Raw genomic sequence first — 115,343 nt, 5'->3', positions numbered from 1 at the left:
GAACCAAGACGGCATGGATTTCGGCCAGATCGAGCACACGCGCTGCACGGCGATCGATGCGTCCGACTGCACGAGCTGGACGCCCCCTCTGTCGGTGGGCAACGGCACCAACTTCACCTCCGTCGCCATCGCCAGCATGCCCTGAAGGTCCGGTTTCTCCGGAGCCAACTCGAAGCGAGCTGTAACCCTACCCGCCGACGCATTCATCGGGCCAAAGCAACCACCACGGACGGCCGCTATCCACCCTCGCATCACGTTTCTCTGCGCGCGGCGCCGCGTCCGGGCGCCACCGGCGTGGCGAGCACCCGACCGGCGCCGAGCTCCCGCCGCGGCCCCTGCCGTGACGCTCCACTGGAACTGGCGGAAACTTGTTGTCCACCAGCCCATGATCCTTTATAGGGTGAAGTCGCACCGACCGGCGACGGGTGTGATGCCCGTCGCGCCGACTCTTCCCTCGGTACGGCTCGTCCGTCGCGCCCGGGAGTATCACCACCCATGCTCACGCTCGCTGATGGCTCCGTCTTCGCTGGCCGGTATCGCATCCTCCGATGCATCGCGGCCGGTGGCATGGGGGCAGTGTACGAGGTGATCCACCTCGAGACCCAGCGCCGCCGCGCGCTCAAGGTGATGCTCCCGCAGTTCGTGCAGAGCGACGAGCTGAGAGATCGGTTCCGGCAGGAAGCGCGCGTCGCGGCGGACATCGAGAGCGAGTTCATCGTCGACGTGTTCGACGCTGGCATCGACGCGCAGACGCAGATGCCCTTTCTGGTGATGGAGCTGCTCCGAGGGCAGGAGCTCGGCAAGCTGCTCCAGTCGCGGGGGCGCCTCACGCCCGCGGAGGTGGTGACCTACCTGCATCAGGCAGCGCTGGCGCTGGACAAGACGCATCGAGCGCACATCGTTCACCGGGACCTGAAGCCAGAGAACCTGTTTCTGACGCATCGCGAGGACGGCGCGCCGCGGATCAAGGTGCTCGATTTTGGCATCGCGAAGGTCGTGGCCGAGGGCAACACGAACGCGAACGCGACGCGCAGCCTGGGGACGCCCCTGTACATGGCGCCCGAGCAGTTCCGGCCGGGCCACACCGTGTCGCCGGCGACCGATCTGTATGCGCTCGCGATGGTGGCCTATACGCTGCTCGTCGGCAAAGCGTACTGGGCGGAGGAGGCCAAGGGGTGCGGCGGGAACGTCTTCGCGTTCGCGGTCGCCGCGAGCCAGGGGCCGCGGGAGGACGCGACGGTGCGGGCGCAAAGGGCGGGGGTCTCGCTGCCGGCAACGTTGGACGCGTGGTTCGCGCGGGCGGTGGCGTGCTCCCCCGAGGCGCGCTTTCCGAGCGCGACGGCGCTGGTTGGCGCGCTGGCCGAGGCGCTCGGCGTGCAGCGGCCAGGGGTGGAGAGCTCCGCGCCGCATGGCGTGGCGGCGCTGCCGCCGCGCGCGCAGGCGTTCAGCGTGCCGGATGCGACCGCGCCTGGTGTGGGGGCGACCAGGTCGCCGGAACGGCGGCGCAGGCGGGGGTTGATGATCGCGGTGGGGGTAGCGGTCGGCGGCGCGGCGATCGGGGGCGTTGCGCTGCTGGGGCGCCATCGTGTCGCGACGGATGGGCACGCGATTCCGCAGTCCCCGCCTACGGTAGCGGCGAGCGAAGGTGGCGCCACTGTGCCGCCAGCACGGGTCGCCTCGCCACCCGCGCCGGTGGCGAGTGAAACGTCGTTGCCTTCCGCAGCCATCCCTCCGGAGGCCGCGCCCCCGACCTCGGTGGCGGCGCCTCGAGGGTCAGCGCCAGAACCTCCCGCATCGGCGCAGGAACCCGTCCCCGCCGCCCGGACAACAGCGAAGGCCACGTCCTCCGCTGCCACGCGGCCCGCGCGACCCGCGCCGCCCGCACAGCGTCCGGCGCCTGCAGCGAGCGCCCGCACGGGCAGCAGGGGCTCGATCCACGCGCGGGACTGAGCCTGTGAGCGCCACGAGCACCGTCATGGTGGCGGTGTCCACGCCGGGGTGGCAGGAGCGCCACCTCCGGCGACCTGTCCTATCGAACCCGCAGGGATGTGCATGAGTCGTCGTCGAGCTGGCATGGTTTCTGTCGTGATCCCTCTCCTCACGGTGCTGGCGGCGAGCTCGGCGGCCGCCCAGGACCCGGCAGCGGCCGACGTGCTCTTCAATCGAGGCGTGGCGGATCTGGAGGCGGGCCGGTACGACACCGCTTGCCCGGCCCTGGCCGAGAGCCAGCGGCTCGACCCGCGCCCTGGGACGCTGTTCGCGCTCGCCGATTGCCACGATCGGGCGGGTCGGATCGCGACGGCATCGGCGCTGTATGGCGACTACCTCCGCGCGGTCGCGCAGATGAGGCCGGCCTACAGGCTGCGGCATCGAGACCGGGCGAGGATGGCCACGGCGCGCAGGGAAGCGCTCGCCGTCGAGATCCCGGAGCTCACGCTGGTGCTCCCCGCTTCCGCGCCGCAGGGCGTGCGAATCCTGCGCGATGGCACCGAGATCACGGCGGCCTCGCTCGGCATGGCGCTGCCGCTGGACCCCGGCGAGCACGTGGTGATCACGCAGGTCGGCGGCGGTCCGGTGGTCGAGCAACGGATCGTCCTGGCGCCTGGTCAGAAGCAGACCGTGGAAGTGCAGGTGAAGGCTGCAACGCCAGAGCCGCGCATCGCGCCTCGGCCGCCCGCGGCCGCGCCTACCGTCACGATCGCCCGTCCCGGCGGGGCGGCACCGGCGCCGGCGTCGGTGCCGCTGCCGCACGACGAGGCAGACTCCGGGGCGAGCGCCCAGCGTGTCGGCGCACTGGTCGTCGGCGGCGTCGGCCTCGCCGGTCTGGCGCTCGGCGGCGTCGCGGGGGCGATGGCGCTGTCGAAGAAATCGGTGATCGAGGCGCAGTGTGACGGGACGGTGTGTACGCGTGAGGGCAAGGAGGCAGCGGACGCCGCGAAGCTCCCCGGGACGCTGAGCACCGTCGGCTTCGGCGTCGGGGCGGCGGGGCTTGCAGCGGGCGTGGTGCTCTGGTTGACCGCGCCGTCCCCTGCGGCGGGGGGTGGCGCGCGGGGTGTGTCGGCGATGGTGGACGCGGGGCCCGAGGGGGCTGAGCTCGTCGTGAAGGGGGTGTGGTGATGCGCGCGCGGCACGGATTCCTGGCGGCGGCGTTCGTTGCGGCGACGGCCGTGATCGGCGGCTGCCTCACGGTGCTCGGCATCGACGAGGACTACACGGTCGCCGGGTGCAGCGACCCCGAGGTCGAGTGTCCGGCGCCGGCGAGCGCCTGCGAGGTGGCAGCTTGCGTCGAGGACGCGTGCGGCACGCTGCCTGTGCCTGCCGGGACGCCGGCACGGGAGCAGGTGACAGGGGACTGCAACGTGCTCCTGTGCGATGGGCACGGGGGCGTGGTCGTCGAAGCGGACGACGAGGATGTGCCGGACGACGGCCTCGAATGCACGGAGGACGCCTGCGTGGCGGGCGAGGCGAGGCACACCGAGCTTCCGGAGGGGGCGTCGTGCCCGCAGTCCGCGGGGAGGTACTGCGATCGAGCTGGCCGCTGCGTGGCCTGCACGAGTGCGGAGCATTGCTCGAGCGGCCTGTGCGGGCCCGAAGGAAGCTGTCTTCCGGCGAGCTGCGATGATGGCGTCCTGGATGGCAGCGAGACCGACGTCGATTGCGGCGGCTCGTGCGCGCCGTGTCCGCACGGGAAGGCGTGCGCCGAGGGGGCCGACTGCGCGAGCCGGATCTGTGACGAGACCACGAAGACGTGCGAGCGCAAGCCGAACGGGCGGGAGTGCGACGGGGCTGAAGAGTGCGCGAGCGGCCATTGCGTGGACGGCGTGTGCTGCGAGAGCGCGTGCGGCGGTAGTGATCCCGGCGACTGTCAGGCATGCAATGTGCCAAACCGGCTGGGGATCTGTTCTCCGAGCCCGCGTGACACACAGTGTCGTGCTGCCACGGGGTTGTGCGATGTTGCGGAGCTGTGTGATGGGGAGAGCCTGAGCTGCCCCGCGGACCTCGTGAAGCAGGCCGGGGTCACGTGTAACAGTAGTACAGGTCCATGTGATGCAGCGGAGGTCTGCAATGGATTCGAGAAGAATTGTCCGGCCGACGCGCTCCTGCCGCGCGGGACGATCTGTCGGGAGTCAGCTGGCGAATGTGACGTGCCCGAGCTCTGCGACGGGATAAGTGCAGCATGTCCGGTTGATGTGTTCGTCCCGAGCGGGACGGAATGTCGTCCGGCGCTCGGAGTGTGCGATGTGGCGGAGACGTGCAGCGGTAGCGACGCGTTCTGCCCCGTCGATATCAAGCGACCTGCGGGGGTTATGTGTCGCGAGGCGAACGGTGACTGTGACGTGGAGGAGAGGTGCGACGGCCGAGATTCAGAGTGCCCGCCCGATGCGGTGAGGCCAAGCGGGGCAGTGTGCCGTGAGGCGGCCGGTGCCTGTGACGTGGAGGAGAGGTGCGACGGCCGAGCTCCAGAGTGCCCGCCCGATGCGGTGAGGCCAAGCGGGGCAGTGTGCCGTGAGGCAGTGAGCCATTGCGACGTCGCGGAGCTTTGTGACGGCCGAGATTCAGAGTGCCCGCCCGATGCGGTGAGGCCAAGCGGGGCAGTGTGCCGTGGGGCGGCCGGTGCCTGTGACGTGGAGGAGAGGTGCGACGGCCGAGCTCCAGAGTGCCCGCCCGATGCGGTGAGGCCAAGCGGGGCAGTGTGCCGTGAGGCAGTGAGCCATTGCGACGTCGCGGAGCTTTGTGACGGTGATGTTGCAGACTGCCCGTCTGATGCTGTGCGGCCAGGTTGTTACTGAGCGCCGTTGTTGATGTACGATAGTGCGCCTGTCGATTAAGCTTCTTCTTGACGGATGTGCGAAATTGCGGAGATGTGCGGTGGAAACAGCAGCGTGTGCCTGGACGACGCAGGCCGGTTCCTGGACGCGTTCCCCGGGTTCCTGGACGAGGCGGCTTGGTTCCTGGGCGCGTTTCCCGAGTTCCTGGATGGCACCGCACCATGACGGGACTCCGTTCGCTCCCGCGGCCACATCGAGGCGCTCTCGCCGCCGTCATGGGCTCCCCACATCGTCCTGGCGATGGGCGGAGCCATGGCGGTGCTGGCCGCCGGCGCTTTTTCAGATCACCCGCCCCACCTACCCGGAACTCCCTCTGCAGAGCCACCCCGCCGCGCGGCCCCTTGCGCGCCGGGGAGAGGAGTTGCCATGACCGCACCCAGGATCCCGTCGCCCTCGTCCGCCGCGCAGCGCGCCCCGCGCCCCATGCTACGCTCTGGGCCGATGCCGCCGTCTCTCCGCGTGATCCGCCGCTCCGAGGTCGTCCCGGACCTCGAGCGCTGGGTGCTGACGGAGGAGACGGTGCCCGAGTCGAGCCCCCACGATCTGTTGAGCGAGCGCATCCGCGCCCTGTTGCTCGGCTGGGTCGCCCGCGCCGAGCGCGCCGTGAAGATAGGCCGCAACCTGGCCGTCCGCTGGGACCGCGAGCACCCGCAATTCGGCGTCGACCCGGACGTCTACCTGGTCGAGCCGCCGCCCCCGGAGGGGGACGCGGTGCGCAGCCTGAGGCTGTGGAAGAAGGGCCATGTTGCGCCGCGGCTCGCGGTGGAGATCGTGAGCGCGCAGCACCCGACGAAGGACTACGTGATCGCGCCGCAGAAGTACGCGGTTTGCGGGGTCGAGGAGCTGTGGATCTTCGACCCGTTCCTGGAGGGCCCGCGTGCGCACGGCGGCCCGTTCCGCCAGCTCTGGCGCCGCCTGGACGACGCATCGTTCGCACAGGTGCATGCCGGCGAGGGCCCCGTAGGGTCGGAGGTCCTGCAGGGCTGGCTCCACGCTGTGCGGACGCCGGCGGGCGCGTCGCTCGACCTCTGCACGGACGAGGCGGGCACGGAATGCTGCCTGACACCCGAGCAGGCCGAGCGCGCCGCCAAGGAGGCTGCCCGCCGCGAAGCCGCCCGCGCCCGGCGCAAGGCCGAGGCCGCCCAGCGCAAGGCCGAAGCTGCGCAGCGAGAGGCCGAGGCCGAGCGCGTTGCCCGCGAGGCCGCCGAGCGTAGCATCCGGGAGCTCGAGGTGCTGCTCACCCGCGCTCGATAGCGAACCGCTCAGCACGCTCCCGCCCGCAAGGGCCTCTGTTGCCGCACCTGCTCCGTGTAGATGTTGCATGGACGCCGAGTGGTTCTCGTGGGATCTCATGAGCTCGACGGCGTCGGTGAAGGAAATTCGTTCTGGACGCCGCTGCGCGGTACGGCAAGAAGATCTCATGAGGAGGAGGGAGAGACGGGCGGGGGTGACGCTCCGTGTCCTGAAGAAACTTTTGTCCAGGTGGCATCAGTCAAGGGGTTGGTGCTGCCACTCTGGAGCACCTCGAGCTGGCTTCGTGGCAATCCACTGACATATGGCATGCATAGAGCGATCCTGAGCGCGCGTTGTCCTTCGATGGCGCCGGCGCTGCGGGGGAGGCATTCTCGGTTTCCATGCCCGAATCATGACGAGCGTGGGCTTGACAAAACGGCCGCCTCGGTGCTCTCATCATGAAGCTCACGATGCCAATCTATGTCGTAGCTCATGTAGATAGTCGAGGAGAAGTGTGGACGCCCGCGCTCCCGAACTGTCACGATCCGCATGCGTCTGCCATGCGATGCGCTGTTGAGTCCGTGATCAATGCAATCAATTATGTGGGCGACCGTAGGAAACTTGGGAGCGTCGGGGGGTGGCGTGTGGATCTACAAAACCCGACGCCGTCACATGTCAATGTGCAGATCCAGAAGAATGGTGCGGGCAATCCTTCTAGCGTGGCGTGTGTGCTAGTTCCGTCGGCGCTGGCGGTGCATAGGCGGGTCGACCCCACACAGAAGACTGGGGCCGAGTGGTCGCGCTATGCTGAGTTGACCAGGGCCATCATCGAAGGGCTCAATCGGAGCGCACGCACTTACCGCAGAAAGCCCGGAAGGCAAGGAGAGTTCGAGATTCGAGTTTTCCGCGTTGAGGGTTCCTATTCATCGTAAGAGCGCGCCGCCGGTATCGAGAGGCAATGGCTCCTCGATCCGTTCCTGGAGGGCCCGCGCGCACACGGTGGCCCGCTCAGCATCCCCGATGCCCGCGTGAGGATAGTCTGCAACCTCGCCGTCCGCTGGAACCGCCAACACCCGCAGCGGCGTCGACTCGGACGCCTAGCCCGTCGAGCCGCTCCCGGAGGGGAACGTGGTGCGCAACCTGAAGCTCTGGAAGAAGAACCATGTCGCGCCGCGGCTCGTGATGGAGCGCGTCAGCGCGATGGAGCGCGTCAGCGCGCAGCGCCCGACGGAGGACGATGCTGCCGGCGCGGCGCCTCCGGGCGATCGAGGCGCTGTGCTCGCATGCGAGCGGTAGCCGGAATGCTGCCGGAGCGGAGCTGTCGCCGCAACGCTTCGCCGGAACCACGCCTGCTCTGGTCGAGACTCCCCTTCGTGGTATCATGGCCGCAGCGCATCGCTGCCTTCCACTCCATGACCCCGGGATGACCATGAGCGGAGACGCGACCATCGAGATTTTCTTTGCTGCCTTCATCCACAAGAAGCTCCTCGCGGCGAGTGATGGCTGGACCTATGAACCTGTGACCGGTAAGCGCGGAGCCATGGAGGCGATGTTCAAGGGCGACGAGCGTGGCTTTGGTCAGCATGACGACGCCCTGTACAACTCTCGCCTCTGGAGCCGGGTCTCCGTCAAGGTCGGCCAGATCGGCAGCCTCCCGCAGCCGGTCCCGGCCTTCCGCGGCATGCTGCGCTCCGACAAGGACAGCAGCGGCGCGTCGATCGTCGATCTCGCGGCCGGCATCGTCTGCGATCAGCCGGGTTGCAAGATCGAAAGCTGGGTCGGCCCCTCGCGCCGGCGGACGCGCCTCGCCAGGAGCGTCGTGGGCGTGCCTGTGGGTCCGCCGGCTTCCGTGGCGGAGGTAAACTGGATGCCATGGGTTGTCGTGTCCAAGACCGCGCCGAACAAGAGCAAGCCACCCGTGGTCCGGAACCTGGACGCCCTCACCTCCACGATCGACATCGAGTGCGCCGCGGCGTACCCCTTTATTGACATCGCGCCAGACATCGACTTCGGCTACAAGATCACGCTCTCTCGACGCGGACCGTCGGGGGCACACGTGAAGGTGGACGGCTGGCACAACCGCTTCCCATTCTACGAGCTCCTGATCTGCAAGACGTCCTTCCTCCAGTACGAGCCTTCGTCCAGCGGTCCGAATTTCATCAACCTCGGCATCATGTGGCGGGATTTCGTGGCCGAGACCGTCATCAGGATAGACAAGGGTTCGGCGACCGCGAGCGAGTCGAGGGCCGTCCGGTCCTGACGCTCGCCCGCGCAGCCACACGTCCCGGGCCAGGGCTGGCGGGCGATGCCTCTCCGGCGAGGCGCAGCGCACCGCCGGATCAAGCCGCGCTAGAGAACGCGATGGCCGAATGATCGCCTCGGCGCGACAGTCGGGTCAAAAGCACGTGGACTCGTCCGGCGGGCACTCGGGGGCGATTCCATCACATGATTCTCGGGGATCGCACGCACCCACTGCCTCGCGGCAGACGATTCCGGATGGCATCACGTGATCGACCGGGCATCTCACGCTTTCCCCGTCACATACCTCTGCGATGTCGCAAGGTCCGACAGCCGCACGGCAAAATACCCCTTCAGTTGCCACGCTGTCGGGTGGACATTCCGTGCTTACGCCATCACACGTCTCCTCGATATCGCAGATCCCTGTAGCGCTGCGGCACACAGTCCCTCTGAGTTCTGGAGCGCAGGTGCCCAGTTTTCCCGGCGTGTTGCACGCGATGCAGTCTCCTGGATCGCCGTTGCCACACCCGGTTTCGCAACAGACGCCGTCCACGCAGTGGTGGCTCGCGCACTCGGCGTTCAGCGTACACGCCTTCCCGTTGCTGAGCTGCGTGGTGCACGCGCTGCCCTCACACGTGTATGGGGCGCAGCTCTGGCTGCCTCCCTCAACGCATTCACCACGACCATCGCAGGTATGCGCGCGCTCGAGGGTCACTCCGTCAGTGGCGCAGACGGCCGGGGAGCACGGCGTCCCCTGCGGATAGAGCTGACAGGCGCCTTCACCGTCGCAGGCCCCTGTGTTGCGACACGAGCTCGGGTCGGCACGGATGCACTCGTCCTGCGGATCCTCGTTCGCATTGATCGGCCCGCACTGGCCGTCCTGCCCCGTGCCCCGCAGCGCTCGCGTGCACGCCTGGCAGAGGCCCCCGCATGGCGTGTCACAGCAGACGCCATCAACGCAGAAGCCGCTCTCGCACTGCATGGCGGCATCGCATGCCGCGCCGGGCCCCCTCCTGCTCCTGCGCCGGCAGATACCCGCCTCGCAGCTCGCGGTCTCGCAGTCGCTGTCGCTGATGCATTTCTGGTTTACACGGCACCTGTTCGCGCAGGAGCCGCCACAATCAACGTCGGTCTCGTTGCCGTTCTGAAGGTTGTCTATGCAGCAGAAATTGCCATTGTCGGTGGTGCCGTCGCAGTCGTCGTCTATGCCGTTGCATTGCTCGATCTCGTGCGTTGCGTCCGGGACGCATACGATTCTGTATCCCTCGCTGTCGCAGCGGGTGGTGCCTTGATGGCACCTGCCAGATAGCCCTGTGTCGCACGACGCGTCGACGCCGGGAACGTTGTCCACCGTGCCATCACAGTCGTTGTCTATTCCGTCGCACCGCTCCAGGGACGGGAGGATGTCGTGGTCGCACTCTCCCCACCGACCGTCGACGCATACCTGCCTCCCGACGATGCACGCGCCCACGTTGATGGACTCGGCTGGTCCACGATAGCAAAGCTGTTCATCGCCTTCGTTGCACTGGCACCTCTCGTCCACCTCGCCGTCGCAGTCATTGTCCAGGCCGTCGCAGATCTCCGGTGCAGGGACGATGGCATCCTCGCATGCTCCCCAGACGCCGTTCTGACAAACCTGGATCCCTGTGCGACAGATGCCTCTGCCCAGCGTCGTCGGCGAGGCGGGGTAGCACGGCTTCTGCGCATCGTTAACGCAGGCGCACTCCTCCTCATCGATGTCGCCGTCGCAGTCGTTGTCGATCCCGTCGCCGCACTGGTCCCAGTCCGCGCCGGAGAGATCCGGGCATGATGCGAGCAGCCCGAGATCGTCGCAAGCATCGATCAGCACCCAGCAGGCTCCCTTGCCCTTGTGGCACTCCAGGGGCTCCGAAGCGTGAACGCCAGCGTCGTCGATACATACACGATCGGACCAGTCTGGAATCTCCAGGCAGCTTGATGCTGCTACCATGGCCGGAATAACCAGCGCCGCGAGTGGTAGCCCGTGGAGCGCGAGCGACCGCCGGTTCCTGTCGGTTCGCGCGCGACTTTCGGTTCGCGCGCGACTGTTGGACGGCTTCGGTGCCGTCGTCTGCGTAGCTGTCGATCGGTGCATGTTTGACCTCGGGTCGATTGGCGTCGTGCTGGTTGAAGAAGCGATCCGCGCTGGCCGGTTACAGGCCGCTTGGTCAACGGGTGTCGGTCCGCCCTGCATCGAGGCAGCCACAGTCGCGTCACCACGCGCTTCGCGCGGTGCCGGCCGTGAATTTCGCCAGCCGGATCCCATCCACGCCGCCCCGCGGGCGAGCTTTGCGGACCATTGCGGCGCTCGGCGTCGAGCCGAGCGCCGCAGCGGCACCTGCGAGCATATTCTTGCTCGAACCCCGCCGGCAATCAGGAAAATACATCGAAATATGCCACCAAAGTGGTACGCCTCATCTCGCCTCGGGCGTCGCCTCCAAGGGAGCGCCGTCCCCCTTCGCGGCGCTCCCTGGTACGACCCCCCGCCGCGCACACGGATCGTGCGGGGCGGTCCCCCTCTGGCCGTGCGTCCCCGCTGGTGGCCTATGCGCTCCTGCGATCACCACGCAACATGGGCGTCGAGCCGCGCTGCGCCCACGGCCACGCGCACGTTCGCGCCGCGCCCCGCGTCGGGCGCTGTCGCAAACAGCGTGACCCCACCGGCCAGCGAGAGCGCTCCCGCGATCAGGGCTCCTGCTGCCAGGTCCGCCGCGGTGCGGCTGCCGGCGCGCAGCGCGATTCCCTTCGCATCGCACAGGTCACCGTCACGGCAGTACGCATGGCTCTCGTCGCGCTTGGTGACCGCCACCACGCTCGCGCCGATCCCGATGCCGATGCTCATCGCGCCCATGCCGCCCGCGACCGCCGCGAGCTTCTTCTGGAATCCCCACGCTCCGCCGAACCACCCATCTCCATCCGCTCGCGTCGGATGAGCCGCCGCACCCCGCGGTGTCGGCGCCTTCGCAGCCTCCGCGTCCATCGAGGCTTTCACCGACAACGGCTTCGCCGTGCCCGACCCTTTCTTCATCACGGGGGGCGGCGGGGGCTTCGTCGCGCCCGACGCCTTCTCCTTGACAGCGGGCTCGGCTGCGGGCGGCATGGTGCCCACCGTGGCGCGAACCGTCACGCCGTCGCTCGGCACCACGACCTTTTCCTCCCATGACACGCGGCCATCGGCGCGCGCCACGATCACATGTTCTCCCCGGTCGACCGGGAAAGGCTCACCCCAGCGACCTGGCAACACCGGCGTCCCATCGCAGGTGATCGTGATCCCCGGCAGTCCTGTGACCGCACGGGGCACGTCCAGCACCATCTGGGCCAGACGCGGTCGGAGCGCGTCGGCGCTCTTGCGGGCGAGGCGCCGCCGCCTGGATTGCTGCTCCCTCGCCGCGCTGGATTCGGCGAGGAGGTACGCCGACCATGCGCTCGCCAGGCGGCCGCTGATCTCGTAGCATTCGGCGAGCGTGAGCTGCGCGCCCACGCCATCGGGGACCAGCCGCACGACCTCCTCCAGCTTGGAGCAGGCGCTCGTGTACTGGCCTGCCTCGATGAGCTGCATCGCCTCCTCGTAGAGCGCGTGCGCCGCGATCAGCGCCGGCGAGGCCGCCGTCTGTGCGAGGCTTGCCGGGGTGGCCAGGCCCATGGCTGCTATCAACCCCAGCGCGAGCAGCCGGCGGATGGCAGGGCTAGCGCGCATTCCGGTGGTGTTCTTCCGTCGCGTTCACTGAATGCCCCAGCGATTGACACGGGGCGTTGCAGCCGAGCGTCCTGTGTTCGCCCCAGGCCGGGTCGCCGATTGCTGCCGTGGTGACGACGGCGGCGGTCCTGCCGCCACGTCGGGGGCGGACGATGCGACCTCTCTCGCCGGGAACACAGGTGCCGTATCGGGCGGTTCCGACAACGAGTGCACGATCCGCGTGATCAGGGCGACTCGCGCTGCAGTGCTCAATACCGGCTTGAGGGCCGGTTCCGCGCGCGGCGCGCGCGCCTCGACCGGGGCCGCGGACGCCTGTCCCGGAAAGCCCCACCGCACGGACGTCACCGCGACGATGGACGCCAGCCCGGCCGCCGCAGCCCAGAGCCACGCGCGCCGCGCACGAGCTGCATGGCGCCGACCGGCAGGCGGCCGGATCTCGATGTCCCGCAACGTGGTGCTCAGGGCCTCTCCGGTCACGGTGACCAGGTCCGCGCCGGGGTGCTCCGGTACGGTCGCCAACTCATCCAGGACCCCTGACGAAGGCTCGAGCGGCCGCGTCGCGGGCGCATTGCCCTCGCCAGGTGCGACAGGCGTCGTACGCGCCGGCTCCTCCTCCGCGAGCGCCGCCGTGAGCGCGTCCCAGAACGCGCGCATGCTATGGAAGCGTAGCTGTGTGTTGACATCGAGCGCGCGCCGCAGCACGGCCTCTGCCTTCGTCCCCAGATCAGGTATCTGCGCCAGCATCGACGCCCGGTTCTGCTCGTCAATGGCCGTGATGAAGAGCTGCATGGCGTTGTCTCCGTGCAGCGCCCGCCGTCCCGAGGCGAGCTCGATGAGCAGCAGCGCCATCGCGAACACATCCGTCCACGGACCGGCCGCGCCGTATTGCGGGCTGAACTGCTCCGGCGCGGCGTACTGCGGGGTGAACGCTCGAGTCGGCTCGGTCTCGGTCGTCGACGCCGTGAAGACGGGGCTCTCGGCGAAGGCCCGCGCGACCCCGAAGTCGAGCACCTTGAGCCGCGAGATGGCGCCAAGCCGCGCCATCGCGAGGTTGGATGGCTTGAGATCCAGGTGGGCCACGTTGGCCCGGTGAACCGTGCTGATCGCCGCGGCGGCAGGCGCGAGGAGCGCCGCGGCCGCGGCGAGGCCCATCGGCGCGGCGCCGGCCCGGCGGCGACGGGCCAGGTGCTGCTCCAGCGTCTCACCCGAGAGCCACTCCATGATGAGGTACGGCGTCCACGCCCCGCTCGGGGCGATGGCCGCCCCGACGTGCAGCGCCTGGACGATCCCGGCGGTCTGCCGCGACAGGAGGTGGAGCAGCCGCGCCTCGGTCCGCAGCCGCTTCAGGAATCGCTCCCGCTCGGCGGCGCCGAGATGCGCCGGTAGCTTCAGGCACTTGATCGCGACCGGCACCCGCAGCCCGCGGTGCAGCCCGCGGTACACGATGCCAAACCCCCCCTCACCCGCCACCGCCGCGACCGCGAAGTGCTCGTCCAGGGTGGTGCCCACCCAGCCGAAGGGATCCTGGCGCTGTGAAGCGATCTCCGATCTCTGGGTTCCCATGGCTCCCCCTCAGGCTTCTGCGCCGCGGGTTCTCGCGGATGGCGCTCGGGGCACGTGCGAGAGAGAAAACCGCTTCATCGCCTTCTGGATGAAGGCGCGCCCGACCCCGGCTATCCGGGCTGCCCGCGAGACGTTCCCCTCTGCTTGCCGCAAGGCCGCCTCCACGTACGCCCGTTTGTACTCCTCGACGATGTGCTCCAGCCCCACGGCGAGCGGCACCGCCAGGTTCACCTCGAGCTTGGCCGGACAGGCCGCGTCGGCCGCGCTGTCCGGCAAGAGCTCGGGCACGCCGAGCGCCAGCATCCGATCGATCTTGTTGCGCAGCTCTCGCACGTTGCCCGGCCATGACTGCCGCTTCAAGCGAGCCACGACCTCGTCCGGGATGGGCGCGGCGCCGTGCGCCCGCCACTCCGCCTCGAACTGCCGGACGAGAAGGGGAATATCCTCGATTCGCTCCCGCAGGGGCGGCAGTCGTACCGGGACGACCGCCAGGCGGTAGTAGAGATCCTCCCGGAAGGTGCCCCGCTCGACCTCGCGTGTCAGGCATCGGTTCGTGGCCGCGATGATCCGGACGTCGACCCGGCGCGGCGTGTTGGAGCCGATGCGGACGATCTCCCTGTTCTCGATGGCTCGGAGCAGCTTGGGCTGGAGCTCGAGCGGCAGCTCGCCGATCTCGTCGAGAAACAGCGTCCCGCCGTCTGCGGCCTCGAAGCGGCCGACGCGGTCGTTCGTGGCGCCCGTGAAGGCAGCGCGCAGGTGGCCGAACAGCTCGCTCTCGATGAGGTTCGCGGAGACAGCGGAGCAGTCGAACACCACGAAGGGGCGATGCGCGCGCGCGCTCGCCGCGTGTACCGAGCGGGCGACGATCTCCTTGCCGGTGCCGGTCTCTCCCTCGATGAGGAGCGTCGAGTCCCTGGGCGCGACCCGCTCGAGCAGCGCGAAGAGCCGACGCATCGCGACGCTCTGGCCGAGCATCTGGCCAAAGCGGTCGTGGGGCGATAATGGCAGCTCCACCATATCCGGCAGCATGCGAAGCCGGAGGACCGTCCCACCGAGGCCGATCGCCGAGTCCGGGCGCGCGTAAGCGTCACGCACCCGGATCCCGTCCACCGTCGTCCCGTTGCGACTTCCAGCATCGAGGACCCGGATGTTGTCACCCTCGATGCGAAGGACGAGATGGAATCGGCTCACCGTGGGATCTTTGAGCAGAAGATCTGCGTCGCGTCCTGTGCCCAGGCGTGCCTCCGGGCCGGGGAGCTCCACGCTTGCTCCGGCGTCAGGCCCTTGGAGCACCTCGATATGTATCTTGCGAGTTCGCAGCCCGAGCTTGCCTTCGCCGGGGATTGTGGACGTGCTGCGGTCGTTGTTCATTTCTTCAGAGCATAAAGTCCATGATCTTCACGGCCAAGAAAAGCGCGCGAGCTGGCCCGGAGGGCGCAAGGCCACCCCCCGAGCGCTGCGCGAGCGATGGCATGCCATACCGCGTTCACGGCCGGGAAGGGCGGCGTGACCGCGCGCCTTGCGGGCAGCAGGGACAGAGTGGCGGGAGGCCCTTTGCTGCGGCCATCGCAGGGAGCGCCGGCGGGCGCGGTGTGTCGCGGGACGTGTTCCATGCGAGCCCTCTCCGCGATATACTCGGCTCGCGATGGACGCATCGATCCTGAACACGCCGCGCGAGCGGCAGATCTGTTTCGAGCTCCTCGAAGGGCTCCACAGCTCGCTGGACCTGCACGACGTCGCTCGTCGTGCGTACACGACACTCAGCAAGCTGGTGCCGGCCGATCAGGGCGCGTTCTGCGTCAGCCTTCCGGACCGTGTCGACGCGTACGAGTGGGCCGTCGCGGAGCTCCCCATCGAGCTGGTGTCGAGCTATGCGGAGCTCTTGCCGCACGATTTCGTGCGTCGGTCGGTCCTGTCCCGGCCCGGCGAGGTGCTGCGGGACAGCGAGATGCTCGGACAGCGCGAGCTCGGTCGGACGGTGCTCTATCACCGCTGCCGCGAGCTCGGGCTGCAGATCGGGCAGGTGATGGCGGTGCAGCTCGCCGTAGGACCCGACAGCCACGGCGGAATGACGCTTTACCGGAACCGGCGGAGGCCGTTCTCCGAGCGCGATCGCGCGCTGGTTCAGCAGCTCGCGCCGTTCGTCGCGACGGCGTTGCGCAACTGCCGGCAGTTCAGCGAAGCAGCGCTGCGCAGCTCGGCGCTGGAGGCCGCGCTGCGCCGGAAAGGGGTGGAGGTGGTCGTGGTCAAGCCGCCCCGCACGGAGCTGACCCGCAGCGAGGGCGCGACGGCGCTTATCGAGCGCTGGTTCTCGGTGTCGGAGCGCGCGGGCGGTGGGCTCCCGGCGCCGCTCGTCGAAGCGCTCGCGGGCGCCACGCTCGCGGGATCGAGCTGGGTGCGTTGGGGGGCGAAGAGCAAGCTGCGGGTGAGCATCTCGCCCCTCGCCGTCCGGGGCGCTGTCGTGTGGGTGCTGGATCTGCGCGAGGTGGGCCCGCCGACGCTGCCGGACGCGTGGAGGGCGCGCCTCACGCGCCAGCAGAGCGCGGTGGCCACGCGTGTGCTGCGCGGGTGGACCGACGAGGTGATCGCGGACGACCTCCGCAGAGCGAAGGATACGGTCAAGAAGCACTTGCAGGAGGTCTACAACCGGCTCGGGATTCCGAATCGCGCGGCGCTTCTGGCCGCCGCGAGGGACGAGAGCTGACCACGTCCGGCGCCGCGCGGGTCATGGTGCCGGCCACGATCAACGGGTACAGCTCGCGCGTCACCCTCGCCGACAGGGCGATCGTGTCCCGCTGAGCGACGGACGATACGGCGGCGAGCTCCGAGAGGAGCTCGTGCATGTGGGCCGCATCGGCGCCCCCGTGGCCGCGGAGGAACCGGACGGCGCCCTCGATGCCCGGGATCCCGCTCCTGGCGACGAGGTGGGTCGCTGTCCGGTCCGCCCGGCGTGCCGAGAGCGCTTCCAGCACGTACGCCGTACCCAGGAACGCTTCGGGCGTGCCGGTCTCGGCGCAGCACCGGTTCCAGGCGATGTAGGCCCGAGTCGCCGGCAGCAGCGCCGAGCGCCGCGCGGCTCGCGGTTCGTGCCCGAGGGCCGAGAGATCGTCGAGCGCCCATTGCTCGTGGCCGGACTCTTCGGCCGCCTTGCGGAGGAACAGCGAGGCGAGCGGCCCGCCGCCGGCCTCTATCAGCCGGACGCCGCAGCGCTCGCAGAGCGGTCGTGTCCAGCGCACATACTGATACGTTTGCTCGAGGAAGCTCGAGTACTCCGCCGCCGAGATCGTGCCCTCGAACAGCCGGCGCGCAGCCGGGTTCGCGTCGAGGGTGGCTATGAGCATCTCGGCCTCGTGCTCCAGGAGAGATAGTAGGTTCGCGCTCATGGGGTGCCTCATGAAGTGTTTGTAAGTATGGTTGATGAATCACGCTGGACTGCTGTGCTGAACGGCGAGTCGTGAGGGACGCTGCCGTGCGTGCGCGCCCCGGTTCACTTGAGCAATGAGGGGCATGGCGAAGCGGCGGAAACGCGCGTCGTAGCGAGGTTTGCCGATGAACCGGGCGTCCAGCCGGCGAGCGAGGACGCTGAGGACCCGGGGCAGCCGCAGGGCTCGCAGGTCACCCATCGAGGCGTGCGCGTGCTCTTCCGGCGTATAGAGGGGAAAGCGAGGTAGAGCAGGCGGTGCGGTCCCCTCGAGAGGGAGCGCGTGGAAGCTCTCGCTCACGAGCCCGAGGCGCGCGCTGATGCGGTACGCGAGGCATGCGTCCTCCTCCGAGTCTGTTTCGACATTGGCGGCGGCGATCCAGTGGGTGACGCCGCGGCGCTGACTCTCACGGCGCATGGCGAGGATCAGCTCGTCGAACGCGGATGAGCACCGAAAGGGAGCGAGCACGCAGAGGCGAGTGGCCTCGGCGAATGAGCAAGCCGGCTGGTAGGCCTGGCTCAGATCGAACTTCCCCTCGATGTCCAGGCCGAAGCGCGTGCCGTGGAGACGAGCAAGATCGGGGTTCGTGAGCAGGAGGCGGGCCGTGCCGACCGGCTCCCCTCCGGCATAAGCAACGAAGTGAAGGGTGGTCTCCAGCATATCGAGCGCGTCCACCTCCCGCGGAGCGGGGGGCGGTGCGGCGAGGAGATCGAGCTCCTCCGCAAAGACCTTCCAGCGCACGTGGAGCGCGTCATCGATCTGGCGACGAGTTTCGGCAAGCTGGCATTGAACGTGTGGCATCGCGTACCTCCGAGCAAGACTGCAACCGCCGATGCGGATGCGTTGGCTTGTTCTGCAAGCGTCATGCCGGACTCTGGCTCGTCTGTTCGGCCGAATCTCGTCTGTGATGATGGGGGAGATGGATCCCGGCGAAGGCACTTCTCGTGGTGCGCTGGATCCGAACAGATGCGCGGTGGAGGTCATGGTCGGTGCGAGGGCACTCTGCCGTGATGCATACGACGGAGGGAGAGCTGGGCGCGTATGCCATTCTCGAGGATGGGATGGGCGGCGACGGTGACGCTCTCCTGTCCGAGAGACCTGGCCCACGACCATGGCGTTTACCGCCGTCGGCCCCGGCGGGGGACGCCGTGCGCAGCAATGACTGGCGTGTGAGCCAGCACGACCCGCGGGGAGCGCCGCCTTCGCTCGTCGGCTCCTGCACGGGCCTCAAATCCAGAATTCAGCTCCTGACTTCCTGACGGCATCCCCGGAGTTCCTGGACGACGCAGGCCGGTTCCTGGACGCGTTCCCCGAGTTCCTGGATGGCGCAGGCCGGTTCCTGGACGCGTTCCCCGAGTTCCTGGACGACGCAGGCCGGTTCCTGGACGCGTTCCCCGAGTTCCTGGACGGCGCAGGCCGGTTCCTGGACGCGTTCCCCGAGTTCCTGGACGACGCAGGCCGGTTCCTGGACGCGTTCCCCGAGCTCCTGGACGGCGCCGCGCGCCATGACGGGACGCAGTTCGTCGATCGCCTCGCTCCCGCGGCCACATCGAGGCGTTCTCGCCGCCGTCATGGGCTCCCCGCATCGTCCTGGCGATGGGCGGACTCATGGCGGTGCCGGCAGGTGGCGCTTTTTCAGATCACGCGCCCCACCTGCCCGGAACTCCCTCAGCAGAGACACCCCGCTGCGCGGCTCCTTCCGCGCCGGGGGGAGGAGTTGCCATGACCGCACCCAGGAATCCGCCGACCTCGTCCGCCGCGCAGCGCGCCCCGCGCCCCATGCTACGCTCTGGGCCGATGCCGCCGTCTCTCCGCGTGATCCGCCGCTCCGAGGTCGTCCCGGACCTCGAGCGCTGGGTGCTGACGGAGGAGACGGTGCCCGAGTCGAGCCCCCACGATCTGTTGAGCGAGCGCATCCGCGCCCTGTTGCTCGGCTGGGCCGCCCGCGCCGAGCGCGCCGTGAAGATAGGCCGCAACCTGGCCGTCCGCTGGGACCGCGAGCACCCGCAATTCGGCGTCGACCCGGACGTCTACCTGGTCGAGCCCCCGCCTCCCGAGGGGGACGCGGTGCGCAGCCTGCGGCTCTGGAAGAAGGGCCATGTCGCGCCGCGGCTCGCGGTGGAGATCGTGAGCGCGCAGCACCCGACGAAGGACTACGTGATCGCGCCGCAGAAGTACGCGGTCTGCGGGGTCGAGGAGCTGTGGATCCTCGACCCGTTCCTGGACGGCCCGCGCGCGCACGGCGGTCCGTTCCGCATCCAGCTCTGGCGCCGCCTGGACGACGCCTCGTTCGCGCAGGTGCATGCCGGCGAGGGCCCCGTATGGTCGGAGGTCCTGCAGGGCTGGCTGCACGCGGTGCGGACGCCGGCCGGCGCGTCGTTCGATCTCAGGACGGACGAGGCGGGCGCGGAGCGCTGGTTGACGCCCGAAGAGGCCGAGCGCGCCGCGAGAGAGGCGGAGCGCACCGCCAAGGAAGCCGCCCGCCGCGAGGCCGCCCGCGCCCGGCGCAAGGCCGAGGCCGCTCAGCGCGAGGCCGAGGCCGCTCAGCGCGAGGCCGAGGCCGCCCAGCGCGAGGCCGAGGCCGCCCAGCGCGAGGCCGAGGCCGAGCGCGCCGCCCGCGAGGCCGCCGAGCGGCGCATCCGGGAGCTCGAGGCGCAGCTCGCCCGCGCCCGGTAGCCCTGCTTCGCGGCGCTCCGTGCGCTCGCACGACACGCTTCACGACCGCCTCGGTCCCGGCCCCCAACCTCGCTCTTCCAGTCCCGCGTCGCCCAGGGAGTCGACGCGCGCCCCCGGCCGGAGCCTGGGGCGCGTGCTCGTCGTGAGCGTGCTCGTCGTGCGCCTTCGCGCCGTGAGCGTGCTCGTCGTGCGCCTTCGCGCCGTGAGCGTGCTCGTCGTGCGCCTTCGCGCCGTGAGCGTGCTCGTCGTGCGCCTTCGCTCCGTGACCTGCCTCATGAGCCTCAAGGCATGATCCGCCGATCATGCGCGCTGGCACGGTCCTGGCGCAGAGCGCTGCCGGGCAGCCTCGCGAGCGCCGGGACATCACGCGGTTCGGGCTCGGTACGCTCGATACACAGGGGCCCGCATGGCCGCGTCCTGCACCGGCGCGTGAGGACCCAGGCGGCCAGGGAGAACTCCATGAGCATGCGTTTTCGGTTCGTAGTCACGCTGGGAAGCCTCCTCGTGCTGGGGGCGTGCTCGAGCTCCGGTGACGACTCCGGCTACGCCGCCGTCGGCGCGTACTCGGATGACCGCGCCGGCGGCGAAGGCCCCGTTGCCGGCGCGGACGGGGCCGCGGGCACCAGCACCGGCACCGGCGACAGCGGGGGCAGCGGCGGCGTCCAGGCCGGCACGCTCACCGCGGGCGTCTGGGACGACAACCGCAACTTCGACTTCTTCCTCGCCTACCGGAGCGCGATCCACGAGCAGCAGCTCCCGGGTCTCTTGCCCTTCACGGAGGCCGATCACCGGGCCGCCAACAGCGCGTTCGCGGCGCCGCGAGGGGCGCGGAAGACGCTCGACGTCTCGCTCGTCATCGACACGACCGGGAGCATGGGGGACGAGCTCACCTACCTGCAGACGGAGTTCATCGCGCTCTCCGAATCCATCTTCACCATGTACCCGAACGCCGAACAGCGCTGGTCGCTCGTCCTTTACAGAGACATCGGCGACGACTACGTCGTGAAATCGTTCGATTTCAGCAACGATCTCGACCAGTTCCAAGACCAGCTCGCCGCGCAGGCGTCGGGCGGAGGCGGCGACTTCCCCGAGGCGCCCGACAAGGCGCTCCTCGAGGCGGCGGGCCTCGCCTGGCGCGCGGACGACGACACGGCGCGCCTCGCCTTCTGGGTCGCGGACGCGCCTCACCATGACAGCAGCGCGGCGGACATGGCAGCCGGGATACGGGCCCTCGAGGACCTCGGGGTCCACATCTATCCCGTCGCGTCGAGCGGCGTGGATGAGCTCACCGAGCTCACCATGCGCTCGGCCGCGCAGATCACGGGCGGCCGATACCTCTTCTTGACGGACGACTCCGGCGTCGGCGGACAGCACAAGGAGCCGACGATCCCGTGCTATTACGTGACCAGGCTCGATCGCGCGATCCTGCGCATGGTCGACATCGAGCTCTCCGGCGACTACCGCGAGCCGGAGCCGTCCGAGATCCTCCGCGCGGGGGGAGATCCCGAGGACGGCGCGTGCGCGCTCTCGTCGGGCGGCGAGGTGCTCGTGTACTGACGCGCGTGCTGATCTGACCTGCGCGCGGGGTCCCCTCGCAGGCAGCCGCCTTGTCGTGTATCCGTCGTATCTCGCCGCTGGCTCCTTCCCCCTCATCACCGCGAGCAGGTTCTCCACCAGCACGGGCGCCTCCTTCCGGATCGCCGCCCCGGTCCGCGACGTCGGCAGCGACGAGGCGTCGCCGAGCGCGAACACGTCCGGATAATGTGATGCCGGCCGTCCCGCCGCCGATGATCGCGATCGTGTGACGCCCCAGATCCGGGGCACGAGCAGCCGGCCGCGCAGGGCAGCGGCGCACGTTCGACAGCGCCCACTTCCAGTCGACCCGGTGGACCTCGATCGGCAGGCGCAGCGTGTCACTCCTCGGGGCTGGACTGCGAGGCGCTTCCCATGTCCGCGGGACTGGAGGCGGGCGCGCCGTGGAAACGTCCGCGCCAGAGGATGATGCCATGACGACGGCGGCCGGGGCTGCCCGGTCGGGTCGCTTTTTCAGATCACGCGCCCCGCCTGCCCGGAACTCCCTCAGCAGAGACACCCCGCTGCGCGGCTCCTTCCGCGCCGGGGGGAGGAGTTGCCATGACCGCACCCAGGATCCCGTCGCCCTCGTCCGCCGCGCAGCGCGCCCCGCGCCCCATGCTACGCTCTGCGCCGATGCCGCCGTCTCTCCGCGTGATCCGCCGCTGCGAGGTCGTCCCGGACCTCGAGCGCTGGGTGCTGACGGAGGAGACGGTGCCCGAGTCGAGCCCCCACGATCTGTTGAGCGAGCGCATCCGCGCCCTGTTGCTCGGCTGGGCCGCCCGCGTCGAGCGCGCCGTGAAGATAGGCCGCAACCTGGCCGTCCGCTGGGACCGCGAGCACCCGCAATTCGGCGTCGACCCGGACGTCTACCTGGTCGAGCCGCCGCCTCCCGAGGGGGATGCGGTGCGCAGCCTGAGGCTGTGGAAGAAGGGCCATGTCGCGCCGCGGCTCGCGGTGGAGATCGTGAGCGCGCAGCACCCGACGAAGGACTACGTGATCGCGCCGCAGAAGTACGCGGCCTGCGGGGTCGAGGAGCTGTGGATCCTCGACCCGTTCCTGGACGGCCCGCGCGCGCACGGGGGCCCGTTCCGCATCCAGCTCTGGCGCCGCCTCGATGACACCTCCTTCGCGCAGGTGCATGCCGGCGAGGGCCCCGCATGGTCGGAGGTCCTGCAGGGCTGGCTCCACGCCGTGCGGACGCCGGCGGGCGCGTCGTTCGACCTCAGCACGGACGAGGCGGGCGCGGAGCGCTGGTTGACGCCCGAAGAGGCCGAGCGCGCCGCGAGGGAGACGGAGCGCGCCGCCAAGGAAGCCGCCCGCCGCGAGGCCGCCCGCGCCCGGCGCAAGGCCGAGGCTGCCCAGCGCGAGGCCGAGGCCGAGCGCGCCGCCCGCGAGGCTGCCGAGCGGCGCATCCGGGAGCTCGAGGCGCAGCTCGCCCGCGCCCGGTAGCCCTGCTTTGCCCTGGACCGAGGCTACATATCCTGAACGACCGCGGCCGTCCGCTTCAGCGCGCGGGCATCGCGCAGCGGCGAGTTGCCGAACATGCGCGAATACTCGCGGCTGAACTGCGAGGCGCTCGTGTAGCCGACGCGGAACGCCGAGGCCTCGGCGCCCATGCCCTCTTCGACCATCAGGCGGCGCGCCTCGAGCAGTCGCAGGCGCTTCTGGTACTGCAGCGGGCTCATCGCGGTGGCCTCCTTGAACCGCTTGAAGAACGCCGCCCGGCTCATCCCTGCGGCGCGCGCGAGCCCGGCGATATCGACATCCTCGTCGAGCGACGCCTGCAGGTGATAGACCGCCTCGGCGATGCGGTGCGCCTGGCTGCCCGCGCGCACGAGCTGGCGGATCGCCGGACCGTCGGGGCCCTTCAGCAGGTGAAAGATCAGCTCCCTCGTCACGAGCGGCGCGAGCACGGTCGCATCGTCGGGCGTCATGAACAGCGCGCCCAGCCGGATCGCGGCGTCGAGCATGCGGTCGCTCGCCTTGCCAATGAAGATCGCGCGCCCCGGGTGCTCGACGTCGTCCGGCCGCGCGCGGTCGAGCTGCGCCGCGACCTCGCGCAACGCGGCCGCGTCGAAGTCCATCTTCAGGCACAAGAACGGCTGCGCCGGCGACACGCCCGCGACCCGGCTCGTCACCGGCAGGTCGATCGGGCTGACGATGTAGTGCGGCTCGCGCTCGCGATAGACCTGCCCCTCGAGCAGGATCTCCTTCGTGCCCTGCGCGACGACGCAGAACGACGCCCGCCAGTGCTGCTTCGCGCGCTTGTGCGGGCGAGAGACTTTGATGCAAGAAATGCCGGGCACCGGCGAGGCGTGCACGCCGTCGCTGGGGCACCACCGCGCGATGAGGCCACTGAACTGGTCGCGCAACGGGTCGCGCCCGGGGATCACGGTGACAGCCTATCCCCGCGTAGACGATCGGGCAAGAACTGGAGACGGCCGTGTATTTCGCGTGCGCCGCGGCGGTGCCATGGTGGATCGCGAACCAAGGAGAGGTTTCCCATGCGTATCTTCCTCACGGGAGCCAGCGGCTTCGTCGGCTCCGCCATCGTCCCCGAGCTCGTCCGCGCCGGTCACCGCGTGCTCGGCCTCGCGCGCTCGGACGCGTCCGCCGAGAAGCTCGCCGCCGCCGGCGTCGACGTGCACCGCGGCTCGCTCACGGATCTCGATAGCCTGCGCCGCGGCGCCGCCGCCTGCGACGGGGTGATCCACTGCGCGTTTTCCCACGACGACTTCAATGACTACGCCGGTAATTGCGAGAAGGACCGCGGCGCGATCGAGGCGCTCGGCAGCGCGCTCGCAGGCACCGATCGCCCGCTCGTCATCACCTCCGGCACCGTGCGCTTCACGCCGGGCCGCGTCGTCACCGAGGACGAGCCGCTCGACGCGTCGACCGGTGGTGGCCCGCGGGCCGCCTCCGAGCAGCTCGCCTTCTCGTTCGCGCGCCGCGGCGTGCGCGTGTCCTCGCTGCGGCTGCCCGTGGTCCACGGGGATGGCGACCCCGGGTTCGTCCCGATGCTGATCGAGATCGCGCGCAAGGCCGGGCGCTCCGGGTACATCGGTGACGGCGAGAACCGGTGGCCCGCGGTGCACCGGCTCGACGCCGCGCGGCTGTTCGTCCTCGCGCTCGAGAAGGCGCCGGCCGGCGCGCGGCTCCACGCGGTCGGCGAGGAGGGGGTCCCGACCCGCGACATCGCCGGCGTGATCGGTCGCAAGCTCGGCCTGCCGGTCGAGTCGGTCCCGAAGGAGCACTTCGGCTGGCTCGGCGCGATCTTCGCGCTCGACACCCCCGCGTCGAGCGCGCTCACGCAGGCGCGGTTCGGCTGGAAGCCCGAGCGGGCAGGCCTGCTCGCCGACCTCGAGCACGGCACGTACTTCGCGCGCGCATAGCTGAGCTTCTCCCAGCGGACAGCGGATTCCCATGTCCGCGGGACTGGAGGTGGGCGCGCCGTCGCCGAGCGACGACGCGTCCCTCGTCTGCGCGGTGCACGACCGCTCGGCGGGGGCGCCGGGGAAACGCCCGCGCCAGAGGACGATGACATGACGACGGCGACAGGATCTGCCCGGTCGGCTCGCTTTTTTAGATCACCCGCCCCACCAGCCCGGAACTCCCTCTGCAGAGACACCCCGCAGCGCGGCCTTTCCGCGCCGGGGGGGAGGAGTTGCCATGACCGCACCCAGGAATCCGCCGACCTCGTCCGCCGCGCAGCGCGCCCCGCGCCCCATGCTACGCTCTGGGCCGATGCCGTCGTCTCTCCGCGTGATCCGCCGCTCCGAGGTCGTCCCGGACCTCGAGCGCTGGGTGCTGACGGAGGAGACGGTGCCCGAGTCGAGCCCCCACGATCTGTTGAGCGAGCGCATCCGGGCCCTGTTGCTCGGCTGGGCCGCCCGCGCCGGGCGCGCCGTGAAGATGGGCCGCAACCTGGCCGTCCGCTGGGACCGCGAGCACCCGCAGTTCGGCGTCGACCCGGACGTCTATCTGGTCGAGCCGCCGCCTCCCGAGGGGGATGCGGTGCGCAGCCTGAGGCTGTGGAAGAAGGGCCATGTCGCGCCGCGGCTCGCGGTGGAGATCGTGAGCGCGCAGCACCCGACGAAGGACTACGTGATCGCGCCGCAGAAGTACGCGGTCTGCGGGGTCGAGGAGCTGTGGATCCTCGATCCGTTCCTGGACGGCCCGCGCGCGCACGGCGGTCCGTTCCGCATCCAGCTCTGGCGCCGCCTCGATGACACCTCCTTCGCGCTGGTGCATGCCGGCGACGGGCCCGTGGGGTCGGAGGTCCTGCAGGGCTGGCTCCACGCCGTGCGGACGCCGGCGGGCGCGTCGTTCGACCTCAGCACGGACGAGGCGGGCGCGGAGCGCTGGTTGACGCCCGAAGAGGCGGAGCGTGCCGCCAAGGAAGCCGCCCGCCGCGAGACCGCACGCGCCCGGCGAAAGGCCGAGGCCGCCCAGCGCGAGGCCGAGGCCGAGCGCGCCGCCCGCGAGGCCGCCGAGCGGCGCATCCGGGAGCTCGAGGCGCAGCTCGCCCGCGCCCGGTAGCCCAGTTTCCGCGCACGCCTGTCCTCTGCCCCCCTCCCACCGCCCACCGCCTCGCCCCCCTCAGCCCCCGCTCCCCCGTCCACCCTCCCGCTCCACCCTCCTGTCTTCCCCCGCCACCGCCCCCACCTCGATCTCCGCGAGCCTCCCCACCCGCGGATCCTCGCTCCCGAGCTGCTGGAACACGCTCGGATCGCTCCTCTCCAGCCACGCGAGGAGCTGCCCGAGTCCTCGCCGCGATCCGTAGTAGTTCGACATCGCGTGATCCTCCGCCGTGATGCAGGCGCGCACCGTGCTGCGCGACACCTCGGGGAGCCTGAGCGCCTTGAGCGCCATCGACCACAGGCCGTCGATGAAGTTCTGGTCGGCGGGGAACTCCAGCAGCCCGGCCATCGTGAGGAGCATGGCGCAGCGCTGGCCCCGCGGCGTCGACAGCGCCTCTCCGGCCTCGAGGGCGAGGTAGCCGAGATCGAAGGCGCGGCGCATGGCGTCGGCCGCGCAGAGCAGGCGCTTCAGCTCCTGGGCCGCGTGGCCCAGGTGGCTGTGGAACATCACCTCGACCGTGAGGCCGCCGGGCGCATCCTTGTTCTTCTGATAGCGGGTGACCGCCGGCAGCCGCCCGAGATCCTGCGCCACGGCGTCCCCCGCGGGCACGTCGTGCGGCGGCTCGCGGTGGCTGAAGAAGCCCCCTGACTGGAACACATAATACAGCTCGCTCTGGCCCGGCAGACCGGCCCAGATGTCCGAGTACTGCGCCACGCGGTTGAGGCTGCCCGCCGCCCAGTTGAGGCCCGCCGCGGCCTGCCCGCCGATCTGCGACGCGCTTACCCCCGGATCGCGCGGCGTCATCGACGCCTCGATGTCCTCGGCGATCTCCGTGAGCTGGAAGTCGAGGAATCCATCGTAGTAATCGGCGCGCCCGTCCCGGTTCACGTCGGAGTAGCGGGCCACGACGAGCGGGTGCGAGGGCCCCACGAACTGCGAGAACCCGGGCGTCTCCGCCTGCGCGTGGTGCCACTGCGCCTCGCGGATGCGGGCGTCGAGCTCGGTGTGCGACGCGCGCTTGCTCATCCCGAGCAGCGCCGCGACGAAGCAATCGACCCCCTCGGAGGCATTGACCACGCCGTCCGGGCCGACCCGGAAATAGGTCGAGTCCCAGGAAGAGTAGATGTCCGCGTCGGGGAATATCTGGGAGATGGCGAAGCGCGTGGTGAGCCCCGCGCACTGCGCGTTCATCATCAGCTTGTAGCCCTCCTGCCGCACCTGGACCGCGGCCGCGCGGAGGTCGAAGGCGCCGAGCTGGGCGTGCCGGTTGATGAGCAGCCCGGCGAAGAACGTCATCCCCATCTCGAGGTTCTCGTCCCGCGGGCTGGCCCCGCGGGCGAAGACGCGGATCGGCGCGCCGGCGGGCGTCTTGAACGGGGCCTCGAAGACGCGGTAGGGGCTCCACCCGCCCGGCGAAGGGGGCGCGTCGGGCGGGGGCGGGATCTCCTTGAATCCGTGGGTCAAAACGAGGATGCGGCACTCGCCCTCGTGGAACTCGGACGCGCCGCACATCGCGAAATTCCAGGGGCCGGTGAGCTCGTCGTACGGCGGCGCCTCGCGGAGCAGCCCGCGCACGAGCTCCCGCGCGCGCTCCTGCTGGGCCGCCGTGAGCCCCGGCGCGCGCAGCTGGAGCAGGTGGATCGCGTGGGCGCGCAGCGCCGGCCGGGCCGTCTCGTCGCCCGCCTCCCGCTCGACGAGCGCGAAGATCTCCGCGGCCGCGAGCTCGGCGACCGGCGCGAAGCCGCGGTCGTCCAGCGACGTCGCGATGAGGTGCGACAGGACGGTCAGCGCCGCCGAGCGCAGCGTCGCGGCCCCGAGCGGGTCGCGCCGCGCCTCCTCGCCGCCCACGGCCGCGACCTGGAGCGCCGCGCGCGCCTGCTCCAGCATCGCCATGCCCCGGCCCGCCGAGAGCCGTTCCTTGCGCGCCGGCTCCTCCGGGTGGAACGCGCTCGGCGGGAAGAGCTGCGCCAGCGTGCTGGTCCGCCGCGAGGAGATCCACCGCGCGGCGGTGACGAGCGCGTCACGGGCCGCGACGCCCTCGGGGCTCACGGTCGGGGTCGTGCTGAACACCCCGGCCGGCAGGAGCCAGAGCGGCGCGGCCCCCTCGCGCCCGGCGGTGAGGTCGAGCGGCGCCGCCTGCGACGCCACGCCCGGATCCGGGGCCACGTGGGCGGTGGAGGCCGCGAGGGCGCGCAGCCGGCGGCGCACCGGCGTGCGCCCCGGGAACACGATGAGCACCGCCTTGCCCTCGCGCTCCCGGAGCGCCGCGAGGCTCTCCGCCGGCACCGGGAGCTGGAGCGAGATGGCATAGTCGTTATCGCTCACGGCCACCGCGAGCAGGCGGATGCCCGGGGTCGACCTGCGCTCCTCGAAGGTCGGGGACGCGGCCGGCCCGATGGCATCCACCGTCCCAGGCAGGTCGACGAGCCCGCGGGCGGAACGGATCCGGACGATGACGTCGGTGGGCATGATGCTCTCCTGTCCAGAAGAGAGCGTCGCCCTGTTCAACTGCCCAGCGCAACAGGAATTCGACCGCACGAGATGCGGTCCGGCGCGCCATGAAGGGTTGTCCGGATGCGATGACGGAGCACGCCTCAAGGCCTCTCGGGCCGATCCGGAGAGGGCGTATGCACCTCGATGATCGGCGGGGCGCCCGCGTCGCCGGGCACCCTGGCCGCTGGGGCTCTGGCCCCGGGCGCAGCGCGGCGGACCGGGGCTGTCTCCGGCGGCTCCGGCGTGGAGCAGCGGAGCAGCGACACGCCTGCGCCGGCGGCGAGGAGCACGCAGGCGGCGAGGACGCTGAGCGCCGCGGAGGCGCCGCGCGCGCGCGCCGCCGGGGCGGCGGCCGCTCCCTCCGCGGCGGGCGCGCCCGCAGCGCTGGCCCCGTCCAGCGCGGCGCCGCCGGTCGCGTCCAGCGCGGCGCTCCGGGCGCGGGACGAGGGCCGCGCGTTGCTCGACGGGGGCGGCGGCAGGAGGCTGCCCGCGGGCAGCGTCGCGACCGAGGCTTCCCCGTCCAGATCCGCCGTGGCCGCCACGAACGCGTCGCTGGTCCGGCCCGAGGGCGTGAGCGCGCCGCTCTCCGGCCCCGGCTCCCTCGGGGCCGCGGGGGGGCCGAACGGGCGGAACGCGACGGCCGCGTAGCACCCGAGGAGCGCGCCGACCTCGCGGAGATCGGCGGGGCGACGCGCGCGGTCCGGGCAGAGCATGCGATCGATCATCGCCGCGACATCCGCGGGCAAGGCGGGCTCGAGCTCCCGGATCGGCCGGATCGCGCCGGTGAGGATGCGCTTCAGCACCTTGCCCATGCTCTCCGCCTCGGTGGGCCGGACCGAGGTGAGGCATTCGTAGAGGATGACGCCGAGCGACCAGATATCGGCGCGGTGATCCATGTCGTGCTCTCCGAGGATGTGCTCGGGCGACATGTAGTAGGGAGTCCCGAGGAGCGCGCCGGTCTCGGTGCGGTCCGAGGTCCACGAGGCCTCGCCGCGCGCGGCGGTGAGCTTGGCGATGCCGAAGTCGAGCACCCTCACCCGGGCGTCCTCGCTGCGCCGCGGCCTCTTCGGCGGCGGCGCGGTCCCGGAAGGGCCCATATCGCCCGCGGCAGGGGGAGAACCGGGCCCGCCGGTCGCCCTCGGCTCGGGGGTGAGCAGGAAGATGTTGTCGGGCTTGAGGTCGCGGTGGACGATGCCGAGCGCGTGCGCGGTGCCGACCGCGGAGATGACCGGCAAGAGGAGGCGTGACAGCTCGGCGAGGGGGATCCGCGTCTCGCGCAGGAGCTTGTCGCGGAGCGACTCCCCCTCGAGCAGGTCCATGACGAGGGCCGGAGTCCCGCTGTCGAGCTCCAGGACATCGTGAATGACCGGAACGTTCGGGTGATCGACCGCGGCGGCGGCGCGGGCCTCGCGGAGGAGCCGCCTCCGGGTCGAGTCATCCTCTGTCGCGTCGGGACGAAGCAGCTTCAGCGCCACACGTTCGCCGGTCGCGAGGTGGGTGGCGGCCCAGATGACCCCCATACCCCCCTCGGCCAGCTGGCGATCAACCCGGTAGCGACTCGCCACCAGGGCGCCCGGGACCAGGTGATTGGCCACGCCGTGCCAGGATACCACCCGATGTCCCTTCAGGCCGGCCCCGCCCGCTCGCCGCCCCGAGGCGCAGAGTCATCGACACGGTAAATCAACACGAGAGACGCCCAGGGCGCACGGCCCCCCGCGCACCGCGTTATCCCCAGGACGCCATTCATTGACTCGGATCGCGACGCCCGGAGAGGCTTTCCCCCCGCCCCCGCCCCCCGCCCCGAGCGTCGCCGAGCGGCGGGCACCCGCACAGGAGACGGGCCCAGATCGGCGTTTTCGGCGCGCAGGCGTACTCACGTACGCCGAGCACCGAAAACGCCGAGGTGGGCCCGTATCCGAAGCGGGTGCCCGCCGCTCTCAGATGGCGGGCCAGACGGAGCCTGCGCGGCGGCGCTCGGCGTACGATTCGGCCGAGAGCGCGTAACGGATGAGCTCGTTGGTCACGGGGTGCTGCAGCAGCAGGCGCGGCTCCTCGGTGGAGCGCGCGATGTCGCGATCGAACCGGCGGAGGTAGTCGATCGCGGCGAGCACGTCGCCCGAGAGCAGGTAGCCGATGCGGTACTCGCTGCGGCGCAGGCCGACCACGAAGGCGCGCGCGTCGTACTGCACCGCGACGGTCGGCAAGATCTCCTCGAGCATCTTGCGCTGCCGCCGCCCGATCGCCCGCCCCACGCCGGGCAGCATCTGCTGCGCGGCGTGCTCGCGCGCGGGCGAGAGGGCGCCCGACGCGAAGCCGGGATCCACGGTGCGCAGCGACGCGAGCAGCAGGCCGTCGGTCGCCTCGGCCGGGATCTCGTCGAGGAAGGTGAAGCCGAGCGCCGCGCGCGCGAACAGGCGGGCGAGGGCGAACGTCTGCTCGAGCTCCGGGAGCTCGACGAACGAGCTCGCCGCCACGAGGGCAGGGGGGTCGCCCGGGAACACCCGGGCGGCGCCCTGCCACGAGGGGGACAGGTAGAGCTCGAACGCCTCGATGCCGAGCGTGCGGCCGACGCGCTCCGCGAGCTGCCGCGTCGGGTGGTTGTCGCGCGGGCCGATCCGCTCGCGCGAGCTGATGCCCAGGTTGCTCAGCTCGAACCGGATCGCCTTCGCGGCGACCGGCGCCATCGCGAGCGCCACGTCGATCCAGGGGCTCCGGGCCTCCGGGACGAGCAGCCGGCCGATCTCCGGGCCGGCGAACGCCCCGGCGTACGGGCACTCGGACGGCACCCGCCGGCTCCGGAGCCGGGCCATGCGCTCGGGCGACACCTCGCCGAGGCAGGCGCGGACCTCCTCGACCGTGATCCGCTCCTCGGCGCGGCCGTCCTTGGCCAGCGCCGCCTCGAGCGCCGCGAGCGCGGGGCCGAGATCCGGAAGGCGCGCGACGATCTCCGGATCGGACGTGAGCACCTCCCGCAGCACCTGGACCGCCTCCCCGTTGCGCCCCGCGGCCTCGAGGCCGCGGCCGAGCGCCGTGCGCGACTCCGGCGGCGCGCCCGGCAGGGCGACCGCCTGCTGGAGGTGCGCGAGCCCCTCGCGGGGCCGGATGAGCAGCGTCGCCTCGAGCAGGCCGAGCGTCGTCAGCCAGCGCGGATCGAGCGGGACGCGGCGCGACGTGGCGAGCTCGATGAGCTGCGTGAGCGCGTTGCCGTACGCCGTGGCCCCCTCGCTCGTGTCGACGCGGTAGAGCCGGGCGAGCGCGGTCCACGCGCGCCCGTCGCCCGGCGCGCTCACGATCGCGTCGCACAGCGTGCGGACCATGCCCGCCGAGTCGCCGGCGTCGCGGTAGGCGTCGGCGAGGCGCAGGTCGGCCTCGACGCGGGAGCCCGCGTCGGGCGCGATCTCGACGAGGCGCCCCAGCGCGCGCAGCACGAGCGCGTGGTCGCCGCGCGTGACGCCGAGCCGGTGCAGCCGCTCCAGCGCGAGCCGGTTCTGCGCGTCGATCGACAGGATCGCCTGGAGCGCGTCCTGGGCGAGCGACGGGTTCGAGAGCGGCCCCTCGTACAGGTCGGTGACCAGGAAGTGCGCCGCGATCCTGGTCTCGTTGTCCGTCGCCGCGGCGACGGCGCGCTTCAGGGCGTCGCGGGCCTCCAGCCAGACGCGCTGCGCGATGAGCAGCCGGGCGAGGAGGAGCAGCGCCGCCGGATCGTCCGGGGTCGCCTCGATCACCCGCCGGATGGCCGCGATGCCCACGCCCGGATCGACCGCGCCGGGGCGCCCGTGGTGCTGCAACACCGACCGGGCGATCTCGGCGCCGAGCAGCGCGATCGCCTCGCGGCTCGTGGCCCTCCCGAGCGCCTCGCCGAGGCGATCGGCGAGCCGGTGCGGGTCGCCCGCGAGCCTCTGGGCGAGCGCGCGCGCCGCGGCGACGCAGCCCGGATCCGTGCGGAGCGCGTTCTCGTACAGATCGAGCGAGCGCGCCCTGCCGTCCGGGGACGAGTCCTCGGCGGTGAGCTCCGCCGCGCGCACGAGGTGCATCGCGCGCGCGGGCTCGCTGTGGGCGAGCGCCGCCAGCGCGAGCTGGGCGGTGACGATGCTCGCCTTGTCGTCGAGGCGCTCCGCGAGGCGGTCGAGCCCGCGCGCGGCCAGCAGGCTCTCCGGCCACAGCGCGAGGGCGTCGCGGAAGCCGGCGAGCGCGGCGCGGGCGGCGGCGGGATCGCCGTCGGCCTGCGCCTCGGCGAGCAGCGCCTCCTCGATCCGGTAGAGGGCGCGCGCGATGGGGTCGGACGAGAGCTCGCGGCTCTCGCGGAGGGCGCCCTCGAACAGGCGCGGCGCGGGCAGGGACGGCGCGTCGGCGGGGCTCACCTTGCCGGCGACGCGGAGGATCGCCGCGAGCGCGGCCGCGTCCCTCGGCGCGTCCTTGACGATGCGCGCGAGCGCCTCGAGCGCCGCGGCCGGCCCGAGCTGCTCCTCGAGCGACACGATCTCCCAGAGGGCGCCCTGGCGCGCGATGGTCGAGGAGAACACCTCGGCCTCGGCGCGCAGGAGCGCCGCGAGCGACGTCGGCGCGTCGAGGTGCCGGTAGAGCTGCTCGAGCATGCGGAGCGCCGGGACGTGGTTCGGCACGACGGCGATGAGCCCCTCCAGGATCTCGACGGCCTGGCGCGGGCTGCTCTCCGCGAGGACCAGCGCGAGGGCGATCCGGAGCGCGTGGTCGACGAGCGCCGGGGGCTTGCGCTCGAGCCAGCGCGCGTACAGGCCCGCGAGCTCGCTGGCGATCATCGTGTGGGACATCCCGGGCAGCCCGGACGCCGCGCGCGCGCCGATGGCCGGCCGCTGCACGGCGGGCGGGCCGAGGCCCACGCCCACGCCGCCGCCCCCGGCGCGGACGTAGATGCGCTCCATCGCGTCGAGGATCGCCGGGTCGGGCTGGCCCGCGGCGAGCGCGGCGTCCGCGCGCGCGAGGGTGCGGAGCGCGTCCTGGTCGCGCCCGAGCGCGAGCTCCTGCACCTCGGCCGCCTGGAACAGGAGGCGGGCGTGGTCGTCGGGCTGCTGCGCCTCCTCGGCGAGCGAGATCAGCACCTCCACGAGCTTCTCGTAGTTGCCGGTCTCGCGCAGGAGCCGCGCGATCTCGACCCGGGGCAGCGGGTGCGTCGGCCGCCTCCGCGCGGCCTCCCGGTACGACTCGACGGCGCTGTGCGGCCGCTTGAGGCGCCGCTCGTCGAGCGCCGCGACGTCGAGCCAGAGCCCGAACGTCGCGTCGGCCGCGGGGTCGCGCTGGATGAGCTTGAGCAGCGCGCGGCGCGCCTCTTCGTACCGGCCGGCGCGCTCGTCGAGGCGGTAGCGCGCGCGCAGCGCGTCGGGGTCGGCCGGATCGATCGCGAGCGCGCGATCGATCAGCGCCGAGGCCCGGTCGCGATCGCTGAGCCTGAACTCCGTGATCTCGGCGGCCCTGAGGAGGAGCCTGCGCTGCTCCCCCGGGTCGCTCGTCAGCTCGGCCTCGGCGCAGAGCGCGCGCGCGAGCCGCTGCGAGTCGCCCGCGCGCGCGGCGTTGCGCTGCATCGCGAGGATCGCGGCGCGCCGCTGCGGATCGATCGCCAGGATCTTCTCGAGCTCCTCGACGGCGCGGGCGGGCTGGCCGAGCTCGTCCTCCCAGATGGCGACGAGCTTCTCGAGCAGCCCGATCTTGCGCGCGGGGTCGTCGGCCGCGCCGGCCGCCAGCGTGTAGAGGTCGAGCCGCTCCCGCACGCCGCGCGGATCCTCCTCGAGGGCGCGGGGCTCGGGCGCGAGCAGGGCCGAGAGCGCGTCGAAGACGGTGCCGTTGCCCGGCTCGATCGCCCACGCGGCGCGCAGGGTCGCGATCGCCTCGTCGCGCCGCGCGAGGTGGTGCTCCGAGATGTCGGCGGCGCGCAGGAGCGCCGCGACGCGGGCGCCCGCGGGTCGGTCCGCGTTGGCGACGGCGGTCCACACCTTCACGCGCTCCTCGTGGCGGCCGAGGCGCAGCAGGGCGCGGTCGAGCCGCTCCCGCGTGGAGGCGTCCTCGGGGTCGAGCTCGAGCGCGCGGGTCGCGTGGAGCGCGGCCTGCTCGGCGTTCCCGAGGATGTCGTAGAGCTCGGCGAGGCGGGCGTGCTCGTGGACGATGGCCTCGCGGTCGGTGAGGAGCGAGAGCTGCGTCCGTCGCACCTCGGCGGCCGTGTCGAGCGCGCCGCTCGCCTCCAGCAGGCGGATCAGCTCGGCGACGAGGCGCCGGGCCGTCGGCGTGCCGACCGGCGCCCGCGCCGACGCGCGCGACAGGAGGGCCACGGCGTCCGCCGGGGTGCGGAGCTTGTCGATGAGGAGCCGCGCGGCCATGTAGAGCAGCCGCGACGCGCGATCGTCGTCGCGCTCGTGGTCGGCCTCCATGGCGAGCGCGCTGACGAGGCCGACGATGCCGTCGTGGTGCACGAGGTGGCGGCGGAGCGCGTCCCGCACGGGGCCGGGCGACGGGTCGAACACGACGGCGCCCTCGAGGGACGCGAGGGCGAGCTCGGGCCTGCTGAGCTTCCGGTCGAGCACGGCGGCGCGCTCGACGTGGATCCAGGCGGTGAGCTGGCTGTCGCCGTCGGGCCGCCCGCGCCCGGGGGCGTAGGCCTCGGCGAGCCGCTCGAGGTGCGCCGCGAGCTCCCTCGGGGCCTGCTCGGCGTTGCGCGCGCTCTCGCGGCGCAGGACGATCTCCAGCCCGCGCAGCGCGGCGGGGTGCAGCGGGACGAGCCGCAGCGCCTCCCCGAACGCGTCGCAGCTCTCCGCGGTGCGTCCGAGCGCCTGGAGCAGGCGCGCCCGCTCGGCGAGGAGGTCGGCCCGGAGGGCGTCGCTCTCGGCGACGCGGAGCTTGTCCTCGACGACGTCGAGCGCGAGGGCGAGCTCGGTGCGCGCGTCGAGCAGGCGATGGACCCGCGACAGCGCGGGCTCGAGCGTGCGCGAGAGCTGCCGCGCGCGGTCGTAGGCGCGGCGCGCGGCGGCGAGATCGCCGCGCACGCGCTCCTCGTGGATGCCGAGCTCGACGAGCGCGCGCGCCGCGCCGACCGGGTCGCTGCCCTTGAGCCGCTCCGCGCGCTGCTGGAGCTCGGTGGCGAGATCGGGCGCGACCACGGGCGGGGCCGGCGGGGCCGCTTCCGGCTCGACGTGCCGCGCGCGCGGCGGGGGCGCGGGCGGCGACGGCTGGGAAGGCGAGAGGGGCGTGGGCGTCGCGCCCGCCTTCACGGGACCGGGCGCGGGCGTCGCGCCCGGCCTGGCGAGGGGGGGCGCGTGCGGTGCGCCTGCCGAGACGGCGGCGGGCAGGGGGGTCGCGTGCGCCGAGACGGCGGCGGGCAGGGGGGTCGCGCTCGCCGAGACGGCGGTGGGCAGGGGGGTCGCGCTCGCCGAGACGGCGGTGGGCAGGGGGGTCGCGCTCGCCGAGACGGCGGTGGGCGCGGGGGGCGCGCCGGCCCTGACGGAGCTGGGCGCGGGGGTCGCGCTCGCCGAGACGGCGGTGGGCGTGGGGGGCGCGCCGGCCTTGACGGAGCCTGGCGCGGGCGGCGCACCGGCTCTGATGGAGCCGGGGGCGGGGGTCTCGATCGGCTCGACGGAGATGGGCATGGGCGTCGTGGTCGCGTCGACCGCGATGGCCTCGACGGAGATGGGCATGGGCGTCGTGGTCGCGTCGAAGGCGACCGTGGCCGAGGCCTGGGGGGGCACACCCGGCCGGGAGCTCGGCGCCGGCTTCACCGCGTTCGGAGCGGAGCCGGGAGCTCGCGGCACCGCAGGGCGGTTGGGGCTCGGGGGGCGCGTGGCCGCACCTTGCGGCGCGCGGCGTGGCGGCGGAGGCGGCGGCCTCGACGGCGGCCCCATCGGCGGGGGGAGCGGGCCCGTCGCGACGGTGCCGTCCTTGCGGCGGATCAGCGGCGGCGGCCTGCTCGGCTTCGGCCCCGGCGGGGGCGCGCTCGACGCCGACGGCGCGCTCGCGGCGGGCGGCACATCGCCTGCGGGCGTCGCGCTCGCGGCGGGCGGCACATCGCCTGCGGGCGTCGCGCTCGCGGCGGGCGGCACATCGCCTGCGGGCGTCGCGCTCGCGGCGAGCGGCACATCGCCTGCGGGCGTCGCGCTCGCGGCGGGCGGCACATCGCCTGCGGGCGTCGCGCTCGCGGCGGGCGGCACATCGCCTGCGGGCGTCGCGCTCACGGCAGGCGGCGTGCCGAGCTTCGGCGTGCTCGCGCTGCCCACGAGCAGCGTCTTCGCGCCGGGCTGAGGTTGCGCGCTGACGCGCGTCGGTTGAGCGTTGTCGGCATTGGCTTCCCAGCCAGCTTCGTCCGGCGTTCCCGGCAAGCTCGGCAAACCAGGCCGGCGCGGCGCTCCTTCTTGCGGATCATCCCCTTGGGCCACTGCGGCGGATGCTACACATCCCCGCGCTTTCAATCCAACAATCCAGGCGTCTACTCCACCGAAGCGGCGCCTTCCCTCCGGTCGGGGCCGTTCCGGACCGGATCCCGGCCTCGCCGCGCTGGACGTGCCCGGGGCCGCCGCGCGCTCGTCCCGGGTCGCGCGCCGGTCGCGCCGCGCCCCTCGCCGGGGCCGGGCGCCCCGTCGAGACCCCCGCGCAGCCGGGGCGAGCCTCGGCGGCGCGGACTACCTCGCCGCCGCCGCCGGCGCGCAGCGCAGCACGGAGAGCTTCATCGCCCTGCCGGCAGGCTGCGCCACGAGCAGCGCCTCGGGCGAGGCCGCGATGGGCTCACCGCGCCCGAGCGCGGGCTCCGCGCGCAGGCCGTCCTCGATCTCGCCCCGCGCGGTGAGCGCCGCGAGCAGCGTCGGGCCCGAGGCGTTCGCGACGGCCAGCCACGCCGCGGCTCCGGGACGGGCGCCCGCGGCCTGAGACCCTCGCCCCCCGGAGCCCGGGAGGAGCGCGGGCACCCCGGCGCCCAGGCCGAGGGCGGCCTCGGGCGGCGCGTCGGGCTCGCGCTCCCCGCCGGCGAGCACGCGCGGCTCGCCGACGCCGCCGAGCCGCACCAGCACGGCGCTGATGCGCCCGCCGATCGAGCCGCTCGGGGTGTCGTCGTCCCGGAACGTCAGGATCAGGCCGTCGTCCTCGCCCAGCGTCAGGTCGTACGCGAGCACGTGCCCGTCCTTCGGCGTGACCGCGCGCGGCGCGGCGGTGAGCGCGCCCGTCTCGTCCAGGGGGACCACCTCGACCCACTGCTGGGTGATCGTCTCGCCCGCCGCGGCCGTGTCCTCGTCGACGTGGTCGTCCTTCGCCGAGGCGCCCCGCGCCGGCTCCTCGGCGCGCGCCACGTACGCGAGCCAGTAGCCGCCCGGCCGGCGGAGCACGCGCGGCATCTCGGCGTCGGTGCTCGGCCGCGAGACGGGCCGGGGCGAGGTGACCGAGCGCAGCGTGGCCACGTCGGTGGAGGCCAGCATGATCCGCGATCGCTTTCCGTCGCGGGTCACGTCGTCCCAGACGACGACCGCCCGCTCGCCGGACACGGCGACGTCGAGCGCGAGCGACTCGTCGCGCCCCTCGGCGAACTCGGCGCCCCAGGTGACGTGCTCCCCCTCGACCCTGGCGATCTTGATGGCGCGCCCGCCGGCGTTCGGCTCGATCATCGCGGCGAGGATCGCGCCGCCTGCGCCCGCGACGACCGGAGGATCCATGTCCCCGCGCGATCGCGCGAGCCGGACGAGCTTGCCCTGGGCGCCGTCGGCCGAGAGCGTGGCGACCATCGCGACGGCGCCGCCCTCCGCTTCCCGCTGCGCCCCCACGGCGAAGCCGCCGGAGAACGTGGTCCCCCGGCCGATCTCGACGGCGAAGGGCGCGAGATCCTGGGCGCTCTCGGCCTCGCCGCCGCCTTCGCCTCGCCCGGGCGCGCGCGGGGCAGGCGGGGCGTCGCCGATGACGAACGGCGTCGGGCTCGCGGGCGTGCAGCGCGGGGCGGGCGGCTGCCCCGGGGCGTTCGGGTCGACGGGCGCGAGCGCTCCGGGGCTCGCGCCGGACGGCGCGGGGGCGCTGCTCCGCTCGCCTTCCGGCGTGGAGCAAGCGCGCCACGCCACGAGGGATCCGACGACGAGCGCGACGGCGAGGGCCCCCTTCCAGGCGATGCCTTCGGGCTCGTCCTCTGTCGGCGGGCGTCGATCCGCGCTCGCGCTCCCGTGGGGTGCGCGGTTGCTGGGCTCCATGAACCGGGGGTGTTAGCGCTGATCGCGCCGTGAGGGCAGGGGGGTGGCTCTGCCGCATGCTCGAGAACTTTCCCTCCGCCGCCGGCGAGGGTATCGCCGACAGGGGCCACGCCGGCTCCGCCGCCGCACGCGACCGACGCGGGCGGCGCGGGCCGAGGCCGGAGCGCGCCCGATCCTCGCCATGGCCAGCCGCACCTTCCTCGCCACCCTGCTCCTGGGGCTCGTCGCGCTCACGTGCGCGGCCTGCGTCGGCTCCTCCCCCACGCCGCTCGCCCCCGCGCTCCGCGGCTCGATCGGCGTCCCGCACCACGGCGTCATCACCGACGCGGTCGAGCTGCCCATGCAGGGGGAGGGCTACCGGCTGCTCCGCAGCAACGGCGTCCGCTGGGGGACGGCCGGGCTCGTCGCGACCGTCCAGCGCGCCGCGGCGGAGGTCGCGCGGGCGCGGCCGGGCGGCGCGCCGCTCCTCGTCGGCGACCTCTCCAGGCGCTTCGGCGGACGGACGCGGGGGCACCGATCCCACCGCACCGGGCGCGACGCCGACCTCCTGCTCTATGCGCTGACGCCGGACGGCCGCCCGGTGCGCTCGCCGGGCTTCGTCGAGTTCGGGCCGGACGGGCTCGCGCGGCTCGGCGACGGCGGGGGCCGCTCGCCTGCGTCTTCAGGCGCGCGGGCGTTCGTCCGCCTCGACGTCGAGCGGGAGTGGCTGCTCGTGAAGGCGCTCCTGCGCTCGCCCGACGCGCACGTCCAGTGGCTCTTTTTGGCCCGCTGGCTCGAGGCGCTCGTCATCGAGTACGCCCGCGCGCGCGGCGAGGACCCGGAGCTCGTCTGGTATGCCGAGAGCGTCCTGCTCCAGCCGGGGGACAGCACGGCGCACGCCGATCACATCCACCTGCGCGTCGCGTGCGCGCCGGACGACTTCCTCTCCGGCTGCCTCGGCGGCGGCCCCTACTGGCCGTGGCTCCCGGCGGTGCCGCAGCTCGTCCCGCCGCCGGACACCGATCTCGCGGCGGCGATCCTCGAGGACCTCCTGCCGGGGGGGTCCGCCGCGGGCGCTCGCACGGCGGCGCCCGACAGCGCGCTGTGAACCACCTCCTCGCCCTGGGCGACACGGCCGACGTCTGCGCGGCGCTCCCCTCCGAGGTGCGCTTCGATCTCGTCTACCTCGACCCGCCGTTCGGCGTCGGCACGACGATGACCGCGCGCGCGGCGCGCGGCCAGGCGCGCGGGCGGCGCAGGCCGGAGAGCGGGCCCGACGCGTACGACGACCGCGCGAGCTCCGACGCGCTCGTCGAGATGCTCGCGCCGCGCCTCGCGGCGGTCCGCGATCGCATGGCCGAGGGCGCGACGCTGTACCTGCACCTCGACCATCGCGCGGTCCACGAGGCCAAGCTCGCGTGCGATCGCCTGTTCGGCCGCGGCGCGTTCCTGGGCGAGATCATCTGGGCGCCGGGCAACGGCGGCCGCGGCGCGCGGGGGTTCTCCGTCACGCACCAGACGATCCTCCTGTACGCGCGCGCGGCGGGCGAGCGCGGCCAGGTGGTCTACAACGCCGGGGATCCGATGCTCCGCGAGCCCTACGCCGAGACGAGCCTCGCCATGCATTTCAAGCACCGCGACGAGGAGGGGCGCCTCTACCGCGAGCGCGTCCTCGGCGGCAAGGCGTACCGGTATTACGCCGACGAGGGGCGCCGGCTCGGGAGCGTGTGGACCGACATCCCCGGGATGGTGGCCAACACCCCGCTGCGCCGCGAGGCCACGGGGTACCCGACGCAGAAGCCGGAGCGGCTGCTGGAGCGCATCGTCCGCGCCTCGAGCGCGCCCGGCGCGACCGTCGCGGATCTGATGTGCGGCAGCGGCACCACGCTGGTCGCGGCGGCGCGGCTCGGCCGCCGCTTCGTGGGCGGCGACCGCAGCCGGCTCGCGTTCGCCACCACGCGCGCGCGGCTCGATCGGGAGGGGATCGCGTACGCGGTGCAGGACGTCCCGCCCGCGGAGCCGAGCGCCACGGACCGCCCCGCCTGAACGGGAGCGCGCGCGCGGGAGGGCGGTTCCGGCCGCAGCGGCGGGCGCTCCGAGCAGCGGCAGGCCTGCCGAGGCCAGCACCATCATCGCCTTCGCCAGCGCGCCGGCGCCCACGGCGGCCTGCGCCCCGGGCGTGTCGGTCGCGCGCGCGACCTTCTCCCATGCGGCCGAGAGCTCGGCGACGTAGGCCGGCGGGATGGGGTAGGGGAGGATCTCGCTGGCCGCCCGGACGAGGGCCAGGCCCGAAAGGAACACGACCTCCCAGGCGCTCACGTTGCGCAGCGCCTGCTCGTCGCCGACGACCTCGGCGACGTGGCGCTGCAGGTCGAGCACGACGACGAAGTCCTGCCCGCTGCGCGCCTCGGCGATGCGGAGGAGCTCGGTCGACTTCCCGGTGCCTGTCGTGCCGGTGACGAGCGCCCGCGTGTCCCCGAACGGCATGGCCACCCGTTGGACGATGTCGCGCGCGGGGCTCCGTACCCGCTCGGCCCGCCATGCCGGCTTGTCCGCCGGGCGAAAGGGATCGAATCGCTTGTAGATGGTCTCCCAGACGGCCCGGCGCGACACGGCCCGACCTGAGCAGAGCCGGCACCCGAGCACCTGCTCGCCCCCGTGGGCGGACAGCAGCCTCGCTGCCCTTGAAGGGTCACCCCAGGAGGCGCAGGAGCCGGTTTCAACGCTTGAGAGGCCCGCTCGGTGGCCGAGTGGCACATCTCACCGCCCGAGGTGGCTCACTTTGACATCCAGGCGTCCATCTCGGCGCTTGAGATGGCTCACTGTGGCAACAAGTCCTCGCCTTCAACGCTTGAAATGGCCCATTCGGCTTCCGAGAGGGGCATCTCAACGTTTGCATCAAGCGTTGCAGCGAGGGCGCGCATCCACCTCGGCGCGCTCTTCTGGAGAGGGCGTCCGTCGGCCTCGATTCAGACGAGATCGTCCGTCGGCCCCGCGCCCTGCCGGACGACCTGTACGTCGCCCTGGCTCAGGTCGATCACGGTCGTCGGCACGGCCCCGCACGCCCCCGCGTCGAGGACGAGCGCGAGCCCCGGGAAGCGATCGTCGATCTCCGTGGGATCGATGATCGGATCCTCGCCGGGCGGCGCCGCGGTCGTGCTGATGAGCGGCCGGCCGAGCGCGCGGACCAGCGCGATCGGGACCGGGTGGTTCGGCACGCGGATGCCGACCGTCTTCTGCTTCAGGTGCACGTACTTCGGCACCTCGCGCGTGGCGGGGAGGATGAACGTGTACGGCCCCGGCAGGAAGCGCTTGAGGAGGCGGTACGTCTGGTTCTCGACGATCGCGTAGCGCGCGATGTCGCTCAGATCCGGGCAGATGAACGCGAGGGCCTTGTCCTTGCGCATCCCCTTGATCTGGTAGACCCGCTCGATCGCCTGCTTGTTCATCAGGTCGCACCCGAACCCGTAGACGGTGTCGGTCGGGTAGCCGATGACCTCGCCCTTCTCGATGAGGGCAACAGCCCGCGCGATCTTGCGCGGCTCCGGGTGGTCTGGATTGATGGGCTGGAGCACGGGAATGGCACCATGGGGCAGCCCGGCCGGCTCGACCAGTGCTGATCGCACGAACCGAGATCAGCGCTGGCCGATGCGAGCCGGCCGGGGCAACGCGCCGAGGGGACGAGCCAGGTGCTGCGTGACGAGCCGCCGCGGGGCGGCGGCCGGAGATCCCGCCGGGTCCGGGGCGTGGCGCTACTCCTTGAGCGCCTCGCTGCCGCCGATGATCTCCATGAGCTCCTTGGTGATCGCGGCCTGCCTCGCCTTGTTGTACTCGAGCGTGAGGCTGTCGATCATCTCCTTGGCGTTCTTGTTCGCGGCATCCATCGCCGTCAGCTTGGCGCCGAGCTCGCTCGCCATGGACTCGTAGAGCGCGCGCAGGATCGAGATGTCCACGTACATCGGGACGAGCCGCTCCAGGAGCGCCTCCTTGTTCGGCTCGTACATGAACTCCGACGCGTGCCCGGGCGGCGAGGCGTGGTCACCCCCCTCGGCGCGCTGGTCCTGCGCCGGCGCCGGCCCACCGACGGGCAGGAGCCGCTCGACGACGACGGTCTGGGAGATCGCGCTCTTGAACTCGTTGTAGACGAGGTAAATCGCGTCGATCTCGTTCTTGTTGAACGGGGCGAGGAGCTTCGCGCCGACCGCCTGGGCGGTCTCGAGGCTGAGCTTGTCCCAGACGCCGGGCAGGTACTCGAGGATGGGCGCGTCGCGGCGGGTGAAGTAGTCCCGCCCCTTGCGGCCGATGATCGCGAGCTGGACCTCCTGACCGGCCTCGGTCCGGCTCTTCCACTCGCGCTCGGCGCGCTTGTTGATGTTGGTGTTGAAGGCGCCGCACAGCCCGCGGTCGCTCGTGAGCACGAGGAGCAGCACCCGCCGCTCCGCGCGGCTGACGAGCAGCGGGTGCGCCGGCCTGTCGCCCCCGGCGGCGGCGGCCGCGGCCGCGTGCCCGGCCGCCTCGCCCTCCGCCCCGATCCCCTCCGCCGCGGGCGCCGCGACCACGTCGCGCGTGATCTCCCAGAGCACCTCCTGCACCTTGACGGCGTAGGGCCGGAGCTCGGTGATGCGCTGCTGCGCCTTGTTGAGCTTGGCGCCCGCGACCATCTTCATGGCGCGGGTGATCTTCTGCGTCGACTTGACGCTCGAGATCCGCTTGCGAATGGACTTGAGGCTGGGCACGGCTGCCTACTTTTCCTTCGCCTTCGAGGCGCTCTTCCCGTTCTTCGACTTCGCCTTGGGCTTCGCCTCCTCGTCGTCGCCCGCCTCGTCCTCCCCCTCGCCGGCGGCCGACGCGCCCGCGGCGCTGCCCGCGTCGATCACGAACCGCTTCTTGAAGGCGTCGATCGCCTTCGTCATCCGGGACTTGAGGTCGTCGTCGAGGACCTTCTTCTCGCGGATGTCCGCGAAGATCTGAGGGTGCTTGGCCTCCACGAACTTGTAGAGCTCGTCCTCGAAGCGCGCGAGCGACTCCACGGGCAGGCTGTCGAGCAGGCCCTGCGTGCCGGCGTAGATGATGAGGATCTGCTTCTCGACCGCGAGCGGCACGTACTGGCCCTGCTTCAGGATCTCGGTCAGGCGCGCGCCGCGCTCGAGCTGCGCGCGGGTCTTCGCGTCGAGGTCCGAGGCGAACTGGGAGAACGCCGCCATGGCGCGGTACTGCGCGAGATCGAGGCGGAGCGTGCCGGCGATCGACTTCATCGCCTTGATCTGCGCGTTGCCGCCGACGCGGCTGACCGAGATGCCGACGTTGATGGCCGGGCGGACGCCGGAGTAGAAGAGGTCGGCCTCGAGGAAGATCTGCCCGTCCGTGATGCTGATGACGTTCGTCGGGATGTACGCCGACACGTCGCCGGCCTGCGTCTCGATGACCGGCAGCGCGGTGAGCGAGCCGCCCGACTTCGGGTCGCGGACGATCTCGTAGTCGCTCGCCTTCGCCTTGTCCGAGAGCTGCTGCTCGAGCTTCTTGATCTCGTCCTTCTTCTCGTCCTTGCGCGCCTGCTCGAGCTTCTCGAAGAGCGACGCGTCGATCATCTTCCAGAGCGAGTCCTTCGCCGAGTGCATCCCGTGCGCCCCGATGTGCGACTTGCCGTCGACGCCGCGGTACGCCGGATCGCCGCCCTCGATCTTCGTCCCCTTCTGCACGACGTAGAAGATGTCGGCCATCTTCGCCGCGCGCTCGAGGAGCCGGGAGTGCAGGTAGAAGACGTCGCCCGGGTACGCCTCGCGGCCCGGCGGGCGGCGGAGCAGGAGCGAGAGCTGGCGGTACGCGACCGCCTGCTTCGACAGATCGTCGTAGATGCACAGCGCGTGGCGCCCGGTGTCGCGGAAGTACTCGCCGATGGTCACGCCGGTGTACGGCGAGATGAACTGGAGCGGCGCGGTCTCGCTCGCGGTCGCGGCGACGACGATCGTGTACTCCATCGCGCCGTGCGCCTCGAGCTTGTCGACCACCTGGCGCACCGTCGAGAGCTTCTGGCCGATCGCGACGTAGACGCAGATGACCCCCTTGCCCTTCTGGTTGATGATCGCGTCGACGGCGACCGCGGTCTTGCCCGTCTGCCGGTCGCCGATGATGAGCTCGCGCTGGCCGCGGCCGACCGGGATCATCGCGTCGATCGCCTTGATGCCGGTCTGCATCGGCTCGGTGACCGGCTGGCGCTGGATGATGCCGGGCGCCTTCACCTCGACGCGGCGGCGCTCCTTCGCGTCGATCGGCCCCTTGCCGTCGATCGGCATGCCGAGCGCGTTGACCACGCGCCCGAGGGTCGCCTCGCCGACGGGCACCTCCATGATGCGCCCGGTCCGCTTCACGGCGTCGCCCTCCTTGATGAGGCTCGTGTCGCCGAAGATGGCGGCGCCGACGTTGTCCTGCTCGAGGTTCAGCACGAGCCCCATGAGGCTCGCGCCGTCCGAGCCGGTGAACTCGACGAGCTCACCGGCCATGGCGCGGCTCAACCCGTGCACGCGGGCGATGCCGTCGCCGACCGTGAGCACGGTGCCCGTCTCGGCGACCTGAGCTGCCTTGTCGATATTCTGGATTTGCTTCTTGATGATCTGGGAGATCTCTTCGGCGCGGAGCTGCATGCGGAGTCCTCTGTCGGGAGACGCTTGGGCTTCGGAATCTACGTCGTCAAGGTCGAGGGGCCAGCGAGCGCGGGCCGGGACCTATCGTGAAACAGGGGTGCGCGTTCGCGCCCCCTCAGGTTCGGAGCAGGTTGTCACGGAAGCTCGACAGCCGGGTCCGGAGGCTGCCGTCGATCACCTGGTCGTCGATCTGGGTGACCACGCCGGCGATGAGCGAGGGATCCTGCTTGTGGGTGATCGAGATCTTCTTGCCGGTCGCCTTCTCGAGCTCGGCCCGGAGCCGGTCGAGGTACGCGTCGCTCAGCGGGCCGGCGCTGGTGACGAAGGCGCGGGCGAGGTTCTGGTCCTGATCGACGAGCCGCGCGAGCTGCCGGGCGATCTCGGGCAGCGCCGCGAGCCGACGCCTCCGCGACAGGAGCCGGAGCGTGCTCTGCGTCACCTCCGACAGGCCGGCGCGCGCGCAGAGCTCGCGGAGCAGCGCCTCGCGCTGGGCCTCCGGGACGAGCGGGTCGTCGAGCACGAGGCGGAGCTCCTCGCTCGCCGAGTACATCGCGCTGGCGTCCTGGAACTCCCTGGCGAGGGTCGAGAGGTTCCCGTTCTCCTTGCCGATCTCGAAGATCGCGCGCCCGTAGCGCCGGGCCACGGCCTCGTAGCTCATCTCGCTGCTCCGGTGGTCTGGGGTCCGCGGGCGGCGCCGGAGGAGACGGCCGCGGGGATGGCCTTCAGGTACTCCTCGGCGACCCGGTCGTGGTCTTCCTTGCCGACGCGCTGACGGAGCAGCTGCTCGGCGGCGGCGACGGCGCCCTCCACCGCCTCCTGGAGGAGCATGGCGCGCGCCTCCTTGAGCTCCTGCTCGATGCGGAACTCGGCGTCCTTCCGCATCCGGACGCGCCGCTGCTCGGCCTCGGCGAGCACGTGGGCCTTCTCGCGCTCGGCCTGCGCCGCGTGCTCGGCCTTGAGCTCCGCGAGCGTCTCCTCGAGCCGCGTGAGCTTGTCCTCGTACTGGTCGAGCCGCTTCTCGGCCTCCTCCTTGAGGCGCGAGGCGTTGTCGAGCTCCGCCATGATCGTCTGCTTGCGCTTCTTCAGCGCCTCGGCGATCGGCTTCCTCCCGAAGCGGACGATGATGAAGGCGAGGAGCCCGAAGTTCAGGAGCGAGGCGAGGAACGGCGGCGGCTGGTTCCTCGGGTCGCAGGGGTTCTGCTCGTTGTGGTAGCGCCAGAGCAGCGAGTGGATGCCGCCCTTGCCGGCCGCCTCGTTGTTCACGCCGATGAGCCCCTGCCACCAGTTCACGTGCGGCGGCGGATCGGTCGGGCCGTGGCCGGGGCAGTGCGCCTCGTGCCCGTGGGACGCGGGCTCGGCCTCGGGCGCGTGCGCGGCGCGCCCGTGGGCGCCGGGCTGACCCGGCAGCGCCTGCATCCGAAGCCCGCCGTGACCCGGGGGAAGCTGGCGGCCGCCCGGCCCGATCGGGCGGCCGGGCTGCACCTCCCGCGAGCGGGGGGGCATCTGGTGCGGGTTCGGCCGGGCGGCCCCGTGCGGGGCCGGCTGGGCCGCCCCGACGGGCGGGTGCCCCGGCGGCATGGCCGGCTGCGCCTCCGGCTGCTGCGCGAGCGCGGTGCCGGCGGTGAGCGCTGCGGTAAGGCCGAGCGCGAGCGAGGTGCGGCGGGTCGGCTTCACTGGCGCACCTCCCGGCCGATCATGCTCGCGGCGATCTCCGCGGCGAGCGCGGGCTGGGCGGCGGCGAGCTCGCCGCGCATGCGGGCGACCTCGGCCGCGATCTTCGCCTTGCCGTCCTCGAGGATGCGGGCGGTCTCGGCCCGGGCCTCGGCCATGATCTGCGCCTCGAGCTTCGCGGTCTCGGCGCGGAGCCGCTCCCGCTCCACCCCGGCCTCGCGCCGGACCTTCTCGATCTCGGCCTCGTAGCGGGAGAGCAGCTCGCCTGCCCGCTCATCCATCTCGCGGGCTTCCCGCTTGGCGCCGTCGGTGCGCCGCTCGCGCTCCTCGAAGACGCGGAGCAGCGGATCGAACAGCAGCGGCTTGAGCACGACGATGAACGTCGAGAACAGGACAACCTGCGCCAGGAACGTCAGATCGAAATCGACGGAGATGGCGCCGGACGCGAGGAGGGGTTGCATTGCGTTCGGATTCACGGGTGCAGGTTCGGCGACGAGGGGCGCGCGAGCGGGAGCTGCTCGCTGCCAGGCGCCCCCGGGGGGCGTTTTCGCGCGCCGGCATTAGCACGTGTCACTCAAAGCTGGAAGGGATCTCGGCAGGGCGGCCGCGCGCGCTCTTCCAGCGCGTGCGGTGTGCTCTTCTTCGGCGCGCTGCGCGCTCTTCCAGCGCGCGCAGCGCCCCTAAAGGCTCGCGAGCGAGCGCAGGATCTCCTCGAGCCCCTCCTCGAGCGCGGCGGCGGTCGCGCGTCGCGACGTGGGCGGCGCGCCGTCCTCGTCGCGGATGGCCTCGGCCGCCCGCGGGTTGCGGAACCAGTCCTCGTCGAAGCGCTCGATCATGTCGCGCCGATCGCGCGCGCCGAGGAGCGCCCCGGCGAGCCGGACGGCCGCGTCCGGCTCCAGCGCCGGGAGGACGCCGGCGAGCGCGCCGGGGATGGGCGCGCCGAGCGCGCGCGCGGTCGCCTCCTCGAAGCGGTCGCCGCGATCGCGCGAGGACCGGAGCAGGACGTGCTCGCCTCCGTCGTGGCCGGCGCGGAACACGAGCGAGGCCCGCGCGGCGTCGAGCCGGAGCGAGAGGAGCAGGCCGCGCGCGGTCGCGCGCGCCTGATCGAGCGCGCGCCCGCGGCCGAGCCCGAGCGCGCGCGCGCAGAAGACGGGATCGGCGACGAGGCCGCCGAACAGGGCGGCGCGGCGCGCTCGCCGGAGATCGAACGGCGCGTGGGCGAGCGCGAACGACCCGCCGCCCGAGGCGAGCGCGAGCGCCGCGCCGAAGCGGGCGAGCGCGCGGGCGAAGGAGGCCGCGCCGAGCGGCCGCGGCAGCGGACCGAGATCGATCGCGAGCCCCTCGGTGAGCGGCGTCGCGCGGAACAGCTCCTCGATCCATCGGGGCGTGAGCCGCGCCGGCCACCCCGACGCGGCGTCCCGGCCGACGGCGCGCCCGAGCGCGTCGTGCCAGGTCGGCGCGCGCTCGAGCAGCGACTCGGTCCGGCGGAGCAGCGCCTCCGCGGCGTCGAGCACGGCGTCGGGCGGATCGCCGGGGATCTCGACGGCGCGGAGGCTCCCCTCCGCGAGCCGCCGCGCCGCCTCGTGCCGCCGCTCGACCAGGATGCGGGCGGCGTCCGCGACCGCCCCGGCGCCGCGGGCGAGCGCCTCGGCGAACCTGTGCCGCCCGGCGTCCGTCGGATCGGCGAGCAGCCCGAGGCGGGCCTCGCGCGGCGACATCCGCGCCGGCTCGGGCAGGTCGATCGCGATCGACGCCGCGTGCCAGGCCGCGGCGAGGCGGACGCGATCGGCCCAGACGACCCGCTCCAGCGTGAGCGCGTGGACCCAGTCCGCGAGCGGCGCCGCGAGCCCGGTCGGATCGGGCGGCGCGGGCGGCCGCGGGCTCGCGATGCCGAGCTCCGCGCCGAGGCCGGGGGTCTGCCCGGTGAGCTCGAGGTAGGTGGTCCGTGAGCTCACGCGCCGGAACGGCTCGAGCGGATTCCTGAGCCGGGCCGCGGCCTCGGCGGCGCCCGGGCTCTCCGGGTCGACGTCGGCCGGCGCCGGCGCGCGGTGGAGGTCGCGCACCGCCGCGCGCCACGCGCGCGCCGCGCGGGCGACGTCGCGATCGAGGCGGAGCAGATCGAGGTCCATGGCCGCCTACCCGTGCACCACGGGCGCCGCCCCGAGGCGCCCGGCGATCTCGCCCTCGGCGCGCGCGAGCTCGGCCAGCCGGGCTCGCGTCGCGCCCTCGTCGCCCGCGACCTCGATGGCGAGGTCGACGAGGGTCCGGTAGTGCCGGGCCTCCGACGCGAAGAGCTCCTCGTAGAACGGCGCGAGCTCGTGCGCGCGCGCCGCGAGCCCGTCGGCGAGCAGCCGGAAGCGCTCGCAGGAGCGCGCCTCGATGATCGCGCCGACGAGCAGCCGATCGATGAGCGCGGCCCGCGCGTTGCGCGCGCAGGTGCTCGAGGCCGCCTTGCGCAGCTCGCTGGCGTACACGTCGGTCTCCGGCTTGCCGAGCGTGAGGCCGCGCTGCTCGATGACGTCGAGCAGCGCGCGGAAGTGGCGGAGCTCCTCCTCGGCGAGGTCGACGAGCGCGCGCGCGAGGCGCGGGATCGACGGCCAGCGCGCGGCGAGCGACAGCGCGTTGGACGCCGCCTTCATCTCGCAGTGGGCGTGATCGGTCAGGAGCGCCGGCAGATCGGCGAGCGCCACGTCAGCCCAGCGGGGGTCGGTCGGTAGGGTCAGGCACAGCACGCACCGCCGACCTAGAGCAAGCGCGGCGCGGCGAGAAGGGGCCCTAGAACCCCTCGGACGACGCGCGGGTCAGCCCGCTCGACTCCAGGTGGTAGGCGAGCCCGAAGACGATCGTGGTCGGCCCGTCGCTGGAGAGCGCCCGCCGCGCGCTGGCCTCGACGGAGAACTGCGTGCCCACGTACGCCACGCCGAGCGAGAGCGCGTGCTGCCCGGCGCCCTGATCGAAGCGGTAGCCGGCGCGGAGCGGGAAGTGGTCGCCGGCGAGGTACTCGCCGCCCGCCATGATGCGGTACGTGGCGTCGGTGTAGGAGTTGAAGTCCACGAGCCCGTCGACCTCGATCGAGAAGTCGCGCGTGCCGAGCCCGACCCCTCCGCCGACGGTCGTGGGGAGCAGCCCGTGGTCCGGATAGGAGAGGTTCTGTCCGACGACCGCGATGTACAAGGAGTCGGTCGGCCTGACGGTGAGCGCGGCGTCGAACGTGAACGCGTTGACGAAGGCGTGCCGGCCCATGTTGCCCGCCTCGTCGACGTCGCCCTTGTCCCTCAGGCCGCCCGAGAAGAGGCTGTCGCCGAGGCCGCCCTCGGTCCGCTTCCCCTCCTGGGTGATCCTGGCGTAGCGACCGGCGAGCCCGACGAAGACGCGCTCGGTGAGCGGGTAGGCGAGGCCCATCCGCGCGTCGAGGTAGGAGCGCCTGAGCCCGCCCTTCCCCATGTCGACCCAGCCGCCGACGGCGGAGATGGCGCCCGCGAGCCTCCCCGTGACCGAGTCGGCCACGACGCCGCCGAGGACCAGCCGATCCGCGTCGGGGCTCCACTGGCTGATCGCCTGCAGGTGGTAGACGCGCGTCTCGACCAGCGCGGACGGATTCACGAAGATGGCCGACGTCCCGTTCCCGAGGGCGCGCAGCGCGCCGCCGAAGGCGGCGGCGCGGGGCGTCTCGTTCTCGCCGTAGGCATAGGCGACCTGCGGCGGCAGCTCCTCGGCCGCCGCCGGCCCCGCGGCCAGCGCGAGCGCGCCCGCGAGCGCCACGGCCCTGGCCCGCACGGAGGTCGAGGATGGCGCCCGGCCCGACGACCGCTCCGGCCGCGGAGTCAGGAGTGCCCCCATTGTCAACCGGATCCCCAACGGCATCGCCTCGCCATACCCCAGACCGGGGCCATGGGGCCAAGTTCTCGAACCGTCAAAAATTGCTCGCCGTCGGTCGCTCTGTGCTGGACGGCCTCCGTTTTTCTCAAAAACCTGGAAACCGAGCCGGCTCTACCCTCTTGACGACGAGATGAGCGGGGTTTGCTCTGCGTTCCAGGGCGCATCGCCAAAATCGCCGAGCCGCGTCGGGGGTTTTGGCGGCGGGGTTCCGGGGGGGCCCTGCTGGACCGACGCGAAGCCGATTTCGCAGTGCGGCATGGCATGAATTTACATCAACGATATTCGATACTTGAGTCAGGTTTCGCAGTTGGGGATAGACGCCCGGACTCACCCGGTGCTACCTCGGATTCGTCCTCGGGGCGGTCCGATGCCGCCACCGGGTCCTCCACGGGTGACCCCGAAAGGGGCTCTGCGGGCTACCGAGCTCTGTGAGGCGGTATGGGGGACGGCTGTGCCGATCTGTCTTCCAATGCGATGGACCTCGACGCGACGGTTGCACCCCCACCTCCTACGGCGCGCTTGGCTGGAGCCGAGCCGAAGGCCGGAGCAAGGGGGCCGTATTTTCACCCGCATCCAGGAGGATGCAGGCGGACGATTTTCCGAGGGCGAAGCGGCCGTGGGCGGACTGTTGAAAAGTCGACGAGCGCTTCGAATACATTCAGAATAACCTAACAATCTCCAGCAGTTAGAGGCGAGACCTCGCTGGGAGACCTGTGGATAAGTTGGGGGCGGCAGTTTCTTTTGGCCGCCCCCGAAACCTATTTTCGTGGAGCGGACTCCAGAGCTGCGATGACGATTCCGAAACACGAGCCGCGCGAGATCTTCGATCGTGCGATCGAGCATACGCGGGCCCTGTCCCCCGCAACTTTTGATCAGTGGTTCGGGGGGGTTCAGTTCGATGACCTGACCGACGGCGTGCTCACGCTTCGTGTCCAGAACGAGTTCGTGCTCGAGTGGGTCAGGGACAACTTCCTGCCTGCGCTGACGGACAAGATTCGCGAGCTCACCGGCTGGTCGGTCCAGGTGGCGTGGACGGTCGACCAGCACCTCGACGCGCCGGTGGCCAAGCGGGTGGAGCTCACCCCGGTGCGCCCGCGGGCGCTCGTGGTGCGCCCGACGATGACCGCGCCCGCCCCGCCGCCTCGCCCGGAGCCGCCGGTCCGGCGCGTGTCGCCGCTGCCGGACGATCTCAACCCGAAGCACACCTTCGCGAGCTTCGTCGTGGGCCCGTCCAACCAGCTCGCCCACGCGGCCGCGATCGCGGCGGCGGGCGGCGGCGGCCGCCGGTACAACCCGCTCTTCATCTGCGGCGGGACGGGGCTCGGCAAGACCCACCTCATGCACGCGATCGCGCACCGGGTCTTCGAGGGCCGGCCGGACGCGCGGATCATCTACGTTTCGGCCGAGAAGTTCACGAACGACTTCATCACGGCCATCCAGCACCACCGGATGGACGAGTTCCGCGCGCGGTACCGATCGAACTGCGACGTGCTGCTCGTCGACGACATCCAGTTCCTGGCCGGGCGCGAGCAGACGCAGGAGGAGTTCTTCCACACGTTCAACGCGCTCCACGCGCTCGACCGGCAGATCGTGGTGACGAGCGACAAGTACCCCCAGAACCTCGAGCGCATGGAGGAGCGCCTCGTCTCGCGGTTCTCCTGGGGGCTCGTCGCCGACATCCAGGTGCCGGAGCTGGAGACGCGCGTCGCGATCGTCCGGAACAAGGCGGCGCTCGAGGGCATCGCGCTCACGGACGACGTGGCGCTCTACCTCGCGCAGATGGTCCGCTCGAACGTCCGCGAGCTCGAGGGGACGCTGATCCGGCTGGCGGCCAAGAGCTCGCTCACGGGCCGCCCCGTGGACCTGCCGTTCGCGCGCGCCGAGATCACGGCCACGTCGCCGCCGCGGGCGCAGATGATGAGCGTCGAGGACATCCAGCGCGCGGTGTGCCACCACTTCCACCTGCGCTCGATCGACCTCACGTCGAAGGACCGCCACAAGAGCGTCGCCTTCGCGCGCCACGTCGCGATGTACCTCTGCAAGCAGCGGCTGAAGTGCAGCTTCCCGGAGATCGGGCGGGCCTTCGGCAACCGCGATCACACGACCGTGATGAGCGCCGTCCGCAAGATCGAGGCGCAGCGCGACTCCGACCCCCAGGTCCGCGCCCACCTCGAGGCGCTCGAGAAGAAGCTCGCCGACGAGTAGCAGACGCCGGCCGGGCGATCAGAGCCCGGCCAGCGCGGCGCGCGCGTCGCCGGCGACGAGCTCGTTGCCGTACGCGGCGGCGAGCTCGATCACCTCCGCGAGCTCGCGCCGCGCTTCCTTGATCATGCCCCGGTGTGAGAGGAGCGCGCCGAGCAGGTACCGGGCCTCGAGGGCGTCGGTCCGGTAGGCGCGCGCGTCGGCGTAGCGCACGAGCTCGCGCAAGAGCTCCTCGGCGCCGCTCGCGCCGCTCAGCCCGTCGAGGTAAGCGAGGTGCGCGCGGTTGATCGCGACGAGGCGCTCGTGGCCGCTCTCCTCCGCGAGCTCCCTCGACTCGGTGAGCGACGCGTGCGCGCGCGGCAGATCGCCGAGCCGCCGGCTCGCGTCGCCGAGGTTGTGCAGCGCCGCGGCGGTCTCGAAGCGCAGGCCGGCGGACCGGGCGATGTCGACGGCGCGGGCGGAGGCCTTCACGGCCGCCTCGAAGTCGCGGCGGAAGACGTGCACGAGGACGCGCTGCTTCTCGCGCTCGCTCGCCGCCGCGAGATCCCCCGGGTCGCCGAGCGCCTCCGCGCGATCGAGGGCGCGGAGCGCCGCCTCGATGTCGCCCATCGCCGCGCGCGTCTGGGCGACCGTGAGCAAGAGCCGCTCGTCGTCGAGCTCGCCCGCCGCCTCGAGCTGCTCGATCGCGCGGGCCGCGCGGGAGAAGTCGCCCGCGCGGACGCCGATCTCCGCCTCGCAGGCGAGCGCCTTCTCGCGGAGGTCCTCGCGGCCGCCGGCGAGGGCGTAGGCCTCCTCGAGCCTCGCGTACGCCTCCGCGAAGAGATCCACCGCGCCGAGGGCGCGCGCGGCGTCGACGCGCGCCGAGAGCCTCTCCTCCAGGGTGCCGGCCTCGTCGATGCGCCGGACCGCGCGGGCCGCGACGTCGCCGAGATCCGGGGCGGAGCGCACGCGCACCACGACGTCGGCGAGCGCGCTGAGCCACGCGGACAGCTCGGCCGGCGGGCGGCGATCGTGATCGCCGAGATCGAGCGCCTGGAAGATGAGCCGGAGCGCCGGCTCGAGCTGGCTCGTGCGGATCTTGTGGAGCGCGGCCCGCGCGTAGAACGTGGCCGCCCGGTCGCGATCGCCGGCCTGGTAGAAGTGCTGGCCGATGCGCTCGGCGTGCTCGGCGCCGTCCTCGCCGACGACCGCGACGTACGCCGCCGCGGCCGCGTCGTGCAGCTCGCGGCGGAGCTCCGGCGGGATCGCGTCGAGGACGATCTCGCCGTGCATGGGCGACGCGAAGCTCGCCTGCGCGGGGCCCTTGAGCCGCAGGAGGTCGCGGGCCGCGAGGCCGGAGATCGCCCGGTTCACGTGCGAGACCTTCTGCTGGAGGAGGGCCGCGAGGACCTCGGTCGGCACCGGATCGCCGAGGATCGCCGCGGCCTGGAGCACGGCGCGGTCGCCCGGATCGAGCCTGCGCACCCGGGTGGCGATGAGGGTGCGCAGCGAGCGCGGCACCGCCGACGCCCCGTCGAGGCGCGCCTTCACGACGCCGCCGACGACGCTGAGCGCGCCGGAGTCGAAGAGCTCCTTGATGAGCTCCTCGAGGAAGAGCGGGTGCCCGCCGGCGCGGCCGCGGCAGAAGGCGAGCACCTCCGGCGGCAGGAGGGACGCGCCGACGCGCGCCGAGATGAGCCGCGCGCTGTCGCTGTCCGAGAGCTCCCCGAGCCGCAGCTGGTAGAAGTGGGGGTGCGTCGAGAGCGGCGGCGGCGGGTCGCCGCGCGTCGCCAGGAGCAGCATGGCGCGGAGCCCGCCTGCGCGGCCCGCGGTGACGAGCAGGGTCTCGGCGGTGAGCTGATCCATCGCCTGCGCGTCGTCCCAGGCGAAGCAGTGGAGCCGGTCCTCGCAGAGGCTCTGCACCATCCGCGGGAAGGCGGTGCGCAGGATCGCGGTCGTCCCCTGCGGCGCCCGCTGGTCGTCCTGGGGCGCCGCGCCGAGCTGGCCGAGCACGGCGGCGGACTCGTCCTCGCGCAGGCCGAGCGCCCTGAGCCGCGGGAGCACCGCGCGGATGCGCTCCTCGTCGTCCCCCTCCTGGATGCCGCAGAGCACCTGCAGCATCGCGGTCAGCCCGCTCCACGGCACGTCGGCGCCGTTGTGCGGGCACGAGGCGACGTAGAACCCGACGTCGTAGTTGCCCTTCGAGAGCCGCCGCTCCATCTCCGCGAGCAGCCGCGTCTTGCCGATGCCGCGCTCGCCCTGGAGGACGGCGATCTGCGCCCGCTTCCTGGTGGCCGCGGCGAGGATGTCGCCGAGCTGCTTGAGCTCGTCGCGGCGGCCGACGAACCGGCCGTAGGCGCCGTCCGGCGGCTGCGCGGAGGTGACCACCCGCCCCCCATCGGGCGCGGTCCGGCCCGCGCCGGGCAGCTCCTCGGTCGTGAGGGCGCTCTGGAGCACGCGCCCGGTGAGGTGCGAGACGGCGACCTGCGACTCGGTCGCGCGGGCGAGCGCCTGGGCGGAGGCGATGAGCGACGTGAGCCGCTCGTCCCGGACCGGGGCGCCGGCGCCGTCGACCAGGATGCGGGCGAGGTGGACGCCGGCGGAGACCGACGCGCCGCCGCCGCGCGAGCGCAGGATCACGAGCGCGGCGCGCACCGCGGCCTCGGTGTCGCGGCCGTCCGCGTCGCCGAGCCCGAAGATGGCGACGAGCTGCGACGCCTCCTGCTCGAGCAGCAGCGCGCCGTAGCGCGCCAGCACCGCGCGGGCCCGCTCGATGCGCCGCGCGGCGTCCTCCTCCGGGCCCGTGAAGATGAGCACGAGCGCCGTGACCTCGCGCCGCTCGCCGAGCCCGCGCGCGGCCTGGCCGCCGTCCGATCTCTCGAGCAGATGGAGGATCCCCGACGCGGTGCGGGAGCGCGTGCTCGTGGTGTGCGGCACCTCGACCGGCGTGCGCTCGTTGGCCCCGAGCGGCTCCTCGCCGAGCGCGGCGCCCGCCTCGAGCGCGGCGCCCGCCTGCTCCTCGTGGAACGGCGAAAGGAACTCGGCCAGCTCGTTGGCCCCGAACCGCTCGCCGGTCGCGTAGAAGAAGCCGAGCAGCGCCTCGTGCAGCCGCCCGGCGTCGGGGAACCTGTCGTCGGCGTTCCTCGCGAGCATCGTGCTCACGATGTCGACGAGCGGCCGCGGCACGTCCGGGCGCACGAGCTCGAGCGGCGGGTACTCGCTCGCCTGCAGCCTGCGCATCACCTCGAACGCGGTCGGCGCCGCGAACGGGTTCGAGCCGGCGAGCATCTCGTAGAGCACGGTCCCGAGCGAGAAGAGGTCGCTCCTGCCGTCGATCGCGTCGGCGCGCGACTGCTCGGGGCTCATGTACGCGAGCTTCCCGCGGATCCTCCCGGCGCGGTTCTCGCCGATCTCCTCCTCGGTCATCGACTGCGAGGCCTTCGCGATGCCGAAGTCGGTGACCTTCACCTCGCCCTCCCAGGAGAGCAGGATGTTCTGGGGCGAGATGTCGCGGTGGACGATGCCGAGGGGGCGCGACTGCTCGTCGCGGCGCCTGTGGGCGTGGTCGAGCGCCTTCGCGATCTCGGCCGTCAGGAAGACGGCCATGCCGAGCGGGATCGGCCGCTTCGCCCTGCGGCAGCGGGCGAGCAGCGTCGCCAGGTCGAGCCCGGGGACGTACTCCATCGCGATGAAGTAGCTGGTCGGATCGCCGTTCGGGTGGTCGACGCGGCCGAGGTCGAACACCTGCACGATGTTCGCGTGTGACAGGCGCACCGCGAGCTTGGCCTCGTGCACGAACATGTCCACGAAGCGCCCCTGCTCGGCCAGCCTGGGCAGGATGCGCTTGATGACGAGGATCTTCTCGAACCCCTCGACGCCGAAGCTCTTGGCCTTGAAGACCTCGGCCATGCCGCCTTCGCCCAGGCGCTCGAGCAGGCGATAGCGTCCGAAGGTCTCGTTCAGCATCGTCCCGTCGACGCCCCGCGCAGCCGGGGGGGGCTGCACGCTGGGCGCTCACCTCCGGGGCCTGCGTTCCGGCGAGCCCCCTTTGTGGCTCGCCCGCACTTCAGCCCCTCCGGGGAGCGCCCAGCGTGCAGCACCACCGGCAGCCGTTCGCCTACAGCGAGCGCGGCGCTCCGGAGGGGGCGGCCCGCGCGCGGCGCGCGCGCCGCTCCTTCCTCCCCGGCTGCGTCGCCCGGCCGCGCGTCACGTCTCAATGGCCTTGCTTGCGCCGGCGTCATCGTCCCCTCCATACATCGACTCCGCGATCCGGAACGCAGCCCCCTCCAGGCGCGCGTACGCGGCCCGGAGCGTGTCGAGGTCGCCGCCGCCGTCGAGCAGCTTGCGCAGCGCGGCGCACTCGGCGTGGACCTCGCCGAGGAGCTCGGCGTCGAGCAGATCTCCATAGCCCTCGAGGGCCTGCTCGGTCGTGTAGACGAGGGTCTCCGCCTGGTTGCGCAGCTCGGCGAGATCGCGGCGGAGCGCGTCGGTCTCCTTGAACCGCTCCCCCTCCGAGACGAGCTGCTCGACCTCGTCCGGCGTGAGGCCGCTCGTCGGGGTCACCCGGACCTCCTGCACCCGCCCCGTCCCGAGATCGCGCGCCTCGACGCGGACGATCCCGTTCTCGTCGATGCGGAAGGTGACCTGGATCTTCGGCAGCCCGCGGGGCGCGGGCGGGATGCCGGTGAGCTCGAAGCGGGCGAGGCTCCGGCAGTCCGCGGCCATCTCGCGCTCGCCCTGGAGCACGTGCACGGGGACGAAGCTCTGGTTGTCGACGCTCGTCGTGAAGATCTCGCTCTTCTCGGTCGGGATCGTGGTGTTCCTCGGGATGAGCTTGTACATCACGCCGCCGCCGGTCTCGACGCCCAGGGACAGCGGCGTCACGTCGAGGAGGAGCACCTCGTCCACGTGCCCCGAGAGGGCGGCGCCCTGGAGCGCCGCGCCGACCGCGACGACCTCGTCGGGGTTCACCCCCTTGTTCGGCTCCCGGCCGAAGAAGTCGCGCACCGCCGCCTGCACGGCGGGCATCCGCGTCATGCCCCCGACGAGGACCACCGTGTTGACCGCCGAGACGGGGATCCTCGCGTCCGCGAGCGTCGCGCGGCAGACGTCGATGGTCCGCCGGACGAGGCTCTCGCAGAGCATCTCGAGCTCGTTGCGCCGCATCGACCGCTCGAGGTGGAGCGGCCCGCCGCTCGGGCCGACGGCGATGAAGGGGATGTTGATCTCGGTCTCGAGCGACGACGAGAGCTCGTGCTTGGCCTTCTCCGCGGCCTCCTTGAGGCGCTGCAGCGCCATGCGGTCCCGGCGCAGATCGATGCGGTGCGCGCGCTCGAACTCGTCGGCGAGCAGATCGATGAGCCGCTGGTCGAAATCCTCCCCGCCGAGGTGGGTGTCGCCGCCGGTCGCCTTGACGCTGAAGACCCCGCTCGCGATCTCGAGGATCGAGATGTCGAACGTCCCACCGCCGAGGTCGTACACGGCGATCGTCTCGGCCGTCGCCTTGTCGAGGCCGTAGGCGAGCGCCGCGGCGGTCGGCTCGTTGATGATCCGGCGCACCTCGAGCCCGGCGATCCGCCCTGCGTCCTTCGTGGCTTGCCGCTGCGCGTCGTCGAAGTAGGCCGGGACGGTGATGACCGCCTCGGTCACCGGCTCACCGAGGAACCGCTCGGCGACCTCCTTCATCTGGCCGAGGATCATCGCGGAGATCTCGGGGGGCGAGTAGCTGCGCCCCTTGACCTCGACCCACGCGTCGCTGTTCTGCGCCTCCACGATCTTGTAGGGGGCGAGCTGGATCTGCTTGCTCACCTCGGGCGCGTCGAACTTGCGGCCCATCAGCCGCTTCACCGCGTAGACGGTGTTCTGCGGGTTCGTGACCGCCTGGCGCCGCGCGACCTGGCCGACCAGGCGCTCGCCGCTCGCCGGGAAGCCGACCACGGAGGGGGTCGTGCGGGCGCCCTCGGCGTTCGGGATCACCCGCACGTCGTTCGCCGAGGCGACGCCTGCCCCTTCCACGACAGCCACACACGAGTTCGTCGTCCCGAGATCGATGCCGATCACCTTCCCCATATGCGGCGAAAGATACTACAGGCCTGGATGCTCTCTGGGTGGGGAGACGCGCCTCGCGTCCGCGATATTTGAGGAGGGGTGCGGCGAGGCGGCGCGCCACGGCAGATCCCGGAGGGGACCAGCACCGTGTTGCGCATGAGGCAGGGGGGTGTGCGCCGGGAGGGATGGGCGCGCGGCGCCGCGCCGGACGCTCAGCTCGCCGCGGGCGCGGGCTCGGCGGGCGGCCCCTTCGAGACGACGACCATGGACGCGCGGATCAGGTAATCGCCCAGGATGTACCCCGGCTGGACCTCCGCGATCACGACGCCGGCCGGGTGCTCGGTCGACTCGAGCTGCTGGATGGCCTCGTGCACGCTGGGGTCGAACGGCTTGCCGACCGCGGGGATGCGCTTGATGCCCATGCGCTCGAGCGTGTCGAGGAACTGCTTGAGGACGATGCGCACGCCGTCGGCCACCGACTTCGCGTCGGGGGCGTTCTCCGCGTGGATGGCGGCGCGCTCGAGGTTGTCGAAGACCGGCAGCAGATCCTTCAGGATCGTCTCGCGGCCGCGGCGCTGCGCCTCGTCGATCTCGCGCCGCGAGCGCTTGCGGAAGTTGTCGAAATCGGCGGCGGTGCGCAGCAGCTGCTCGCGCATCCGCGCGGCCTCGGCCTGCGCCTCGCCGAGTTTGTCTTCGAGTGTGGGGGCTCGCTCCTCCGCGGGCTCGGCGCGCTCCGCGGGCGCCTCCGCCGTCTCCCCAGCCTCGTAGTTCGCCCCATTTTGTTCCGGATCGCTCATGGCCCGCGGCACTATAACCAGCCGCGATCCGCTGGCAATCCGAAGGCCCGCGTCGGCCCGGTCGAGCGCCTCGGCGCCCTCGGGAGGCGACGGCCTGCCCGGGCTCGGGGGGGCTGCGCTCCGGGCCCGCCGCGGACATCCGCGCTCGGGCGCTCTGACCCGCGATTCGCCCGGGTCTCCGGGATCCGCGGCCGGCGGCTCATGGACCGTTTGCTCCGACCCCCTGCCCGGCGTTAGATCGCCCCCCATGAGCATCGCCACAGGCCCCGCCGGCGAACCCCAGCCGGCGAACGCTTCGACGTCCGGCGGCGCGCCTCTCCTCGCCGCGCAGAAGCATCTCCTCGGAAACTACCGCCAGCCCCCGTTCGTCCTCGATCGCGGCAGGGGGTGCGAGCTGTTCGACACGGAGGGGCGTCGGTACCTCGACATGGCCGCCGGCGTGGCGGTGACCTCGCTCGGCCACGCTCACCCGCGGCTCGTGGCGGCCCTCGCCGAGCAGGCGGGCCGGCTCATGCATGTCTCCAACTACTTCTTCAACGCCGAGAACCTCCGCCTCGCCGAGGAGCTCTGCGCGAAGACCGGCTTCGATCGCGCCTTCTTCTGCAACTCGGGCGCGGAGGCGAACGAGGCGATGCTCAAGCTCGCGCGCCGCCACTTCTTCAACCGGGGCGAGGCGGGGCGCTACCGGATCGTCGCGTTCGAGAACGCCTTCCACGGCCGCACGCTCGGCGCGATCGCCCTGACCGGGACGCCGAAGTACCGCGAGGGCTTCGGCCCCTCGCTCGAGGGCGTCACGCACGTGCCCTATGGAGACGTGGCCGCCGTGCGCGCCGCCATGGGCCCGGACGTCGCGGGGATCCTCGTCGAGCCGGTGCAGGGGGAGGGCGGCGTCCTGCCGGCCCCGCCCGGGTTCCTCGCCGAGCTGCGCCGCATCGCCGACGAGCACGGCGCGCTGCTGCTCCTCGACGAGGTGCAGACCGGCATCGGGCGCACGGGGCACTGGCTCGGCGCGATGCACGACGGCGTGGACGGCGACGCGGCGGCGCTCGCCAAGGGGCTCGGCGGCGGGTTCCCCATCGGCGCGCTCGTGCTGCGCGAGCGGCTGAACGGCGCGCTGCCCCCGGGCTCGCACGGCTCGACCTACGGCGGCAACGCGCTCGCGTCCGCCGCGGCGCGCACGGTGCTCGCCGTCGTCGAGGAAGAGAGGCTCTGCGAGGCCGCCCGGGCGCGCGGCGAGCAGCTCGGCCGCGGCCTCGCCGCGATCGCCGAGCGGCTGCCGAACGTGTGCGCCGGCGAGCGCGGGCGCGGCCTGCTCCGCGGGCTCATGCTCGCGCCGGGCGTCGATCCGCGCGCGGCGCTCGGCCGCGTGCGCGACCGGGGCGTGCTGCTCACGCTCGCGGGCAACAACGTGCTCCGGTTCACGCCGCCGCTGATCGTGACCGAGGCCCAGATCGAGGAGGCCCTCGCCGAGGTCGAGGCCGCGCTCGCCGAGATGCCGGTTGCGGGTTGAGGTGGTCGCCTCGCGAGCAGCCGGCCCCGACGTCGCTCCCCTCCCTTGCTCGGGCTGCAGCAAGCTGATCGATCCGCTCCGCGCGGGGCACGTCGCGATCTTCGACCTGCGCTTCCACTACTTCTGCAACACCCGGTGCCGTCACAGCTTCCTCGGGGAGGCGTCGCCGCAGCCGGGTGACGTCCGGCCTGCCGGCCTCGCCGGATCGGGCGCGCCGGCGCTCGGCGCGCCCCGGGCGCTCCCGGCGCCCGGCGGCGCCGGACCACATCCAGCCGCCCCGCGCGCCGAGCCCGCGCGGGCGGGCGCCGACGACGGCGTCGCTCGCCCCGCGGACCTGGACGCGCCGATCGTCGACGCGTTCCCGCCCGTGTCGCTCGACGAGCGGCTCCCGGAGCTGCCCGTCCTCGACGACGATCGCGCGCTGCTCGAGCCGATCGGCAACACGATCCTCTGCGAGGAGCCGCAGCGCCTCGAGGCCGCCGAGGCGCGGGACATCGGCGCGCTCCTGCTCGTGCTGGCGATCATCGCGGGGACGCTCGCCGTCGCGCTCACCCTCGCGGGAGACGCGAAGCTCGTCATCGGCGCCCGCATCGTGCTCGCCACGGTGAGCGCCGGGATGCTCCTCGGCCGCTCCGCCACGACCGCGCGCGACGCCACGGATCCGCACCCGGCGCCGATGCTCGCGCCCGTGCTGGGAGGCCTCGTGGCCGCCGTCTGGGCCCTCTTCGGCGAGGATCGCGCGCTGGCCGCGGAGGCGGCGTCGCTCGCGGGCGTGATCGCCACGGCGAGCGCCGTCAGCGCGTGGCTCATCGAGAGCGCGCGCCACCGCGTCTTCGCGGAGCGGTCCTGGATCGCCTCCGTGCTCTCCGCGCCGGCGCGACGGCCGCCGGAGGCGTGGGCGCCGAGCCAGGCGCCTGCCGACCGTGTCCCCCCGCGCGGTGACGACGGCCTCGCCGGCGGCGCGCTGGAAGAGCCCTACGCCGTGCGGCCTGGCGAGCTCGTCCAGGTGGACCCGGGGGAGATCGTCCCTGTCGATCTCGTGGTGACGGGCGGCGACGTCGAGGTGCTCCCCTGGATCGGCGCGACCACGCCGGCCCGCCGTCGCGACGGCGATCCGGTCATCGCGGGGGCCACCGTGGTCCGGGGCCGCCTCCTCGGCACCTGCACCTTTGCCGGCGGCGACCGCGCCGTCGCGCGCGTGCTGCTCGACCCTCGCCGTCGCGCGGACGCCCTCGCGCCCATCGCGCAGGCGTCGCGCGCGCTGACCGAGCGCTGGGCGATCGGCGCCGCGGCGATCGGCGCGCTGTCCGCGTTCGTCGCCGGGCGGGCTCCGGTCGAGATCGCGATGACGGCGGTCGCGGTGCTCGCCGCGCTCTCGACGGCGGTCACGGCCTCCATCGCGTCGATCCACGTCGCGCGGGGCGTCCTGCTCGGGTTGCGCCGGGGCATCGTCTACAAGAGCGCCGACGCCTGGGACCGCGCCGGTCGCGTCTCGGTCGCCGTGTTCTGCGCCCGCGGCACGCTGCTGCTCGGCGAGCCCGAGCTCGCGGAGCTCGAGGCGACCGGCCCGAAGCTCACGCCGGGCGACGTGCTCGCGCTCGCGGCCGGGGCGGAGCGCACCGAGGAGCACCCCGTCGCGACGGCGATCGTCCGCGCCGCGCGCGTCCGCGGCGTGCGGCCCGACGGCGTGCGCAACCCCAACTTCCATCCGGGCCTCGGCGTGATGGCCGTCACCTCGTCCGGCGAGGAGCTCTGCGTCGGCAACCGGGCGCTCATGCTCGAGCAGCGGATCTCGATCGCCGCGGCCGAGAGCCGCGTGGCCGAGCTCGAGGCGCTGGGCCGCACGGTCGTGCTCGTCGCGGTGGGCGCGCGCCTCGTCGGCCTCATCGGCCTGCAGGACGGGCTCCGCCCCGGGGCGCGGGCCGCCATCCAGCACCTGCTCGACGCTCAGGTCGAGCCCGTGCTGATGTCGGGCGACGCGCGCGAGACGTGCGAGGCGATCGGTCGCTCGCTCGACATCGAGCACATCCGCCCCGAGATCCTCCCCGCGGATCGCGGCGCGGAGGTGCGTCGCCTGATCGACGCGGGCACGAGCGTCGCCGTCCTCGGCCACGCGGGCGTCGACGACGCCGCGCTCGGCGCCGCGGACGTCTCCGTGGCCCTCGGCGCCGCCGGCTCTGCGCCGGCCGACTTCGCCGCGGTCCTCGCGTCCGACGACGTCCGCGACGCCGCCCTCTCCCTCGCGCTCGCCCACCGCACGCGCCTGGAGGCCCGCGTCGGCCTCGCGCTGAGCGTCGCCCCTGCGCTCGTCGGCTCCGCGGTCGTCTCCGCCCTCGTGCTCCCGCCGGCCTACGCCCCCATCGCGGCGCTGCTCGGCGGCGCGGTGGCGGTCGTCCACGCCCGTGCGCTCGACGCGAAGAGCTGAAGAGCGGGGCTCACCCGCTTCGGATACGGGCCCATCTCGACGTTTTCGGTGCTCAGCGCACTGGATGGAGTGCGCTTGCGCGCCGAAAACGCCGAGCTGGACCCGTCTCCTGTGCGGGTGACCCCCGCTCTGTTTGCGCCAGAGGTGGGGGGGACCGCGCTAGGCGATGCCGGACACGGGGGCGTCCTTGGCGTCGCGGCAGTCCGCGCAGACGCCGTACATCTCGTGCTTGTGCCAGTTCACCTCGAACCCGTACTTCGCGGCGATCTCGTCCTGGAGCGCCTCGATGCGCGGCTCCTCGAACTCGATGATCTTCCCGCAGCTGACGCAGATCAGGTGGTCGTGGTGCGCGCTGGCGTCGTCCGCCAGCTCGTAGCGGCTGAGGCCGTCGCCGAAGCGGCGCTCGGACGCCACGCCGCACTCCGCGAGCAGCTTGAGCGTCCGGTACACGGTCGCGTACCCGATGCCGCGATCCCGCGCGCGCACCTCCGTGAGGAGGTCCTCGATGGTCATGTGCGGGGCGCCCGAGAAGAACGTGTCGACGATCAGCCGGCGCTGTGCGGTCGACCGCAGCCCCTTCTTGGCCATGTACGCCTGAAGACGAGCGCGCAGCCGATCGAGGGCAACCTTGTCGACGTGGGTCACGCTGTGCCCCTCTTTGGCGATGACGGCCATGGCGAGTTTATCCCGTTCGCCGCGAAGCGCGTCAAGGCCAGCGGCCACGCCCGCCCGGCGCCCCGATGCCCCGCGGCGTTCGTCAGCCGCTCGCTGGCTCACTCACCGAGCTGTGCCAGGTAGCTGACCTGCGCGGCCGAGCCCCCGAGGGGGCTGAGGAGGGTGATCGGGGGCGCGACGAGCCCCGCCGCCGCTGTGTTGTCGATGACGACGTAATACAGGCCCGGGCGCAGCGCGTAGCGCCGCGTCTCGGTGAGCCCGGGCTGGAGCGGGCCGCCCGCGTGCACGGGGCCGGGCGGGGGGCCGAGGGGCTGGCCGGTCTGGTAGGCCTCTCGCCAGGCGTCGCCCGTCGGCTTGTCGACGACCATCACGTCCACCGGCGGGCCCTGCACGCTGATCTTGAGGTAGAGCGCCTGGTCCGAGTCGGCGATCTCGAACGGCCCGAGGAAGTCGCGCTGGTGCGCGTTCACCTCGACCACCTCGTTGGCGAACGTGTACCGCTCGTCGTCGTCGACCTGGAACGGGTGGTGCGGCCTGAGGGGCGGCATGAGGATCCCCAGCGTGAAATCCTTCCCCGTGTCCTCGTTGTAGAGCACCGTGAACCCGCGGGTCATCTCGCCGGCGACGATCTGGTTGCCGACGAGGTTGGCGAGCCCGCCGAACGGCGGGACGTTCGCCATCACATCGATGACGGGGTTCTCGACGTAGCCGAGCTGGAAGCTCGGCCCCTGCACGATCCGGTTGAGGCGCCCCCACACGTAGATGTCGTCCCCCGCGATCTGGAAGTCGGGCCGGTACTCGACGGACGTCGTGAGCGAGAAGCCCACCCGCTTGGCCGGCTGCAGGTAGCCGTACCCCGTCCCGGCGATGTGCACGGTGACCGTCTGGGCCGCGTCGTTGGTGTCGTACGAGCACTGCATCGGGAAGAACCGGCCGATGGCCGGCGACCTGTCCTGCAGGCGCAGCGAGACGCCGCTCTTCAGCATCTCGGGGCAGATCTTGCTGGCGCCGAAGTTCGAGAAGAGAAACCAGCGGAGGCCTGGGCTCGCGTTCACCGGGCCGCTGATGCAGGGGCAGCCGACGAACGTGAACGACAGCGCGATCGCGGCGAGCAGCAGGGGAGCGGGCGCGCTGGGCAGGGACGGTCTTCGTGCGGGCACGCGGGGTAACATAGCGGGTCGACCTCGGGGCGAGAGCGGCTTTGCTCCCGGGAGGGCTTCCCCTCCCGGATCAGCGCAACAGATGCCATTGGACGTCGGGGGTCACCTCCAGATGCAGGTGGTTTCTGTGCGCCCGGTCGTAGTTGGGGGTGAGGATCGACGTGAAGATGTGCTGGTCCGCGGCCTCGCACACGATGGAGCGCAGCTCGCGCGTCGCCGCGTCTGCGGCGGGGCCGCGTGCCCTCCGCCCCGTCGCGCCGCGCTTCCCGACCGCCCCGGTGCCCTCGCCGCACACCGGCGCGCCGCGCCTGCCGGCGAAGTCGCGCTCGACGTCGAGCCATCGCTCGGCGGGGTCGTCGGGGGCGCGCTTCTTGATGAACCTGTACGGGTCGATGGCGAGCCCGCCGGGGTGCCTCGTCGCGAGCTTGCCTTCCGGCCACATCCTCGACGGGGGCCGCCAGGCGGAGAACATCAGCACCTCGTCGATGTCGTGCACGCGCAGGATCTTGCTGAAGTCCGAGAGCGCGAGCGCGAGGCGGCAGTCGAAGACGTCGTACGGGTTCTCCGCGCGCCGGTGGGCCGGCAGGGCCGTCCGGTACAGGACCCCGCCGACGCCCTGCATGAGCCGCACCGGCGCGAGCACGCCGGGCGCGCGCCGCACCGGCTCGAAGGCGATCTTCCGCCGGACGAGCTCCTTCCGGCACTGCGCGGCGCTCATGGCCGCGTAGCGCGCCGACGGGTAGCTGGCCCAGTCCTGATGGAAGCGCACCTTCGGCTTTCCCTCGGCGCTGGGCGCCGCTGCGAGCGGAGCGAGCGCGAGGGCGAGCGCGCAGGCGGTGATGGCGTGACGTGCGGGCGGCATCGTTGCGGGTGGACGGGTCACGCCCGCGCCGCGCTGCCCGCTCCAGGGGAGGCGCCGGCGCGTCCGTGGACCCAGGGGAAACCCGGAAGAAAACGAACGGAAACGGAGACGAACGAACAAACGAGCAAACGAGCAAACGAGCAAACGAGCGCGGACGAACAAACGAGCGCGAACGAACAAACGAGGACGAACGACGACAAACGTCGGCGCCCGGCCGGACCCATCCTACCGCGCCATTTGACCGGACCGCGCGATCGCCTCAAAATAGTGACCTGTGCGCCCGTGGGCCCAGCGCCCGCTCGCGCGCCTTGACGTATGGAAGCGAAGGTCCGGTCCGAATGGCTTCCCGGTCCGGGCATGCCCGGGGCCAGGCAGCCACACGCGGCGCGGTCGCGCGCTGCACGCAGTCGCCATGGGTGATCTTTCCAATCGCGCTCGAAAGATCCTGTTCGCCGCGGTCACCGAGTTCATCGCGACGGGCGATCCCGTGGGCAGCAGGACGCTCGCGCGGAAGTACGGGCTCGATCTCTCGGCCGCCTCGATCCGCAACGTGCTCGCGGACCTCGAGGAGGCCGGTTACCTCCACCAGCCGCACACGTCGGCGGGGAGGATCCCGACCGATCGCGCGCTCCGGCTGTTCATCGACGCGCTCGTCGAGCTCCGGACGCTCTCGCCCGAGCAGCAGGCCGAGCTCAGCGCCCGCTTCGCCGAGATCTACGCGCTGGCGAGCGATCCGCTCCGCGAGACGGGGCGCTACCTCTCGGAGCTGTCCGGGGCCGCGGCGGTCGTCGCGGCGCCCCGCCCGGAAATCCGCGCCCTCTCGCAGCTGCGCTTCATCCCGACGAAGCCGGGGCAGCTGCTCGCCGTGCTCGTCTTCGCCGACGGCTCGGTGGAGAACCGCTTCATCTCGGTCGACGAGGTGATCGACGAGGCGGAGCTCACCCGGATCCACAACCTGCTCGCCGACGTCATCGAGGGGCGCACCCTCGGCGAGATCCGGGACCTGTTCGCCCGCCGCCTCGCGGACGAGCGCCTCCAGATCGATGCGCTGCGGCGCCGCGCCTTCGCGCTCGGCAGCAAGGCGATGGCCGACGTGGCGCGGCGGAGCGAGGTCGTCATCGAGGGGCAGAACCGCCTGATCGACCTACCGGAGTACGCCGACGTCGATCGGCTCAAGAAGCTGATGCGGGCGCTCGAGGAGCGCGAGGAGCTCGTCGATCTGCTCGACCGGACCCTGGCCGCCGGCGCGGGCGAGGTGACCGTCTTCGTCGGCAGCGAGGCGGGCGATCTGGGCGGAGGCCAGCTCAGCCTCGTCGCCGCGCCCTACATGGAGAACGGGCGCATCGCCGGGACCGTGGGCGTGCTCGGCCCGACCCGGATGGATTACGCGAAGGTGATGCCGCTCGTCGACGCCACCGCCGCGGCGATGAGCGAGGCTCGCGGCAAGGTCAAGTAGCGCCCTCGCCCTGGGCCTCGCGGAGCCGCTCGAGCACGTCGTCGAAGTCGGGGGGCGGAGGCGCCTGGAACCGCATCGGCCGGTCGTCGGCCGGGTGGTTGAAGCCGAGCTCGGCGGCGTGGAGCATCAGCCGCGGGGCAGGGAGCCTCGCCCCGCGGTGGTCGCGCACGTAGACCGTCTCGCCGACGAGCGGGTGCCCGGCCTCCGCCAGGTGGATGCGGATCTGGTGCGTGCGCCCCGTCTCGAGCCGGCAGGCGACCAGCGTCGCGGCCGGGGCGCCTTCGGCTTGCTGCCCTCCCCGGAGCGCCTCGATCGGCTCCACGTGCGTCACCGCGAGCTGCCCCTCGCGCCGGCCTCCTCTCGCGGAGCCACGCAGCCCGTCCCCCCGATCCTCGACGAGGTAGGTGCGGTAGGTGCCGCGCGGGACGGCGCCGTGCGCGAGCGCCAGGTACTGCCGGTGCATCGCGCGCACGCGGAGCTGCTGCGCGAGGTGCTTCTTCGCGGCGAGGGTCCGCGCGAAGACGAGCAGCCCGCTCGTGCCCTTGTCGAGGCGCTGCACCACGCCGAGCGGCGCCCGCCCGCGCAGGCGGTCGCGCCGGGCGAGCACCTCCCGCACGAGCGCGTCGAGCGTCGCGGCCTGCTCGGCGGGGTCCTCGTCGCCGTACGGGATCGTGCTCACCCCGGCGGGCTTGTTCACCACGACGACGCTCGCGTCCACGTAGACCACGAGCTCGCCCTCGAGCCTCCGCCGCCGCACGGTCTCCGGCCGCGGCGCGCTCAGCCGGACCTCGATCCGCTCGCCGTCGAGCACCCGCCGCCGCGGGCTCGTCGCCACCGCGCTCCCGACCAGCACCTTGCCGGTCTCGATCAGCCGGCGCGCGTCGGACCACGACACCGAGGCGAGCGCCCGGATCACGCCGTCGAGCGGCCGCCTGGCGAGCTCTGCGGGGACGGTCCAGCGGCCATCCCGGGGAGGGCGCGCCGGCGCGGCCGGGTCGACGCCGGCCTGCTCAGCGTCGTCCGGGGGGGGCCGGCGGGGCGGGGGGGCAGCAGGGCGGGGCGGGGGGGCAGCAGGGCGGGGCGGGGGGGCAGCAGGGCGGGGCGGGCGCATGGGGGCCTGTGGGGGGCGCCTCGCCTTTCCCGCCAGCGCGGGACCGGGCTCTACCGGCGCGGAACACGCCCATTCGCGGGGCCGCGGGGCGAAACACACCGCGAATGTTGACACATCGCGCGACCGGGACCGAAGATATCCAGCGCAGTCCTCGCTTTCTGACGCCATCTCTGAGAGGAGACCCGTTCGTGGCCAGCACCCTTCTCGCCGTAGACGACAGCGTGACCATGCGCAAAGTGCTCGAAATCACCTTTGCGGGTCAGGATTTCCGCGTCGTGACGGCGAGCAGCGCCGACGCTGCGCTGCAGAAGCTCAAGAGCGACAAGCCCGACCTGGTGATCGCCGACCTCACGCTCGAGCCGAAGAACGGCTACGAGCTCTGCAAGGCGATCAAGCAGGCGTCACCGGCGACGCCCGTCCTGATCCTGTCGTCGAAGCAGAACCCGTTCGATCCTGCGAAGGGCTCGAGCGTGCAGGCCGACGACCACATGGACAAGCCGTTCGACACGCAGCAGATGATCGACAAGGTCAAGAAGCTGCTGGCGTCGCGCGGCGAGGGCAAGCCGGCGGCCGCTGCAGCAGCGCCAGCCGCCGCAGCCGCGCGGCCGGCCGCCGCGGCGGCTCAACCGGCGGCCGCGGCGCAGCCCGCCGCGGCGGCGAGCCCGCTCCAGCGCGCGAGGACGCTCATCTACACGCCCAACGCGCCGGCCACGAGCGCGGCTCCGGCCCAGGCGACCGCCAAGGCGTCGTCGGGCGCAGCGCCGAACGTGCCGGTGACGACGACGATGGCGTTCTCGCCGACGCCGGTCTCCGGGGTGCCGAACGTGCAGAAGGCGTCCTCGGGGCCTGCGGCGGTCGCGGCCGCGACGTCCGCGCAGCTCAACGGCCAGATGGCGAGCCAGCTCGAGGGGCTCGGCCTCACCGCCGAGCAGGTGGAGGCCGTCATGGCGCTGTCCCGCGACGTGGTGGAGCGCGTCGTCTGGGAGGTCGTCCCCGTCCTCGCGGAGACGCTCATCAAGGAAGAGATCGCGCGCTTGACGAAGTAGCCGCGCGCCGGCCGCTGGCCGCTTTTCCCGGCGGCGCAGCGTTGCTACGGCAGGGCCGCGCCTCGCGTTCGGCGCAGCCATGAGCGACACGCACGACAAGAGCAGCGGCGCGCCCATGGGCACGGGCGGCCGGGCGATCGATCCCGACGCCGACGAGGCGCGCTTCGTCCCGCCGGGCAATCCACTCCGCCCGCGCGGCGCGGCCGTCTTTGCCGCGGGCGCCCTCCTCGCGTTCGTCGTGATGGCGCTCGCGCCGCAGTACCGCTGGGGGGTCCCGGTTGGCGCGCTCGGGATCGCCGTCGCGACGCTCGGCCTGCTCGATCTGCTCGGCACGTTCGACGATCCACCCGAGCGCGTCGCGGCGCGCGTCGGGATCCGTGAGCTGCTCGGTCCGCTGGCGCTGCTCGGGGGCGGGGTCGCCGCGCTCGTCGCCCTCGTCACCCTCAGCGTGGCGGGCCACCTCCCGCCGACCCCCTTCGCGCGGGGCGACTCGCCCGCGCCGCTGGCGCTGGCGTCCTCGGCCATCACGATCCCCGCGGCGTTCCTCACGGCCGTGGTCGGCGCGTACCGGCTCGGCGAGCGCCTCGGCCCCTACCGCGTCGACGAGGCGGGGGCTCCGCGCCCGCTGTTCCGGCGCCATGGCTTCTGGCTCGTCGCGCTCGTCACGCTGCTCTACCTGCCGATGCTCGGGAGCCACTCGCTCACCGATCCCTGGGAGACGCACTACGGCGAGGTCGCCCGCGAGATCCTGGCGAGGAACGACTGGATCTCCCTCTGGTGGGCGCAGGACGGGTGGTTCTGGTCGAAGCCGGTGCTCGACTTCTGGATGCAGGCGCTCGCCATGGCGACCTTCGGCGTCCGCTACCGGCCGGGGGAGATGCTCTCGGCGGTCGCCGAGGGGCGCACGCCGTGGCCGGAGTGGGCGGTCAGGCTGCCGATCTTCGCGCTGACGCTCATCGCGGTCTACCTCCTCTACAAGGCCGTCGCGAGGACCTTCAGCCGTCGCGCCGGGCTGCTCGCGGGGGTCGTCCTCTCGACGATGCCGCAGTGGTTTTTGGTCTCTCATCAGACCATGACCGACATGCCGTTCGTCGCGACCATGGCCGCGGCGATGGCGCTCTTTCTGCTGGGCATCCACGCCGACGAGGCCGAGGAGGCGCGCGTCTACGAGGTCGACCTCGGCGTGCTCAAGGTGGGCCTCTCGGTCTACCACCTCGTGCTCGGGGCCATCATCGCGTGCGCCTTGCCGCAGATCCTCTACCTGCTCTCGCGTCACCTCGAGATCCGCGTGGCGCCGCTCGGCCTGCGGCTCCACGACGACGTCTTCAGCTCGGGCTCTGCTGGCAATTGCGGGCTCCCCGGCAACGAGCCCTGCCGCTCGGTGCTGCCCGTGCTCCCCGGCCTGAAGCCGGCGCTCCAGGCGCTCATCTGGGCGCAGACGCTCGGCATCGTGCTGTACGCGAGCTGGGGCGAGCGGCGCGTGCAACGGCTCCTCTTCCTCGCGGCGTGGTTCTTCGCCGCGCTGTCGACGATGGCGAAGGGGCCCGCGGGCTTCGGCCTCCCGGTGCTGTGCGCGCTCGCGTACGTCGTCGTCTCCGGGCGGCACCGCGACCTGCTCAAGATGGAGATCCCGGTGGGCCTGCTCGTGCTCGCGTGCGTCGCGCTGCCCTGGTTCGTCGCGATGTACGCGCGCCACGGCCAGCCGTTCACCGACCGGCTGCTCTTCCACGACATGTTCAAGCGCGCGTTCACCCACGTCCACGACACGAACGAGGGGGACGACGTGAGCTTCCGCTACTACGTGTGGCAGCTCGGCTACGCGATGTTCCCGTGGACGGGGCTCGTGCCCGCTTCGCTGCTGTGGTGGCTCAGGCGGCGCGAGGGGGGCGCCACGGGAGAGCCTGGCTCGGTCGAGGCCCGAAGGAGCGACGCCTCGGTGTTCCTGGCGATGTGGTTCCTCTTCGGCTTCGCGCTCTTCTCGCTGATGCTGACGAAGTTCCACCACTACATCCTGCCGGCCGTGCCGCCGGCCGCGATGCTCACGGGGATCCTGCTCGACGACATGCTGCGGCTGGAGGGGGCCGCGGGGATCGCGCGCCGCGTCCAGGGCGCCTCGACGCGAGCGCTCTCGACGCGCCTGCGCCCGGAGATCACCTACGAGCGCGCGATGCTCGGCGCCGTCGCGATCGGCGCTGCGCTCCTGGTCTTCCTCGTCGGGCGCGATCTCGCGATGGCGCGCGAGGGGCAGCCGAGCCAGGCGCGGCTGCTGCACCTGTTCACGTACAACTACAAGCGCCCCTGGCCGCCGTCGCTCGACTTCTCCGCGACGCTATGGGCCTTCACCGCCGCCGCCGCGATCCTTTGCTCTCTGCTGGTGATCGCGCGCCTTCGCCGCCACGTCCTCTACGCGCTCGTCGCGCTCGCGGTCGCGTTCGCGGCGTGGGGGCTCGACGTGTACTTCGTGCGGACGTCGCCGCACTGGGGCCAGCGCGAGACGTTGCTCGCCTACATGCGCGCGAGCCAGGACGTCCCCGGGCCGCTCGTCGCTTACCAGATGAACTGGAAGGGCGAGAACTTCTACGCCGGCAACCGGGTGCCCGCGTTCGTGTCGAGCGGGAAGAGGTTCCAGGACTACATCAACGAGCAGAAGAGGAAGGGCGTGAAGACCTTCTACTTCGTCACCGAGCACGGGCGCATCAACGCGCTCTCGAACGAGCTCGGCAGCCCGCGCATCTTCGAGAGGCTCACCTCCCCCGAGCTCAACAACAAGTTCCTCGTGGTTCGAGCAACCTTCGAATGAGCCAACGGGCGCCGCTGAGGAGGCTCATCTCCCCGAGCTGCCCAGCCGCATCGCGGCTCGCCTGCGCCGCCCTGAGGTGTGGGGTCTCGGTTATTTGGCAGGGTTGCTGTATCGGGAGAGCCCTTGCAACTCTGTCGGTGTGAGCGCGCAGCGACGCAAGGGAGATCCCGGTAGAACAGGCCAAGTAGCTGAATTTTCTACTGGAAGGCCCAGGCACGCCTCCTGCTCTTCTGCGGGCGAGCGTCGCAGCGGAGACCTTCCCCCCCCAGGTCCGCTGCGACGCTTTTTTGCTTCAAGCCGCCACGGGCCACGAGCCGTTCTGGTCGGGCCGCCATCGCGTCGAGCGCCCGCGCTACACGGCGGTCGTCGTGCTGGAGCGCAGCGATGCGAGGTGTCGATCGAGCGCGTCCAGGAGCCCTGGGATGGTGCTCACCTCGGCGGTGACCCCGACCCGGAGCCCTCGCTTCTCGGCGGTCGCGGTCGTGATCGGCCCGATGCTCGCGACGAGCACGCCGTCGAGCCGCGCCGCGGCGTCGTCGCCGAGGAGATCGCAGAGGCTGTCGACGGTGCTGCTCGACGTGAGCAGCACGACGTCGATCTGCCCCGCCCCGAGCGCCCGGAGCAGCTCGTCGCGGCGCTCCGCCGGCGCGGGGCGGGTCTCGTAGACCGGCACGACATCGACCTCGCAGCCCGCGGCGCGCAGGCGCTCGGGCAGGACCTCGCGCGCGACGAGCGCGCGCGGAAGGAGGACGCGCACCGGGGGAGGGGCCTTCCTGCGCTCCGCCAGCACGGGATCCGCGAGGATGGCCTCCGCGAGCTCCTCGCCCCGGAACTCGCTCGGGATGATGTCGGCGCGGATGCCGCGACCGGCGAGCGCGGCGGCCGTCCCGGCGCCGATGGCGGCGATGCGGGCGACGCCGAAGGCGCGCGCGTCCATGCCGAGCCGCGTGAGCTCGCCGAAGAAGCTGGCCACCCCGTTCTCGCTCGTGAACACGACGAGGTGGTACCCGGAGAGCCCGCGGACCGCCTCGGTGACGCGCGCGGGGTCGGGCGGCGGGTGGATCTCGATGGTCGCGAGCTCCACCGCCTCGCCGCCTCGCTGGCGGATGAGCCTCGACGTCGAGCGCGCCTGGTGGCGCGGCCGGGTCACGAGCACCCGCTTGCCGAACAGCGGCTTCCGGTCGAACCAGCGCAGCGCGTCGCGCAGGCCCGTGACCGCGCCGACGACGAGCACCGCGGGGCTCTCTAGCCCCGCCTCCCGGATGCGGCGGGGCAGGTCGTCGAGGCGAGTCGTGACGACGCGCTGCTCGGCGCGGGTGCCCCACTGGATCGCCGCCGCGGGCGTCGAGGGCTCGCGGCGCCCCGGTCCGAGCAGGCCCGCGACGACGGCGTCGATGGCCTGCATGCCCATGAGGACGCAGATGGTCCCGCGGACCGAGGCGAGCTCGCTCCAGTCGAACGGCTTGCCCGCCCGCGTGACGCCGCTGACGATCATCACGCTCGAGGCGATGTTCCGGTGGGTGAGCGAGATGCCCGCGTAGGCCGTCGCGCCGAGCGGAGAGCACACACCCGGCACCACCTCGAAGGGGACCCCGGCCCGCGCGAGCGCCTCCGCCTCCTCCGAGCCGCGCCCGAACAGGAACGGATCGCCGCCCTTCAGGCGGACGACGCTGCGCCCCGCGCGCCCGAGCGCGACGAGCTCCGCGTCGATCTCGGCCTGCTTCGCGTCCTTCGCGACCCGATCGCCGCCGCGCTTGCCGACCGAGCGCACCTCTGCGCCCTCCCGCACGCCGTCCAGCAACGAGGTGTGGACGAGCTCGTCGTGCAGCACGACATCGGCCGTCGCGAGGAGCTCCGCGCCGCGCAGGGTGAAGAGCCCGGGATCCCCCGGGCCCGCGCCGACGAGGTACACGACGCCCGGCCTGGCCGCGCCAGGCGCCCCCCCCGAGAGCGCCGCAGGCGCGGCGCCGTGGCCGCCCTCCGGAGCCTTCGAGGCATCGAGACGCCTGGGACGCACCATCAAACTCCCGTCGTTCTCTCGCTCATTCATGGGCAGACGTTTCTTGTCCTATCGATCCTGGGGTCGGGTTGACTCGTTGCGTTATGTTCCTAGAATCGCGCCCGCTTCATTCAACATCCGACGGTTTCTGGAGACCATTCGATGAGATCTGTGAAACTGTTCAGGGAGCTGTTGAGCTCGGGGTGTGGCTTCACGGACCGATGGTACGTCAGCAATGGCGAGCAATCGGTCGGGCCGGTCACCCTCGACCAGCTCGCGCGCGGCATCGAGTGCGGAAGGGTCCCGCTGGACAGCTTCGTCCGCAATGAGGCCTGGACCGTGTGGTGTCCGCTGTCCGACATCGCCATGGTCACGGTCGCCGGCTCGGCGCCGCCCGCAGGGCCGCTGGACGAGGCGTCTGCTGCGGGCGACGGCGACACGGGCGCGCCGCCCCCCCAGGCCGTGGCCTCGGCGCGCCACGGTCACGCGTCGATGGTGCGCTCCGCCGGGCGCCCCGGCGCAGCGCACGGATGAGCGGCGTCCGCGCGCCCGGTCTGCGCCGGGCGCGCGCGCCGCACGCGGCGCAGACCGGGCGCGGCCGGACGGGAGAGCGGGGGCCTGTCTCATGCTGGCGGCGGGCGAACCCTAGCCGATCCGCGGCGCGCGGGCGATCGGCCCGGCGCGCCGGGGCGGTCCCCGGACGCGGAGGGCTGCTATGCTCCGCCGCCGTGTTCCCCACGAAGAGACCGCGCCGGCTCCGGCGCTCGCCCGCCATCCGCGCCCTGGTGCGCGAGACGTCCCTCGCGCCGGGGGATCTCATCCTCCCGCTCTTCTTCAACGAGGTGCTCGACGCGCCGCGCCCGGTCGGGACGATGCCGGGGGTCTCGCAGCTGCCGGTGAGCGCGGCGGCGGCGCAGGCGCGGCTCTGCAAGGAGCTCGGGATCGGCGGGGTGATCCTGTTCGGGCTCCCGCGCACCAAGGACGCGTCGGGATCGAGCGCTTACGACGCCGACGGCCCTGTCCCGCGCGCGGTGCGGGCGATGAAGGAGGCCGCGCCGGAGCTCCTCGTGATCACCGACGTGTGCGTGGATGAGTACACGGACCACGGCCATTGCGGCCTGCTCCGGCGAGACCCGTCCGGCGTGGTGGACGTCGACAACGACGCCACGCTGGAGGTGCTCGCGCGCGCGGCGGTGGTCCACGCAAGGGCGGGCGCGGACGTGGTCGCGCCGAGCGACATGATGGACGGCCGCGTCGCCGCGATCCGGCGCGCGCTCGACGCCGAGTCGCTGAAGGAGACGGCGATCCTCTCCTACGCCGTGAAGTACGCGTCCGGCTTCTACGGGCCGTTCCGGGAGGCGGCCGACTGCGCGCCCAAGTTCGGCGACCGGGCGAGCTACCAGATGGATCCCGCGAACGCGCGCGAAGGGCTGCGCGAGGCGGCGCTCGACGAGGAGGAGGGGGCCGACATGCTCATGGTCAAGCCGGCGCTCGTCTACCTCGACGTCATCGCCCGCGTGCGCGAGGCGACGACGCTGCCGCTCGGCGCCTACAACGTCAGCGGCGAGTACGCGATGATCAAGGCGGCCTCGGAGCGCGGGATGATCGACGAGAAGCGAGCGGTGCTCGAGCTGCTCACCTCGATCCGGCGCGCCGGGGCCGATTTCATCCTCACCTACCACGCGCTCGACGCCGCGCGCTGGCTCGGCTGAGCCATGCGCGGCCGGGGCGCGGACGACGGCGCAGCGCGGCGCCCGACGTGGAGCGCGGTCTGCGCGATGGGCGTGCTGGCCGCGCTCGCAGCAGGGTGCGCGTCGAGCCGGTGTGATCGATCGGCGGAGGCCAATCCGCTCACGCTCTACACCGAGGGCACGTCTGTCGGCGGTGAGTACATGTCGTCGGCGTGGGACGGCGACGACGACGGAGACGGGGAGGTCGGCCCCGAGGAGGGGCTCCTCTATTTTCCCGGCGGCATGCGGTACGACATCCGGCACGGGCTCGGAAGAGTGCCGCGCTCCTGGCAGATCTACCTCTCGTTCGAGCGCGACGGCACGCGGTCGGGCACCCTGGCGCACGCGGCCGGTAACCAGGCCGAGGTGCCCTGCATCGACGAGGAGTCGCTCATCGTCGTGAACGGCAGTTGCTCGGAATACTGGCTGCTGGTCGTCGCCTCCGCCGGTGACGACAGCGGCGACGACGACGCGGACGCGCCGCGCCCGGAAGAGGCGGCGCCGGGGAAATGCCGCGACGAGCAGGCGTCGCCGTAGCGCGGCGGTGCGGCTCGGTGCGCCGCGCGCCCGCGTGGCCGCCGCCTGGCGGGGCGGCCCGCCGCGTCACGCCTGCGCGGCCGCAGCCTGGCGGGGCGGCCCGCCGCGTCACGCCTGCGCGGCCGCAGCCTGGCGGGCGAACTGCAGGCGGTAGAGCTTGCTGTAAACGCCGTCCGCAGCGAGCAGCGCCTCGTGCGTGCCCTGCTCGACGACGCAGCCCTTGTGGAAGACGACGATGCGATCGACGGCGCGGATCGTCGAGAGGCGGTGCGCGATGATCAGCGCGGTGCGGCCCGCCATGGCGCCCTCGAGCGCGCGCTGGAGGCGGGCCTCGGTGTCGCTGTCGACGTTGGCCGTGGCCTCGTCCAGGATGAGGATCGGCGGGTCGCGGTAGAGGGCGCGGGCGAAGGCGATGAGCTGGCGCTCGCCCGCGCTGAAGTTGCTGCCGCGCTCGAGCACCGGGGCGTCGAGGCCTCCCTCGCGGCGCTCGAAGAGATCGAGGGCGCCGATGCGCTGGAGGGCGCTCACCACCTTCTCGCGGTCAGGCGTCGCGTCGCCGGCCGCGATGTTGCTGAGCACCGTGCCCGGGAACAGGAACACGTCCTGGGGGACGACGGCGAACTTGCGGCGGAGCTCGTCGCGCGGGTACGCGCGGACGTCGCGGCCGAAGACGCGCACGACGCCCTCCTCGACGTCGTAGAGGCGGAGCAGCAGCGACGCGACGGTGCTCTTGCCGGCGCCGGTCGCGCCGACCAGCGCGACCTTCTCGCCGCTCCTCGCGGCGATGGAGACCTCCCGCAGCACGCTCACGCCCGGCTTGTAGCCGAACTCGACCTTGTCGAGCTCGAACGCGACGCCCTCGTCCGCGAGCTTCGCTTCGCCGGCGCCGCTCGCCGTCGCGGCCACGGCGGTCGCGTCCTCGTCCTTGTTGTCGAGCAGCTCGAAGATGCGCTCGGCGCCGGCCATCGCCGACTGCAGCAGCGTGTACCGCGCCGAGAGATCGCGGATCGGGACGAAGAACATGTCGATGTAGGCGACGAAGGCGAATAGGGTCCCGAACGAGATGTGCTCCGACAGGCTCTTCACGCCGGCGTACCAGAGCACCGCGGCGATGCAGACGCTCGAGACCATCTCGATGGCCGCGTCGAGCGTGGCGTCGAGCACGATGGATCGGTTGTTCGCGCTGCGGTAAGCCGAGTTGATCTCGTCGAACTCCTCGGCCGAGCGCTCCTCCCGGGCATAGGCCTGCACGACCGCCATGCCGGACACCTGCTCGTTGAGGTACGCGTTCATCCTCGCCGTCTTCGCCCGCACCTCCCGGAACGCGTCGCGGATCCGCCGCCGCGTCCAGTTGACGCCGATGGCGACGGGGGGCACCGCCGCGAAGGCGAGCAACGACATGCGCCAGTCGAGGGACACCATGATCGCCACGATCACGGCGAGCCGGATGAGATCGCCGAACGCGTTGAGCGCGCCGGACGCGAACATCTCGCCGATGGCGTCCACGTCGTTCGTCACCCGCGTGACGAGCCGGCCCACCGGCGTGCGATCGAAGAAGCCGAGGCGGCGGGTGTGCAGGAACCCGAAGACGCGCATGCGCAGGTCGGCCATCGCGCGCGCGCCCGCGAGCTGCATCAGGTAGAGCTGCGGGAACGCGAGCGACTGCTCGGCGAGCATGACGCCCGTGAGCAAGAAGCCGTTGCGCGTGAGGCGATCCATTCCGCCGGGCGCGTCGAAGGCGTCGAGCGCGTCGCGCATGATGAGCGGGCGCAGCAGCGCCAGCAGCGCGGTGATGATGAGCAGCCCCAGCGACACGGCGAGGTGCTTCCACTGCGGCCGCACGAACGGCCACAGCCGGATCAGCATGCGCGCGTCGTACGCCTCGCCGAGCTGCGCCTCCTCGTGGAAGCGGTTCAGCACGTCCTCGGTGCGGTTCGACGACCTCGCCTTCGCCCCGGGGCGCCGCCTGTCCGGCGTCGCCTGCGCGGACCGCGGCCCGCTCGCGTCCGCCTCGCCGGCGATCGTTCCGCCGCTCGGCTCGGCGCGCATCGCCGCTCCCCGTCCAGAACCCGACTGCGTCATGTGAGCCCCACCTGCCGCGACGGCGGCGCCGCCTCGAAGGTCGCGAGTGCCTCCTCGAGCTGCTGCTCCTCGGCGAACGACGCATACAGCCCGCCCGCCCGGACGAGCTCCTCGTGGGTGCCACGCTCCAGGACCTGCCCCTGCTCCAGCACGATGATCGCGTCGCAGCGCCGCGCCGCCGCCACCCGGTGCGTGATCAGGAGGACGGTCCGCCGCGCGGCCTGCCGCTCGATCGCCGCGAGGATGGCCTGCTCCGTCTTCGCGTCGACGGCCGAGAGCGGATCGTCGAGGACGAGGATGCTGGGCTCGCGCACGAGCGCGCGCGCCAGCGCGACGCGTTGACGCTGCCCGCCGGAGAGCTGCACGCCCCGCTCCCCGACGACCGTGTCGAAGCCGTCCGGCAGCGAGAGCACCTCGTTCAGCACCTCGGCCTCGGCCGCGGCCGCGCGGATCGTTTCGAACGAGGACGGCGAGTCCGGATCGTCGAGCGCGTAGCCGATGTTGCGGGCGACGGTGGTCGAGAAGAGGAAGGCGTCCTGCTGCGCGTAGCCGATGCTCGCGCGCACGGTCTCCAGGGGCAGATCGCAGATGTCGACGCCATCGAGGAACACCGTGCCGCGGGGGGTGGGCATGAGCCGGGCGAGCAGCGTGGCGATGGTGCTCTTGCCGGAGCCCGTGCGCCCCACGATGGCGAGGGATCGGCCCGCCTGGACCTCGAAGCTCACCCCGTCGACCACCCTCCGCGCGCCGTGGGAGAACGTCAGATCCTTGACGGTGAGCGCGCCGCGGACGACCTCGGGCCGGGGCAGCGGGCCGCTCACGACCTCGGGGACCGCGTCGAAGATCCCCTTGAGCCGCGCGTACCCGGCGCGACCGCGCTGGACGATGGCGGCGACGAAGCCGAGGGCGAGCATCGGCCAGGTGAGCCGCAGCAGCGCCAGCCAGAAGGAGACGAAGTCCCCCTTCGTCATCTCCCCCGCCAGCACGAGCCGGCCGCCGTACCAGAAGACGATGAGCACGCCGACCGAGCCGATCGCCCCCATGAGCGGCCCCATCGACCCGCGCAGCTTGGCGAGGGCGAGGCTCTTCTCGAGGTAGGCCCGGTTCGTGCCGGAGAACGCGGCCATCTCGGACGCCTCGAGCGCGAACGAGCGGACGACCCTGACGCCCGCGAGGCTCGCGAGGACGCGGTCGCTCATGACGCCGATCGCCTCCTGGTTCTCGCGGGTGCGGACGAAGAGCCGGGTCGAGAACGAGCGGGTGACGAGCATCAGCGCGGGCATGGTCAGGAGCGCCGCCAGCGTGAGCTGCTTCGAGATGTGCAGCATGACGTACAGGGCGCTCGTGAAGGCGAAGAGCGAGCCGACGACGTTCAGCAGGCCGAAGCCGAGCAAGAGCCGCACCTGCGTCAGGTCGTTCGTCGCGCGGCTCATGATGTCGCCGGTGGGCATCTTCCGGAAGAAGGCCGGCCCGAGCTTGTGCAGGCGCGCGAGCAGGATGGCGCGGAGCTCGTACTCGACGTTGCGGCCCGCCGTGAAGATGGTGACCCGCGAGAAGACGCGCATGACGGCCGCGCCGACGCTCACCGCGAGCATGAGGAGCGCCGCGCTCGAGGCCTCGCTCGAGCGGAGCGCGACGGCGGCGTCGACGGCGTCCTTGACCAAAAAATCCCGCTTGGCCATGAGGAGCTGCTGCGCCGCGAGCAGCGCCGCTCCTGCGAGGTACAGCGGGAGCTTGCTGCGGAACTGAGCGCCGAGGCCGATGGGGTATGTTGATGGATCGCGCTTGGCCATTGTAGGTGAGCCGCGCGGCCCGCGATCAGCGCGCCCTGCGCGGCGTCGGGGCGAGCGGCTTGCGGTGGGATGTCGAGAGGGCGGGGCGCTCTCTGCTTTCCGCCACGAGCTCGAGGTCGTCGAGCTCGAGCCTCGTCGAGAGCAGGCCCAGGAGGACGCGGGCTCCGCCGCGACCGTCGAGCTCGCTCACCACGCCGATCTTGTCCCCGAACGGGCCGCGCCGCACGCGAACCCGGCTGCCCTTCTCGACGACGCCGCCCTTCGCGGGCTCGAGCGTGACCCTCGCCGCGTCCGGCTCGCCGGCCGGGCCCCGCTGCGCGCGCCGCGCGGGCTCGGCCTGGGGCCTCGGCTGCGCGCCGCCCTTCGCCTGCGGCTCCGCCTCGGCGTGCTGGGGTCGCCGGGCCGGCGCGCCGCCCTCTCCGGCGTGCTTCGGCGTGTGCCGCGGCTCCCCGCGGCCGGCGACGGCGTTGCCCGCCGCCTTGAACAGCGTCGCGAGGGTCGGCCGGCGGGCGGGGAGGGACGCCTCCACGCGCTCGTCGCCGCGCGCCCGCGCCTCCTCCATCGATCGCTCGCGCGCTCGGGCCTGCTCGGAGCGCCACCGCTCGTTCTCGGCCTCGAGCTCGGCGTGGGCGCGCGCCCGCTCCTGCTCGATGCCCTCGAGCTTGCGGTCGAGCGCGATGCGGTCGTTCTCGCGCGACCACGCGACCAGACGGTAGATGGGGGCGAGCGCGACGAGGGCGTCCTCGAGCTGCTCGTCGAGGATGTCGGCGTGCTCGACGGCCGTCTCGCGCGGCACCGACCAGCCGATCCAGAGCGGCACCTGCCCGTCGGCCGCGCGGCGGAGCATCTCGGTGATCGCCTCGGGCGTCGCCGCGCTGCAGTCGACGCGATCGCCCCCGCCGGCGCCGAAGGAGAACTGCTCCGGCAGCGCATGCAGCGCGCTCGTCAGCTCGGCGGCGAGCGAGGTCGGCTCGCCCGTCGCGTCGTCGCTCGCCGAGAGGCGGGCCCGGAGGTTGTCGACGTCGACCTTCGCGTCCGGGTGGACGGCGAAGCACACCTGCACCTCGCCCTCCGAGAGGCGCAGCGCGAGGAACGCGTGCCGCGTGTAGGGGCTCGGATCGTCGATGACGTCCGAGATCGAGCGGCCGCGATCGAGCAGCCGGTCGAGCTCCTCGCGGGCCGCCTGGTCGCGCCAGAAGAAGACCCACTGGCAGTCGGCGCGATGCTTGTTGCGGATCGAGGGGTGCTCGTCGGAGCCATGCACGTCGACCGAGATGCCGAGCTCGGCGAGCCGGGCGACGACGCCGCGCGCCCAGGCGAGCGCGCGCTGCTTCACCTCCAGCCGGGGGCGCGAGTAGGCCTTCGAGGTCGCCTTCTCGGCGGCGTACGCGTCGAAGTCTCGAGCGGTGAGGTGCAGGGAGGGATGGCTCATTGCTTCGACTGGTTGCGAGGCGCCGCGCGGAGGGGGCGGCTCATGGTCGTCACGGTGGGAGCTGCGCTCCTCGGATGAAAGTCGCGCGGATGGTATCTTGTGAGACCTCGAAATCAAAGCCTCCACGCCGCGCGATCGATCCCGGCGATGCGTGGTGGCGGCGCGCTTGACCGCCATGACCAGCATGTCACCGTAGGCACTCCCGTGCCCCATCGAGAGGGCGATCCCACCGATATCACCTGGATCCCCGCGTGCAACGCGCTTCTCCGGCGCAGCGGGGGCAGCTCCCGGGCGCCTGTCACCCAGGCACCAAGGCACCCGAGCCCGTGAGCCTGCAAGGCCCGTCGGCCTGACGAAAGAGGAATCATGGAACAGCATCGAGACGAGCACATTGTCTGCGCGAGCTGCGGCACGTCGTTCCTGTTCTCGGCCGCGGAAGCCGCCGTCTACGCCGAACGGAAGCTCGCGGCCCCGCCGAAGCGGTGCCGGACGTGTCGCCGCGCGCGGAAGGACAATCGCGCGGACCTGGACGGCGCGTCGGCGGCTCGCGCGGCGCAGCAGCATCGCCCTGGACCGGGCCGGAGCAACGGGGGGTACCGCGGCGTGGCGCGCGGCGACGTGCGGCCCCGCAAGCCCCGGTACACGGGCGACGTGAACGAGTACCGGAGCCCGATGCAGGACGCGTACGCGGGGTTCTCGCCCCCGTGGGTGGCGCCGAGCCACCGCCAGGCCCACCGTCCGCGCGGCGGCGCGCCCGTCCGCGACGATGGCAACTACCGTGCGCCGTCGTTTGCCGGCGAGCGCCGCGTCGCCGCCGCGCCGAGCCGCGCTGCCTCGCCGCCGCGCGCGCCGCGCACCCGTCCGATGTTCTCGATCACCTGCAAGTCCTGCGGCTCCGACGGGGAGGTCCCGTTCAAGCCGGTGGAGGGCCGCGACGTGTTCTGTCAGGCGTGCTACCGCGCGCGCAAGCCTGCCTGAGGCCCTCGCGCGGCGCGCGGACAGCGCGCCGCGGAAACAAAGCCAGGACCGCCCGCGCGAAGCGGCGCAGAAGTCCGGCCATCCATGGCCGGACCTCTGGCGGGCGGGACTAGAGGCTGATCTCGCAGGCGAGCTCGGAGGTGAAGCCGAGCTCGCCGAGCGTGATCGTGACCTTCACGCCGCCGCCCGACGCGCGTCGCGCCGTCTCCTCGACCATCCCGACGACCCACAGCCGGAGCGGCAGCGAGGCCGGGTCGAAGTCGCCGATGTGGAGCGTGACCCTCCCGGTCGGGCCGGTCGCCACCCGCCACGACCCGAACGTGAAGAGCCGCGACCAGATCGACGTCCCACGGCGCATGAGCGAGGCGATGTCGGTCAGCGGGCGAGCGAACAGCGTGCGCACGAGGCTGTGCAGCTCGCCCCCGACGGCGAGCCGGCCGATGTCGCGCCAGCGCTCGAGGTCGCGCAGGACCAGCGACGTCGCGAGCTCCATGTACGCGTCGAGCGCCTCGAGATCGTAGCCGACGAGCGCGTTGATCGAGTCGTGCCGGAAGTCGTCGGCGTAGCGGAGCGGCATCTGCGACACGACCTCGTCGCGCGCGCTCCTCCCGTACTCGTCGACGAGGGTCCGGTCGACGCTCCGCAGGACGGGGCCGCGGACCTGGTACTGCCCGGCGAAGCGCGCGGGCAGCGGGCGGACCGGGGTGACGTTGGGCCGCCGCGTCTCGCGCTGCCGGCTGATCAGCGCGCCGAGATCGGCGCTGCGCACGGTCGGCTCGGCGCGGAGGACGATGTCGGGGCTGCGCACGGTCGGCAGCGACTCGCCCCGCTGCGAGAGCAGGGTGGGCTCGGGGACCCGGTTCCGCAGCGCGCTCGAGAGCGTCGCGCCGGGGGCGAGCCTCGCCGACTCCGACGACGGCCGCAGGCCGGGCGGCGCCTCGGTGACGCGCGCGCCGGAGACGACCGGCGGCTGGAGGCGCATCGGCGGTGGCGGGCTCAGGTCGAAGGGCGTGCCCGGGCGCTGGCGCTCGCGCGAGGACGACTGGCGATCGTTGTCCGGCACGCTCCCCACGCTCAGGGCGATCCGCCGCTGCACGTTGATCAGCCTGCCGAGCGCCGTGGTCCGCCGGGCGGCGTCGGGCGCGACGCGCTCGAGCTCGCGGACCACATCGCCCGCTGTCGGGAAGCGCTTCGCTGGATCCTTCTGCAGCAGCCGCTGAACGATCGCCTCGAGCCTCGGGTCGACGGTCACCCCCGCCGAGGCGAGCGTGGGCACCTCCGCGTGCACGACGCGGAACGCCGTCGCCACGGCGGTCGGCGCGCGGAACGGCCGCGTACCCGTGAGCACCTCGTAGAGCAGGACGCCCACCGAGAAGAGATCGCTGCGCCCGTCGAGCGGAGACTCCCCGGTCGCCTGCTCCGGCGACAGGTAGTCCGGCGTGCCGAACACGACGCCGGTGCGCGTCCGCGGTGATGGGCCGTCGGAGTCGAGCACCTTGGCGATGCCGAAATCGAGCAGCCGGACGACGGCCGAGCCGCGGTTCGGATCGCAGGCGATGAAGATGTTCTCGGGCTTGAGATCGCGGTGGATGATCCCCGCGCGGTGCGCGGCGTCGAGCGCCTCCAGCACGGGGATCGCGACCCCGACCGCGGCCTCCATGTCGAGGCGGCCGAAGCGCGCGAGCGCCATGCCGAGCGACTCGCCGTCGAGGTGCTCCATCACGATGTACGGACCGAGCTCACCGACGCCGGCGTCGATCACGTCGACGATGTTGGGGTGGCGGATCCGGTTGACCGCCTGCGCCTCCTGGAAGAACCGGTGGGAGAGCTCGGAGTTGTCGGCCAGCTCGGGGTGCAGGAATTTGATCGCAACGGCGCGACCTGCGAGCACGTGCTCCGCCCGGAACACGTCGCCCATCCCGCCCCCGCCGATGCGCTCCGCGAGGCGGTACTTGTTGTCGACGAGGAGGCCGGGGGTCGGGGGTCGAAACGCCATCTGCTGCCGCGGGCGGGCGAGGGACCAGGGTCATGGTCCCCGAGAACCCGCGCCCCTGTAAAGGGTTGGGAGGTATTCGCCTCCCGAAAGCCAGATCCTATGCCGCCAGTGCGTGCCGCGGCTAGGATACCTGCGAAAGGTGTGGGGCGGATCGCAGCGCAGAGGGCGATGACGGCTCCGGCGCATTCTTCCGCAATTCAACGATCTGGCGGGCGATCTCCGCGAACCCGCGGCCCATGGGGTGGGAGGCCACGAACCGCGGGGGCACCGACAGCTTGCCGAGGTGGGCGCGCACGTTGGCCACCCCGAAGGTCCACGCAAAGGCAGCGAAGGCGACGCCATCGTTGCCGCTGTCCCCCACGAAGGCGTAGCGGTGGCGCGCCCGGGTCGGATCCTCCCCGAACCGCGTCGAGAGCAGGCGCACGACGCCCGTGGCCTTGTCCGAGGGGTCGCGGGTGAGGTGGAGGTGGACGCTCGACAGCAGCGTCCTCACCCCCCGCTCGCGCAGCTCGGCGCGGATCTGCGCCACGTCCTCTGGAGGCACCTGGCGGTGCTCGCCGATGTCGATCGTGACATCGGTCACCCGCTGGTCGTTGTCGTCTGCGAGCGCCGCCGCCGGAAAACGACGCACCATGTCATCGGCGAGCGCGACGAGCTCGGCCCGGCTGGCCCGCCGCGCGTCGCGATCCAGCGCGTCGAGCCGGACGACGCGGCCTGCGCCGGCGCTCGACGCGGGCCCCGGGCGAGGGCCGGCGATGGGGCCGGCCTCCTCGCGCACCAGCGCGATGGCCCCGTTCTCGGCGAGGGTCGCGTCGATCGGCCACTGTCGCTGGATCACCTCGCCCCAGCCGGCCGGGCGGCCGGTGCAGGCGATCAGCGCGAGCCCCGTCTCGCGGAGACGGAACAGCGCTCCGTATGCGGCCTCGGTGAGCGCGCCGTGATCCAGCACGGTGTCATCGAGGTCGAAGATCACGCCCGCGAGGGCGCGTGCTGCGTCAGGCGTCAGCCGAGAGAGCGGTTGCATGGGTGGATCAGAGCGCCTCGATGCGCGCGATGAGGCTCTTCAGGTAGAGCCCCTCGGGGAAGGCGGCGGGGACGGGGTGGTCCCCTCCCTGGAAGTGCCGGTCGAACACCGCGGCGTGCATGCGGGCGTCGCGCGCGCCGAGCGCGAGCACCCGGGTCAGGTCGTCGAGCGTCACGGCGCTGGAGCAGGAGCAGAGCACGAGGATGCCGCCGGGCCGGGTGGCGCGGCACGCCGCGGTCGCGAGGCGCCGGTACGCCGTGAGCGCGGCGTCCTTGGCCGCGCGGGTGCCTGCGAGCTTCGGAGGGTCGCAGATGACGAGGTCGTACCCTCCCTGCTTCGACGCGTGGTGGAGCGCCTTGCGGGCGTCGTTGCGCGTGAACGTGATCCGGTCGAGCAGCCCGTTCTCCCGCGCGCACTCCGCCCCGACCTCGAGCGCGGTCGCGCTCTCGTCGATCGCGAGCACCTCGCTCGCCCCGCCGCGGGCGGCCGCCATCGCGAAGGTGCCGACGAAGCAGAACGCGTCGAGCACGCGCCGGTTGTGGGCGAGCTGCTCGACGCGGGTCCGCAGCGTCCGCTGGTCGAGGTAGAAGCCGGTCTTGTGGCCGAGCGCGAGCGGGATCGCGTAGCGAAGCCCCCGCTCCGTGAACCGGAGCTGATCGAGCCCGGGATCGCCGCGCACCACGCCGGCGTCGGCGGTGAACCCCTCGAGCTTCGCGAGCGTTTCCGGGGTCCTGTCCACGATCGCGCGGGGCGAGAGCGCCGCCTGGAGGGCGTCGAAGATCACCCCTTCGCGCCGCTTGACGCCGATCGTTCCGAGCTGGACGACGACCACGTCGCCGAACACGTCGACGATGAGCCCCGGGAGCCCGTCGCCCTCCGCGTGGACCAGCCGGAACGCGTCGGTCTCGTGGCCAGGCGACCGCGCGGGCAGCCCGAGCTCGCGGCGGTGCGCGATGGCGCGCTCGATCCGGTGCCGGAACAGGGCGGCGTCGATCGGCCTGTCCTCGCGCGTGTACATGCGCACCGGGATGGCCGAACGCGGGGTGTAGAGACCACGACCGAGCACGCTGCCGTAGGGGTCGGTGACCACGACCTCGTCGCCGGCCACCGCGCCGCCCTCGATGCGCGCGATCGCCTGAGCGAACACCCAGGGATGCCCCGACCACACGGGCCGGACATGACCCTGCTTCAACGTAACCGTAGGCATGATGGAACCCGATTGCTCTCGATGGGGGCAGGGCCGCCGAGGAAGGCGGCCGCGCCGTGACGTTTGCCGCGGGAGCTAGTACCCTGCGGGACGGCGCGCGTGTGAACCTTCCGCCACAGCGCGCCGTGGCGGTCGATGCACGGCGGCGTGCGTCGAGGCCATGGTGACGACAATTCAGCGAAATGGCCGATGGCATCCCGGTTGCTAACTTCCCTGCACCGAAGAGGAGTCGCCCGATGCGCCGTTGCTTGACCCATGCCCTTGTTGCGGTGGCGATGACCGCGCCGATGAGCGCGCTCGCGCAGGAGGACAACTGTCCTCCCGGCGCGTGGTTCTGCGAGGAAGTGGAGCCGCCTCGCGATCCCGCCGGGGAGCCGCCGCCCGCCGCCGCCGCCCCCGACGATGCGCCGGTCGAGGCGCTCCCCCCGCCGCCCGCTCCGCCGCCGCCCCCGAAGCGAGCCACCCGGCCGGCGCCGCCGCCGGTGGTCGTCTACCAGACCTCGCCGTCGGGCCCGCCGCCGCAGGTCATCGTCGTGGCGCCTGGGGCTGCGCCGCCGCCCCGCGTGATTGTCCGCGGCGTGACCCCGCCCGTGCCGCCTCCGCCGCCGAAGCGGCGCTGGCGGCGCCAGTGGGGCGTCAACTTCCGCATGGAGGGCCTCATGATGGGGCGAGAGCACGGCGGAGCCGAGGACGCCGGCATGGGCGGCGTCGGGATCAGCCTCCGCTACCGGCCCGTCCCCGCGTTCGCGCTCGACCTCGGCGCCGACTTCCTCGCGGGCACCGACTACAACGGCCACGACCGGACCGAGGTGCCGCTCTCGCTGAGCGGGATCCTGTTCGTCAACCCGCGCAGCCGCACGCAGTTCTACTTCACGGGCGGCCTGCACCTCGCGCATGCCGACGTCGAGCAGTCCTGGAGCGGCGCGGCGGCCGGCGCCGAAGAGTTCGTTCCGAACACCGAGTACGACTACTTCGGCGCGCACGGAGGCATCGGCCTCGAGTTCCGGCTCTCCCGCCGTCTCGCCCTGAACATCGACGCGATCGGCTTCGTGCGCGGTCGCACGGACGACGGCGTCATTCCCGAATTCAGGGATCCCGAGACCGGCCGCACCACCGACACCTCGGGCGGTGGGCTCTTCCGCGGTGGGCTCAGCGTTTACTGGTGAGCGGCTCGTCGTAGCCTCCTGTTCGCCTTGACCGGCCCCGGGGTCACCGGTTCGTCTCCCGTGGAGCCTGCCTCCGCGGTCCGGCCCCGGCTCCAGGCGGTATAACGCCGCTTCGTGTACCAGGCCTCGACCATGCGCGCGCTCCGCAGCGGCACCCCGCTGCTCCTCTCCGTCCTCGGCGGCGCGACGTTTGCCCTCACGGCCCCGCCCACCGATCTCTATCCCGCCGCCATCGCTGGCCTCGCCCTGCTGGCGGCTGCGATCCACGACGCCCCGACCGTCGCGCGGGCCTTCGGGCGCGGCGCCGCCTGGGGAACGGCGGCCGGCATCGTGGGCCTGCGCTTCGTTCCGGAGGTCATCCAGCGCTTCACGTCGCTCGGCTCGGCGGCCTCGTACCTGGCCCTGGTGCTGCTCGCGGCCGCCCAGTCGCTGGTCTGGGCTGCCTGTGGTGCCATCACGAGCGCGCTCCTCCGGCGCGCGCGCGCCCCGCTCGAGCTCGCCTTCGGGACCGGCGTGCTCGTCGCCGTGGCGATCCCGACCGTCTTCGCGTGGACGCCGGCCGGGCTCCTCAGCCCCTGGCCAGCGCTCGTCCAGCTCGGTGACCTCATCGGCGAGCGGGGCGTCTCCGTGCTGTTCGCCGTGGGCGCGGCCCTGCTCGCCCGCGCGGGGCTCGCGGCCTCCGGCAAGCAGCCCGGTGGGCGCCCGCTTTCGCGCGCGTCCGCGCAGATCGTGCGCTCGGCGCGCTCCCGCCGGACCCGCGCGGTCGTCGCTCCGGCGCTCGCGGGGGTGGCGCTGTTCGGGTTGCTCGCGGCGCACGGCGCGCTGCGGATGGCCGCCGTGGAGCGCGCCAGCGCGGGCCTGCCGACGGCGCGCGTCGCGCTCGTCAACCAGGCCGTCGGGCCGCACGAGCGCTGGCGGGCGAAGAATCACCCGCGGATCCTGCGGACCCTGCACGAGCTCACCCGGGAGGCCGAGGCCGGCGGCGCCGAGCTCACCCTCTGGCCGGAGGCGGCGTATCCGTACCCGCTCTCGCACGACGCCCGGCGGGCGCCGCGCGGCCGTCGGGCCGTCCTCGGGCCCGGCGTCCGCGGGCCGATCCTCCTCGGGCTGATCACCCAGGCGTCGCCCGTGCGGGCCGCTGACGGCGTGGAGGAGCGGAACAGCTACAACTCCGCGACCCTCGTGCTCCCCGACGGGAGCATGCAGCCGACGCAGGACAAGCTGCAGCTGCTCTGGTTCGGCGAGACGGTCCCGGGCGGGGCCTACCTGCCCTGGCTGCGGCGCATCTTCCAGAAGAGCGGTGGTCTCATCCCGGGCGCGGAGCCCCGCGCCCTCACGCTCCCCCGGGAGCAGGGGCCAGCGCTCCGGATCGGCGTGCTCAACTGCTACGAGGACACGCTCACCGGGGTGGGGCGGCAGATCACCGGGGCGCTCGCCCCGAACCTGCTCGTCAACATCACGAATGACGCCTGGTTCACCGGCAGCGCCGAGCCTGAGCTACATGCGCGGCTCGCGACCATGCGGGCCATCGAGCTGCGCCGCGATCTGGTGCGCGCCGTGAACCTGGGCGTCACGTCGTGGATCGACGCGCGCGGCGTCGTGCGCGTTCGCGCCGAGAGCGCGGCGCCGGAGGTGGCCTTCGCGAGCCCGGCGGTCAGGGACACGCCCCTGACGCTCTACACCCGGCTGGGCGATGTCCCGATGGCGTCGCTGCTCGTCCTGGCGATCGCCGCGTGTGCGATCCGCGCGCGATGCTCCTCGGCGAAAGCTTCGCCGGATGCAAACGCCAGCGAGGAGGCTCGCCCGCTCACCGCAGGGCCGGAGACGGCGCCGCCGGATGCGGCCACGCGCGCTCCGGCCGGCGACCCGCCGCTCAGCCGTCCTTGAGCGCCTTGACGGGTGCAGCGCGGAGCTTGCGGCTCGCCGGCTTGCCCTTGATGGTCATCGGCTGTTTCGTGAACGGATTGATGCCCTCCCGGTCCTGCGTGGCCGGGATCTCCTTCGCCTTGATCTTCACGAGGCCCGGAACCGTGACCTCGCCCGGTCCATCCGGACCGAGCTCTTTCTTTACCAGCTCGCTGAGCGCATCGAGCACGCTGGCCACGGACTTCTTGTCGAGGTTGGTGGCCTCGGCAAGACCGACGATCATCTGCGCCTTGGTCAGCTTGTTCGAACCGGGCATGTTTCCTCCAAGTCGAAAGGGGGCGTCCGTTTAACAAGCGAGGTTTCGCCTCGCAAGCGATAAGTCATGGCGCCCTCGTCTTCTTCGGTCTCGCGTCGCCGCGCTGCGACCCAAATCCAGTAGGGCTGCTGCCCCGTGATGCGGCGGCGACCTCGAGCTCCCGGGTCAAGGCCGTCATCTCCCGCTCTTCCGCGTCGGTCTTGTGGTCGTAGCCGAGGAGGTGGAGCAAGCCGTGCCCGAGCAGCATCGTGATCTCATCGAGCAACGGACGGTCACGCTCGGCGGCCTGCCGCGCGGCCGTGTCGATCGACACGATCACGTCGCCGAGCAGGCCGTGCCACGCCGATGGATCGACAGGACCTCGCCGGCCGCGCTTGCGCGAGCCGGCTCCGTTCTGGTCGCTCATCGGAAAGGCGAGCACGTCGGTCGGCTTGTCCTTGCGCCGGTAGGTGCGGTTCAGCTCATGGATGGCGGGATCGTTCACCAGGGCCACGGAGAGCTCGACGCCCTCCAGCGCGAGGTGGGCGAGCATCTTGCTTGCGCGGCGGCGCACGGCCGCCGCGGACACTCCCCGGAACGGCCCACCTTGTGTGGTGATCGAGACGACCGCGGGGGCCGTCAGGCGGTTCCCGCGGTGCGTCATCCCAGAGCTGTCCTTGCGCTTACCGGTCACGTGTCTGCTAGGCCTGCTGGGGAATTTTCTTGGCGTCGGCCAGGAACTGCGCGAGCCCGGTGTCGGTCAGCGGGTGCCTGGTCAGCTGCTTGATGACCTTGAGCGGCAGCGTTGCCGCGTGCGAGCCGATCATGGCGGCCTGCACGAAGTGGACGGGGTGCCGCACGCTCGCGGTGAGCACCTGCGTGGGGAAGCCGTAGTTCCGGTAGATGGTCACGACCTGCAGGACGAGATCCATCCCGTCCCCCGCCGCGTCATCGACCCGCCCGACGAACGGCGAGATGTACGTGGCCCCGGCCTTGGCCGCGAGGAGCGCCTGGGCCGCCGAGAAGCAGAGGGTCACGTTCGTCTTGATGCCCTCGGCGGCGAAGACCCGGACCGCCTTGAGCCCCTCGTCGATGAGCGGGACCTTGACCACCACGTTCGGGTGGATCCTCGCGAGCTCGCGCCCCTCGCACAGGATCGCGTCCTTCTCGACCGCCACCACCTCGGCCGAAACGGGGCCATCGACCAGCTCGCAGATCTCCGCGATGACCTGCCGCGTCGGCCTGCCGCCCTTGGCGAGGAGCGACGGGTTCGTGGTCACGCCGTCGATGACCCCCATCGACTGCGCTTCCCTGATTTCCGCGATGTCCCCCGAGTCGATGAAGATCTTCATGGTGCTGCCCTCCCGCGCCGGTGGCCCGGCCCTCCGAGGGTGTTCATGCTGGGGTCAGGCGCAGGAGCAAGGGCCTCGCGAGGTCTCGGAGGGAGCGTCGTCGCCCGCCGGGCGAGCGGGTGCGAGGGCGGGCTCAGACCGCCGTCGCCTCGTCCTCGGCGCCGTGGCACTTGTTGAACGGCTTGCCGCTGCCGCAGGGGCACTCCTGATCCTGCAGGACCGCCGGCGGGGGCGCGAGCGCCGCGGCGGGGGCCGCGCCGAGCGGGAGGGACTCCTCGTGCTGCGCGACCGCGTCCAGCAGCGCCGCTGCGTGACGCTCCCGGTCGGCCGCCTCGATCTGCTCCTCTTCCTGCTCGGCGCGACGGACGTTCACGCTGAAGAACTTCGTGAGCACGTTGGAGGAGACGCGGGCCACCATGTTGACGAACATGTTGTAGCCCTCCTTCTTGTACTCCTGCTTCGGGTCCTTCTGCCCGTAGCCGCGCAGGCCGATGCCGTCGCGCAGGTGGTCCATGTCGGTCAGGTGATCGACCCAGGCCTTGTCGAGCTCCTCCAGGTAGAGGTGGCGGAAGATGCGGAGCGACAGCTCGACCCCGATTTCCTCCTCGCGCTTCTCGAACGCCTTCTCCGCGCGATCGTAGAGCTCGCGCGCCAGCGTCTCCTGGTCGCCGATGTGCGCGATGTCGTCCGGCAGCTCGACCCCGAAATGCTCGCGGAAGCCCTGGAAGATGCCGCCCCAGTCCCAGTCCTCCGGCGGCTTGCGCGGAGGGCACGACTCCTCGACCATCGCGCCGATGATCCGGTCCATCAGATCGAGCAGCCGCTCCCGCTGCTCGGTGAGCGCCTGGGGCACGAGCTCGGCGCACTCGTCGTAGATCTCGAGGACCTTGTCGGCGCGCGACTCGAGCTCCACCTTCACGCCCCAGCGCGTGTAGATCTCGCGCTGCAGGTTCTCGAGCTCGACGAACCGCTCGGTCTCCTCGAAGTCCTTTCGCTCGATCTCGCGGCGGTTGCCGTCCGCGTCGAGCGGCATCACCGGGTCGTTCGCGAACATCCCGAGCAGGTACCCGACGTCCGGGCGGACCAGCTCGACGATGGACGGGAGCGGCTTGATGGCACGCTTCTCGCCCGTCGGCTTTCCCTCCTCGTCGAGGATCTCGGGCTCGTACCGGCCGACGAGCAGCGCCTGGCGCATGTCGTAGATCGTCCTGCGCTGCGCGCTCATCACGTCGTCGTACTCGAGCAGGTTCTTGCGGATGTCGAAGTTGCGCTCCTCGACCTTCTTCTGCGCGTTCTCGACGCTCTTGGTCACCCACGGGTGCTCGATGGGCTCGTCGTCGGGCATGCCCATCCGCTCCATCAGGTTCTTCACCCGATCCCCGGCGAAGATGCGCATGAGGTCGTCCTCGAGGGACAGGAAGAACTTCGACATCCCGGGGTCGCCCTGGCGGCCGGCGCGGCCGCGGAGCTGGTTGTCGATGCGGCGCGACTCGTGCCGCTCGGTGCCCAGGATGTAGAGCCCGCCGAGCTCGCGCACCTCGTCGCCCTCCGCGGTGCACTGCTCCTTGAGCTCCTCGACGAGGGCGTCGAACGCCTCCGGCTCCGCCTCGGGGAGGCGGTTCTGCTCCTTGAACCGGAGCTTCGCGAGCATCTCCGGGTTGCCGCCCAGGATGATGTCCGTACCGCGGCCGGCCATGTTGGTCGACACCGTGATGGCCCCCTTGCGGCCCGCCTGCGCGACCACGTAGGCCTCGTTCTCGTGGTGCTTCGCGTTCAGCACGTGGTGCTTCACGCCCCGCTTCGTCAGGATCCGGCTGATCGCGGTGCTCTTCTCGACGCTCGTCGTGCCCACCAGGATCGGCTGGCCGAGCTCGTGCTTCTCGAGGATCTCGTTGATGACCGCGGTGAACTTCTCCTTCTCGGTCTTGTAGACGAGATCCTCGTAGTCGACGCGGAGGATCGGCTTGTTCGTGGGGATGATGACGACGTCGAGCTTGTACGTGCTGTGGAACTCCGCGGCTTCCGTGTCCGCGGTGCCGGTCATCCCGGAGAGCTTCTTGTAGAGCCGGAACAGGTTCTGGAAGGTGATGGTCGCCATCGTCCGGCTCTCCTCCTGGATCCGGACGTTCTCCTTCGCCTCGACCGCCTGGTGCAGGCCGTCCGACCAGCGGCGGCCGGCGAGGACGCGGCCGGTGAACTCATCGATGATGAGCACCTTGCCCTCGCGCACCATGTAGTTGACGTCGCGCTTGTACAGCGTGTGCGCGCGCAAGCACTGGTTCAGGATGTGCAGCGTCTCGAGGTTCACGGGGTCATAGAGGTTCGTCCCCTTGAGCACCTTGAGCGCCGCGAGCAGCCGCTCCGCCGTCTCGACCCCCTCGTCGGTCAGCGTCACCGAGTGCGCCTTCTCGTCCACGGCGAAGTGCTCCTCGTTCCGGAGCTGGGGGATGATCTCGTTGATCGTGCGGTACTTGTCGCTCGATCGCTCGCCCTGCCCGCTGATGATGAGCGGAGTCCGCGCCTCGTCGATGAGGATGGAGTCGACCTCGTCGACGATCGCGTAGTGGAGCGGGCGCTGCGCGTACTCGAGCGCCGAGAACTTCATGTTGTCGCGCAGGTAATCGAAGCCGAACTCGTTGTTCTGGCCGTACGTGATGTCGCAGCGGTACGCGCGGCGCTTCTCCGCGTCGCCCTGCTGGTTGACGACCACGCCCGTCGAGAGGCCGAGGAAGCCGTAGAGCTTGCCCATCCACTCGGCGTCGCGCCGCGCCAGGTAGTCGTTCACCGTGACGACGTGGACGCCCTTGCCCTCGAGGGCGTTCAGGTAGCAGGGGAGCGTGGCCACGAGGGTCTTGCCCTCGCCGGTGCGCATCTCGGCGATGCACCCGTTGTGGAGCACCATGCCGCCGATGAGCTGCACGTCGTAATGGCGCATCCGGAGCGCGCGCCTCGACGCCTCGCGGCAGACCGCGAACGCCGGGATCAGGATGTCGTCCAGCGTCGCGCCGTTGTCGAGCTTCTCCTTGAACTCCGCCGTCTTGGCCCGAAGCTCGGCGTCCGAGAGCTTCTGCAGCTCTGGCTCCATCCTGCCGATCGCCTCCACCCGGGGTCGCAGACGGCGGATGGCACGCTCGTGAGAGGTGCCGAAAATCTTCTTCATCGCCCAGGTGAACATCTTTACGTGCCTTGGCTCCGCGGCGGTCAGGGAAGAGGACAGGGTCCGGTCGAGGAACGCGAACGTAGTCGCGCCGCGGGCGCCGCGCAATTACCGGACCGCGACCGGACCACGCGCCGTCGACGGCGGCCGCCCCTCGGGCGAGGGGCGAGCCGCTCGAGGCCCCGCAGGCCGGACGCCGGCGCGCGCGCCCACGCTGCCACGGCCCCGCGCGCCCTGCGCCTTGGGCGAGCTGCCCGAGCGAGGGGAGCAGCGGCGCGAGTCCTCCAGAGGATTCAAGCCGTGGTGCACGAGGGGGGACTCGAACCCCCAAGCCTCACGGCGCCGGAACCTAAAACCGGTGCGTATACCAATTCCGCCACTCGTGCGCGCGGACGCTTGTGGCACCCCACGCCAGCCTCATCAAGCTGGAAAATGACCCCGACGCGATGCGTCTAGCGCGTCACGGCGGCATTCCTCGAGCGGCCCGGACGTGGGGCGGGGGCCGGGGCGGGTGCTGGTCGCGTCTGGGTGTTCACCGGAGGGGCTGCAGTGCAGGCAGGCCACAAAAACTACCCGCCGGAGCGCAAGCCCCGGAGGTGAGCCCCCCAGACGCGACCACCACCCGGGGCGAGCCTGGAACCGTCGGCGCATCGGTGGATGCCACCGCCCTGGCGGTGCGGCAAACCTGGGCTGGTCCGTGCGCACGAACCGCGCACCGGCGGGCGGCGGCGCGGTGGGCGAGCCGACAGCTCGGGGGCTTCGTCGTCGTCGGGGCGGAGAGCCCTGCGGAAGGAGCGCGAAATGGGCACAGCGCGGGGTCGAGGGCTCCGTGGGTGGCGGCGCGGCGGCGCCGCTCGAAAGGGCGGCGTTGGGCCGGAAACCCGCGGCCTGCGCGCGTCGGGCGCGGGGGGGGCCGCGCCGTCGGCACGTGCGTTGCGAAGGGGGCACCGTCCGCGGACGCGGATGCTGCCGCTGAACGACGGGGCGCGCGCCCGTGGCCGTCCTCGTCGATGCGGCGCTCCTCGACTGCAAGCCGCAGGGAACCCCGATGACATACCAACCGAACGTTCTCCTCCTCGATCAGGACCATGTCCTCCGGAGGGCCACGGCGCTCCTCCTCTGCAACCGCGGCGCGATCGTCAGCTCGGCCGCGACGCTGGAGGAAGCGATTTCTCTCTCTCTTCAGCGCGTCTACGACGTCGCGCTCATCGACCTCGGCCCCGGGACCGAGGTCGCCCGGGAGCTCCTGGGCCGGCTGCGGCGCGAGGGCACCATGCCTCGGCGGATCGTCCTCTGCGCCGACGAGCCGATCTCGTTGAGCGGCGCCGACGAGGTGAGCGAGGTCCTGCTGAAGCCGTACGCCTTCGGTCGGCTGCTCAGCACGATCTTCGCCGAGCAAAGCCCCCGGCCGTCCACGCGGTCCGGGATCTTTCCCCGGCTGCGGCTGGTCCGGAGTGATCTCGATCCCATCGAGCGCGAAGGGGCGGTCGAGCGGAGCGTGCACGTCGCTGGCGGGACCGCGCTCGAGGCGGTGCTCCTTCCGGGCGAGGGGCGCGGCGGCCCCGGCGTCGATGTGCGCGGCGCCGCGGTCGGTCCACGCGGCACCGTCGTCCGGTTCCAGCACAGGGTGCGGCGCGGCCCCTCCGGGCGGACGCTCAGGTCGCCGCGGCGCGTCCCGCGAGGTGCTCGCCATCCCGGATGACGATCCGCCGCCGCTCGAACGCGAGCACCCCGGAGCGCTTCAACTTGCCGAGCAGCAGGGTGACCGTCTCGCGGGTCGAGCCGATGAGCTCGGCGATGTCGGCGTGAGTGAAGGGGGCCATCACGAGCTGGCCGGCGGCGTGCGGCTGCCCCCATCGCCGGGCGGCGGCCCGGAGGAAGTCCACGAGGCGCGCCTCGACGGTGCGCAGGAGCAACGCGCCGAGGCGCGCCTCCGTCTCGAGCTTGCGCGCCACGAGCGCGGCCGCGAGCGCGGCGCGGACCGCTGCGTCCCCGGCGAGGAGCCGCCCGAGGCCCGCGAGCGGCACGAGCAGCGCGTCCCCCTCGTCGAGCACGGTCGCGCTCTCGGACGCGACCGACTCGCCCGCGAGGGCGGTCTCGCCCACGAGGTCACCGGGCCCGCGGTGCCCGAGCGGGATGACCCGACCGTCCGCCGCCCGCTCGACCTTGACCCGGCCCGCCCCGAGGAGGACCAGGTGCCTCGGCGGCGCGCCCTGCTGGACGAGGCGCTGCCTCCGCACGAGCCGCTCGAAGCTGCCGAGATCGAGCAGCGCGCGCCGGCTGGGCCCCGCCAGCTGGGCCAGGGGTGAGCGGGACAGGATCCGCTCCTTCACCGCGTCCAGCGAGGGACCGCCGCGCCCCTCCTCGATCCCAAGCGTAGGTCCGCGCACTTTCGGCCGATCCATCGCGCCTTCGCCCAACCTTTCGGGATTTCAAGCCTCCCGATCGGCCGTCGATAGTGCAACGATCCACCGGCGGGGGCCAATCCAAACGGTTGCGGGCGGCGCTCCCCAGGAAAACGAAAAAATCCAGCGGTGGTTCAGGATCTGGTTGTGCGTTCAGCGGTCCGGGTTGCAGACCCTGGGCCATTTTTTGGTAGAGACGTGAAAGCAAGACCCGGGCCGCGGCCCGGTTCGATGCTACGTTGGGGGTGAGGCCACCAATGAACCACTCGATGGCACGAACCTCGCGCAATGCCCTGGCCCCCCTTCGGCGGGTGGCGCAGGCGGCGAACTGAGAGAAGGAGCTCCTCATGGGCATGGAGATGAAGCTCCAGTTCAAGCTGTCCCAGCAGCTTGTGATGACCCCGCAGCTGGTGCAGGCCATCCGGCTGCTGCAGCTCTCGCGGCTCGAGCTGGTCGACGAGATCAGGAAGGAGCTGGACGGCAACCCGGTCCTCGCGGACGACATGACCGACCCGAAGTCGCGCGACGGGGACAAGAGCGACCAGCGGGGGAGGAACGCCGACCTGCCGACCGAGCAGCGGCTAGAGAACGGCGAGCGGTTCGACCGCGACACCGACATCGCGGCGCGCGAGACGGAAAAGCGGGTCAAGGAGGTGGACTGGGAGCAATTTCTGGAGAATCGCCAGCTCCAGCAGGCAATGCCCGCGCACCGGGGCGGCTTCGAGGAGCTGCCGCCGATCGACCAGAACCTGACGAAGCCGTCCAACCTGCGCGATCACCTGCTCTGGCAGCTTCAGATGAGCGATTTCGTCGAGAACGAGCGGCAGTTCGCGCTGCTCGTCATCGGCAACCTCGACGAGAAGGGATACCTCGACCTCAAGGGCGGGGAGCGTCCCGACGGGACGAGGAACCCCGACCTCAGCATCGCGGACCTGGCGCGGGAGGCGGAGCTGCACCCCGAGGACGCCGAGGAGGTCCTGGCCATGATCCAGCGCTTCGACCCGGTCGGGGTCGCGGCGCGCGACCTGTCGGAGTGCCTGCGGGTGCAGGCGGAGGTGCTCGGCTTCGACGAGATCGAGATGACGATCATCAAGGAGCACCTCCACAACGTGGAGCGGCGGAACTTCGGCGCGATCGCGAAGGCGCTGAAGATCTCGCTGGAGGACGTCTACGACGCGGTCCAGGAGATCCAGAAGCTGGAGAGCGTCCCGGCGCGCAACTTCGCCGAGGTCGACGAGAAGACCATCGCGATCACCCCGGACGTCTACGTCATCAAGGACGGCAGCCAGTTCGTCGTCACCGACAACGACAAGGGGCTGCAGCGGCTCTACATCAACGAGAACCTCGCCCAGCGGATGCTCAAGGATCCGAAGGCGAAGGAGTTCATCAGCGAGAAGCTCCGGAGCGCGCAGTGGCTGATCCGGGCGATCGAGCAGCGGCGGCGCACCATCATCAAGGTGACCGAGTGCATCGTCGAGAAGCAGCGCGAGTTCCTGGAGCGCGGCGTGGGCTACCTGAAGCCCATGATCCTCAGGGACGTGGCCGAGGCCGTCGGCATGCACGAGTCGACCATCTCCCGGGTGACGTCGAACAAGTACGTGCATACCCCGCAGGGGCTCTTCGAGCTCAAATACTTCTTCAACTCATCGATCCACAGGGTGGCTGACGAGGACATCGCCTCGGAGAGCGTCAAGCAGGCGATCAAGAAGATCATCCTGGCCGAGGACAAGACGAACCCGTACAGCGACCAGGCGATCGTGAAGATCCTCGAGGAGACGGACGGCATCAAGATCGCCCGCCGCACCGTGGCGAAGTACCGCGAGATGCTCGGCATCCTGAGCTCGTCGAAGCGCAAGAAGATGTTCTGAACCGCGCCGGGCGCGGGTGCTCTGCCATGACCGCCGAACCGCTCACGGCCGCGAAGCTCTTCGAGCGCTTCTTCGCGCCGCACTACCCCCCCGACGCGCTCGCCGACCTCGCGGCCGCGCGCGCCACGGACGCGAACCCCGCCGGAAACCCGTCGATCCTCGCCCGGATCGAGGACGCGGCGGCGGTGTTCGCCCGGCTCGCGCCGGGGGCGTTCGACCTGCCCGACCTCGACCTCGACCGCTCCGACGCCTCGGTCCACCGGCTGGGGGCGGCGCTGACGCGCGCGCGGCGTGACGCCTGGCTCTCGCCCGCAGGGGCCCCCCCCGGCGCGCCGCAGGCGGGGCGCGCGGGAGAGCCGCCCATGCTCGTCACCCTCGTGACCCACGGGGCGCTCTACGTCGGGGCGTGCGTGGTCAAGAACCACGGCGGGCGGTGGCAGGTCCGGAGGCCGCTCTGGGAGTCCCTGGTCCGGCTGGAGTCGAGGGCGGGGACGGGCGACCTCGCGATCTTCCAGTGGTGGCTCAAGGCGCTCAGCGACGAGGAGATCGGCCGGGGGAGGCTCGCGGACCGCTACCGCACCCACGTGGAGGTGCCGACGTTCGACGCGGAGCGCCTCCCGATCCTCGCCGCGGGCGACCGGAGGATCCCGCGGCTCGCCAAGGTGCGTTACGACACGCTCTACAAGCACCTCCGGGCGCACCTCCCGGAGCTCAGGAGCGTGGGCGAGGACTTCCCGTCGCCGGAGCGCTTCGAGGAGATGGCCTTCAAGAGCCTGGAGTTCGCGCTGCTCGGCGGCGGGCGGATGCTCCTCATGCACGGGGCGACCGCGGACGGGGTGCACCTGTTCTGGCTCGACGCGAGCGGCTTCGTGAAATCCGCGTACTACCCGGCCGACAGCTTCCCCGCCCACGTGGTCCAGGTCGAAGGCGAGAAGGTCCGGGTGATCGTGTCCGTCGGCGGCGAAGCGCAGGTGCACGAGATGCTCTGGTGGGGAGCCTAGGCGGGGGGCGGCCGCGGGCTGGGCTGGCGCTCGCGCGCGGCGCGCGCCAGGGGTAGGCTCGGCCCCGTGCTGTCGCCCGACGTTCGCTTCGAGGGGTTCACCGCCACCGACTGGGTCCGCGTGCTGTCGCTGTTCCGGCCCCGGCGCGCGGGCGGCGACGAGCGTGACACCGACAGGACGCGCGGCGGCGTCGTCGCGGTCCACGCGGGCGGCAAGCTGAAGAAGCTCGTGCACACGGACGCCGGCCGGCTCCGGATCGACGACGCGCAGCGCGCCTCCCCGCTCTCCGCGGAGGAGCTCGCCGCGCGCCACCACGCGAGCTGGGCCGCGGTGATCGAGGCGGGCACCCTCGAGGCCATCATGGAGCGCTTCGGGGCGCGGGTGCGGCGCGGCGACGACCTCATCGCCCAGTCGCTCCTCTTGCTGCAGCTCGCGCGCGAGGAGCACCTCGCAGGCAAGATCGAGCTCTGGCCGGCGCGGCTGCGCGGCGTGCCGATCCCGTCGCAGGGCGTCGTGCGGGGCACGCTGGACTCGCTCGCCGGGGTCGGCAAGACGATGGTGATCGGCCTGTTCGAGGGCGGGGAGCTCTGGACGAGCGTCGCGCTCCGCCGCGACGCGCGCGGGATCAACCTGATCCTCGGGCCGGACGAGGTGCGCAAGGACATGGGGCTGCTCGCCGGCGACTGGCGCCGCGACTACCGGCACCTGTCGCGCGCCATCGAGGAGCGGGCAGGGGAGCTGTCGCTGGGCTGCTTCGCCGAGGCGGAGACCATCCGGCAGCTCGAGGTCGATCCGCGGCCGGGCGCCTGGGCGCGGGCCGTGGCCGTGCGGGACGTGATCCTCGCGCCGGTGCCGGCCGCCCTCGCCATCCCGCTCGGGATCGACGCGGGGCGCGCGGCGCTCAGCGCCCTCCGCGCGATCGCCGAGCGGATCGATCCCATGGGGATCGTGGCGCCCGCGGTGCGGGCGGTGCTCGAGCGGGCCGGGACCGACAGCGAGATGGCCGCGATGCTGCCGTTCCACCCGCTGGAGCTCCTCCGCAAGCTGATCAGCCGGGACCGCTGAACGCTGCTCCGCCGCGCCGCGGCGCTCACGGGTGCGAGATGCTCGAGTCGCCGCCCTGGACCGGGGGCGCGAGCTGGAAGCGGCGCTCCTCGCACGCGTACGCCGTCGGGGTGAGCTCGATGACGGTGTGCAGCGGGATCGACAGCGTCGGGCACGAGGGCGCCGGGCGGTCGACGAGGTACGCGTACAGCGCGCGCAGCACCGCCTGGTGGCCGATCACGAGCACCGGCGAGCGCTGCCGCTCGAGCTGGATGATCAGCGGATCGAGCCGCTGGATGACGTCCTCGTACGACTCGCCGCGCGGGTAGCGGTAGCGGAACTTGTCGGCCGCGCGCGCGTGGAAGACCTCGGGCATCTGCTGGCGGATCTGCTCGTAGGTCATGCCCTCGCAGACGCCCGCGTCGATCTCGTCGAGGGCGCGCCAGGCGACGTGGCTCTGCGTGATCGGGCGCGCGGTCTGGATCGTGCGGCGCAGGGTGCTCGTCCAGACGCTGACGTTCTCGTCGCCGGCCCGCTCGCGGATGAAGCCGGCGAGGTTCCTCGCGTACTCCTCGCCGAGCGCGCTGAGGTCCGAGTCGCCGCCGAGCAGGCCCTTCTCGTTGAACACGCTCTCGCCGTGGCGGGTGAGCCAGATCGGGTGCGGCGTGAGGTGCATGTTCATCAGGAGCGGGACGAGCCGCGCCGGCAGGTAGCCGTGGATGCGGTTCAGCACGACCTGGCGCCCGACGTCGATGATCTTGATGTAGCTCTTCTCGGGCTCGCCGAGCGGCTCGTACGCGCGCGCGTAGTGCGCGATGCGCGCGCGGAAATCGCGCAGCGCCTCCTCCGGGTCGACCCCCTGGTAGTCCGGCGAGCGGAGCTTCGTCTCGCGGACGTTGGTCTCGATGATCGACTCGTCGTTGCAGATCGACTCGATGAAGACGACCGGGAAGCCGTGCTCCTTGCAGCGCTCCATGACGAGGTTGCGGCGGGCGCGGGTGCTGTTCGTGGCGTCGTAGATCGCCACCTCGCCGCCGGAGCTGAGCCAGCCGATGAGGTCGTCGAGCGCCGTCATCGCCATGCCGAGCAGCGCCTTCCGGCCCTCGGTGTTGTCGGGATCGAAGAACTGGTGCGGCTGCGCGGTGCCGAGGTGCGCCCGGCGGTAGTTGCCGACGTTGAAGAGCCGCGTGGGGTGGCCGAGCCACGAGAGGTACCGCGCGATCTTGCGGGCGATGGAGGTCTTGCCCCGCGCAGGGAGGCCCACCATGGCGAGGACGATCGGCGACGAGTCGCGCGCGAGCGAGACCATGAGAACGTTCTAGCCGATGGCGGTACGGCCGGCGACGATCGCCGAGAGCAGCCGGCCGCTCCGCTGTCCGTCTCGCCGGTACGAGAAGAAGCGGGCGGGGTCGCACGCTGTGCACCCCCGGACGTCATCCACCGACGCGGCGTCGAGGCCGGCCTCGGCGAGCTGGGCCTTGAGGATGCGCCGGAGGTCGACGCGCGGGCGCGCGCCGGGCGCGCCGCGAAGGACGGCGGCCTCGCCGGCGCCGGAGCACGCGGAGAGCTCGGCGGCGACGTCGTCGCCGACCTCGAAGCAGCAGGCCTCGATGTGCGGGCCGATCGCCGCGATGAGCTCCGCGCCGGGGCCGGCGAGCGACCTGAGCGCGCGGGCCGCCTCGACGACGACCCGGAGGACGGTGCCGCGCCAGCCGCTGTGGGCCGCGGCGACCGCGCCGCTCCGGCGATCGGCCAGGAAGACCGGGGCGCAGTCGGCGCTGCGGACGGCGCACCCGACGCCGGGCGTGCCCGACAGCGTGATGTCGCCGACCTCGTGGACCACGGCGTCGCGATCCTCGTCGCCCTGGAGCGCCCGCGACGCGACGCCGTGGACCTGGCTGAGGAAATAGATCCGCGCCGCCGGGATCCCGAGGCGCCGCGCGGCGCGCTCCAGGTTCTCTCGGACCGCGGCGGGGTCGTCGCCGACGGAGGCGGCGAAGCTCAGCGTGTCCCACGGAGGGGCGCTCACCCCGCCGCGCCGGGTGAAGAAGGCGTGGGAGAAGCCGGAGGCGGCGAGGAGCGGGCTGGTGAGCGCCTCGGCCCCCTCCGCGGCATCGTGCATTTTTGCGGTCTTCCTGGTGGTCACGGCGGGATCCGATGCGTCGGCTGCTTCGGTCATAGACGATACGGGTGAGTTACGTGGTATTTTCCGGCTCCACGCATGGCTGCCGGTCCGGACCCGAACATCGGTCGAGATCTGCTCGAAGGGCAGTTCAAGATCCTCCAGAAGATCGGCTCAGGTGGCATGGGGTCGGTCTACAAGGCCTTGCAGACGGATCCCAACCGGATGGTGGCGGTGAAGATCCTCCACCCCAAGCTCGCCAACCGAAAAGACCTCGTCTCGCGCTTCCGCCGCGAGGCGCGGGCGATGAGCCACCTCACGCACCCGAACACCGTGAAGGTGTACCTCTACGGCGCGCTCGATGACGGCTCGCTGTACATCATCATGGAGTACCTGGAGGGCAAGAACCTGAACCAGGTGGTCCGCAAGGAGGGGCCGCTGCCGGTCGAGCGCGCGATCCCCGTCCTCATCCAGGTCTGCGGCGCGCTGCAGGAAGCGCACATGCAGGGGATCGTGCACCGCGATCTCAAGCCCGAGAACATCTTCCTGTCGACCAACGGCGGGCTGAAGGACTACCCGAAGGTGCTCGACTTCGGCCTCGCGAAGGTGACGGAGCGCGAGCTCAGGCCGGGGTCGGTGATGCTCACGCAGGAGGGCATGGTCTTCGGGACGCCGGAGTTCATGTCGCCCGAGCAGGCGCAGGGCAAGGTGCTCGACGCGCGCAGCGACATCTACTCGCTCGCGACCATCCTCTACGAGGTGCTCACGGGCAAGCTGCCGTTCGAGGCGCGGACGCCCATGGAGTACATCCAGCACCACGTGACCAGGTCGCCGATCCCGCTCGATGAGCGCGTCGAGGGGAAGCACTTCCCGCCGGGGCTCGGGGCGGTGCTCGCCAAGGCGCTCGAGAAGCGGCCCGAGGACCGGTTCGAGACCGCGGCCGCGTTCGCCGACGCGCTCAAGCCGTTCGCCGGGGGTGCGGGCAAGGGCTACACGGCGATGATGCCGAAGAACGCGAACGCGGTGCTCGAGCAGGCGGCGAAGCAGCACGCCGCCGCCCTCCAGGCGAGCAAGGCGGCCGCGTCGTCTCCGTTCAAGTCGCCGGCGAAGACGGTGAAGATGGACCAGGCGCCGCCGGCGTCGCTCGTCAAGCCGGCGCCCGTCAAGCCGGCGCCCGCGCCGCCTCCCCTCGCGAAGGCGCCGGCGAAGGCGGAGGCGAAGCCGCTGCTGCTCGTCGCCATCGCGGCGGGGTGCCTGATCGCGGGCGTCCTGATCACCATCGTGGCCATGCGGCTGCTCCAGGGCTGATCGCCGTCGGAGGCGCCGCCGCATCGAGGCGAGCCGCCGCGGGCGTGCTAGCGTCGCCGCTCCGGCGCGCCGGGCGCTCTGGATGCGCGTCGCATGCACGAGCGTTCACGGGGACGGCATCATGGCCTCGGAGCAATCAGGCAATCCTGGAGGAAACGACAACGATCCGGCCGGGGAGGCCGGACCGCCGCGCGCGGAAGCCGAGCTGCCGTGCGGGGCGGATGAGCTGCCGTACGCGCAGACCGAGCGACCGGCGCGGCAATCCAGCCCGGCGAGGGGCGCGAGCCAGCCCGCGCTGGGGAGCGCGCCGCCGCGGGCGGGGAGCGCGCCGCGGTTCGAGAGCGCGCCGCCGCGGGCGGGGAGCGCGCCGCGGTTCGAGAGCGCGCCGCCGCGGGCGGGGAGCGCGCCGCGGCTCGCGAGCGCGCCGCCGCCGCCGCCGCCGCCGCCGCCGCCGGACGGCATGCCCGCGCAGGGCAAGGGCGCCCGGGTCGCGACCTGGGCGAAGCGCGTCGGCATCGCGCTCGCGGCGCTCCTCGCCCTCGCCGCCGCCACGGTCGTGCTCGTCATCCGGCACTACGAGGCCGATCTCCCCTCGACCCACGAGCTCAAGAACTACCGGCCCCCGCAGGTGACGCGCATCCTCGCGCGCGACGGGACGCGCCTCGGCGAGATCTTCACGGAGCGGCGCACCGTGGTGCGCCTCGAGGAGATCCCGAGCCAGATGAAGCTCGCCGCGCTCGCCGCCGAGGACGCGGGCTTCTACGAGCACGCGGGGCTCAACTACCTCGGCATGCTCCGCGCGCTCGCGGTGAACCTCCGCTCGACGAAGACCCGGCAGGGGGCGAGCACGATCACGCAGCAGGTCATCAAGAACGTCCTGCTCACGCCGGACCGGACGTTCGACCGCAAGATGCGCGAGGCCATCCTGGCCAGGAGGATCGAGCAGGAGCTCACGAAGGACGAGATCCTGGAGCTCTACCTCAACAAGATCTACTTCGGTCACGGCCGCTACGGCGTCGAGGAGGCGAGCCGCTACTACTTCGGCAAGAGCGTGCGCGACGTGACGCTCGCCGAGGCGGCGATGCTCGCCGCCGTCGTGAAGGGGCCCAGGTACTCGCCGCGGGTGAACCTCGAGCGCGCGACGGCGCGGCGGGCGTTCGTGCTCGATCAGATGCTCAAGAAGGGCTTCGCCGACGAGATCCAGGTCGAGCAGGCGAAGCGGGAGCCGGTGGTGCTCGCCATCGAGACCGAGTCGCTCGCGGAGCTCGCGCCCGAGGCGGTCGCCGAGGCGCAGCGCGTCCTGCGAAGGCTCGTCGGGCCCGCCGCGCAGCAGGGCGGCTACACGATCACGACCACGATCGATCCGGCGCTCCAGGCGGCGGCGCGCGCGGCCGTCCGCAAGAACCTCGACGCGTACGCGAAGCGGCACAAGCTGCTCGGGCCGCTCGCGAAGGGCAGGAAGGAGCCGCCGCCGTTCGAGGGGACGCCCTCCGGCCACAAGGTCTTCCGCGGCGTCGTCACGGGCGCGGACGACGCCCGCGGGACGCTCTCGGTGCGCGTCGGCACGCTGGACGGCGCGGTCGCGCTCCGCGGCGCGCAGCGGTACAACCCGAAGGGGCTCGCGCCGAGCAAGTTCGCCGACGTGGACAAGGTGGTGCGCGTCAGCATGATCCGCCCCCCGCCGGAGCCGGCCGCCGACGCGCCCTCCCCCGGCGAGGAGGACGACGAGGACGCCGGCGAGGCGAGGCGCGCCGCGTCGGCGAAGCCCGAGGCGCCGGTGCCGCTGCGGCTCGAGCTCGGGCCCGAGGGGGCGCTCGTCGCCATCGACGTGCGGACGCGCGAGATCGTCGCCCTCGTCGGCAGCTACGAGGCGGTGCGCGGCGGGCTCGACCGCGCGACGTTCGCGCGGCGGCAGCCGGGGTCGACGTTCAAGGCGCTCGTCTACGGGTACGGGATCCACGCGCGCACGCTGACGCCGGCGACGATCCTCGACACCAACCCCCAGGCCATCGACGGGTACAAGCCGCAGAACCACGACGAGCGCGAGGGGAAATCGCCGGCGCGGCTGCGCGAGGCGGTGGCGCACAGCGTGAACGTCGCCGCGGTGTCGGCGCTGTCGCGCGTCGGCGCGTCGAACGTCGTCGCCTTCGCCAGCGCGCTCGGCATCCAGTCGAAGCTCGGCGCGGACCTGTCGCTCGCGCTCGGCGCCTACGAGGTCACGCCGCGCGAGATGGCGGCCGCGTACGCGAGCATCGCCGCGGGCGGCGTTCACGAGCAGCCCGTCCTGATCACGAAGATCGTGGGCCCCGACGGCGCGGAGATCCCGCTCCCGCCGCGGCCCCCCGCCCACCGCGTGATGGAGGAGCCGGAGGCCTACGTGCTCACGAGCCTGCTGACGTCCGTCGTGCAGCGCGGGACCGCCAAGGCGGCGCGCTCGCTCGGGCGGCCGATCGCCGGCAAGACGGGGACGACGAACCAGGCGAAGGACGCGTGGTTCGTCGGCTACTCGACGGACATCGCCTGCGCGGTGTGGACGGGCTACGACGACGCGGCGCCGCTCGGCAGAGGCGAGGCGGGGGCCACGGCGGCGCTGCCGGCGTTCGTGGATTTCATGAAGCAGGCGCACGCGGAGCGCCCGGCGGCCGATTTCCCGGTGCCGAACGGCGTCGTGCGCGTGAAGATCGATCCGCAGACGGGCCTGCTCGCGCGCGAGGGGCAGGAGGACGCGATCGAGGAGGTGTTCGTCGCCGGGACCGAGCCGTCCGAGGAGGCGCCGGTCCCCGAGGCGGACGCGGGCGCGGAGGGGGCCGGCGGCGGGACCCCGGGAGAGCTGGTGGGCGTGGTGCCGGCGTCGGGCGAGGGGCTGCTGCCGGCCGAGCCGGGGGCGTCGCCCGCGCCGGCCGAGCCGGGGGCGTCGCCCGCGCCGGCCGAGCCGGAGCACGCGCCGGAGCCAGGGCCGCTGCCGGTCGGCGAGCCGGAGCCGCCGCCGTTCTGAGCGGCGCGCGGCGCCGCGCGCCGCGCGATCCGGCTCAGAACGAGTCGAGTCTGCGCGTCCAGAACGAGCTGAGCCGAGCACGTCGCCGGAGAGCTCACCGCCGTCGCGGCGTCACCCCGGCTGGACTCCGGCGGGAACGGCACGGACGAGGATCTTCGACGACGCACGGCCGATGAGCCGCCGCAGGATCTGTTTCGTGCCGATCGCCCCGCCAGCGCCCACCGCGAACACGAGCGGCGCCGCCGCGCCGCCCGTCATCGCGACGAGGCCCGCCGCGAGCAGCACGCCGGCGCCGGTGGCCACCGCGCCGGTCGAGGCCTCCTGGGCCGCGTGCGCGATCGCCTCCTTCCTGGTCATCTCGCCGCGCTGGTAGGCCGTGATTCCCTCGTACGTGCCGAAGGCGCCGTCGACGAGGAACCCGATGCCGGCCGCCTTGCCCGCGCCCTTCAGCACCTCTCGGCCCGCGGTCTTCATCGCCTCGCGCGCGAGCGCCCTCGCGCCCTCCGGAGCGGCTCCGGCGAGCGCCGCCTGGCCCGCCTGCCGCGCAGCCTCCTGCGCGATCTGCGCGCCCGCCTGCTTTCCGCCCTGGTCGACGATGCTCTTCGCCGTCGTCTGCGCGCCCATCGCGAGCCCGGGCGCGAGCGTGTCCACGACCGCCGTGGCGTTGTGGACCATCGCGCGCCGCAACCCCTCCCGCGTGCCCTCGTCGAGGAGCCGCTTGCCCGCTGCCGCGAACAGCACCTCTGCCGCCCCGCGCACGGCGACGGCGCCGCTCCCTGCAATGGAACCGAGGAGATGGTTTCGCGAGCTCATCTCGACCTCTGCCGTGTTCACGCGCCCTTGCCTTCCAGGAGGGGGTAGCGCCCCAGGGCAGAAAGGCAAGCTCAGCGTGGCGCCGCGCCGCGCCGCGCCGGGCGATCCGCCCCGGCATTCCGGCGCCACGTTGAGCTCGGCCGATAACGCCCCGCCAGAGCGCTTGCAGCGCAGGCGGTCGCGGCGGGCGCTCGAGGATCTGCGGCGCCGGCTCAGGCGCTCGCCGCGGGCGCCGGCGTGAAGACGGCGCGCACGCAGCCGTCCTGCTTCTTCTTGAAGAGCTGATATCCGCGGGGCGCGTCCTCGAGGCTCATCCGGTGGGTCGCGAGGAACGAGGGATCGATCTCGCCGCGCGCGATGTGCTCGAGCAAGCGCGGGATGTAGCGCTGCCCGTGCTGCTGTCCCATCCGGAAGACCAGCCCCTTGTTCATGGCCGCGCCCATGGGGAACTTGTCGATGAGCCCGCCGTAAACCCCCACGATGGACACCGTGCCCCCCTTGCGACACGCCATGATCGCCTGGCGCAGCGCGATCGGGCGGTCGGTCTCGAGCCGCATCGCCTGCTTCGCGCGGTCGTACGCGTACTCCAGGCCGTGGCCGTGCGCCTCCATGCCGACCGCGTCGATGCACGCGTCGGGCCCGCGGCCCGCCGTCATGTCGCGGAGCGCCTCGCGGACGTCCACCTCGTCGTAATTGAGCACCTCGGCGCCGGCGCGCTCCCTGGCCATCCGGAGGCGCTCGGGGAACCGATCGATCGCGATCACCCGCTCCGCGCCGAGCAGGTAAGCGCTGAGGATCGCCATCTGTCCCACCGCGCCGGCGCCCCAGATCGCGATCACGTCCCCGGGGCGGATCCCGCACATGTCCGCGGCCATGTAGCCTGTCGGCAAGGCGTCGGCCGCGAACACCGCGCGCTCGTCCGGGACTCCTTCGGGCACCTTGAAGGCGCCCTGGTCGGCGAACGGGACGCGGACATACTCGGCGTGGCTGCCGGCGATGCCGCCAAAGGCGTGGCTATATCCGAAGATCGCGGCGGTCGTGGAGCCAAACGCCTTGTCGAGGAGGGCGTGGCTCGGGTTCGAGTTGTCGCAGAGCGACCAGAGCTCGTGCTCGCAGTAAAAGCAGCGCCCGCAGCCGACGATCGAGCAGACGACGACGCGATCGCCCACCTTCAACGTGCTCACGTCAGGGCCGACGTCGACGACCTCGCCGACGAACTCGTGCCCCAGGATATCCCCTCTCTTCATCGTGGGGACATACCCGTCGATGAGGTGCAGATCGGAGCCGCAGACCGAGGACATGCGGACGCGGACGATGGCGTCATGGGGGGCCAGGATCCGCGGATCCGGCACCGTCTCGACGCGGAGATCGTTCACCCCGTTCCAGCAGAGCGCGCGCATCGCCTCACCCCCCGAGGAGCGCGGCCCTCCGGCCGCTGGGCTGCCCCTCGATCGTGGGGATCTCGCCCGCCTCCATGAGCTGCTTGAACCGGCGGAGGTCGTCGCCGAGCTGCTGATCCGGCTCCTCGCCGAAGACCTTGGCGACCACGCGGCCGAGCGCGCCGGCCGGCGCGCCGTAGTCGAGCGTCACGTGGACCTCGGTGCCGCGGCCGCCCGGCGCGGGCGTGAACCGGACAGCGCCGGCGTTCTCGATGTCCGCGGGCTCGCGGGAGCGCCAGGCGATGAGCTCGTTCTCCCGATCCTCGAGGATCTCGGCCCGCCAGGACACCGATCCGCCGCCGGGCGCCCGCGCCGTCCACCGGGAGCGCCTGTCGTCGATGACCTCGACGCGCGTGAGGTGCTCCATGAAGCGCGGCAGGTTCTCGAAATCGCGAAAGAAGCGGTAGAGCTCGTCGGCGGGCCGGGCGATGGTCACGCCCCGCGAGACGCGCGTCGCCGCGGGCGGGCGCGCGCCCAGGAGCCGGGCGGCGCGCTGGCCGGCGCGGAGCAGCGGCGCGCGCGGCGCGAGCGGGCCCCCGGACGCGCGCGCGGGCCTGCGGCCGGAGACGCCGCGCTGGATCAGCGCGCCGCCCGCGAACGCCAGGAGCAGGCCGGGCACGCTGCGGCGCGCGAGGCCGTACGCCAGGAGCGCGCTGCCGCCGAGCGTGGCGAGCCAGCGCTTCGTCTTTCCGGCGCCGGCGCGCGCCTCGACCTGGGCTCGCTCGGGCGCCGACGGCACCTCAGAGACCGGTTCGATCATCGACATGACACCCCTCCTCCGGACACTGCGTCCGCTCGCTCGCGGGAGGCGATGGGGCCCCCGCCGCAGAGCGCTGCCCCGGCGCGGCGCGGACCGCGGCCTCGTCCGGAGCGCGGCCCGGACGCTCGGGATCCTGTGCGCGCGCAGGCGTCAGCCTCTGCTCACGTCCGCACCAGGCAAGGCCCGCGCCGGTGCCGGGCGTCAGAACCTCACGAGCAGGCGCGAGCCCACGCCGCCTGGCCAGGCCGACAGCGAGAGCGCCGCCGCCGTCGGCTCGCCGACCGAAGTCGGCGCCGTCGCCTCCCCGGAAGGGCTCAGCAAGAGCAGGGTGACGCCGGTGCCGAGCCCGACGAGCCCGACGCCGGCGAAGACGCTCGCGAGCGTCGAGGCCGTCCTGCCCGTGTCGTACTCCCCCTGGAGCTCCGGCGGGCACACGTAGGCGCCCCCGGCGCGCGAGCACCCGTCCTCGACCGCGGACAGCGCGCCCGCGCGCACGGCCACGGCCACGACGGTCGCGATCGCGCCGGCGCCGCCGACGCCGAGCGCGACGAAGCCGGCCGTGCGGACGCCGCTGGAGGCGTCCGGCGGGGCGGCGGCGAGCGGATCGCGCGCCCCGAGCGCGTCGCGCGAAGGCGGCGGCGCGGGGACGGCCAGCGTCACGACCCGGCGCATGCCGGCCTGGAGGTCGACGCGCTCCGTGATCGGCGCGGCGCCGCCGTAGAACAGCTCGATCGTGTGCTGGCCGAGATCGCGCTCCAGCTCGACGCCGAGGAGCCTCGGATCCATGGGCTTGCCGTCCAGCACCACGCGGACCTCGGCCCTGCCGTCGCCGCCGCGCACATGGACGGTCAACGTCCCGACCTTCTCGTTGAGCGCGCGGTAACGGCCCTCCGCGTCCTCGCTCCACCCAGCGTACTTCGCCTCGTTCGACTGGAGCGCGGCGCGCCGGAGATCCCACCAGTCGCGCCGCGCGGAGGCGTAGAGGCCCAGCTCCTCCTCGCACTCGGCGATGTTCCGCAGCGCGCCGAGCCCCTCGGGGTAGATCTCCAGCGCGCGCCGGAAGGCGATGACCGCCTGCTCGCACTGGCCGGCGCGCCGCAGCTCGCGCCCCCGGGCGAACAGCGTCTTCGCGTCCTCCTCGGCGCCCGCGGCGAACGCCGGCGCCGGCGCCGCCGCGAGCAAGGCGGCGCCGCAGAGCGTGACGAGCTGTCGCTCAAAGAATCTCACTCTTGTCGATCTCCTTGCGGCGGCGGGGCGCGGCGGGCAGGGGCGGCGCCGCAGGCGCGGCCGTCGCCGTGGCGCGGGGAGCGGCCCGGGGGGGCTCGGGCCTGGCCCCGCGCGGCCGCGCGGCCGCGGCCTCGGGCGCAGGGGAGGGCGCCTCCGCCGGCGTCGCCGCCGCGGGCGGCGTGGACGGGGCCGCCGGGGCGGGCGGCGCGGGCGGCGGCCGCAGGCGCGGCGTGGCGTCCGGGAGGGCGCCGCGCACGGCGGGGGACAGCGGCCTCACCGCCTGGGCCACGCGCGGCGGGTCGAGCAGGCGCCACGCGAGCGCGGCGGCGCCCACGACCGTGCCCACGCTCGCCAGCGCCACGGCGGCGAGCGCCGCGGTCTGCCGCCGCGGCGGTGGGGGAGGCGCCGCCTCGATCGCGGCGTGATAGGCCCGGACCATCTCCCCGACCGAGGCGAACCGCCGCGCGGGCTCCTTCGCGAGCGCCCGCGCGAACCAGCCGTCGAGCCCCCGGGGGAGCGACCGCCGGACGTTCGTGGCGGGCTCGAAATCGCGGGTGCTGACCGCCACGATGAGCTCGGCGATGGTGTTGCCCTGGAACGGCGTCCAGTCCGTCAGCACCTCGTACGCCAGCACGCCGAGCGCCCAGATGTCGGCCCGCACGTCGACCGAGAGCGGCGACGCGAGCTGCTCCGGGCTCATGTAGTTGGGCGACCCCAGCATGACGTCGGCCGACGTCTCCATGGGGCGGTCGAGGCCGAGATCGCCGTGCAGCGCCTTGGCGATGCCGAAGTCCGCGACCTTCACCGAGAGCGCCTCGCCGGGCTCGTCGAGCAGCATCACGTTCGATGGCTTCAGGTCGCGGTGCACGATGCCCATCTCGTGCGCGACGGTGAGCGCGTCCGCGATCTGATCGAGCACGCCCGCGAAGCGCTGCGGGTCGATGGGCCCCGTCTCGGTCACCTCGGCGAGCAGCGTCCGGCCCCGCACGTACTCCATCACGAGGTACGGGAGGTCCTCGTGAACCCCCGCGTCGTGCACGGCGACGATGTGCCGCGTGCGCGCGCCCAGGCGGGCCGAGATCTGCGCCTCGAACCGGAACCTCTCCAGCACGGTCCGGGTCCGCTCCGCGTCGCCGGTCAGCGCGAGGCTGAGGAACTTGATGGCGAGCTCGGTCTTCAGGTTGACGTGGACCGCGAGCCAGACCTCCGCCATGCCCCCGCGCCCGAGCGGGCGGACCAGCCGGTACTTGCCGTCCACGATCTCGTCCGGCGCGTGCTGCCAGATATCCGACTCGTCCACGCGGGCCGGCCTGTCCGTCGCGCGCGCGCTGACCTTGACGGTCGTCGGCAGGCGGGGCGAGGCGGCGTCCACGCCCGGAAGGATAGTGGATGCCGGGGGCGCGGCTGACACTATTCGACGGCGCTCGCGCCCCCGCCAGCGCGGGGCGGCGGCAGGGGTCGGTGCGCCGCAGCGGGCACCGCGAAGGTCCGCGTGGCGCCGCGATCGACCCGGCGCGCGGCGCCGCGAGGCCCTACTCCGCGGCGTCAGCGAACGGCTCGGCCGGCTCGGCGCCGGGCAGCGGGGCCGCGTTGCCCACGCCGCGGTCGAGCGCAGCGCCGAGGAGCGCCCCCACGCCGGGGACGACATTGCCGATCGCCTCGTCGGCCTCCCACGGGTTCAGCCACCAGAACGGGTTGAGCAGCCGGCGGAGGTCGCGGAGGGAGCGGGACGGACGGCTGACCTCCACCGTGAACGCGAGCGTGCCCAGGTTGGCGTCGAGCCAGTCGTCCATGTCTCCCACGGTCGGATACCAGTGCGCCGCCTGCCGGACCGCGTAGGGCTCGCGCGGCAGCGCGCGGCAGAAGGCGTCGCCGAGCGCCTGGTACAGCGGCGCGCGCGGGTTGGGCGCGCCCGTGTGCGCCCACGGATAGAGCAGGAGGTTGCCGCAGCTATGGAAGCCGAGCGCGAGCGCCGGCCTCGTCTCCAGCGCGACGTCGCGCAGGGCGCGCGACTCGGGCTCCGAGAACGCGTGCGGGCCGGTGTAATGCGGCGACCAGCGGCGCCGCGAGCCCGCGAACGGGTGCAGCGGCCGCGCCGAGGAGAGCGGCGCGAAGTTCCGGTTCAGATCCACGCCGCGAGCATTGCACCGCCGCGCGGCCGGCCGCTCGCCGCGGAGGCGCTCGAGGTTCTCCGCGAACGCATCGGGGTTGACCACCGGCACCACCACGAGCCGCGCGCGCGCCGCCGCGCCCGCGCGCCCGCGCTCCAGGACGGAGCGCACCGCGTCGAGCAGCGCGAGCCCGCCGATCACCTCGACCCCGTGCAGGAGCGACGTCAGCAGGAACGTCGGGCCGCGCGGATTGCCGAAGTCATAGCGCCGCAACGGGGCCCCGCTGGCGGACGTCCCGACCGTCATCACCCGCCCTCCGTGGACCCGCGCGAGGTGCGTCCACGCGGCCTCGAGCTGCGGGAGCTCGGCATAGCGGCCAGGGAGGTCGAGCGGTCGTGCCATTCCGGTGTCTCTGATGTGACACCGGAATGGCGGGGCGCGCCAGCAGGTTGAGCCGCCCCACCGCCCCGCGCGGCGCGGCGGAGCCGGCGCGTCAGGTCACGTGGGCCGTCGGCCGCCGCTCCGGCTGGCCTGCCGGTGAATCGCGGCGAGGGCGAGGCCCTCGAACAGGAGATGCGCGCCGAGGTGAAGGGTGATGTCGGCGTGGTCGAGCGCAGGGCACACCTCGACGAGGTCCATGCCCACCAGACGGATGCCCGCGAGGCCGCGGAGGAGCTGGATCGCCTCGCGCGCGGTGAGCCCGCCGGGGACGGGCGTGCCCGTGCCCGGGGCGAACGCCGGGTCGATGCCGTCGATGTCGAACGAGAGATAGACCGGCGCGTCGCCGACGGCGGCGGCGATGGCGGCGGCGATGGCGGGCGTGCCCTCGCGGTCGATCCGGTCCATGTCGTACCGCGTGGCCCCGGCGCGGGCCGCGAACGCGCCCTCCTCC

At 72.5% G+C, this 115,343-nt stretch carries 84 protein-coding genes, 1 tRNA gene and 2 pseudogenes (2 of these 87 running past the window's edge); 36 read left to right on the top strand and 51 right to left on the bottom strand.

What is annotated here, in order from left to right; genetic code table 11:
- The 8 genes from WMF31_RS36775 to WMF31_RS36740 form a co-directional block, all read left to right on the top strand.
- On the top strand, positions 1-145 hold the 3' portion of the coding sequence (locus WMF31_RS36775; RefSeq protein WP_436606655.1) for a hypothetical protein. Its footprint begins 1,013 nt before the window's first position; the window shows 145 of its 1,158 coding nt (coding positions 1,014-1,158); its start codon lies off the left edge, out of view; the stop codon is at positions 143-145.
- Positions 146-495: 350 nt separating this feature from the next.
- Positions 496-1,950: a protein kinase domain-containing protein gene (locus WMF31_RS36770; protein WP_436606417.1), complete on the top strand. Its 1,455-nt coding sequence runs from the start codon at positions 496-498 to the stop codon at positions 1,948-1,950.
- 135 nt (positions 1,951-2,085) lie between these two features.
- Positions 2,086-3,117 carry a hypothetical protein gene (locus WMF31_RS36765; RefSeq protein WP_436606416.1) on the top strand — a complete coding sequence of 344 codons (1,032 nt, stop codon included), beginning with the start codon at positions 2,086-2,088 and terminating at the stop codon, positions 3,115-3,117.
- Positions 3,118-4,844: 1,727 nt separating this feature from the next.
- A complete protein-coding gene (locus WMF31_RS36760; RefSeq protein ID WP_436606415.1) occupies positions 4,845-4,994 on the top strand; it encodes a hypothetical protein in 150 nt (49 codons plus the stop codon).
- 276 nt (positions 4,995-5,270) lie between these two features.
- Positions 5,271-6,083, top strand: coding sequence for a Uma2 family endonuclease (locus WMF31_RS36755; protein WP_436606414.1), 813 nt, complete (start codon positions 5,271-5,273; stop codon positions 6,081-6,083).
- Positions 6,084-7,193: 1,110 nt separating this feature from the next.
- A complete protein-coding gene (locus tag WMF31_RS36750) occupies positions 7,194-7,358 on the top strand; it encodes a hypothetical protein (protein ID WP_436606413.1) in 165 nt (54 codons plus the stop codon).
- A gap of 133 nt (positions 7,359-7,491) precedes the next feature.
- On the top strand, positions 7,492-8,322 hold the full coding sequence (locus tag WMF31_RS36745) for a hypothetical protein (RefSeq protein WP_436606412.1): 831 nt from the start codon (positions 7,492-7,494) through the stop codon (positions 8,320-8,322).
- Positions 8,323-9,280: 958 nt separating this feature from the next.
- Positions 9,281-9,448, top strand: a complete 168-nt coding sequence (locus WMF31_RS36740; RefSeq protein WP_436606654.1) for a hypothetical protein — start codon at positions 9,281-9,283, stop codon at positions 9,446-9,448.
- A 29-nt stretch (positions 9,449-9,477) separates the two neighbouring features.
- Here the strand turns inward: WMF31_RS36740 and WMF31_RS36735 are convergent.
- The 4 genes and pseudogenes from WMF31_RS36735 to WMF31_RS36720 all read right to left on the bottom strand — a co-directional run.
- Positions 9,478-10,269 (bottom strand): annotated as a pseudogene (locus WMF31_RS36735) (MopE-related protein); the annotation flags it as partial.
- 609 nt (positions 10,270-10,878) lie between these two features.
- Complete coding sequence (locus WMF31_RS36730; RefSeq protein WP_436606411.1) at positions 10,879-11,877, bottom strand: hypothetical protein; 999 nt, start codon at positions 11,875-11,877, stop codon at positions 10,879-10,881.
- 162 nt (positions 11,878-12,039) lie between these two features.
- A complete protein-coding gene (locus WMF31_RS36725) occupies positions 12,040-13,578 on the bottom strand; it encodes a serine/threonine protein kinase (RefSeq protein WP_436606410.1) in 1,539 nt (512 codons plus the stop codon).
- 9 nt (positions 13,579-13,587) lie between these two features.
- Positions 13,588-14,871, bottom strand: a complete 1,284-nt coding sequence (locus WMF31_RS36720) for a sigma 54-interacting transcriptional regulator (RefSeq protein ID WP_436606409.1) — start codon at positions 14,869-14,871, stop codon at positions 13,588-13,590.
- Positions 14,872-15,223: 352 nt separating this feature from the next.
- On the opposite strand from WMF31_RS36720, the gene WMF31_RS36715 reads away from it, so the two are divergent.
- The gene (locus tag WMF31_RS36715; RefSeq protein WP_436606408.1) at positions 15,224-16,282 is read left to right on the top strand and encodes a LuxR C-terminal-related transcriptional regulator; all 1,059 of its coding nucleotides are present in this window, start codon (positions 15,224-15,226) and stop codon (positions 16,280-16,282) included.
- Here WMF31_RS36715 and WMF31_RS36710 read toward each other — a convergent pair.
- From WMF31_RS36710 to WMF31_RS36700, 3 genes are all read right to left on the bottom strand, one after another.
- Entirely contained in the window at positions 16,197-16,961 is a 765-nt protein-coding gene (locus tag WMF31_RS36710) for an iron-containing redox enzyme family protein (protein ID WP_436606407.1), read from the bottom strand. The two genes, WMF31_RS36715 and WMF31_RS36710, sit on opposite strands and share 86 nt — an antisense overlap.
- A gap of 39 nt (positions 16,962-17,000) precedes the next feature.
- Positions 17,001-17,741, bottom strand: coding sequence for a GNAT family N-acetyltransferase (locus WMF31_RS36705; protein WP_436606406.1), 741 nt, complete (start codon positions 17,739-17,741; stop codon positions 17,001-17,003).
- 499 nt (positions 17,742-18,240) lie between these two features.
- Positions 18,241-18,573 (bottom strand): hypothetical protein, encoded by a 333-nt coding sequence (locus tag WMF31_RS36700; RefSeq protein WP_436606405.1) that lies wholly within the window; start codon positions 18,571-18,573, stop codon positions 18,241-18,243.
- Positions 18,574-18,797: 224 nt separating this feature from the next.
- On the opposite strand from WMF31_RS36700, the gene WMF31_RS36695 reads away from it, so the two are divergent.
- The 3 genes from WMF31_RS36695 to WMF31_RS36685 all read left to right on the top strand — a co-directional run bounded on the left by WMF31_RS36695 (position 18,798) and on the right by WMF31_RS36685 (position 21,233).
- Positions 18,798-19,676 (top strand): Uma2 family endonuclease, encoded by an 879-nt coding sequence (locus WMF31_RS36695; RefSeq protein WP_436606404.1) that lies wholly within the window; start codon positions 18,798-18,800, stop codon positions 19,674-19,676.
- Positions 19,677-19,809: 133 nt separating this feature from the next.
- The gene (locus tag WMF31_RS36690; protein WP_436606403.1) at positions 19,810-19,968 is read left to right on the top strand and encodes a hypothetical protein; all 159 of its coding nucleotides are present in this window, start codon (positions 19,810-19,812) and stop codon (positions 19,966-19,968) included.
- A gap of 167 nt (positions 19,969-20,135) precedes the next feature.
- Positions 20,136-21,233, top strand: a complete 1,098-nt coding sequence (locus WMF31_RS36685; protein WP_436606402.1) for a vWA domain-containing protein — start codon at positions 20,136-20,138, stop codon at positions 21,231-21,233.
- A 51-nt stretch (positions 21,234-21,284) separates the two neighbouring features.
- Here the strand turns inward: WMF31_RS36685 and WMF31_RS36680 are convergent.
- Positions 21,285-21,437: pseudogene (locus WMF31_RS36680) on the bottom strand (pyridine nucleotide-disulfide oxidoreductase); the annotation flags it as partial.
- 372 nt (positions 21,438-21,809) lie between these two features.
- On the opposite strand from WMF31_RS36680, the gene WMF31_RS36675 reads away from it, so the two are divergent.
- Entirely contained in the window at positions 21,810-22,700 is an 891-nt protein-coding gene (locus WMF31_RS36675) for a Uma2 family endonuclease (RefSeq protein WP_436606401.1), read from the top strand.
- Between the two features lie 23 nt (positions 22,701-22,723).
- Here the strand turns inward: WMF31_RS36675 and WMF31_RS36670 are convergent, their stop codons facing one another.
- The gene (locus WMF31_RS36670; protein ID WP_436606400.1) at positions 22,724-23,644 is read right to left on the bottom strand and encodes an AraC family transcriptional regulator N-terminal domain-containing protein; all 921 of its coding nucleotides are present in this window, start codon (positions 23,642-23,644) and stop codon (positions 22,724-22,726) included.
- A 111-nt stretch (positions 23,645-23,755) separates the two neighbouring features.
- Between WMF31_RS36670 and WMF31_RS36665 the strand changes: the two genes are divergently transcribed.
- Positions 23,756-24,643: an SDR family oxidoreductase gene (locus WMF31_RS36665; protein ID WP_436606399.1), complete on the top strand. Its 888-nt coding sequence runs from the start codon at positions 23,756-23,758 to the stop codon at positions 24,641-24,643.
- A gap of 352 nt (positions 24,644-24,995) precedes the next feature.
- The gene (locus tag WMF31_RS36660) at positions 24,996-25,790 is read left to right on the top strand and encodes a Uma2 family endonuclease (protein WP_436606398.1); all 795 of its coding nucleotides are present in this window, start codon (positions 24,996-24,998) and stop codon (positions 25,788-25,790) included.
- A gap of 60 nt (positions 25,791-25,850) precedes the next feature.
- Here the strand turns inward: WMF31_RS36660 and WMF31_RS36655 are convergent, their stop codons facing one another.
- The 3 genes from WMF31_RS36655 to WMF31_RS36645 form a co-directional block, all read right to left on the bottom strand.
- Positions 25,851-28,301, bottom strand: a complete 2,451-nt coding sequence (locus WMF31_RS36655; protein WP_436606397.1) for a hypothetical protein — start codon at positions 28,299-28,301, stop codon at positions 25,851-25,853.
- 125 nt (positions 28,302-28,426) lie between these two features.
- Positions 28,427-29,920, bottom strand: a complete 1,494-nt coding sequence (locus WMF31_RS36650; protein ID WP_436606396.1) for a serine/threonine-protein kinase — start codon at positions 29,918-29,920, stop codon at positions 28,427-28,429.
- 342 nt (positions 29,921-30,262) lie between these two features.
- Positions 30,263-35,560, bottom strand: coding sequence for a cellulose synthase (locus WMF31_RS36645; RefSeq protein ID WP_436606395.1), 5,298 nt, complete (start codon positions 35,558-35,560; stop codon positions 30,263-30,265).
- Between WMF31_RS36645 and WMF31_RS36640 the strand changes: the two genes are divergently transcribed.
- Complete coding sequence (locus WMF31_RS36640) at positions 35,538-36,584, top strand: hypothetical protein (protein ID WP_436606394.1); 1,047 nt, start codon at positions 35,538-35,540, stop codon at positions 36,582-36,584. The two genes, WMF31_RS36645 and WMF31_RS36640, sit on opposite strands and share 23 nt — an antisense overlap.
- A gap of 377 nt (positions 36,585-36,961) precedes the next feature.
- Here WMF31_RS36640 and WMF31_RS36635 read toward each other — a convergent pair whose 3' ends face one another.
- Entirely contained in the window at positions 36,962-38,503 is a 1,542-nt protein-coding gene (locus WMF31_RS36635) for a hypothetical protein (protein ID WP_436606393.1), read from the bottom strand.
- 181 nt (positions 38,504-38,684) lie between these two features.
- Between WMF31_RS36635 and WMF31_RS36630 the strand changes: the two genes are divergently transcribed.
- Both WMF31_RS36630 and WMF31_RS36625 read left to right on the top strand, forming a co-directional pair.
- Entirely contained in the window at positions 38,685-39,590 is a 906-nt protein-coding gene (locus WMF31_RS36630) for a penicillin-insensitive murein endopeptidase (RefSeq protein ID WP_436606392.1), read from the top strand.
- Complete coding sequence (locus WMF31_RS36625) at positions 39,587-40,528, top strand: DNA-methyltransferase (RefSeq protein WP_436606391.1); 942 nt, start codon at positions 39,587-39,589, stop codon at positions 40,526-40,528. The genes WMF31_RS36630 and WMF31_RS36625 overlap by 4 nt, the downstream gene beginning before the upstream one ends.
- A gap of 923 nt (positions 40,529-41,451) precedes the next feature.
- Here WMF31_RS36625 and WMF31_RS36620 read toward each other — a convergent pair.
- The 9 genes from WMF31_RS36620 to WMF31_RS36580 all read right to left on the bottom strand — a co-directional run bounded on the left by WMF31_RS36620 (position 41,452) and on the right by WMF31_RS36580 (position 50,634).
- Positions 41,452-42,108, bottom strand: coding sequence for an L-threonylcarbamoyladenylate synthase (locus WMF31_RS36620; RefSeq protein ID WP_436606390.1), 657 nt, complete (start codon positions 42,106-42,108; stop codon positions 41,452-41,454).
- Between the two features lie 126 nt (positions 42,109-42,234).
- The gene (atpG, locus tag WMF31_RS36615) at positions 42,235-43,218 is read right to left on the bottom strand and encodes an ATP synthase F1 subunit gamma (protein ID WP_436606389.1); all 984 of its coding nucleotides are present in this window, start codon (positions 43,216-43,218) and stop codon (positions 42,235-42,237) included.
- A 6-nt stretch (positions 43,219-43,224) separates the two neighbouring features.
- Entirely contained in the window at positions 43,225-45,123 is a 1,899-nt protein-coding gene (gene atpA, locus WMF31_RS36610; RefSeq protein ID WP_436606388.1) for a F0F1 ATP synthase subunit alpha, read from the bottom strand.
- 115 nt (positions 45,124-45,238) lie between these two features.
- Positions 45,239-45,781 carry an ATP synthase F1 subunit delta gene (gene atpH / locus WMF31_RS36605; RefSeq protein ID WP_436606387.1) on the bottom strand — a complete coding sequence of 181 codons (543 nt, stop codon included), beginning with the start codon at positions 45,779-45,781 and terminating at the stop codon, positions 45,239-45,241.
- The gene (locus tag WMF31_RS36600; RefSeq protein ID WP_436606386.1) at positions 45,778-46,797 is read right to left on the bottom strand and encodes a F0F1 ATP synthase subunit B family protein; all 1,020 of its coding nucleotides are present in this window, start codon (positions 46,795-46,797) and stop codon (positions 45,778-45,780) included. Before WMF31_RS36600 ends, atpH begins: the two co-directional genes overlap by 4 nt.
- A complete protein-coding gene (locus WMF31_RS36595) occupies positions 46,794-47,255 on the bottom strand; it encodes an ATP synthase F0 subunit B (RefSeq protein ID WP_129356385.1) in 462 nt (153 codons plus the stop codon). The genes WMF31_RS36600 and WMF31_RS36595 overlap by 4 nt, the downstream gene beginning before the upstream one ends.
- Positions 47,256-47,474: 219 nt before the next feature.
- A complete protein-coding gene (locus tag WMF31_RS36590; protein WP_436606385.1) occupies positions 47,475-48,923 on the bottom strand; it encodes a hypothetical protein in 1,449 nt (482 codons plus the stop codon).
- A 6-nt stretch (positions 48,924-48,929) separates the two neighbouring features.
- Positions 48,930-49,526 carry a tRNA isopentenyl-2-thiomethyl-A-37 hydroxylase MiaE gene (gene miaE, locus WMF31_RS36585; RefSeq protein WP_436606384.1) on the bottom strand — a complete coding sequence of 199 codons (597 nt, stop codon included), beginning with the start codon at positions 49,524-49,526 and terminating at the stop codon, positions 48,930-48,932.
- A gap of 43 nt (positions 49,527-49,569) precedes the next feature.
- Entirely contained in the window at positions 49,570-50,634 is a 1,065-nt protein-coding gene (locus WMF31_RS36580; protein ID WP_436606383.1) for a hypothetical protein, read from the bottom strand.
- Positions 50,635-51,462: 828 nt separating this feature from the next.
- Here WMF31_RS36580 and dnaA point away from each other — a divergent pair.
- On the top strand, positions 51,463-52,878 hold the full coding sequence (dnaA, locus tag WMF31_RS36575) for a chromosomal replication initiator protein DnaA (RefSeq protein ID WP_129344100.1): 1,416 nt from the start codon (positions 51,463-51,465) through the stop codon (positions 52,876-52,878).
- A gap of 18 nt (positions 52,879-52,896) precedes the next feature.
- Here dnaA and WMF31_RS36570 read toward each other — a convergent pair whose 3' ends face one another.
- The 3 genes from WMF31_RS36570 to grpE form a co-directional block, all read right to left on the bottom strand.
- Entirely contained in the window at positions 52,897-56,859 is a 3,963-nt protein-coding gene (locus WMF31_RS36570; RefSeq protein ID WP_436606382.1) for a serine/threonine-protein kinase, read from the bottom strand.
- 201 nt (positions 56,860-57,060) lie between these two features.
- Positions 57,061-58,923 carry a molecular chaperone DnaK gene (gene dnaK / locus WMF31_RS36565; protein ID WP_436606381.1) on the bottom strand — a complete coding sequence of 621 codons (1,863 nt, stop codon included), beginning with the start codon at positions 58,921-58,923 and terminating at the stop codon, positions 57,061-57,063.
- Positions 58,924-59,114: 191 nt separating this feature from the next.
- Positions 59,115-59,699: a nucleotide exchange factor GrpE gene (gene grpE / locus WMF31_RS36560; RefSeq protein WP_436606380.1), complete on the bottom strand. Its 585-nt coding sequence runs from the start codon at positions 59,697-59,699 to the stop codon at positions 59,115-59,117.
- Positions 59,700-59,946: 247 nt separating this feature from the next.
- Here grpE and WMF31_RS36555 point away from each other — a divergent pair, with 247 nt between their 5' ends.
- Together WMF31_RS36555 and WMF31_RS36550 are read left to right on the top strand one after the other, a co-directional pair.
- Positions 59,947-61,209, top strand: coding sequence for an aspartate aminotransferase family protein (locus tag WMF31_RS36555; protein WP_436606379.1), 1,263 nt, complete (start codon positions 59,947-59,949; stop codon positions 61,207-61,209).
- Position 61,210: 1 nt separating this feature from the next.
- Positions 61,211-63,634, top strand: coding sequence for an HAD-IC family P-type ATPase (locus WMF31_RS36550; RefSeq protein ID WP_436606378.1), 2,424 nt, complete (start codon positions 61,211-61,213; stop codon positions 63,632-63,634).
- A gap of 159 nt (positions 63,635-63,793) precedes the next feature.
- Here WMF31_RS36550 and WMF31_RS36545 read toward each other — a convergent pair whose 3' ends face one another.
- From WMF31_RS36545 to WMF31_RS36535, 3 genes are all read right to left on the bottom strand, one after another.
- A complete protein-coding gene (locus tag WMF31_RS36545) occupies positions 63,794-64,309 on the bottom strand; it encodes a Fur family transcriptional regulator (protein WP_129344112.1) in 516 nt (171 codons plus the stop codon).
- A gap of 98 nt (positions 64,310-64,407) precedes the next feature.
- A complete protein-coding gene (locus tag WMF31_RS36540; RefSeq protein WP_242515740.1) occupies positions 64,408-65,469 on the bottom strand; it encodes a hypothetical protein in 1,062 nt (353 codons plus the stop codon).
- A 70-nt stretch (positions 65,470-65,539) separates the two neighbouring features.
- Positions 65,540-66,331: an extensin family protein gene (locus WMF31_RS36535; protein WP_436606377.1), complete on the bottom strand. Its 792-nt coding sequence runs from the start codon at positions 66,329-66,331 to the stop codon at positions 65,540-65,542.
- 412 nt (positions 66,332-66,743) lie between these two features.
- On the opposite strand from WMF31_RS36535, the gene hrcA reads away from it, so the two are divergent.
- Positions 66,744-67,787, top strand: a complete 1,044-nt coding sequence (gene hrcA, locus WMF31_RS36530) for a heat-inducible transcriptional repressor HrcA (protein ID WP_436606376.1) — start codon at positions 66,744-66,746, stop codon at positions 67,785-67,787.
- Here hrcA and WMF31_RS36525 read toward each other — a convergent pair.
- A complete protein-coding gene (locus WMF31_RS36525) occupies positions 67,780-68,703 on the bottom strand; it encodes an RluA family pseudouridine synthase (RefSeq protein WP_436606375.1) in 924 nt (307 codons plus the stop codon). The two genes, hrcA and WMF31_RS36525, sit on opposite strands and share 8 nt — an antisense overlap.
- Before the next feature lie 383 nt (positions 68,704-69,086).
- Between WMF31_RS36525 and WMF31_RS36520 the strand changes: the two genes are divergently transcribed.
- Both WMF31_RS36520 and WMF31_RS36515 read left to right on the top strand, forming a co-directional pair.
- Positions 69,087-69,944, top strand: coding sequence for a response regulator transcription factor (locus WMF31_RS36520; protein WP_436606374.1), 858 nt, complete (start codon positions 69,087-69,089; stop codon positions 69,942-69,944).
- A gap of 79 nt (positions 69,945-70,023) precedes the next feature.
- The gene (locus WMF31_RS36515; protein WP_436606373.1) at positions 70,024-72,744 is read left to right on the top strand and encodes an ArnT family glycosyltransferase; all 2,721 of its coding nucleotides are present in this window, start codon (positions 70,024-70,026) and stop codon (positions 72,742-72,744) included.
- A 352-nt stretch (positions 72,745-73,096) separates the two neighbouring features.
- Here the strand turns inward: WMF31_RS36515 and cobA are convergent, their stop codons facing one another.
- Positions 73,097-74,794, bottom strand: coding sequence for a uroporphyrinogen-III C-methyltransferase (cobA, locus tag WMF31_RS36510; protein ID WP_436606372.1), 1,698 nt, complete (start codon positions 74,792-74,794; stop codon positions 73,097-73,099).
- Between the two features lie 111 nt (positions 74,795-74,905).
- On the opposite strand from cobA, the gene WMF31_RS36505 reads away from it, so the two are divergent.
- The 3 genes from WMF31_RS36505 to WMF31_RS36495 all read left to right on the top strand — a co-directional run bounded on the left by WMF31_RS36505 (position 74,906) and on the right by WMF31_RS36495 (position 77,010).
- On the top strand, positions 74,906-75,277 hold the full coding sequence (locus WMF31_RS36505) for a DUF4339 domain-containing protein (RefSeq protein WP_436606371.1): 372 nt from the start codon (positions 74,906-74,908) through the stop codon (positions 75,275-75,277).
- 194 nt (positions 75,278-75,471) lie between these two features.
- Positions 75,472-76,455, top strand: coding sequence for a porphobilinogen synthase (gene hemB, locus WMF31_RS36500; protein WP_436606370.1), 984 nt, complete (start codon positions 75,472-75,474; stop codon positions 76,453-76,455).
- Between the two features lie 3 nt (positions 76,456-76,458).
- On the top strand, positions 76,459-77,010 hold the full coding sequence (locus WMF31_RS36495; protein WP_436606369.1) for a hypothetical protein: 552 nt from the start codon (positions 76,459-76,461) through the stop codon (positions 77,008-77,010).
- Between the two features lie 108 nt (positions 77,011-77,118).
- Here WMF31_RS36495 and WMF31_RS36490 read toward each other — a convergent pair whose 3' ends face one another.
- From WMF31_RS36490 to WMF31_RS36480, 3 genes are read right to left on the bottom strand one after another with little or no spacing between them, the layout of a single operon-like run.
- The gene (locus tag WMF31_RS36490; RefSeq protein WP_436606368.1) at positions 77,119-79,059 is read right to left on the bottom strand and encodes an ABC transporter ATP-binding protein; all 1,941 of its coding nucleotides are present in this window, start codon (positions 79,057-79,059) and stop codon (positions 77,119-77,121) included.
- Positions 79,060-79,088: 29 nt separating this feature from the next.
- Positions 79,089-80,885 carry an ABC transporter ATP-binding protein gene (locus WMF31_RS36485; protein ID WP_436606367.1) on the bottom strand — a complete coding sequence of 599 codons (1,797 nt, stop codon included), beginning with the start codon at positions 80,883-80,885 and terminating at the stop codon, positions 79,089-79,091.
- Positions 80,886-80,910: 25 nt separating this feature from the next.
- Positions 80,911-82,317 (bottom strand): hypothetical protein, encoded by a 1,407-nt coding sequence (locus tag WMF31_RS36480; protein ID WP_436606366.1) that lies wholly within the window; start codon positions 82,315-82,317, stop codon positions 80,911-80,913.
- Positions 82,318-82,683: 366 nt separating this feature from the next.
- Between WMF31_RS36480 and WMF31_RS36475 the strand changes: the two genes are divergently transcribed.
- Positions 82,684-83,295, top strand: a complete 612-nt coding sequence (locus WMF31_RS36475) for a zinc-ribbon domain containing protein (protein WP_436606365.1) — start codon at positions 82,684-82,686, stop codon at positions 83,293-83,295.
- Between the two features lie 109 nt (positions 83,296-83,404).
- On the opposite strand, the gene WMF31_RS36470 is transcribed toward WMF31_RS36475, so the two are convergent.
- The 3 genes from WMF31_RS36470 to WMF31_RS36460 form a co-directional block, all read right to left on the bottom strand.
- Positions 83,405-85,291: a serine/threonine-protein kinase gene (locus WMF31_RS36470; RefSeq protein WP_436606364.1), complete on the bottom strand. Its 1,887-nt coding sequence runs from the start codon at positions 85,289-85,291 to the stop codon at positions 83,405-83,407.
- A gap of 121 nt (positions 85,292-85,412) precedes the next feature.
- Complete coding sequence (locus tag WMF31_RS36465; protein WP_436606363.1) at positions 85,413-86,315, bottom strand: HAD hydrolase family protein; 903 nt, start codon at positions 86,313-86,315, stop codon at positions 85,413-85,415.
- Positions 86,316-86,322: 7 nt separating this feature from the next.
- Positions 86,323-87,522 (bottom strand): class I SAM-dependent rRNA methyltransferase, encoded by a 1,200-nt coding sequence (locus WMF31_RS36460; protein ID WP_436606362.1) that lies wholly within the window; start codon positions 87,520-87,522, stop codon positions 86,323-86,325.
- A 236-nt stretch (positions 87,523-87,758) separates the two neighbouring features.
- Here WMF31_RS36460 and WMF31_RS36455 point away from each other — a divergent pair, with 236 nt between their 5' ends.
- Together WMF31_RS36455 and lnt are read left to right on the top strand one after the other, a co-directional pair.
- The gene (locus WMF31_RS36455) at positions 87,759-88,688 is read left to right on the top strand and encodes a hypothetical protein (protein ID WP_436606361.1); all 930 of its coding nucleotides are present in this window, start codon (positions 87,759-87,761) and stop codon (positions 88,686-88,688) included.
- A 132-nt stretch (positions 88,689-88,820) separates the two neighbouring features.
- The gene (gene lnt, locus WMF31_RS36450) at positions 88,821-90,575 is read left to right on the top strand and encodes an apolipoprotein N-acyltransferase (protein ID WP_436606360.1); all 1,755 of its coding nucleotides are present in this window, start codon (positions 88,821-88,823) and stop codon (positions 90,573-90,575) included.
- Here the strand turns inward: lnt and WMF31_RS36445 are convergent.
- The 5 genes from WMF31_RS36445 to WMF31_RS36425 all read right to left on the bottom strand — a co-directional run bounded on the left by WMF31_RS36445 (position 90,562) and on the right by WMF31_RS36425 (position 95,744).
- A complete protein-coding gene (locus tag WMF31_RS36445; protein ID WP_129344144.1) occupies positions 90,562-90,870 on the bottom strand; it encodes an HU family DNA-binding protein in 309 nt (102 codons plus the stop codon). The two genes, lnt and WMF31_RS36445, sit on opposite strands and share 14 nt — an antisense overlap.
- Before the next feature lie 64 nt (positions 90,871-90,934).
- Positions 90,935-91,543, bottom strand: a complete 609-nt coding sequence (ybeY, locus tag WMF31_RS36440; RefSeq protein WP_436606359.1) for an rRNA maturation RNase YbeY — start codon at positions 91,541-91,543, stop codon at positions 90,935-90,937.
- Positions 91,544-91,550: 7 nt separating this feature from the next.
- Positions 91,551-92,201 (bottom strand): fructose-6-phosphate aldolase, encoded by a 651-nt coding sequence (gene fsa, locus WMF31_RS36435; protein WP_436606358.1) that lies wholly within the window; start codon positions 92,199-92,201, stop codon positions 91,551-91,553.
- Positions 92,202-92,334: 133 nt separating this feature from the next.
- Positions 92,335-95,376 carry a preprotein translocase subunit SecA gene (gene secA, locus WMF31_RS36430; protein ID WP_436606357.1) on the bottom strand — a complete coding sequence of 1,014 codons (3,042 nt, stop codon included), beginning with the start codon at positions 95,374-95,376 and terminating at the stop codon, positions 92,335-92,337.
- Between the two features lie 283 nt (positions 95,377-95,659).
- Positions 95,660-95,744: transfer RNA gene (locus WMF31_RS36425), tRNA-Leu, on the bottom strand.
- A 662-nt stretch (positions 95,745-96,406) separates the two neighbouring features.
- Between WMF31_RS36425 and WMF31_RS36420 the strand changes: the two genes are divergently transcribed.
- Positions 96,407-97,060 (top strand): response regulator, encoded by a 654-nt coding sequence (locus WMF31_RS36420; RefSeq protein ID WP_436606356.1) that lies wholly within the window; start codon positions 96,407-96,409, stop codon positions 97,058-97,060.
- On the opposite strand, the gene WMF31_RS36415 is transcribed toward WMF31_RS36420, so the two are convergent.
- Positions 97,014-97,763 (bottom strand): Crp/Fnr family transcriptional regulator, encoded by a 750-nt coding sequence (locus tag WMF31_RS36415; RefSeq protein ID WP_436606355.1) that lies wholly within the window; start codon positions 97,761-97,763, stop codon positions 97,014-97,016. The genes WMF31_RS36420 and WMF31_RS36415 overlap by 47 nt on opposite strands.
- Before the next feature lie 347 nt (positions 97,764-98,110).
- On the opposite strand from WMF31_RS36415, the gene rpoN reads away from it, so the two are divergent.
- The 3 genes from rpoN (at position 98,111) to WMF31_RS36400 (ending at position 101,697) form a co-directional block, all read left to right on the top strand.
- Positions 98,111-99,631 (top strand): RNA polymerase factor sigma-54, encoded by a 1,521-nt coding sequence (rpoN, locus tag WMF31_RS36410; RefSeq protein ID WP_436606354.1) that lies wholly within the window; start codon positions 98,111-98,113, stop codon positions 99,629-99,631.
- Positions 99,632-99,657: 26 nt separating this feature from the next.
- Positions 99,658-100,632, top strand: a complete 975-nt coding sequence (locus tag WMF31_RS36405; protein ID WP_436606353.1) for a hypothetical protein — start codon at positions 99,658-99,660, stop codon at positions 100,630-100,632.
- A 66-nt stretch (positions 100,633-100,698) separates the two neighbouring features.
- Positions 100,699-101,697 carry a hypothetical protein gene (locus WMF31_RS36400; RefSeq protein ID WP_436606352.1) on the top strand — a complete coding sequence of 333 codons (999 nt, stop codon included), beginning with the start codon at positions 100,699-100,701 and terminating at the stop codon, positions 101,695-101,697.
- A gap of 25 nt (positions 101,698-101,722) precedes the next feature.
- On the opposite strand, the gene WMF31_RS36395 is transcribed toward WMF31_RS36400, so the two are convergent.
- Both WMF31_RS36395 and pgeF read right to left on the bottom strand, forming a co-directional pair.
- Positions 101,723-102,985 (bottom strand): 6-phosphofructo-2-kinase/fructose-2,6-bisphosphatase, encoded by a 1,263-nt coding sequence (locus WMF31_RS36395; RefSeq protein WP_436606351.1) that lies wholly within the window; start codon positions 102,983-102,985, stop codon positions 101,723-101,725.
- A 9-nt stretch (positions 102,986-102,994) separates the two neighbouring features.
- A complete protein-coding gene (gene pgeF, locus WMF31_RS36390; RefSeq protein WP_436606350.1) occupies positions 102,995-103,822 on the bottom strand; it encodes a peptidoglycan editing factor PgeF in 828 nt (275 codons plus the stop codon).
- A 75-nt stretch (positions 103,823-103,897) separates the two neighbouring features.
- On the opposite strand from pgeF, the gene WMF31_RS36385 reads away from it, so the two are divergent.
- A complete protein-coding gene (locus tag WMF31_RS36385; RefSeq protein ID WP_436606349.1) occupies positions 103,898-105,106 on the top strand; it encodes a serine/threonine-protein kinase in 1,209 nt (402 codons plus the stop codon).
- A 121-nt stretch (positions 105,107-105,227) separates the two neighbouring features.
- Positions 105,228-108,101 carry a PBP1A family penicillin-binding protein gene (locus WMF31_RS36380; protein WP_436606348.1) on the top strand — a complete coding sequence of 958 codons (2,874 nt, stop codon included), beginning with the start codon at positions 105,228-105,230 and terminating at the stop codon, positions 108,099-108,101.
- 111 nt (positions 108,102-108,212) lie between these two features.
- Here the strand turns inward: WMF31_RS36380 and WMF31_RS36375 are convergent, their stop codons facing one another.
- The 7 genes from WMF31_RS36375 to speB all read right to left on the bottom strand — a co-directional run.
- The gene (locus tag WMF31_RS36375) at positions 108,213-108,935 is read right to left on the bottom strand and encodes a hypothetical protein (RefSeq protein WP_436606347.1); all 723 of its coding nucleotides are present in this window, start codon (positions 108,933-108,935) and stop codon (positions 108,213-108,215) included.
- 191 nt (positions 108,936-109,126) lie between these two features.
- On the bottom strand, positions 109,127-110,314 hold the full coding sequence (locus WMF31_RS36370; RefSeq protein WP_436606346.1) for a zinc-dependent alcohol dehydrogenase: 1,188 nt from the start codon (positions 110,312-110,314) through the stop codon (positions 109,127-109,129).
- A gap of 4 nt (positions 110,315-110,318) precedes the next feature.
- Positions 110,319-111,119: an SRPBCC family protein gene (locus tag WMF31_RS36365; protein WP_436606345.1), complete on the bottom strand. Its 801-nt coding sequence runs from the start codon at positions 111,117-111,119 to the stop codon at positions 110,319-110,321.
- A gap of 195 nt (positions 111,120-111,314) precedes the next feature.
- Complete coding sequence (locus WMF31_RS36360) at positions 111,315-112,340, bottom strand: tetratricopeptide repeat protein (RefSeq protein WP_436606344.1); 1,026 nt, start codon at positions 112,338-112,340, stop codon at positions 111,315-111,317.
- Positions 112,327-113,712: a serine/threonine-protein kinase gene (locus tag WMF31_RS36355; protein ID WP_436606343.1), complete on the bottom strand. Its 1,386-nt coding sequence runs from the start codon at positions 113,710-113,712 to the stop codon at positions 112,327-112,329. Before WMF31_RS36355 ends, WMF31_RS36360 begins: the two co-directional genes overlap by 14 nt.
- 160 nt (positions 113,713-113,872) lie before the next feature.
- Complete coding sequence (locus tag WMF31_RS36350) at positions 113,873-114,853, bottom strand: M14 family metallopeptidase (protein ID WP_436606342.1); 981 nt, start codon at positions 114,851-114,853, stop codon at positions 113,873-113,875.
- A 96-nt stretch (positions 114,854-114,949) separates the two neighbouring features.
- Positions 114,950-115,343 carry the final stretch of an agmatinase gene (gene speB / locus WMF31_RS36345; RefSeq protein WP_436606341.1) on the bottom strand. 590 nt of this gene lie beyond the right edge of the window, so 394 of the gene's 984 nt are visible here — the last part of the coding sequence; its start codon lies beyond the right edge, outside the window; the stop codon is at positions 114,950-114,952.

This window comes from Sorangium sp. So ce1036, from assembly GCF_051369805.1.
Lineage (GTDB): Bacteria > Myxococcota_A > Polyangia > Polyangiales > Polyangiaceae > Sorangium > Sorangium cellulosum_F.
This window is presented reverse-complemented; position numbering and strand designations above follow the sequence as displayed.

What these genes read in the sequence shown, in the direction of transcription:
- WMF31_RS36470 (WP_436606364.1), bottom strand. Translation starts at nt 85,291, where the DNA reads ATGGCGTTTCGACCCCCGACCCCCGGCCTCCTCGTCGACAACAAGTAC.
- WMF31_RS36505 (WP_436606371.1), top strand. Translation starts at nt 74,906, where the DNA reads ATGAGATCTGTGAAACTGTTCAGGGAGCTGTTGAGCTCGGGGTGTGGC.
- secA (WP_436606357.1), bottom strand. Translation starts at nt 95,376, where the DNA reads ATGTTCACCTGGGCGATGAAGAAGATTTTCGGCACCTCTCACGAGCGT.
- WMF31_RS36685 (WP_436606402.1), top strand. Translation starts at nt 20,136, where the DNA reads ATGAGCATGCGTTTTCGGTTCGTAGTCACGCTGGGAAGCCTCCTCGTG.
- grpE (WP_436606380.1), bottom strand. Translation starts at nt 59,699, where the DNA reads ATGAGCGATCCGGAACAAAATGGGGCGAACTACGAGGCTGGGGAGACG.
- WMF31_RS36415 (WP_436606355.1), bottom strand. Translation starts at nt 97,763, where the DNA reads ATGGATCGGCCGAAAGTGCGCGGACCTACGCTTGGGATCGAGGAGGGG.
- WMF31_RS36460 (WP_436606362.1), bottom strand. Translation starts at nt 87,522, where the DNA reads ATGCCTACGGTTACGTTGAAGCAGGGTCATGTCCGGCCCGTGTGGTCG.
- WMF31_RS36495 (WP_436606369.1), top strand. Translation starts at nt 76,459, where the DNA reads ATGCGCGGCCGGGGCGCGGACGACGGCGCAGCGCGGCGCCCGACGTGG.
- atpH (WP_436606387.1), bottom strand. Translation starts at nt 45,781, where the DNA reads ATGAGCTACGAGGCCGTGGCCCGGCGCTACGGGCGCGCGATCTTCGAG.
- WMF31_RS36710 (WP_436606407.1), bottom strand. Translation starts at nt 16,961, where the DNA reads ATGAGCGCGAACCTACTATCTCTCCTGGAGCACGAGGCCGAGATGCTC.
- WMF31_RS36580 (WP_436606383.1), bottom strand. Translation starts at nt 50,634, where the DNA reads ATGGGGGCACTCCTGACTCCGCGGCCGGAGCGGTCGTCGGGCCGGGCG.
- WMF31_RS36655 (WP_436606397.1), bottom strand. Translation starts at nt 28,301, where the DNA reads ATGCCCACCGACGTCATCGTCCGGATCCGTTCCGCCCGCGGGCTCGTC.
- WMF31_RS36590 (WP_436606385.1), bottom strand. Translation starts at nt 48,923, where the DNA reads ATGGACCTCGATCTGCTCCGCCTCGATCGCGACGTCGCCCGCGCGGCG.
- WMF31_RS36475 (WP_436606365.1), top strand. Translation starts at nt 82,684, where the DNA reads ATGGAACAGCATCGAGACGAGCACATTGTCTGCGCGAGCTGCGGCACG.
- WMF31_RS36665 (WP_436606399.1), top strand. Translation starts at nt 23,756, where the DNA reads ATGCGTATCTTCCTCACGGGAGCCAGCGGCTTCGTCGGCTCCGCCATC.
- WMF31_RS36385 (WP_436606349.1), top strand. Translation starts at nt 103,898, where the DNA reads ATGGCTGCCGGTCCGGACCCGAACATCGGTCGAGATCTGCTCGAAGGG.
- WMF31_RS36755 (WP_436606414.1), top strand. Translation starts at nt 5,271, where the DNA reads ATGCCGCCGTCTCTCCGCGTGATCCGCCGCTCCGAGGTCGTCCCGGAC.
- WMF31_RS36365 (WP_436606345.1), bottom strand. Translation starts at nt 111,119, where the DNA reads ATGTCGATGATCGAACCGGTCTCTGAGGTGCCGTCGGCGCCCGAGCGA.
- WMF31_RS36535 (WP_436606377.1), bottom strand. Translation starts at nt 66,331, where the DNA reads ATGCCGCCCGCACGTCACGCCATCACCGCCTGCGCGCTCGCCCTCGCG.
- WMF31_RS36370 (WP_436606346.1), bottom strand. Translation starts at nt 110,314, where the DNA reads ATGCGCGCGCTCTGCTGGAACGGGGTGAACGATCTCCGCGTCGAGACG.
- WMF31_RS36395 (WP_436606351.1), bottom strand. Translation starts at nt 102,985, where the DNA reads ATGGTCTCGCTCGCGCGCGACTCGTCGCCGATCGTCCTCGCCATGGTG.
- rpoN (WP_436606354.1), top strand. Translation starts at nt 98,111, where the DNA reads ATGGGCATGGAGATGAAGCTCCAGTTCAAGCTGTCCCAGCAGCTTGTG.
- WMF31_RS36675 (WP_436606401.1), top strand. Translation starts at nt 21,810, where the DNA reads ATGACCGCACCCAGGATCCCGTCGCCCTCGTCCGCCGCGCAGCGCGCC.
- atpA (WP_436606388.1), bottom strand. Translation starts at nt 45,123, where the DNA reads ATGCAGCTCCGCGCCGAAGAGATCTCCCAGATCATCAAGAAGCAAATC.
- WMF31_RS36420 (WP_436606356.1), top strand. Translation starts at nt 96,407, where the DNA reads ATGACATACCAACCGAACGTTCTCCTCCTCGATCAGGACCATGTCCTC.
- WMF31_RS36405 (WP_436606353.1), top strand. Translation starts at nt 99,658, where the DNA reads ATGACCGCCGAACCGCTCACGGCCGCGAAGCTCTTCGAGCGCTTCTTC.
- WMF31_RS36545 (WP_129344112.1), bottom strand. Translation starts at nt 64,309, where the DNA reads ATGGCCGTCATCGCCAAAGAGGGGCACAGCGTGACCCACGTCGACAAG.
- WMF31_RS36740 (WP_436606654.1), top strand. Translation starts at nt 9,281, where the DNA reads ATGGCGGCATCGCATGCCGCGCCGGGCCCCCTCCTGCTCCTGCGCCGG.
- WMF31_RS36725 (WP_436606410.1), bottom strand. Translation starts at nt 13,578, where the DNA reads ATGGGAACCCAGAGATCGGAGATCGCTTCACAGCGCCAGGATCCCTTC.
- WMF31_RS36595 (WP_129356385.1), bottom strand. Translation starts at nt 47,255, where the DNA reads ATGCAACCCCTCCTCGCGTCCGGCGCCATCTCCGTCGATTTCGATCTG.
- dnaK (WP_436606381.1), bottom strand. Translation starts at nt 58,923, where the DNA reads ATGGGGAAGGTGATCGGCATCGATCTCGGGACGACGAACTCGTGTGTG.
- lnt (WP_436606360.1), top strand. Translation starts at nt 88,821, where the DNA reads ATGCGCGCGCTCCGCAGCGGCACCCCGCTGCTCCTCTCCGTCCTCGGC.
- WMF31_RS36380 (WP_436606348.1), top strand. Translation starts at nt 105,228, where the DNA reads ATGGCCTCGGAGCAATCAGGCAATCCTGGAGGAAACGACAACGATCCG.
- WMF31_RS36635 (WP_436606393.1), bottom strand. Translation starts at nt 38,503, where the DNA reads ATGGAGCCCAGCAACCGCGCACCCCACGGGAGCGCGAGCGCGGATCGA.
- WMF31_RS36700 (WP_436606405.1), bottom strand. Translation starts at nt 18,573, where the DNA reads ATGACGGCGGCGAGAACGCCTCGATGTGGCCGCGGGAGCGAGGCGATC.
- WMF31_RS36350 (WP_436606342.1), bottom strand. Translation starts at nt 114,853, where the DNA reads ATGGCACGACCGCTCGACCTCCCTGGCCGCTATGCCGAGCTCCCGCAG.
- WMF31_RS36730 (WP_436606411.1), bottom strand. Translation starts at nt 11,877, where the DNA reads ATGCAGCTCATCGAGGCAGGCCAGTACACGAGCGCCTGCTCCAAGCTG.
- WMF31_RS36445 (WP_129344144.1), bottom strand. Translation starts at nt 90,870, where the DNA reads ATGCCCGGTTCGAACAAGCTGACCAAGGCGCAGATGATCGTCGGTCTT.
- WMF31_RS36515 (WP_436606373.1), top strand. Translation starts at nt 70,024, where the DNA reads ATGAGCGACACGCACGACAAGAGCAGCGGCGCGCCCATGGGCACGGGC.
- WMF31_RS36745 (WP_436606412.1), top strand. Translation starts at nt 7,492, where the DNA reads ATGAGCGGAGACGCGACCATCGAGATTTTCTTTGCTGCCTTCATCCAC.
- WMF31_RS36630 (WP_436606392.1), top strand. Translation starts at nt 38,685, where the DNA reads ATGGCCAGCCGCACCTTCCTCGCCACCCTGCTCCTGGGGCTCGTCGCG.
- WMF31_RS36480 (WP_436606366.1), bottom strand. Translation starts at nt 82,317, where the DNA reads ATGAGCCATCCCTCCCTGCACCTCACCGCTCGAGACTTCGACGCGTAC.
- WMF31_RS36760 (WP_436606415.1), top strand. Translation starts at nt 4,845, where the DNA reads ATGTGCGAAATTGCGGAGATGTGCGGTGGAAACAGCAGCGTGTGCCTG.
- dnaA (WP_129344100.1), top strand. Translation starts at nt 51,463, where the DNA reads ATGACGATTCCGAAACACGAGCCGCGCGAGATCTTCGATCGTGCGATC.
- hrcA (WP_436606376.1), top strand. Translation starts at nt 66,744, where the DNA reads ATGGGTGATCTTTCCAATCGCGCTCGAAAGATCCTGTTCGCCGCGGTC.
- WMF31_RS36695 (WP_436606404.1), top strand. Translation starts at nt 18,798, where the DNA reads ATGCCGCCGTCTCTCCGCGTGATCCGCCGCTCCGAGGTCGTCCCGGAC.
- fsa (WP_436606358.1), bottom strand. Translation starts at nt 92,201, where the DNA reads ATGAAGATCTTCATCGACTCGGGGGACATCGCGGAAATCAGGGAAGCG.
- WMF31_RS36770 (WP_436606417.1), top strand. Translation starts at nt 496, where the DNA reads ATGCTCACGCTCGCTGATGGCTCCGTCTTCGCTGGCCGGTATCGCATC.
- WMF31_RS36465 (WP_436606363.1), bottom strand. Translation starts at nt 86,315, where the DNA reads ATGCAACCGCTCTCTCGGCTGACGCCTGACGCAGCACGCGCCCTCGCG.
- WMF31_RS36490 (WP_436606368.1), bottom strand. Translation starts at nt 79,059, where the DNA reads ATGCGCGCCGAGCCGAGCGGCGGAACGATCGCCGGCGAGGCGGACGCG.
- WMF31_RS36455 (WP_436606361.1), top strand. Translation starts at nt 87,759, where the DNA reads ATGCGCCGTTGCTTGACCCATGCCCTTGTTGCGGTGGCGATGACCGCG.
- WMF31_RS36555 (WP_436606379.1), top strand. Translation starts at nt 59,947, where the DNA reads ATGAGCATCGCCACAGGCCCCGCCGGCGAACCCCAGCCGGCGAACGCT.
- WMF31_RS36660 (WP_436606398.1), top strand. Translation starts at nt 24,996, where the DNA reads ATGCCGTCGTCTCTCCGCGTGATCCGCCGCTCCGAGGTCGTCCCGGAC.
- WMF31_RS36715 (WP_436606408.1), top strand. Translation starts at nt 15,224, where the DNA reads ATGGACGCATCGATCCTGAACACGCCGCGCGAGCGGCAGATCTGTTTC.
- cobA (WP_436606372.1), bottom strand. Translation starts at nt 74,794, where the DNA reads ATGAATGAGCGAGAGAACGACGGGAGTTTGATGGTGCGTCCCAGGCGT.
- WMF31_RS36485 (WP_436606367.1), bottom strand. Translation starts at nt 80,885, where the DNA reads ATGGCCAAGCGCGATCCATCAACATACCCCATCGGCCTCGGCGCTCAG.